Raw genomic sequence first — 89,347 nt, forward strand, 5'->3', positions numbered from 1 at the left:
TGGGATCCGTCGTCGGCGGGTCCGTCGGGTCGGTCGTCGGCGGGGTCGTGGGGTCCGTGGTCGGAGGAGTGGTCGGGTCGGTCGTCGGCGGAGTGGTCGGGTCGGTCCCCGGCTCCGTCGGATCGGTGGTCGGCGGGCCGGTGGGGTCCGTCGTCGGCGGGGTCGTCGGGTCGGTGCCCGGCTCCCCGGTCGGCCCCGGGCTCGGGGAGCCGGCCTTCGCCGACACCTCGACCTTCAGCGCCAGCGACGCCTCGTCCGCCGCCGAGGCGGACGGCTTCGGCGAGGGGGAACTGGCGGCGAGGGCTGCCGGGGTGGCCACGGCCCCCGCGGCGGCGACGAGCGCGGCAGTCGCCACGACGCGGCGCAGCAGGCGCGGTCGGGTCTTACGCATGGGTGAGATCAGCCTCCACTGGTACACGGCAGGCTCGGCCGGTCAGCGCACGCTGCGCCGGGGCGAAGTACCTGCTGGTGAACTGATCTTGGATTTGGTGGCCTGTGGACAGAGTCCGGCGATTTCCGGACCTTGCGCGCCTCGCTCAGCGGTTCCTGTGGATAAAGAACTGCGCGCCCGGCCGCGGCGGTTGGCACCGTCGGCGCCGACGGTGCGGGACTGGTCCGCGCGCACCATCGGGGCCTGCGAGCATGGGCGGATGACCCTCGTGATCGCGCTCGTGGCCGGCTCGGTGCTGGGCTACCTGATCAGGTGCTGGCGGCCGGCCCGGCGGGCGGCGCACTGGGCGCAGCGTCAGGAAATGGGCACGGCGGCATGGTGGGCGGCGCAGCCGGTGCTCGCCGTCGCGTTGGCGGTACGGCTCGTCTCGCACCCCCGCCAGAGCGTGCGCAATATCCGCTCCTGGCAGGAGGACCAGCGGGTGGAGCCGCCGCAGCACGATCCCGGGTGGGCGGCCAAGCGGGGCGCGCGGTGAGTTGGTGCGGGCAGTGCAAGGCCCGGCGCACACACGGGGGGATGCGCGCCGGGCTCTTGGTGCCACGGTAGCCGCGGACCGGGCGCGGGCGGGGCTGAATGCCCGGGTTCATCTCGATCCGGTCAGCGGCTCGGCTGATTCGCACCCCACGCCCTTCGGTGTCTGCAGGGTGAGATGGCGGCGGGTGACCAGCAGCAGGAACAGGCCGAGCGCGGCGCCGGCGGCCGCGACGGCGGCGGTCCCTGCGGGGGCGGTAGAGGGGACGAGGCCGGCGAGCGCGGTGCCGGCGGCCTGCCCCAGGCCGAGACAGGCGATCAGCCAGGCCGACGCCTCGGCGAGGGTGCTGCGCGGGACGAGGACGTCGAGTGCGTGGAAGCCGGTGACCAGGAGCGGCGCGAGGAACAGGCCGGGCAGGACGGCGGCCGCGATGGCCAGCGTCGGAGCGGGATCGGCGAGCATCGGCAGCGAGCCGAGCAGGAACCCGGCGCCGATGAGCAGGAGTTGGCGGGCCGGGGAGCCGGGCCAGGTGCGGCGGCCGAAGAGCAGCCCGCCCGTCAGGCTGCCGACGGCGAGCGCGGCGGGGATCATCGTCGACAGGTAGCCGGCATGGTGGCGCTCCCCCGCCGCGAGCGCCACCACGTTCAGTGCGCCCAGGGTGATGCCCGCGCCGAACAGCGCGGCGGCCAGGGCGCGCAGGCCGGGGACCCGGATCGGTCCGAGCCAGCGGGTGCGGGTGGGGGCCGGCTGCCAGGTGCGGGTGGGCGGCGCGGACAGGAACAGTGCGGCTCCGCCGAGGCCGATCGCGGCGGTGGCGGTGAGCACGAGGACGGTGCCGGTCACGGCGTCGAGGCCCAGGACCAGGAGCGGGCCGCCGATGAAAACGAGTTCCTGGGCGCAGGCGTCAAGTGCGAGGGCGGCCCGGCGGTGCTGCGGGCTCTCCACGACGTGCGGCCACAGGACGCGCAGGGCCGCCTCCAGGGGCGGGGTGCACAGGCCCGCGGCCGCGGCGATGACCGCCGCCGGCGCGGGATGGCCGGCCGGGCTGAGGAAGGCGAGCGCGAGGAAGGCCGTGGTCGAGGCGAGGGCGGTGACGCCGATCGCGACGCGGTGGCCGTGCCGGTCCAGGAGGCGTCCCCACAGCGGCTGCCCGATCGCGGCCGCCAGTCCGTACACGGCCGCGAGGATTCCGGCCAGGCGCAGGCTGCCGCCGTCCGCCCGTACGGCGATCAGGATCGCCAGTGGTGCCATGGCGACGGGGAGGTGGCCGATGACCGCGCCGGCCAGGAGGCGGGTGACGTTCGGGAGGGCCAGGACGTCGCGGTAGCGCGACGGCGCGGGGGCGGGCCGTCTGCGCGGGCGGTGCAGGAGGGGGCTGATGGTCATGGGAGAGCGGTCCTTGGTGTCGTACGCCGTCGGGGTGCGCGGCGACCGCGCGGGAGGAGGGGCGTCGTCCCGCCCGGGTGGGACGGGACGACGCCGCTGGAGGACTGCTCGCGGGCGGGCGGCGCTCGGTGATCGCAGGAGGTGCCTATCCGGCCCTGGGGAAGACGGGCGGGGTCCAACCGATGTACTTGGCGCCCCACTTGGTCTCGAAGAGCTCGGCGTCGACGACGTCGATGTAGCCCGGCCGGAGGATGTCGTTGCTCGCGACCTTGCCGTTGCCCAGATAGACGGCGATGTGCCCCGCCCTGTGGCCGGTGTCCCAGTACATGAGGGCGCCCGCGGGGGGATGCCGGTCGCCGTCGTGCTGCATGGACTTCGGCACGACGCTGTAGTGGTCGATGGCGTAGTTGACCCCGCTGAACTGCCAGCCGTAGACGATCGCGGTGAAGGCCAGGCAGCGCTGATACCAGTCGGCGGAGGAGCCTGAACCGGAGTGCTTCTTGGCCCAGGCGATCGCCTCGTCCACCGAGCGCGGGTTCTTCAGGTCCCAGGTCTGCTTGCCGTCGGTGAACTTGCCGCCCGCGCTGCCGCCGGTCCCACCGGCGCCCGGCTTCGCCACGCCGCAGCCGTTGTTCTCGCTGGTGACGGGCTTGCCGTCGTCCGCTGCGGTCGCCGAGCCGGATCCGGTGCTGGAGCCGCCTCGCTCGAGGTCGATGCCCGCGTCCTTGGCGAGCTTGCGCATCGCCGTCTCGTGTCCGGCGTACAGCTCGGGGTGGGCGGACTTCTGGACCTTCTGCGCGGCCGTGCCGAGCGGCAGCTTCTCCCAGCCCTTGATGTCGACGAGGCCCTCGTTGCCGCCGCGGCCGAGCAGGAAGCTGTCGGCTGCGAAGCTCGGCGTCATGATCTGCTGCCGGGTGCCCCAGTTCATGGAGGGCCGCTGCTGGAACAGCCCCACCGAGTCTCGGTCCCCGTGATCAAGGTTCTGCATCGTGCTCTCCTGCATCGCGGTCATGAGCGCGATGAGGGTGGCGCGGCCGGGGAGCTTGGCCTTCTGGACCTCCTTGTCGATGGTCTTGGCGTACGAGACCTGCTGCTCGTGGAGCGTGCCGGAGGCCGTGCCGGAGCCGCCCGCGTCGGAGGAGGCGGAGGCGTCCGCGGTGCCGGGGCCGGTGTCCTCGCAGTCGGAGGCGGTCGCCTGCCCGGCGGGGAAGAACATGCCGAGCAGGATCAGCCCGACGAAGAAGACGACGAGGGCGATGGCCCCGAACTTGAGCTGCGCGCCCTTCTTGACGACGCCGGAGGCCTTGAGGGCGCCGCGCATCACATCCCGCTGGTCCACGGCTACTCCTTCAGCCCGAGGACGCGGGTGACCATCCAGTGCGAGGAGGCGTCGGCGCGCGCGACCTCGATGGTCAGGTGGCGGGTGTAGCTGTAGGGCTCGGTCGCGGTGACGGTGAGGTCGACGTCGGCCTGCAGGTACACGCGGACCGAGGTGTCCGGGGCGGGCCGGTCCTTCGCGCTGGGCTGCCCGATGTCGACCTTGGTGGGCTTGGCCTCGGTGGCCTGCGCGGCGACCAGCTCGTTGAAGTCGCGGTCGTCGTGTGCCTTGAGGTTCTGCACCAGTGGGGCGGAGGCGTACGGCGCGGCCCGTTCGACGGCCGCCTTGTGGCTGCCGTCCTGGACCGGGCGGCGGGCGGTGTAGGCGGTGACGAACGCCTTGGCGACGGCCTCGGGCTTGTCGGCCACGGCGGGCGCGCTGGCGGCCGGGGTGGGCGAGGTGCTGGCCGGCTCCTCGGGGGCCACCACGGTCGGGCTCGCCTTCGGCTTGGCGCCATCCCCGCCGTCGTGGGGCCACAGCCAGGCGGCTCCGGCCACGGCCGCGGCCACCACCAGGGCGACGACCGGGACAACGGCGGGGGTTGGGGTCTTCTTGCGCTCTTCGCGGATCCACTCGGCGCGCTCGTCGCGGCGGGCCGAGTGCCACCGCCGCTTGGCCTTGCGGCGCTTACGGCCGCGCAACTCGGTGATCTCGGGCGGGAGTTCTTCCCTGCGCAGCAGCTCGCGCCATTCGGCGGGGGTCTGCGGCACCGGCGCCCGCCCGGACTTCCGGCCGGGAGAGGCGGAGGGGGACTCGGAGGTGCTGGGGTCTTTCTCGTGCGTCACAGGGGGCTCCGTACGGGCGGCGCGGGGGTATGCGGGCATGGCGAGATGGCCCCGGGGCGGTCCGGCCGCTGCTGCGGCCGGACCGCTGGGCATCTCGTGCGGGTGAAGGGGTGGCGGGCCTGGGGCCCTTGGTCAGGCGGGCTCAGGAACTCCCGCGCGGTCGGGGCGGCCCGTTGCGGGTGCCGCTGGCCGGCAGGGCCCCGCCACCGGGCGGACGGCCGGGCGTACGCGGCGGCCGCTGCGGCCGCGGGCTGGGCGGCGGCGGATACGTACGGAACCTGGCCCCGGTCGGGTTGGCCGCCGGCCGGTTGATGACGGTGCCCTGGATGGTGGTGGGCCGGTGGGAGGGGTTGGCCGGCGGGACGCCGGTGCGCCGGGGCGCGCCGGGCCGCACGGTGTAGCCGCCCGCGGTGGTCCCTCCCGCTCCGGTACGGCCGGGGCCGGTCGGCCGCCGCGGTCCGGGGCGCGGCCCGGTGCCGGGCCGGGTGCGGCGTCCGCCGGGTGAGCCGGGTCCGCTGCCGGCGGGGCCGGTGGGTCCCGTCGGCGCCCCGGGCAGGCCCGGGGTGCCCGGTCCTCCTGCGGGCCGGTGCGCGGTGGGCGGGTAGCTCGGCGGCGGCGGAATGGTGCGGCTGGGGCGGCTGCGCACGTCGCCGGTGTTGGACGAAGCGCTTCCCGAGTCGTCGTCACGGTTGCCGCCGCGCCCGCCGCGGGAGTCGGGGGCGGGGTGCCGGTCCATGTCACCGAATCGGCCCCGGCCGCGGCCTTGGATCGCGCTGCGCAGTCGGCGCGCGGAGCCCATCCGGCCCAGGGTGGAGAGCACGCCACGGCCCGCCATCTGCGCGCCGCCGGCGCTCACGATGCCGTCCAGGCGGCCCTTGACCTTGAAGGCCATCGCGGCGGCGCAGATGTTGAGGCAGGAGACCATGAGCCAGCCGTATGTCGGCAGCAGCGACATCATCGCGACGCAGACCACCATGACCGAGCCCAGGAGCATGGTCGCGGTGAACGAGACCATGACCAGGCCGATCAGCATCTCGAACCACTGCACCCCCCACTGGCGTGGCTTTCCTGGAATGCACCAGAGGGTCGCGAAGGCCACACCGCACACCAGCAGCATCAGCGCGCCGATGAGACTGGCCAATGTGGTGAACGCCAAGGTCAGGGCGAGGGCGCTGAAGATGACACAGCTGACGATGCCGGCGATGAGGACACCGATCCGGCCGCCGGGGGTGTGGCCCTGGCGCCATTCGACGGCCTCGCCTCCGACGGTGTCGGTGTTCAGGGTGGAAGAGAGGTAGTCCTCGCGCTCGTCCATGTCCGTGCCGCGCTTGACGACCTCGTTACCCCACCGCTGGCACGCCTTGACGGACCCAAGATCCGCAATGCACCACGGTGTTGCCACATAGGTGCGCCACACCGCATCGGCGGCTCGCCTGACCGTGTTGTCCTTCTCGTTGTCGGACCACTTCGGCTCGGGTGTCTTGAACGGCATCGCGGCGTTGTCGCTGCCGGACAGGCCCGCGCCGATCGTCGTCATGGCGACCGAGGCGCCCAACTGGCGCCCGTTATCGACGCCCTTGACCCAGGTGGCCGGGGCGACGAGGAAGGTGGTGGCGATCGCCGCGGACGCGGCGACCCAGGCAAGCTGCCCCAGCGGCGAGGACTCCGACTTCTTGGCCCAGGCGACGAAGCCGCCGACGGCGACGGCAGTCGGCAGGAACGTCGTCATCATCGGGCCGGCGGCGGCGCCGATCGCCTTGGAGATGGCGCCTTCGATTTCCGGGATGGAGACGACGTTGAAGCACCAGCCGACCACCACCACCGCGGCCCGTCCGACCAGGGTCAGGACCTGCATGAGCATGTTCCCGAAACCGTGCAGCCAGCCGTCGATCAGGTCGCCGCCGGTCAGGTCGTCGCTCAACTGCTTGTCGAGTTGGTACACCTCGGGGCTGTACGTCTCGAACAGGGTTCCCTGACCCGGGGGTTTGAAGGGGCTGGGCATCATGTCGCCGATGCCGCCGGGCTTGTAGTCGTCGGTGTCGTCGGCGGCCGCGGCCGGCGCGAGGACACCGAGGGTGGCCAGGATGCCGGCCGTGGGGATCAGCAGGGTGCGCAGCCGCGGCAGGGCGACCCAGAGGCGGATGGCCGCGTAGCGGAATCGTTTCAGCAAGTCCTTCATGTCATCGACTCCCGGACGTCGGCCGCCGCCGCTGGGCGCCGGCGCTGGGTGCGCCGGGCGCCGCGCAGTCCGCGACCGGGCCGGTCTGGGTGCGCTGTCGTGAGGTCACGGCTGCCTCCATGGGTTGGCAGGCGGCGTCGGCCGGCCCGCTGCGGGTGGGGGTCATGCGGCTTCCGACCCTTCCTGCGGCGGGTTGTGGACAGAGTCCGCGGATTCCGTGCCGGTGAACTCGTCCTGGGGCATGGCGTCCTGGAGGGCGCTCTCACGGTCCTCGGCCTGGTCCTTGGGGTTGGTGGACAGGGCGCGCAGCAGTTCGTAGGAGGGGGCGTCCCACTGCATGGTGGCGACCCGGTCACGGCGGTCGCGGACGATGCAGTGGCCGTGGCGGATGTCGCCGTGGGCGTCCTTGCCGACGCCGTGGATCAGTGCGCGGGTGCTGTCCGAGACGGGCAGGCGCAGCAGTTCGGCCATCGCGTCCTGCTGGGAGCGGGTGCTCTGCTCGAACGCACAAACGGTCGTAATCGCCTCCAGAACACCGTCCATGCCCAGCAGCGACTTGGGGTCCTGGGTGTCGATCGCCAGAGAGGTGTCCAGGGCTCGTCCGGTACGGGCGATGTAGTCGATGAACCTCCGGCCGTCGTCTGTCCCGGTGAGGACGTGCACCTCGGGAATCGCCACCACTTTGGGGAGATTTCGCAGGTCAGCGCGGGCCGAGGTGTTCAACGCGTAGGCGATCAGGCCGCGCATCAACGCCAGGGAGACCCGCTCGGTCATGGTCATCTCCCCCGGCCGGGTACCGGCTTGCGGCATCGTCAGACCGGGCACCTGGACCAGCCACAGGCCCGGCTCCGGGCGCAGCGGCGAGGCACCGTCGTGCGGGTTGCCGAGCAGCGGCGCGCCGAGCTGGGTCTGGGAGAGCTCCGACAGCGCGTCGCCGGCTTCGATGGCGAGCGGGTCGCTGCTGGCCTGCAGGTACTCGATCACCCGCCAGGTCGCGGCGTCGTCGTGCTGGGCGATGGCGTTGCAGGCCCGCAGCAGGTGCGTCTCGACGCCGGCGTCCCGCATCCGCTCCGGCAGGATGATCAGCAGCTGGGAGACGACCTGGAGCGCGGCATCGCCCTTGGGCAGGAGCCGGAAGACATCGGCGACGGCCGGGGTTTCGACGCCGCAGGTGACGTGGTGGGAGTCCAGGCCCAGGTACTCGCCGGCCTTCACCAGGCCGCCTTCATCGCCCTTGAAGCCCAACATCAAACTGAAGGCACCCTTGAGGCCGGCGATCAGCGTCGCGAGCATCATGCTGGTCGTCTTGCCTCGCCCTGACCGTCCGACGAACGCCGTCGTCGTGGCGTCACCGCGCGCGCTGCCTGCGGTGATGTCGATACGGCAGACGCCCGGCGTGGTGCCGGTGAGCAGCCCGGCGATCGGGCCCTCGTCGTCGCCGGCCTCGCTGCCGCCCCAGAACATGGAGGCGGCGAGCGCGTCGGTGGTGCGGATGTGCCCGAGGTCCAGCACCCGCAGCATGTCGCCGATCTGCGCCTCCAGCCACAGCTCGCGCTGCTCCTCGGAGGCGACCGTGACGTCGATGGACAGGCCCGCGTAGTGCGAGGTGACCGCGTCGGTGCGGGCGCGCAGGTCCTCCAGGGACTCCGTGCTGGAGACGATGATGCGGGGGTGATCCTCCAGGATGGTCATGCCGTCGCGGGACATCTGCCGGCGCAGGTCCTCCATCACCCGCTCGGTCTCTTCGGTCTCCGCGAACGTCTCGCCGGCCGACCCTTCGGCCGCGCTGCGGCGCTGCTCCTTGGCCAACTGGCGCTGCTTGTCCACGGCCTTGATCGCCTGGCCCTTCTGCCACACCGAGAAGCGCACCGACGCCTCGGGGCACACCAGCGCGTCGTCGCCGGTTTCCGGGTGGGTGTAGCTGATCTCCGAGAGGCAGCGCAGCCACTCCTGCTCGCCGGGGGTGATCAGCTCCTCCGGGAAGGCCGGCATGGCCAGGACGCTGACCCAGGCTGCGGTCTCGCCGCGGGCGTCCATCATGCGTACGTGGTCGGCGTGCGGAATGGCCTTGGACTGGGTCAGGCGGACCAGGGAGGCGCCGCTGATGGTGGGCAGGTGCGGTGGGGCGGGCTGCGGGCGGAAGCTCTCTCGGGAAACGGCCCAGGCCAGCAGCTCGGCCGGGGCGATCCGCGCGCGCCAGGGGGTGGCTTCCAGGCGGCGCTCCATGCGGCGGGCGAGGCCGTCGAGGTGGGCGAGTTCGGTCTCGTCCAGGCCGGTGTGGCCCACGCCGAGCGCGCCGGTCACACCGTTCTTGACGACGGCGTTGGCCGCGGAGTCCCGCTCGACGAGGCGTATGCCGAGCAGGAGGTGGCGCTGCGGCAGGTCCAGGGTGTCCAGGCGGCGGGCCCACATGTCGGCGACCGCCTCGACGTCCCCGGCGGAGAAGATCTTGCGGGCTTCCTCGCGGTAGTCCTCGCCGTCCAGGCGCGCCCAGATCACCTTGAGGTGGCAGTCGTAGCCGGGCAACGTCTTGGCGAGCGCGAGCGCAGCCGCGTCCTGCTCCATGTCCTGGCGGTCCTCCGGCATGAGGTCCGTGTTGGAGGCGGACAGGGTGAACCACGCCTCGGCGCCGACGTCGGTGACGACCAGGCCGTCGGCGATGGCGACCAACTGCGGTTCTTTCATGAGGCGTTCGGCACCCAGGCCGAGGAGCCGGCCGAACTTGGACGCGGACTTCTTCGCCGCCTTGCTGCTGGTGCTCATCGGTGGGACTCCTTCGTGGAACGGGCGGCGGCGCGCTGGTCGGGGGTACGGCGGGCGAAGTCGGCGGCGGTGGCGTCGTCACTGATCCGGGCGGCCTGGACGAGGCGGTGGCTGCCGTCGCGGGTGAGGTGGTGCCACAGCCCGGGGTGGAACCCGGTGCTGCGCGGGCGGATCCGGCCGGAGAGCCCGGCCCTGAGCCAGGTCCGCTCGCTCGGCTCGATCAGCAGGCGGGTGGAGAACAGGTCCCGGGCCAGGCCGGAGAGCGGGCCGGGGAGCTCCCGGCAGGCGAGGACGACCTGGATGCCGGCCAGCCGGCCGTGGGCCAGGACCGCGGTGAGCGCGTCCAGCGCCACGCCGTTGGGCCGCGGGTCCGCCTGGTGGTCCAGCAGCACCTGGGTGGTTCCGTCGTTCTCCACCAACAGCAGCCGCCGTGGCCCCAACTGGCCCTTCTCGGCGCGGCCGCGGGCCTGGTGGGCCAGACCGATCAGGTGCCGGTGCAGCTGGTCGGGCTCGTCCACGTACGTCACGTGCTCCAGGCCGCGGGCCCAGGTGTGTGCGTGGTGGTGGACGTCGAGGATGTCCACCTGCTGGCCGGCCGCCAGGGCCTGCGCGCCGAGACTGCGCAGCAGTTCAGTGGTGCCCATGCCGGGCGGGGCCACCGCCAGGACGTGCCCGTCGCGCGGGGTGAGGCGGACGGCGGCGCCCTCGGCGTCGACACCGATCAGCGGGTGCTCGCTCAGCCGGGCCGCCGCCCTTCCCACCCCATGGGTCAGGTCAACGTCGCGTGAGGGCAGACGCGGTGGGCTCGGCGGGGCGGGCCGGCGCCGGGAGAAGAGCTTCATGCCGCCTCACCCGTCTCGATGACGCCGCGGGCCAGGGCGCGGGCTTCGACGTCGCTGAGGAACAGCGCCTGGAACGCGGTCGCCTTCTGCTCGGCGACGACATGCATGCGGCCCGGGATGAGGGAGTACGGCGGGATGGACCACACCTCGGGGGCGACGCGCTGCCACAGCGCGGCGCCGCCGTAGGCGAGGACCCGGGTGGGGAAGACGTCCTTGACGGGGACAGCGCCCAGGCCCGGCAGGCCCACGCGCGGATTGCCGGCGAAGATCTGGATGCCGAAGCCAGGGCCCGCGGCGAGCAGGACGCCGAGGGCCTCGACGCCCGGGGCCTCCTCCAGCTGGGTCTCCGGGCGGGTCTGGGACCAGTACTCGCGCAGCCCGTACGCGACGGTGCCCAGGTGCTCGATGACCATGACCCGGCGTCCGCGCCAACTGCCGTCCCAGGCAGCGGTACCGTCCTGCAGGGCGGCCACGTTGATCAGGAGGTGGTCGTGGATCTCCGGGATCCGCGACAGGTAGCGCACCCCGGGCAGGTCGCGGGCCCACTGGTGGCCGGCGCCGCCCGGGTCGATGAGGTCGACGCTCGCGCCCAGCGCCAGGGCCTGCGCGGTCAGGGAGCGCAGCAGGGTGGTGGTGCCGCCGCCGGCGCCGGTGGCGACCAGGGCGTGCTCGGCGCCGGGCGGCAGGTGGACGGGGCGGTCGCGGTCGGCGAGACCGAGGAGCGGAGTGTGGGCGGAGTTCAGGGCGGTCAGGGTGTGGGGGTCCGTGAGGCGCAGCGAGTTGCGCAGGGCCTGGATCGGGATGGAGGTCTGGGTGCTCATCAGCTGCTGCCCTTCGGTGCGGGCCGTGCGGTGCCGCGGCGCCGCTTGGCGGTCTTGGTGCGGGCCTTGGCAACGGCGTCGGGGCCGTACATGCGCAGGCGGGGCCGCAGGTGGGCGGGCTTGCCGCAGGACTCGGCGGCGTCCGGGTGGTCGCCGTCGGTGGTGAAGTAGGTGGAGAAGGCCGGCATCTCGGCCAGCTGCGGGGCGCGTTCGGCCAGGCGCTGGGTGCGCAGCCGCAGGCCGACCTTCGGCGCGGGGATGCGGCCGCGGCCGATGACCGGGCGCACCCCGTGGTTGAGGAAATTCAGCCGCACCCCCCAGATCAGGAGGTTGGTGCGCCGCCAGTAGGTGGTGGAACGTTTCGCCCCGTAGTAGGTGAAGAACAGCGGGGGCAGAAGGAAGACCGGGATCAGCGGCTTCAGGGGCATCCCGAAGAGCAGCAGCCAGGTGCCCCACCAGATGGGGAACATCACCGCGCCGTACTTCAAGGTGGTACGCGGCAGGCCTTCGCCCAGGTCGAGGCCAAGCAATTCGTGCTGCCTGGTTTCGAGATCCCAGTGCCGGGTGTAGGTGCTGGAGGTTCGCATCGTCGCCGCCTCAGCCCGTGAAGACGGTGGCGATCTTGGCGCCGATGAACTTGAGGATCGTGACGGCCTGGGTCGGCGTGAACACCATCACGGCGACGACGGCGCCGCCGACCATGTGGGTGATCAGCGCGCCCCACTCCTTTTTCGCCCAGTGCCCGAAGCCGCGAACGGCGAGCACGGCGACGAACAGGGAGCCGACGACCGCGAGAATCCAGGAAACGAGCGCGTTGTCTCCGCCCATGGGGAATCCACTCCTTGGGTTTGATGGGAAGGGTGTTGAAGGGCCGGCCGTACGGCGGGCCCGCGGCAGCCGCCGCGTGAAAGGGGGAGGGCCGCTACGCGGTCTTGGCGGTGACCGCCTCGACCTGCCAGCGACTCGCGCTGGACGCCGAGACCTTGGTGAGGGTGATCTGGTAGGTCTGCTGGACCTGGGCGCCGCCGAGCTTCCAGCGCACCGTTGCCGTGCCGGACCTCTTGTCGCCGGTGCCGGCGTCCACGACCCAGGAGTCGAGGGTGTCGAGCGCGAGTCCGGAGCCGAGCGGCTCGATGTCCGCGCCGGGCGCGGCCGCCTGGTCCTCGCTGCCCTGGGCCCACGACTTGAGGAAGTCCTTGACCGTCTCGCGGGTCATGCCCGCGAGCTGGGTGTCGGCCTCGGGGCCCTCCGGCGCCTTGTAGCCGGCGGCGGTCGGCATGCCGACCAGCGCGGGCTGCCCGGTGACCACCACCCGGCCCTCGCCCTGGGCGACCGGCACCTCCAGTCCGCGCCAACTCGTCGCGGTCCGCTGGTTCTTGCCGCTGCCGGTCACCGTGCTCACCCGCACGTCGACCCGCACCCGGGCCCGCTTGCCGCCGACCTGGGTCACGGTGCCCGGGATGGTCTGCGCGACCAGCTGGACGCCGGAGCCGTTCCACCCGAGCTTCGGGTCGATGCCCTTGGCCAGGTCCGCCTCGAGCTCCTTGGCGCGGGCATCGGGTTCCTGCGCGTTCCAGTTCATGTAGCTGCGAGCGAACCGGGCCGCGACCTGCTGCGCCTCGGCTTCGGGCACGTTGTTCTTCTTGGCCTCGGCCTGCGGGTCCGCCTGCTCGACGGGCGTCGGCGGCTTCGTGGGGAAGACCCACGTGCGCACGCCGGTGAACGCGGCCAGGCCGATGACCAGCCAGATCGCGACCCGTCCCGCCTTGCGGGCGGCCGAGCGTCCCGAGGACTCCTCCTCCTCCGCCCAGCCCAGCGCGGCCGGCGCTCGCGTCCCCCTCCCCTCCCCCGCCTCTGGCGAAGGCGCCTCCACCGAGGCGTCCGCGACAGCGGTGATTCCCTCATCACCGCCCTTGGGCTCTTTCGGTGGAAGATTCAGCATCTTCCGCAGCGCACTCATCCCGTACTCCTCGGCCAATTCCCAATAACCGACCTCCGCGCATAAGGGCATGGCGGGGTGCCATGCGGCCTCACGCATTTCGCGGAAAGCTCACACGGAAAACGTAGAATCGTTGGCCTGTGGATAAGTTCCGGCGATTCGGCGCCCCACGGTTCAGCGGAGGGGGAGAGCACAAAAAATGGGGGCCACGGGAAAACCCGTGGCCCCCATCGGTGCCTCTGTGCCCGGCAGGTCAGCCGTGGCGGTCCTCGTCCTCCTCGTCGCCTTCCTCGTCGTCGTCGACGGCGCCGTCCTCAGCGTCCTGCTCGTCCTGGTCGGAGTCGGCGGGATCGTCGGACTCCACGGCCTCCTTCTCGTCCTCGTCGGGCCGGTAGTAGTCGGCGAGGTCGGCCAGCGCGAACAGCTCCTTGCCGTCGACGAGACGTCCGCCGGGGAAGTTGTTGCGGCGCCGCTTGTGCTGGCGCATCAGCTCGGCGCTGACCTCGATCCCCTCCTCGGCCAGCCGGCGGGAAATCTCCGCCAGCGGCAGCAGCTCGACGTCCTCCTCCGGCTCGTCCACGACGGCCGGCGACGCCGCGTCGCCCTCCAGCGCCAGCGGATCGTCCTTGACCATGCTCACCGCCGGCCGTTCTCCACCACCCTCGTCAGCTGCCGATATGGTCTGCTGGTCAGGCGAGTTGACCTCCTTGGTGAACAGCGGCCTGGACTCCTGCAGCAGGGACGGCAGCCGCTGAGGACTGCGCGCCGGCGGGGCCCCGTACAGGTCCTCCGTGCTGTATCCGCGCTGGGCGCGCAGTTCCATGCTGTGCGTGCGGAAGTCCTCCGGGTCCGCGTACGGGACCTGGATCCACACCCGCCGGTTGCCCTCGATGATCATCATGCGGCCCGCACGGTCGACGCTCTCCGGCACGGGAGTGGTGTTGACGATCATCTTCCACTGGTTGGCGTTGTAATTGCCCATAAGGATCATTCGGAACATGTTCCGCAGCCCCCGGGAGCCGACCGCAGCCTCGCGCAGGTCCTGGAAGACGCCGATGATCGTCACGTTGACGTGCCGGCCCATGCGCATGATGGACGCGATATCGCCCCAGATGGGGTCGCTGGCCGGGTCGCCCTTTTCCTTGTTCTCGTTCCACCACTCTTTCGACGCGTCGCCGAATTCGTTGCCTTCTTCGAGAATGAGGGTAAGGCGGTCGAAGTTCTTCCTCGGGTTGCCCTTCTTCACATAGTTCCGAGCCTCCACCTCACGGGCGGCCCAGGAAATCGCGGACCGCATGTCCCCGATATTTCCCGGGTCGGTGTAGAGGTGAACTCCCTCCACTCCCTCGAAGCAGTTGATGCTCGCCATCTTCACGTCGATGCCGATGACGGTCGCTCGCTGCCGTACCAACTGCGTGATGATCATCTGGAGGAACGAGGACTTGCCGCCACCCGAACCGACCGAAAGCGCCCACATCGCGGTTTCGCCGGTCATTTCCTTGATTACCGGGCGCTGGCGTTCGTCGATACCCAGCACGAGCTGGCCGGGCTCACATGCGGCGATCGCCTTCTGCACGATGTCGCTGAAGAAGTCCACCTTCTCCGGCGGTTCGAGCTTCGGCTTCGGCTTCTGCGGGGTGAACACCACGTTGAAAGGATGGTTCTTGAGGTTCCACTCCCCCGCCCACTGCCCGCCCATCCGGTCCTGGATCAGCTCACGCATCTGGTCCTTGAAGCCACCCGGATCGTGCCAGCCGTCCGGCAGCCGCACCGCGACGAACGACCGGTCGATGGGGATGTTCAGGGCACGCAGCCGTTGATGGTCGTCCCACTCGGACAGCAGGTCCTTGAGCGCCATGGACATCGGAATCACCAGGGCCCGCATGTGGTTTCGCCGGCCGCGCCCGCGTATCGCGGCGATCACCACGATCGGGACGGCCACGGCTGCGGCGACGATCGACACACGGATCACACGGTCGTGGTCCTTGATCCCCCACCACATCCACGCAGCCCAGCCCGCCCACGCGAGGAGGACCACTCTCAGCAGGGCGACCCCCCAGCGCGGCAGACTGCCCGGTGGTCGTGGCTCACCGTCCAGCGGGGCCCCGCTGATGAACCGGCCGAAGACCATGACCCCTTGCTCCAGGCCGTCCTCGACCTGCTTGTCAAACTTCGTCTGCGCCACGGGCCACTTCCCCTTCCACGCTCAGCTCCCTCCCGGCTCCCGCAGCACGCGGAAGAACGATCAAGAGCGAACGTAGAAAGATCGGCCTGTGGACAGAGTCCGCGAAAGCGGACCACCGCACCGCGGCGAACTACGCGGAGCAGCCGCGCTGTTCACCCGGGCCCCCCACGGGCCTGCCCTCGGCAGGGCGCCGACCGTCGAGCTCAGGGAGCGCCGCCGCCGATGACAGCCGCGATCGAGGTCGCAGGCAGCACGGAGTGCCGCTCAACCACGGCTGGCTGCGCCGGAGTTCTGGTCCGGCACGGGTGCCGTATCCCCCGAGCCGATAGCGTCGGAGCATGCACCCCACTTCACCCGCCGGCCCGGTAGCCGGGACCCCCGCCTACTGGTCGATGCTGGAGCGTCAGGCCGACAGCTACTCCCGAAGCCGTGCATCAAGCGCACCCGGCGACTGGGCTGACGCGCAAGATCTCATGATGCGCCTGAAGCCGTACGGCACATCCGGTCTGCTCGACCTGTCCACGCTGCTGGTCCTGCACGCCATCGACCGCTGCCCCGTCGAGCTCCGCGACGGCCAAGGCCGGCCAGCCCTCTCGAACCTGATCCACGGCCAGTCCGACGCCCTCACGACGATCGACGCGACTGCATCCGCGAACGCGCGCCTGAACCGCGGGCCCGAGACCGCCAACGACCTCGCCGACACCGAGCAGCAGATCGAGCGCATCAACGACCTCGAGACGGCAGTGGCGACAGCCCTTCAGACTCGGGCCGGGCACCCCAAGGCCCGACGCAACGTACGCCGAGCCCTGACTGACCGCGGCGAGGGTGCCCGGGAAGCATCGGCGATCTTCGGAATCCTCAGCGAGATCATGGAGACCATCGGCCACCGCACCGCTCACACCGCAGGCTGAGCCGCCGCACGCCACTCCCCGCTCCGGTGCCGCACCGCACCCTGACCGCGATACACAGCCTCCAAGCGGCCCTGGCTCACCGGCTCTGCGAGCCACGCAGTCAGTGTTCGCGCACATGTGGGCGCTTCAGGAGGCGGCGATTCTGGCGTTCGCCGCCATTGCCGGGCCCTGACGGCCGACGCTTAGGATCGCTCCTGGCGAAGAATCGAACGAGGTCGAACGGAGCGCTCTGCGAGGAGCGGCCGAATAGCTGGCGGAGCCGCAGGCCGTCTGGGATCGGGTGCCCTGCGCTCAGCGGGCGGAGCCGAACAGGAGCGCCAGTCCGATGATCAGCCCACCGTAGGCCAGCACCAGCAGGGCCACGACGACGAGCAGCAGCCAGCCAGTCAGAATGCCGACAAGCGCCAACCCGCGATCCCGACCGTCAAGGCGCTTGCCGCGGCGTCGGCCGAGATGGCCGGCCGGGACGGCGACCACGCCGAACATGAACATGGCGAAGGTGTAGTACTGCCCATACATGAGCCAGAACATGGGCGTGGCGAAGATCGCCACTATGAGAGCGACGCCCAGAGCCGCTGACCAAATACTGACCCGTGCCGGAGTGTTGCGGACTGAGCCGCCTCGCCGTGCTGTCGCCGGCGCATTGTTGTCCATCATGCTTGTTCCCCCGTAAAGATCAGATCGCCACCCTACGAGAGACCCGACCCCGGAGGCCGCCTTCTCCGTTCGGGTGGAAGATGGCGCCACCCCTCCATCCATGGGGCGAACACCACCGGCTACGAGGCACCCTTCACCACGGCGAGCCGCTGAGCCCCCTGCAGTCGCTCCTCCTCGTCCCGTGTGATCCGGTGCGCTTGTCCGCGGTTCACCTCACGACCGTGAGCAGCAAGCCAGTCCACCACGGTCGGTGTGTGCGTGGAGTCGAGGACCCTCATCGCATAGCGGACTGCAGCCGCATTCGACTTCAACCCCGCGACAGCGGACTCGTGTTCGGCGCGCTCGAGATTCCCCACCGCGCCGCCACCCTCTATCTCAGGTACGGGGTCTGCAGCTTTTGGGACTCCGCCCTCCCCCGAGGTCGGGACAGTGAGCCCTTCCTCCGTCCTCCCTGCGATCGGGACGTCGGTCGGTTCGTCGCCAGGTTCCTCATCACTCGCCGGGTCTCCAGGGCCTGGCGTGCTCCATCCAGGCTCCGCCTCGCTGTCCCCCTGCCGTGAGGTGGGAGCGACGGACGCCGACGGACCTGGCTCTGGCGGGGCTTCGGCAGCGCCTCCTCCGATGGTGTCTTGCTCGTCCCGGCTGGCGTCTGGCTCAGACGACCCCGCATCTGACAGCTCGAGGCCTCCCCCGTGCTCGGGTCCTATTGCGTGATCATTCTGGTCGCCGGGGCCTGGCACGGTGTGCCTCTCCAGTTCCTGCGGGCGACTCGTCCCCACTTCCGGGTCACGTGCCCGGGGGTGGCTCGCCGCCTCAAGCGGCACTCCAAAGCGCGCGATGCGCAAGGGAAGGAGTTCCTCCACCGGGGCCTTCCAGCGCCAACCTCGCCCGTAGCGACCTCGCAGCCGGGCCTGGTACACGAGTCGCTGTTGCTCGGCCTGGATTACGTCGTCGTACTTCCGGATCTCCCAGAGCATCATCCGGCGCCAGAGCCGGAAAGTAGGCAGCGGGGCGAGCAGCCACCGCCAGAGCCGGACCCCTTCCATGTGCCGGTCCGCTGTGATCGCCGCCAGCCGACCGACCGCATGCCGGGCCGCCTCGACCGTCACCACGAAGAGGATGGGGATCACGCCGTGCATGCCGACACCTACTGGGTCCGGCCAGGCAGCCACAGCGTTGAACCCAATCGTCGCAGCGGTCAGGAGCCAGGCCGCCTGACGGAGCATTGGGAACGGAATGCGAAGCCAGGTCAGTAGAAGATCGAGGGCCAGGAGCACGGCGATGCCGGCATCGACCCCGATCGGGAAGACCGTGGCGAAGGACCCAAAACCCTTGCGGACCGCGAGATCCCGCACGGCCGTGTACGAACCTGCGAATCCGATCGCCGCGATCACCACCGCTCCCGACACCACCACGGCTATCAGGCCACGCTGGGTTCGGCTCAGGCTGATGCGCTTTGCGCTGCGCTCCACTTCCCACTCCCTTGATCCGATTCCGGGAAGTGTGCGGCGAGCCGCCTGTGGATAGAGTCCCGCTTCTGCCGCAGCAGCCCGATGGGTCCAAGCGAGTGAATCGACCAGATGGCTGATGCGAGCGGCCACCGAGGGGGAATGGATGAAGGCGCAGCCGTAGCTCTTCAAGGTGGCTCTGACGCTGAGGCGGGTACCCGGGGTACCCACCCGCGGACCCGGAGACCCGGAGACCCGCACGGAACGCGAGGGGCGGGTACCCGGGGTACCCACCCCCTCCACCTCTCCGCGGACCCGATGCCGAGGTGGGTACCCGGGGTACCCACCCCCTCCCCTCCCCGTGGACCTGACGCCGAGGTGGGTACCCCGGGTACCCACCCGCGGACCCGGAGACCCGGAGACCCGCACGGAACGCGAGGGGCGGGTACCCGGGGTACCCACCCCCTCCACCTCTCCGCGGACCTCAAGGGTGGGTACCCGGGTACCCACCCGCGGACCTGACGCTGAGGCGGGTACCCGGGGTACCCACCCGCGGACCCGATGCCGAGGCGGGTACCCGGGGTACCCACCGCCCCGCCTCCCCCGCGCCCCACGTGGACCCGATGCCGAGGCGGGTACCCGGGGTACCCACCCCCTCCACCTCTCCGCGGACCTCAAGGGCGGGTACCCGGGGTACCCACCCCCTCCCCTCCCCGCGGACCTGACGCCGAGGTGGGTACCCGGGGTACCCACCCCCTCCACCTCTCCGCGGACCTCAAGGGCGGGTACCCGGGGTACCCACCCGCGGACCTGACGCTGAGGCCGGTACCCGGGGTACCCACCGCCCCGCCTCCCCCGCGCCCCACGTGGACCCGATGCCGAGGCGGGTACCCGGGGTACCCACCCCCTCCACCTCTCCGCGGACCTCAAGGGCGGGTACCCGGGGTACCCACCCGCGGACCTGACGCTGAGGCCGGTACCCGGGGTACCCACCGCCCCGCCTCCCCCGCGCCCCACGTGGACCCGATGCCGAGGCGGGTACCCGGGGTACCCACCCCCTCCACCTCTCCGCGGACCTCAAGGGCGGGTACCCGGGGTACCCACCCCCTCCCCTCCCCGCGGACCTGACGCCGAGGTGGGTACCCGGGGTACCCACCTCCCCTCCCTGCAGGCGGAGCCGGCGGGGCGGGTACCCGGGGTCCCTCCCTGCAGGCGGAGCCGGCGGGGCGGGTACCCGGGGTACCCACCCGCGGACCTGCCACCGGGGTGGGTACCCGGGGTACCCGCCCGTGGAGGCGAACCTGGAGAACACGCGCCCAACCATCAGCGCCGATCGAAGCCACGCTCCTCGACGGTGACGCCGAGGGCCGCCATCCTGGACACTCCGAGTCCGGCTTCCGCCTCACTGCGGCCTTGGCGCTGACGTGTTCGCAGCCGGGCCGGGAGTGCATGCCGACCGACTTCCACCACGCCCTCATCTACACGCCGATGCAGGGCGGCTGGTTGACGCGCAAGCAGCGCGAGCGCAAGGGCGGGCAGTACGCCGAGAACAGGTTCACTCGAGCCGGGGCGGGTACCCGGGGTACCCACCCCGGCGATCCGGCGCGGGCTGCGGCTACCTTCGCTTCTCGTGGCGACTCGACGGAACGCGACAGGCGTCAAAACACGGCGGAGGCCCGACGCTCAAAAGCAGCGTCGGGCCTCCGCCGGATTCTTCAGATTCTCAAGCTACCGTCGCTTCGGCCATATCGATGCCGAGCTCAGCGCACAGTTCTTGAGCTGCCTTCATGAACTCTATGGCAGCCTCCCGCGCCTTCCCCTCGTCGGTCGCTCGCAGAGAGCGAATCTCCTCCTTAGCTTGGGACAGGCGATCACTGCCCGTCTGGCTGCCTGCTCGGGCAGACGGCTGCGAAACAACCTTTGCCTTCTGGTCGACAGGTTCAGCGAACCCGAGGAATGCGGCAGCCTCCTGGAGGGTCTTCTCCGTGATCTTCTTGCGAGATGCCTCCGACCACACCTGCCGCACGGCCTCATCGCCGAACGTCTCAAAGACCGGACAGAGGGGTCGTAGGTGCTTCTCGACGAGCTCCATCGACGTCACGGACTCGAGTGCCATCACAACCGGAACAGCTCGGATGATCTTGTTCGCGTAGTTCTTGCCGAAGCCGAAGCGAGCCTTCATCAGCGCGTCAAAGTTCGGGAACCCCATCGTCTCCCAGAGTTCCTCCTCCTTGATAGCGACGAAGTTCTGACCCTGAACGATGATCTTCTGCTGCTGTACACGCTGCTCATTCGCGCGCGCAGCCATCTCGGCCTGCGCGATACTCCTGGCGTAGTGGTTGAACCGCTCCTTCGGGTCTTCGCTCTCCGGCCTACTGAAGGGCTGGATCTCCACATACCCATTCCGGTCACGGTTGACAGGCAGGTGGACCAGGCCGTCGTCGTCATCTCCATGCAACAGCACCTCGGCGCTCGGCCCGCTCTCCTCGACGACGTTCTCGTCGGCGGCCGGCGGTGCGTCGCTTGACGCTGCAGGCGCATCCCCAGATCCGTCGTCGACTTCCGACGTCTCGGGTTCAGCGGCTGTCTCGGACTCCTGGCTAGCGGCTTCCGCCGCGGCCTCAGCCTCAGCGGCCTTTGCCTCAGCGGCCTTCCGGCCGGCCTCCCACTCGGCGCGGATCTCCTCACGAGTACGGACGGGCGGCACCGCGCCTCCTTCGGGCTGCCCGGAATCACTACCCTTCGGCAGGCTCTTGGGACGGTACTTACTCATGCCGCCAACTCCTTGGCCAGCTTCCTCATGGAGTCAGCCTGTGGGCAGTCTGGGGCGAACTGGAACAGCGGGATCTCGTAGTCAGATGACTCGCGCCCCTCGATGCTGTCCTTGAGCTCTGCCAGGACGATGGGGGAGTGCAAGGTGTTCCACTCGTCATAGAACCCGCGCGTCACTGTGCCCTTGCGCGAGTCGTACGCGTTGATGATGAAGCCGAGTTGGTCCACCTCAATCCGCAGGTTCTTGCACGTCGTCTCGATCTGCCCCTTGAGCAGGTTGTAGGCACGGAAGGACGACTTGTCGGACCAGACCGGGATCAGAATGCCCGAGTGGTCCGTCAGCTCACCGGGGCGCCGGTGTACGTAGTCGATCGCCAGCTCCATGCCGAGCCCCAGGTTGGGAGGGCCATCCAGGACAACCACGTCATAGTCGGCTTCGACCGGCTCAAGGGCACGGCGCAGGCAAGTGTCTCGACCCGCGGACATCGTCGCGAGGGAGGCGTCCATCAGGAACGCGTCCTCAAACGCCGGCAGTATGTGCAGCCTGCCGTCGAACATCGGGCCCGGGTTGATCTCGCGTCCCTCCATCGGCACTTCCTCGAGCGCGATGATGGACCGGCGTAGGTGCTGCGTGGCCTTGCCGAGCATGTGCGTCAGGAGGCTGTCACCTCCGGTGGGGAGCTCAGCAACCTGCAAGCGTGCTGAGAGGTGCCCCTGGGGGTCGTAGTCGACGAGCAGTACCTTGAGGCCCAGCTCTGCGAGGGCCTGGGCAAGTGCGGCGGCGATGAAGGTCTTCCCAACACCCCCCTTCTGATTGCCTACGAGGATTCGCTTGACCGGCTGGCGGACCACGCGCTCGACGGGGGAGGGGTGGCGGAGTAGCCACAGGGTGATGGCCTGGGCGATGCCCTGCACCTTCGTCACCTTGCGGGCTTCGCACTCGTCCTCGAAGCGGGCGACTCCTCCGGCAGGAACGTACGAGGCCCAGGACTTGGCGCCCTTCACCTCTACCTTCTCCGCGGACGGGGTGTCGTACCAGGAGTGGAGTGCATGGACGATCGCGTCTGAGACGTTCAGGCCGTGTTCAGCCGCTCTGATCTTGAGATCGCGGCGCATCTCTGGCATGACGTTCGCGATGAGCTTTTCAGTGCCGGAATCACTGTTCGGGGTGGACATGGTGGGCAACTTATCAGTCACCGACATGTCAGTGAGCTAAGGTACGGCGTGTTGCCCGAGATGATCATGTTTCAGGCGTGGTGGCTGCTCCGGATGGGCGACCCCTGACCACGAAAGTGGGGCAAACGGGATGCTGTGTACGGCGTGTTGGGGTCTCTCTTGCGGCGCCGAATCGGGGTGGAAGCCAGCAAACTGGCGGGTCGTTGTTCTACCAAGTCTCCCTGCGCCCTCGTCGCACCGTGGGTGCAGGCGCCGTGCCGAGGGAGGGACTGAGTGATGATCTCACCGCGCCGCTCAGCTCGCGGCGCACGGCACTGCTCGGGTACCCGGGGTACTCGCCCCTACGACCGGGACAGAAGTCGCCCCAAACTGTGCGTCTCCTCGAACGCGAGGAAGCACAATATGGGCCGCACTTTGACTCTCAGAAGTTCAGTTGGCATACACAAAACGCGGTCCAGTTCTGCGCTGGTTCCTTGCCTTGGTGTCGCAATTTCGGTCACTAAATCCAAACGCCACTTTCGCTCTCTAATGAGAGATTCTGACGCGCAAAATATCGCTCCTTGGGGGACGACTCCACATCGCCACGCCAATCTCGAAACGGCAGTGCCGCAGGTCAGAGAGGGTGTAGGGTGACGAGCGCTTAATCGAATACTGAGGATCTTGAATTCCGAGAATCGCGGAAGAACCCGCTAAGGGGGACCTCGTTATTCAACTCGGATAAGCGGTTCGCTTGCCAGATCCGAAAGCGACGCAAAGCCCAGCTCAACCCATCCGTAGAGGAGGAATGCCGTGCCTTCTTCCTCCGTGCTGCGTGGGGGCATGCGATCGCCCGGGGTGACTAAGCACCCAGAACCTCATCGGTCGGCGCCCGGCATCGCCCTGTGCGCCACGGTCGCGCCCGCTGGGACTTATCCACAGGTCATGCCGTGCAGGGTGGCCCAGAACGCGAAGAGCCCGGGATCTGCGGTCCCGGGCCGTTCGCACTGCGTGGAGGGGGTGTTGGTCAGCCAGATAGCCAGCTGAGTGCCGGTGTCGCCGGGTTCGTCTCTCGTGCTTTCCCTAGCCAGATCGAGCCGCGGTGACGGTGTCCCCTGCCTACCTCGATTATGGAGCAGATCATCGCTGTCCGTACGAGGGCTGGCTCAGTCATGCCGAAATCGGCTGATGGAGCGGCTCGATCCAAGCGTTCTGGTTCGTCCTGGCGTCGTAGTGCGCGCGTGGGCGAGGTTGTTGAGTTGGCTGGTCCGGTCCCGGAGTCGGGGCCTGGTGATCCTCTGGTGTTGAACCGGGCGATGCGTGCCCGGCTGCATGCCGCGGTGCGGTGCCTCTTGGCGGACAAGTCCCTTGAGGGTGTCCCGGATTCGGTGCGTCTGGCTGCGGTGGTCCTGTTGGCGAAGGCGCCGGCGCGTAGTGCTGTTCTGCGTCTTCGGGCGGGGGAGATGGGGCGGTGGCTCGGGTTCTCCGAGTCGTACGTCGACCACAAGGTGCTGCCCATGATGCGCGCGGCCGGTGTGGTGGAGACCAAAGCGCTGACGGATGAGGCCGGCCGGGTAACGGGCCTGGAGTGGAAGTTCCTGCCGTTGCTCGCCGCGCGGGAGAGCGGCGATCCGATGCACCCGCTCGCCTTGGCCCGCAAGGACCTGGCGACGCTTCTTCGGTTCTGCGAGGCGCTGTTCGCGCCGGGCTGGGCGCCGATCGACGGTCCGGTGACGCTGCCGGGGCTGCTGGGGACTCGGCGGGGGAGGGGCGCTGCGACGGACCGGCTCGCTCTGCTGCTGCTCGCGCTGCAGACGCGGCCGGACGGGCGGGTGCGTCTGGTCGGCGGGTCGGTGAAGGAGGGCCGCGGGCGCGCGGACGCCACGGTCGCGAAGGCGCTCGGCTGTTCGGTGTCCGGTGGAGGCAAGGTCGTCGACCGCCTGGAGCGGCTCCAGGTCGTCGAGGTGGTGCGTGGGACGACGGAGACGGGCCAGTACGGCAAGGGCCGGCTGGTCCTGCCCGCGATCGCGTCCGCGTTCGGTCGGGACGCGGCACCGCAGGTTGTTGTCGAGGGCGGCGCCGAGGAACTGGAGGAGCAGCCCGAACAGTGCCCGTCGTGCGCGCACGGTTCGGCTCAGGGTGAGGACGAGGCGGCCGGTGAGGCCTTGGTGGTCTCGGGGGAGGGCTGGCAGCAGGAGTCGTTCGACGATGTCGAGCCCGTGGTTTTCCAGCGCCCCGTTGCTGCACCCGGGGATCTTGAAGCCGGGCCGGAGGAGGAAGGCCCTGTCACCAGCAGGGAAGAGGCTCTTGAGCCCGCGCCGGAGACCGGTGTGGTGGAGCGCCCTGCTGGTGCACCCCTCCACGCTGACCACGCGCTGGGAGTTTCTCTCTCTGGTTCTCTCTCGCTTGCTGGTGGGTTTTCCGGCGAAGCCGATCCGGGGTGCGGTGATCTGCCGGAGTGCGCGGGCGCCCGCGAGGGCGGGCCGGATCGCACCGAGGTCGCCGCGGCTGCGGCCGGTGGCGGGCTGGGCGGCCCGCTCCGCGGGGAACAGCTGCAGGAAGCGGCAGTTGGTGAGTCGGGCAGGTCGGTCGAGCTTGGCTCGGTGAAGGCATCGGCGAAGCAGGCGGGGACGCTGGTGTTCGTACGGCCTGCGGCCTTGCCGGTGGGCTTGGAGTCGGTGCTCGCGCCGGTACGGCCGGTGTGGGAGCAGATCCTGCGGCCGGGCGCCCGCCGCCATGTCGCTGCTGCGGTGCGGGTCCAGCTCGGTGTGCTGCGCGGGATCGTCGGCCTGGCCGAGGCCGAACAGGTCCTCGCTGAGCGACTGGAGCGGCGCCTTGATCAGCAGATGGGCCGGCCCGTTACGGATCCGGTGGGGTGGCTCCTGGGCCGTGGCCTGGCGCAGCGGGCGTGGTGTTGGTCGCAGCTGTGCGACGAGGGCCGGCGGATGGACTCCGGCGCTGACTGCCCCAGCTGCCAGGTCCTGATCGGTGACCGGCGGGGACTGCGTGCGCGGATCGCCGCGGAGACCGCCCGGGAGCTGGTCGGGGCGGCGTCGGCGGTGCTGCAGGCCGAGACCGAGAAGCGGCTGAACGCCGCGGTGACGTCCGAGGCAGCGGCCCAGGCCGTACGGCGGGAGCAGGCACGCGTCGAGCAGCAGGCCCGCGCGAAGGTCGTCGAGCAGCGCCGCGCGCAGAACGCGGCGGCCGAGCAGGAGCGCCTGGCCCGGCCCTGCGAGGACTGCGGGATCCCGGACGCGGCTGGCCGGTGCCTGCTGTGCACCGAACGCCGGGCCGTGGAGCGGTTGTTGGCCGAGTCCGTGGACCTTGCGGTGATGGCCCGCGCCGACCTCACCGACCCGTCGGCGGTCGCGGAGGCCACCGCGCGGTGCACGGCGGACACCCGGTTGCTGCTGGAGCAGCACCTGGACCGGCTGCGCGGTGACGGCATCGAGGACGTCGGCCTGCTGTTCGCTGCCCGGGAGGTCGTCGAGAAGCTCTGCGACCAGCGACGCGAGAGCCTGAACGGTCGGCTGATGCGGACGGCCGAGGCCGAGTGCGAGGCGGACAAGGCGTACGACGCCAAGATGCGCTCGGCGCACCGGTACCCGACCCGGGCGATGGCCCAGGCGGCCGCCGAACGGGCAGCGGAGGAGGCCCTGGGGCGAACGGTGGAGGTCTTGTTCGCCGACCGGGCCCGGCGCCTGCGGACCGCCCGGGGCGAGCAGCCGGCTCGGCCCAGGGTGACGGACTGGGCGAGCCGCTGTGCCGAACTCGCCGACCAGCAGCTTCCCGACGACCGGGCCCAGCATGCCGGGGCACGGGCCCTGGAGGCGGTGAGCGCGGCATGACCACCCTCGGCATCACCACCGCCACGGTCTCGGCGCCGTACGGCAGCCCACGTTCGTCCTCTTCCTCACCACCGGGATGCTGCCGGCAGGTGCGGGTGCTCCGGGATGTGGTGTCCCCCCTGCCAGCAGGGGAGATGCCATGACCACCAGGACTCTTCCCCGGGCCCGCCGTACCCCGGTGGTGCCGGTGTGGGAGCGGCGCCCGCTCACCCGACGCTCCCGTCGGCTGTTGCTGGAGGGCGACGTCGAGGGGCGCTACGCCGGCCGGGACGATCCTGACTCCGGCTACCGGCTCACCATGGCGCTCGCGCTCGCCTGCTCGCAGCCCGGCCGCGAATGGACGCCCGCCGACTTCCACCAGGCCCTCATCTACACGCCGACCCGGGGCGGCTGGTGGGCGCGCAGGCTCCGCGAGCGCAAGGGCACCCAGTATGCGGAGAACAAGCTCACCGCGATGCTGGACAAGGCCCGCGAGTTCGCCGCCCGCAACACCGCGATCACCGGCCGCCCGGACGCCCTGGAACGGATCAACGAGGTCCGCCATGCCGTGGAACACCTCGCCTGGCCGTCCCGCGGCGGGGGAGCGGTCGACCAGAAGAACATCGCCGCACGCCTCACGCTGTGCGAGCGGGCCGGCGGCCTGGAGCACACCACCGCGCTGCGCCCGCACGCCGAGCGGATGGGCTGCGCGAAGTCGACCGCCGAGGCCAGCGACAAGCGGCTCGTCGAAGCCGGGTGGCTTCAGTTGCTGGAGGCCGGCACCGGCAAGAACCACGGCTCACGGTGGCGGCTGAAGATCCCCGACCACGTCACCGAGCTCCTCGCTCGTGCAGCGCCGGGACAGTTTCTGCCCCCCACTCCCGGGGAGATGGCAACTGTCCCGGATCCGCACACCTTCACCGACACCGCCGCACTCGCCTCGGTGATGGCCCACGACGCCTTCCACCACTTCGCCCACGGCACCAGCGGCGCCCGCATCCTGGCCTGCCTCGACGTCACGGAAGGACTCGCGCCCGCCCAGCTGCAGCGGGCGACCAGCCTGCACCGCACCACCGTCGCCCGCCGACTGGACAAACTCGTCGCCGACGGCCTCGCCCGCGAGTGCGAGGGCCTGTACTACCTGGCCCCCGACCTTGCCGGCCCCGCCCGCCTCCACCCCGACGACCAGGTCCTTGCCGAGGCCGCCGAACAGCAGGGCACCGCGGGATTCGGCGAGCGCCGCAGAGCGCGGCACGCCCGAGAGCGCGCCAACTACCAGCGGTACATCGCCGAACGGAGCACCCGGGCCCGGCCCCAGCGGCCGCGTCCCGTGCTGGTTCCCGAAGGCGTCATCGACCCCGACACCGGCGAACTCCTCGACCAACGCTGGCGCGGCTGGGACGTACGGGACCGCTACCGGCCGATCTGGAACGGACCGGATCCTGCCGACGGCCAGGAAGCGGAGCGAGCCGCATGAGCAGGACATTTGGTTCCCCGATCGGAGTCCGGCCCGCACCGCGTCCCGATCCGGAGCGGGTGGCCCGCTGGTGCGCGGCCCAGCAGTGGCCGGTCTTGCCGCTCGTGCCGGGCACCCCGAACGCCGTACCCACTCCAGCGCCCCTCAATTGTGGAACTCAGTCCCTTTCTGTCCCTGAGAACCGCGCCACAAGCCCACTGACCTGCAACGATGCCCGAGGGACCGAAGCAGGGACACCGGCCGCTACGACCGGCGCATCTTCTGGCTGCTGCCGACCGACGCATCGAAGACCGTCCCTCCCCGAACACCGTCGACGCACCCCTGGAAGCCGTCGCCCCCGAATGGTCCGGCCGGGAGAACCCGGCCGACTCAGAGCACGCGCGGGGCGGCCCTCTGCCCGACGGTCCGGCCACGACCATCCAGAGGGCAACGTGCGCGACCTCCTCGAAGTCCGAGGGCGCGGCTGGGACACCGCCGACCCCACCCGCCGCGTAGGGCTCGGCCGCCTGCCCGCGCTGGCGACATGAGCACGATTCGCTGCGCCGCAGAAAGAGGCAACGTGCAACACATCCAACAGCCTTCCCGACCAACCGAGTTGATCCGAGACTGACCGCATGACCAGCGACCTCATGGGCTCCCAGTCCCCGCATGCCCTCATCCAGACCGTGATCACGAGCTACGGCGACGGCCACCACGACGCACCCCGGGGCGACGCACTGCGCGTGGATACCCGCCCGCTGCGCAACCCGCCCGAGGACCCGGCCATGCGCGACCGGATGCTCCATTCCACCGGCCTGGATCCCGAGGTGCGCGCCTACGTCCTCAGCTCGCCCGGAGCCGAGCGCCTCATCGACCGCAGCACCCGGCGCGCGCTCGCGCTCCTTGGGCAGGCGAGGGCCGGCCGGCGCGTCGACCTGCACGTGGTCTGCGGGGGCGGCCGCCACCGGTCGGTCGCAGTCGCCGAAGAGGTGGCCGAGCGCCTGCGCGCCGCCGGCTACGGCGTGGAGACCGAACACCCGCACATCACCCGGCCGATCCTGCGGTGGCATCCGCTGCTCACTGAGCACGAACTGGCCGCGCTCCGGCTCCTCGCGCGCGGCTGGCACCATCTGGAGGTCGCCAAGGAGCTCAGCGTGCGCCCGGAGACCGCGGGCCGGCTGCTATATCGCGTGCAGATCCATCTCCACGCGCGCACCCTCTACGAGGCCGTCGCGCAGGGGTGCGCACTCGGCATCATCGACCCCGCACCGCCGGGATATCCCGACAGGCGCAGCACACCCCCGGCGCCCTGATGCCGTCACGCTCGCCCTCCCCGCCCGGCCACAGCGCCAGGGGAGCGGGACGCCGACGGCGAGCAGGGCCCGGAGCGGTCCGCAGGATCGCCCGTCCGGCGGGATTCCGGTGATCGCGCATGTCGCGCCCTGCCGTGCGGGACAATCGCCGCGGCGGGCACGGCGCCCGGGGCCGGCACGATGCACGGGCGGGGCGATGCAGGACGTACGGGAGCTGCTGGCCGAATACGGCCAGGTCCACAGCGACGAACTACCGGCGCAGGACCGCCACCGGCTCCTGGTCGAGGTGGTGACAACCCTGATCCGGCGCGCCGACCCCGACGCGACAAGCGCCCACCGCTCACCCGACGAGCCGGCCGTCTTCTTCGAACTCGCCGGACGCGACTACGCGATCACCGTGTCGGCCGCGGCCGGCGACGACGCACCCGAGGCGGCCCGCGCCGCGGTGCGCGCCCGCGAACGAGACCTCGGGCAAGGGGTGCGATGGATCCTGCTCTGCGCGAGGGTCGAGGGCCACGAGATCGACGACGCCGTGAGCAGCGTCCTGTCGGCGCAGGGCGTTCTCCTGGACCGTGACCATCTCGAGGCCGCCGTCTGCGACCTCGCCTCCCTCGCGTCCCTGATCCGCGCGGCCTTCCGCCCGCCGCGGCCGCCGCACACCCTGCTGCACGACCTTCTGCTGGAACAGCCTCCGGAGCCGGCCCCGGCACTGGCCCTGGCGGCCCGCCCGGCCGGCGCGGCGAGCGTGCCGTCCCGGCCGGCGGCGGGCGTCGACCTCTGTGTCGTCATGGCGGGCGAGTCCTGGCCGCTGCGGCCGACCGGGATGGCCTGGGAGTCCGCCGACCGTGCGCTGCTCACCACCGACACCGGTCTGGCCGAGGTGGACCTGCAGCGGGGAGGGACCAGGTGGCGGCTGCCGCTCCCCGGCGTCCACGGTGATGCGCAGGTGCTGCCCGACGGCACGGTGTGGGTGCTGTGCGGGCCGGCTGCGGTGAGGTGGCGCGACGGCGTACTGCAGGCGGCCGGCGGCGGATTCGAGGCGAACGCCAACCTGCTGCTGGGCCCCGACGCGAGCGTGTGGGTCCTGTCCGGATCCGGAGCGACCCTCGGCGCCGGCACCGGCTCGACCCTGGCGCTCACCCGGCTCGCCGAGCAGGTGGGCGACCAGCAGCGCTTCTCCCTCGACTTCGACGCGGCGGTCCGCTCGGCCGCCTGGCTCGGCGAGCGGCGCTTCCTCCTCGCCGCCGGCGGACACAGCGCCGTCGTCGACCTCGCCGTCAGCACCAGCGCCCGGGGACGCGAGGACTGGATGCCGACCCCGGTGTCCTACCCGGGACATCTGGCGTACCGCGGCGGGAACACCGTCCTGGTGGCCGGACGCTCCGGCTCGGGGGTCGGCGTGGAAGTGCACGCCCTCGACGCGGCCGGCCGCACCAGCGACGCGGTCGCCGAGGTGCAGCTCGGCGACGTACTCGGGCTCCTCCAGAGCCCGGCGGGCGGCCCCGCGTACCTGCTGGGATCCCTGCCGACCAACGACGTCAACGCCGTCCACCCCGTCCTGATGAAGATCACCGGCCACGTCCCCGCCGACGCACCCACGGCCGGGGACCTCGCGCCACCGCCGGCCGACGACCCGTACGACGCGGTGCGCCGCCAGGCCCGCGGAGTGAAGAAGGACTACGCGCTTGAGAAGTTCCCGCTGCCGGACGGCCAGGGCGGCATGGGCATCGTCCACGAGGCCGTGCACAAGGAGACCGGCACCGTCGTCGCGTTCAAGAAGCCGCGCTCGCTGCGCGAGAACCTGACCGCGAGGATGCTGCGCGAGATCGAGGTGGCGCAGAAGCTCGGCGCCAACCGCCACGTGATGCCCGTCCTCGACTCCAGCCCCCGGGCCGAGTGGTTCGTCATGCCGATGGCCCAGAACACCGCCGAAGGCCTCCAGCCCGAGCTGCAGCGCGACGAGGCGCAACTGCGCGCCCTGGTCGACGCGGTCGCCTCCGCGCTGACCGACGCCCACCGCCTGGACTACCTGCACCGCGACATCAAACCCGCCAACATCCTCCTCCTCGACGGCCGTTGGGTCCTCGGCGACTGGGGCATCGTGCGCCGTCCCCGCGGGCAGACGACCAACCCCAAGCGCACCGGCACCACGATCGGGACCGCCGAGTTCGGCGCCCCCGAACTGTCCGTCGATCCGCACAACGCCACCCCGGCCAGCGACATCTACAGCCTGGGCAAGGTCATCGGCTGGCTGCTCACCGGCCTTCCCCCGGAGGTGAACGTGCCGCTGCTGCCGGCCGGGCCCTGGCGCGGCGTCGTACGGCGGTGCACCTACCGCGATCCGCTCCAGCGCCCGCAGACGATCGCCGACTTCCTCGACCTGGTCGAGCAGGAGATGGCACCGGAGATCGACCTCCCCGTTGCGCGGGCCCACCAGGTCCTGGCGGCAGCCCAGCAGGGAGACACCGACGCCGCCCGTCGGCTGCTGGCTCTGGCCGCCGACCACGGCGACGACTACGAGCTCTACCTGGACGTCCTGCCCGGCCTGGACATGGACACGGCCGCGCCGCTCCTGCTGGACCACCCCGAGCAGACCCGCACCCTGGTGGAGGCGATGACCGCACACGTCCGGGGCGACGGCACCGGCTGGCCGCACTGGAACGAGTCCAAGCGGGCCATCGCCTGGCTGCGCGGCGTCGCCCGCCACGCTGCCGAGGAGGAGCAGTGGGACCTCCTGGAGGAGGCCGCCCGCGGCATGTGCACCTGGGACGAGGCGTCCAACGAGTTCGACCAGCAGATCGCGACGCGGGACTGGCTGCGCCGTCTGCACGGCCAGGCAGCCCGGATCCTCGCCGGGGTGCTGCACGAGCATCCCGGCAGCGCCCGCTACTACTACGAACTCGCGGGCGAACGGGCCGTGGACATGGCCATCCGCAACGCCGTCAACCCCTCGACCAGCAACTGACCGCACAGCGCTGAGGCACCCACGCTGCACGGCCGGTCGCGTTCGCGAAATCCGCCTGGCCGGCGGCAACGGATGCCGGCGCGCGTACGCCTCGCGAGGCGGGGCAGCGCCGGCTATGCCTTCATCTGGGCCAGCTCCCCGACGGCCTCCAGGGACGCGGTACTGAGCTGAGCGGCCTCTGCCTCGCCGAGGACACCGCGAGCGAAGTGCAGAGTGGCCTGCCGTGGAAGAACACGCGTGTTGAACGCGCTCCTGGCCTGCAACAGGGAGTTGCCGAAATGGCGTGCGCTGTTCCGTAGGTCCGACGGGTCGCCGGACCGGGCAGCGGCGACCAGGACGAGCGCGTTCTCGGCGACCTCCTGCTGCTCCCTGCGTACGGTGCGCGCCGCGTCGACGGCGAAGTAGAGGGTCACCGGGACGAGCGGGAGGAGGGCCGACGCGGCGAAGTCGGCGGTCAGCATCTCGTCCCAGCTGATGTCCATCCACCACATGAGCAGGGGGGAGACGGCGGCGGTGAGTATCGGCCAGGCGATGGCCGACCCCCACGCCGCAGCGGCGAACCGCCGTCGCACTGCGGCCGGGGTCAGCGCCGGGGCAGGTGCTTCCTCGTCCTTCATGAAGAGCATCATGCCTGCTCACACGGTCAGGCCGTCGACGAGGGGGCGGCCTGACCGCGGGAATCGAGTGGTCGGCACGTTCGACGGCGAGGGCGCCGGACGTGGTGTCCCCCCGGACAGGGCGCCCCATTCGCGCACGGTGTCACCGGGCTGGCCCCCTGCCGGGGCCTCGGGGCCGCGCGAACGGAATGGCCGACCAGCCCTGCTCCAGAACCGCGTTGTGATCCAGGAACTTGTATCCCTGGAACAGCGGCCGCAGCGCCGCGCCACCGCCGGCGGCGCTCGCGCGCAGCACGTCGGCCAGGCTTGTGCCGGTGATGGTGACCGCGTCCTCCAGTTCCTGGATGGCGGTCACGGTCACTGGCACGCTGGTCGACGGCAGCTCGCTCCGGTGTTCGGGCGTGTTGATCTGGTGGAACTGCTCGGCGGTGACCACCATGCCGACCATCGGACGATCCCGCGGGATGTGGTCGAACTCGGGGTGCGCCCCGGAGCGGATGCGGTCCGCCGAGTTGTCGACCTGTTTGAAGGCCTTGCGGAACTGGCTGTCCAGGATCGTGGTGAAGTTCTCCGCGCCCAGGCGCAGCGCCTCGCCCGGCCTGGTCGACTTGACCTCGACCAGGAGCACCAGGTCCGGGAAGACCACGATCCAGTCGACCGACTTCCCCTTCTGCTTCTTGGGCAGCTTGTACTCCACCTCGGCGTGCACCTCGGCGTCGGCGAGCAGGGCGAGCTGGCGGCCCACGTACCGTTCGAACAGGTGGCCCAGGTCGCGGGTGAAGGCCTTGCCCCGCTCCGAGTTGTTGTCGCCCCCGGTGTAGTACAAGCCGAGCGGTGTGGCCTTGGCGAGCACCGCGGCCGGGACCGGCACGAGGTACCCGCCGGGCATCCCGCTGACCAGGGGGCGGGACCGCAGGGGGTTGTGGGTGTAGCGCCTCACGAGAGGGTCGGCACCAGCGGGGAAGCTCGTACGGAGCCTGAGCTTGGTGGTGGCGAAGTGCCGCCGCAGCACAGCCTTGACCTGGGCAGGAGAGCGCAGATGGTCGAACTCGACGTAGTCCCGGGCCGGGTACCACTCCACGGCGAACCGGCCCCGGCGGCGCGGGTCCGGGTGGTGGGTGGCGCAGGCCCAGACGAGTTCGGCGAGGCCGACGTAGTCGGTCAGCGAGCAGCCGAGCAACTCGTGATCCCATCCGGGGCGGACGACTTCCAGACCGTCGGGCTGAGGCGTCTGCTGGAGCAGGGCGACGGACCGGCTGAGCTGCGCGTAGTCGCTCTCCTGCCAGCCGCCCTGCTGGTGGGTGACGCGCTGGAGGAAGCGCTCCAGCCGGAATCCGTCGTCGGGGTCGTGGGTGACCGGGTCGTCCAGGGCCAGGTAGAGGCCGACGATCTCCGCGAGGTCGTCGCTCGTTGCCGCCGGCCTGGCGTCGCTTCCCAGAGCCAGGGACACCCACGCCGCATCCTGCAGGGCCCACGGACCGTACGGGCCGAGAGCCCGCTTCCCGAGGTCACGGACGGCCGGAAGCCCAGGGCTGGTGGCCGCGATCAGCCGGACCAGCGAGTCCGGCGAGTGGCGCAGAACGCGCTCGATGTACCGGTGCTCCGGCACGGGGCGCGAGGGAAGGAGATGCCGCATACCCGGGATTCTTCACCCCGCCTGACCTGCCGCGTACCGAGTTTCCCGCCCCCCCCCCAGAACACTACGAAGCCTCCGCCTGCCGGACAAAGCCACCAACTTCCTGCGCACTGCCGCCCTGGAGTCCGCCAGCCGCAGCGCTCGATCAGGCGTCACCGGTGGGCGCTACACCGAGCCCTCGGCCTCCAGAGACCGGAGTGCGTCGTCCGCCGCAGCTGCGAGGGGATGCTCCGGGGCCGAAACCTGAACGGTGTGTGTGAGGGCGAGGCGTGCGGTGTCGGCACGGCCGTGCAGGTGCGCGGCGATGCCCAGCGCGTACTGATCGTCGACGTCCGCGAACACCTCCCGCGTCCGCTTCCACGCGCCATCGTCGAGGGGACGGGCCTTATGCCCGTGATCTCCGTTGTCGGCGCCGGCCGCGTAGCCGAGCACCCGCCAGGCGTCCGACTCGCCGCCGCGTGCACGGAAGAGAAGTCCCGTCGTGGCGCCCTCGGGGATGGAGCTGGCCCAGTCCAACGCGCGCCGGAACGCGTGCAAGGAGTCGTCGCAGCGACCCTGTGCCTCCCACAGGCTCTGCAACTCGTCCTCGTGGAGCGGGCGATGGACACCGCAGCGACGTACGTCGACGACGGCCTGGACCAGCCGATGCCCGTCGGGGTTACTCCGCGCTCCGCGCCGGTAGTGCTTGATCAGGTTCTCGCCGCCGACGAGCGACTCGGCGATCCCTTTGCTGACGGGGTAGCCCATTTCCCTGAGCCAGGACCGCTCGCGCGGGGTCAGCGTGAACGGCACCGTGATGCGGTTCGCGTATTCCAGGAGGACCGTCCGGGCAGGGGCGGTGGCTGCCGAGCTGTCCCGCAGTACGCGGTCGGCCCAGAAGGTGTCGATGCTGGCCAGCACCAGGGCGCGGGGGAGGACCTGATCGAGGATTCCGCGGCCGAGCAGGACGAGGTCGGCCGGCGTCAGGCCGTCGAGCCACAGGACGTACGGGCCGTCCCCGCTGAACAGGCTTGGAAGGTCTGGCCGGGCCGCAAGGTCGGCAGCGGTGAGCCGGTACAGCCGCCCGTGCGGGAGGCAGCTCTGGACCGCCTCGTACATCGACCGCGTGATGCCCGACAGGGGAGGACCGACCAGCAGCACCATGGGGTTCACGGGGCCGGCGGCCGACTTCAGGAGCCGGGTGACTTCCTCGACCGGATCGTTGCGGTCACCGGGCTGGGTCACGCGGGCCCTCCCACAGGAGCCGAGGACGAGCCGAAGACTTCATCCAGCTCGGCGAGCAGCGCAGGATTGACGATCCGCACGATCGCCTCGACGTCGGCGCGGCTCGCTGCCGGCCACAATGCGGCGCGCGCCGTGCGGTACTTCGCCGTCAGGCGCTCCCGCTTCTCCGCCGGGAGCTGGGCGGCTCGGTCGGGGCGGCTGTTGTGGGCGTTGTCGGAGATCTTCAGGAGCGTCGCCGACCGGTCGGCGGTGATGCGCCGGATTTTCTCCTCGTACGTCATGCCCGCCTCGTTGGTCACCGCCTCGACGATCCTGACGACCCGCTCGGGAATCCCGGCGCCCGCCAGCTTCTCGGCGGTCCAGTCGGTGTCCTGCACGACGTCGTGCAGGAGGCCCGCCATGACGAGCTCGTCGCCGAACGGCGCGAGCCCGGCGGCCACCGCGCGGACATGCTCGATGTAGGGGACGCCGATCTTGTCGACCTGGCCGGCATGCGCGCCCTCGGCCAGAAGGTCGACCTCGCTGACGGACAACATGATTGCTCCTTCACCGGGCGGCACCCGGCTTCGATCTCGACCGTCACACGGCCTGGTTGGTTGGAAAACACCCTGCCCTACGCCGAGCGGCGCCGGGCACGGAGTACGGCAGCGATGCGGATCAGGCGGCGGCCGCAAGGGCAGCCAGGACGAGCGCGGTGACGTGACCGGCCTGGTCGACGAAGGCGGCGCCGCCGTTGGCCGCGTACTTCGGCGCCCGGCCGACGTGCTCCATCCACCACAGGACAGGCCACCGGCGGTCCAGAAGAGCGTGCGAGGCGCCGACCCACGCCAGGGAGACGGCCGTGATCGGACCGCTCAACGGCAGGTTCAGCACCGCTGTGCCCAGGGCCAGCAGCACCGCCGAGACGAGTACGTGTGTCGCGGCGTGGGACAGGTTGGCGCACCATCCGGTGATGCCGGGCTCGGCCTTGTGCTCGGCCTGGTGATCGCTCTGCAGGGCGTAGTCGGAGAGCAGATGCGCGGCGTACAGCAGAACGAACACGGTGGCGAACAAGGGGAAGTGCCTCCATAGCCACGTGAGTTGCGCGCTTTGGGGTGCGCTGACTCACTGTGCTTGCGCCTTGCCTGTCGCTCCGCTCCCGAAGACCAGACGGGGCGTGACGCCCCTCACAGCGGCGCAGAGGCGAGCGGACGGCGCACGCCGATGGTCCGAGTACGAGGCGGGCGGCGGAGGCGGGGAGCCGGGCACGGGGCGCTCAGTTTCGGTCCAGGTGGTCATCCTGCCGTCGGGTCCTTGGCGCCTTCGGCACCTTTGCGGATCGCGCGGGCCACTCCCTCGAAGGCGTCGAGCGCGCGGGCGTCGAAGCGTCCGTGATGGGTCTGGATGTCCTTGCCGAGCTGGTCGTAGAGGCGGGCAGCATCACGGAACCGGCCCTGCTCTTCGGCCTGCGCGGCGTTGGCCATCCGAAGTTCGACCTCTGCGTCGCTGAGGTCCTGGTCCTGATCGCCCATCCGGTGATCTCCTGACTTCCTGGGGCTGGGAATGCCGTCGCGCGGAGGTGGGCGCCCTGGGCGTAAGCGCCGGGCGGGTTGTTCCTCACGGTGTTTCCGTCCCGCCGGACGGAGCCGCGGGGTGCGTGCTCGTCGCCACCGGTGAGGGCAGCGCCACGGCGGCGGCATCCTGTGCCGACTGCAGCGCTTCGTTGAAGAGGTCGAGGGCTTTGGCGACCTCGTCGCTCATCCCCTCGATCTCGGCGACCGCGAGCTCATCGCGGGCGGTGGACGCGAGGAGGTCGAGGAGTTCCTCGGTCCCCGTGGCCAGTTGCCGCAGCTGCCTGAGCTCGTGACGCCGCCGTTCGGCCTCGGCGATCTGTGCGGCGTAGTGCTCCAAGGCCTCGACGCGGCGCCCGATACTGGCCAGGCTGATCCGCAGGACCTTGTTGCGGGGTTCCAGGGCCTGCGCCACCACCTCGCTCACCGCCTGCGTGGGGCCTTGTCCGGCCACGCGGCTGTAGGTGCGCAGCGAGTCGGCGATCTCCCACACCTGGCTGTCCAGCCGACGGTCGTTGTGCTGCTTGTCAGCCGGGTCCAGCCGCTGCACCGAGGAGCGCTGTACATGGGAGACGGCCCGTGCGGCACGGGCAAGCAGCTCGCCCGCGTCGGAGTCGAGTTCCTGGTTGAGGACGAAATGGGCGTGCACAGCGGCTATCCGGCGCAGTGCCGACAGGCGCCGTCGGCGCTTCGACACCGCGATCGCGGCGGCCAGCCCGTAGGCGCAGATTCCAGCTTCGGCCATGGGCACGCTGCGGGCGAACGCACTGAGCAACATCCATCCGAACCACCAGGAGGCGCGACGCCCGCCGAGCGGGTCGGCCAGCCCCCACCACTCGCTGGTGAGGTCAGAGCTCAGCGCTGCGCGCAGCTGCGCGGGCTCGGCCTGCCGCAGGAGCTCTTGGACAGGCGCCGGCAGTTCCGGGTCCAGCGTCAGCCGCGGCACCACCATGCCGGTCTTCTCTCCGTCCGCCGGCTGCACGCCCGCGGGCTTCCACCATTCCGTCACCTCGGTGACTCCCCTCCTCGCAGGTGTGGCCGGTCCTCAGCCCTCGTGGTGCGCGTCGGCTACGACGACGGCGGGCGGAGCGAACGAGGCCAGCGCGCGCAACACCTCGTCGTAGACGACCTGCTCGCCGAAGACCTTCAGCTCGAATCCCTGGACACCCCGCGCGAACCTGGCCTCGTGGGCCGGGCCCTGCCGTACGACGAATCCCTTGCCGCCGCGCAGCAGCGCGGCGTCGATCTCGGAGATCCACGTCTGCTCGTCCGCCACTTCGGCGGCGGGCTCGACCCAGATCTGATGCCACTGCGTGGAGGCCTCCGGCCCGTACACCAGATGGAAGCGCCGGCCGAAGTGGCCGCCGTTGACGACCTGCTGCTGGCGGAACTGGCGGCTGAAGACCACCGCGTAGGCGCCGTCGAAGGACTCCACTTCGAGGACGTCGCCGTCCCCCGCCCAGACCTGCCCTGCGCCCGGCCTCACTGGTCCGTCTCCGAGCCAGCCGGAGCGAGGTGCTCCTTCTCGGCGCGGCACGGACCCTGCTCGGGCAGCGTCAGACCGCAGGTGCCCCACCCGGTCTGCGCGGTGCACCGCTCCAGCCGGATGTCGCCGAGCTCGCGCAGCGCCGTGGAGAGAGCGGCCGCCGTGGTCACGACTTCCTGCCAGGTCTGCTCGGTGCGGGTGCGGGGCCACTGTTTGTGCCGCGCCTGGCTGAACGCCTGCTGGGGCTCGGCCAGCTGCGGGTAGCGCGAGGTCCAGCCCAGGCTCGCCTCGTCAAGCATCGACAGCGGACCGGTCAGCTCGGGCGACAGGTCCTTGACGCGTTCCAGAGCATCGGCAAGCTGGCCGGAGGTGAAGTCCTTATACATGTGCGTCCCTTCTTCGGTGCGGGATAACGGGGAGGGCTGTGCGGACGGTGCAGCCGAGGCTGCGGCCGCGGGCTCGGGCGTCATGCGCCGGTGAGCAGCAGGCGAGCTTCCGGCTGCGCCCGCTCGTGGAGGGGTTCACGCGGCTCCACCTCCCCGGCGATGACGCGCGCCGGGCCGACTGCATGGACCCGGCCGGCGATGACGCCGCACCGGCGCAGGTAGTCGAGGAGATGCAGGGCGAGAGCGGGCGGTACGTGGGTGAGCTTGACCTCCACCTCGCTGGCGTCGTGGTTCAGCGTCACCCGCCCGTCGACGGGCAGCGCGACCTGGCCCTCGGGCACATGATCACGGCCGGACCAGAATGAGGTGTCCCGGTCCGGAGCGGAGCGCGGGTCCAGCCCGCCGATGCCGTGAAGGCCAGGCACGAGCTGTTCGATGAGCTCGTTCAGCCCGGCCCGCGCACGCCGCGCCGCTTCCCTGCGGCCGGCGGCTTCCAGCGCCTCGCGGAGGGTGTCCTGGTAGGCGGGCATCAGCCGGCGCAGCACGTCCCCGGCGATGGCATCCGGGTCACGGTCCATCGACACGGTGATCGGATCGGCGCGCCATCCGCTGTAGCCGTGCGGGTATCCGGTCTCCACGGTGAGGCGGCGGCCGGCGGCGCCCTTGCGGGAACGCCCGTGGTGCCGGAAGGAGAAGTGCATCCCGTCGCGGTGGCCCACCGTCACGTTGCCCCAGTGAGCGGGCGTCATGGTGTGCGTCCAGCCGCCGCCCTCGACGCCACGGGCGTTGAAGGCTGCCGCCACGCCGCGCCCGAGAGCGTCGAAGTGGGCCAGGGTCCGGGCCAGTTCGGCCTTGCTGCGGGCGTCCTGAAGGAAGTCGTCACTGGGGGAGACGACCGCCATGAGGGCCTGGTCGAGTGCGGGGTCGGGTTCCTGGTGGTGGGCCAAGTCGAGATCTCCTTCATGGGACGGGGACGGGGACGGCGAGGGCTAGCGCGGGAGCTGGGCCGCGGCCGCGTGCAGGTCACCGAGCTCGGTGACCGCCGCGGTGAGCTCCGGGAGCTCCTCCCAGGCATCGCGCCGCGGGTCGGGCAGGGCGGCCAGAGCATGACGCTCGGCGAAGGCCCGGCCCTCGGCGGTGAGCTGCAGCTGGGCCTCCTCCTCGACGAGGCCGCAGGCGATCGCCGCGCGCACATCGGTGTGCAGGGGCGCCTCGAAGGTCATGTAGCGGCGGACGTCGTGGTCGGCCAGGCCGAGCAGGACCTTGAGGACGCCGGCCGGATCGAGGTAGTCGTCGGAGTTCGGGCTGGCGAGCACGTGGGCGACCGTGTCCTCGAACGCCGTCTCCACCGCCTGCTGGTCGACTCCGTAGGCCTTGACCTCGATTACGCCACGGGGGCGGAACTCGATGCCCCGGCGCACCGCCTGGGAGGTGAACCAGCTCTGGAACTCCCAGACGCTGCGAACGTACGGACCGCTGGCCTGCAGCTCGCGCCGGCGGGCGAAGCCGGTGAAGCTCGCACTGCGCGCATGCTGCGTGTGGAACGCCGGCACCCGGGTCCATACCGCGGCCATCCCGCCCGGTCCGCGAAGGCGCCAGTGCTCCTGCGTGCAGGACTCGACGTGTCCCGTGAGCCGCTCCGCGGATTCGGGGTATCCCTCGGCCCGGTCGCGGTCGATCGTGCCGGCGTGGACGCTGTTCCACTGCTCGACGAGCTGCTGCGCGTGGCCGGCGTCGAAGAACGCCTCGCGGTGGCCGTTGAGAACGGCGATGTGGAGATCCGTGTCCGGACGCGCTGCGGCTACCTCGCCGGCCGCGGCCGCGGTCACTTGGCCCCCTCCGGGCCGGCGTCGCCGGCGGACGGGGCGGTGATGCCGGAGTGGCGCTCGCCCTTGCCGGTGAGGGAGACGACCAGGTCCTCCTCGTGGCCGGCGTCCAGGTCCTTCGTTTCCTTCTTGAAGATCTGACGGGTGCGGACCAGGCCGTGCTCCTCGAGGGCGCCGAGCGCCACGATGATGTCGGAGTCGTCGGGCTGGGCGTGCAGGTGCAGCTGGTGGCCGTTGCCGATGACGCCTTCGATCGCGCCGGCTGCGACCTGGTGGCCGGCGGCGGGGGAGGGCACCTCGGTGCCGTAGGACGTTGCGGCGAGGGTCTCCAGCAGGGCGCGCTCGAGCGGGCTCAGGGGGATCTCGGTGCGGCGCACCCCGGGCGTGCGGTTGTACTCCTTGTCCGCGAACCTGCGCACACCCTCGGCGAGGTAGACCGGCCCGGAGGCCAGCTCCTGGACGAGGTAGGGCTCCAGCGCGGGGCGCAGCTGGCTGGCGCGCTGCTTCGTGTTGCCGGTGATCTGCGCGACCTCGGCCATGCCGGCCAGTTCCGGCACGAGCGGCAGGGCCTGCTGGCGGTCGAACTCGTCCTCCGTGAGCACTTCGAAGCCGCTCATCTTGTTGGGGTAGATCTCGTGCTTGAGCAGGGCGCCCTGGACGTACTCGACGCCGCGGGTGCCGGCGTCCACGGGGCTGTCCGCCTCGATGAACAGGCGCACGGTCAGTCCGCCGGCGGGGGAGGAGCCGACGGAGGCGTCGTAGCGGGAAAGGTCCTCGTGGACAGCGCTGATGATCGTGTCGGGCGGCAGCTCGCTCACGTCGTACTCCACGCGCACGTTGTAGCTGGTCTGGGTCATGGCTTCCTCATCTCGGGGGCAGGGCAGTGACGGCGCGGTCGGCCGGGCGCCGGGGGTGACCCCGGCGCCCCCGGCCGATCAGCGAGTGCGCTGGGGCTTGGGCTTGCCCTTGCGCTCGGTCTCGTGGACGAAGCCGAAGCGCTTGAGATTCGCTTCCGCATTCTTCAGGCTGCGGTATTCGCTTGGGGTGCTGGACAACGTGGTGACGAAGGTCAGCTCCTCGCTCTGCTCGTCGGTGGCCTCGGAAAGGACGAGGTACACCTTGTAGTGGCTGCTCTTGGTCTCTACGAACCGAAATCCCTGCTTTTCAGCCTTCTTCTTCAGCTGGTTCAGGTCCTTCTTGGTGGCCATGTTCTCCCCTAACGCTTAACGCCGTCAAGAAATATGATCCCACACATCACTAAACAACGTCAAGCATTGTGAAAAACTAGCCCTAGGGGTGTGGGGAGCGACCCCCGACGGAGCCACCATGCGGCCGTGACGCGGCCTCGGACACCACCCCTGATCCGGCAGGACACAGCGCGGCAGCCACGTCCGCGCACGGCGGTCGCGGTGGCCGGAAACGGGCACAGCCGCTTCGAGGCGAGCGCTATGGTGTCCCCCGGGCAGAGACTGCTGCCTCCGTCCGCACCCGGTGGCCCGGACCCACAGGTGCGCCAGCGGCGGGAAGAGACGAATCGTCACGTCAGTAGCACCGCCACCCCTTGCGTCTGTCGGCGCGCCGGTCCGGGCAGTCGTGCCGCGGAAACGGATCCCCCCATGTCCAGGGACAGCAACACGATCCTGCTGCGCCAGCAGTACACCGGCGAGCCCCGCCAGGCCGCCCACGCCTTCTACCAGGCCCGGGGCCTGTACTTCGGCCTCGTACCCGACGTCACCGACCCCGCCCAGCAGCTCCTCGAAGCCGCCCTCGTCCGCACCCTCGCCCGGCCCCACCCGCAGATCCCCGCGCCCTCCGCCGCGGGCACCTTCTTCGGGCTGCGCGGGGTCTCCCCGGACATCGACACGCTCGTGCTGTGGCCCCACCCCGACCATCTGACCCAGCTGCTCGGCCGGATCCTGCCGGTCCGCACCGACACCGGGATCGCCGGCATCCCGGGACTGCGGGCCCGCCCCCACCCCAGCCGCACCGACACGCTGCTCCTGGCCCGCCCCGGCCACCGCGCCCACCTCACCCTGCGCGCCCGACCGGCCGCCCTCCAGCAGGCCGAGGACCGCATCCTGGCCGCCGGCCTCGAACCGCTGTGGTCGGCGCGCACCTCACAGCCCGGCGAGCGCCAGGCATGGGACCGCCTGGCCGGCGCCCTGCCGCCCCAGGAGACGGCACTGTGGAGCCGCGCCCTGCGCCGCGCCGGCCTGCACACCAGCCACGTTCCGGACTGGACCCGGAGCGCGCCGGAGCCCGGACAACTCGACGGCCCCAAGCCCCAGCGCATCGCCGCCCGCCCCGTCGGCCCGGCCGGAGGCCCTGCCCGCGGCATCATCGCCGTGACCAGCTCCCGCGGGCAGGCCGGACTCGGCTGCACCACCACCGCACTCACCCTCGCCGGCGCACTGGCACGCACCGGCGCCCAGGTCGCCCTGATCGGCGCCGACGACCCCAACGGCCTCCACCGGATCCTGAGTTCGGCGACGCCGCAGCCGGGACGATGGCACGATCTGCTGCCCGACCTGCCGGGGCCGGGCACCCTGCGCGGCATGATCCTCTCCCCGGGCGAACCGAACGCCGAGGTGCTGCTCGCCGACGCGGCCCGCGGGCACGACACCGTGGTCCTCGACGCCGGCGCCGCCTTCCAGCTGCGCCACCTGGCCGGGCATGCGGACGCGGCCCTCGTCATCACCGACCTCGACCCCGAAGTCTGGGGAGCCACCGAGATCCTCGACCGGCGCCCCGACTGGGCACAGATGTGGGACTGGCTCAACACCCGCTACCTCACCGCCCGCGCCCGAGCCAGCGACGCCCACTCCCAGCTCCTGCGCTTCCTGGACGAGACGTTCGAGATGTACGTCTGGGACCGGGTCTCGGACAACAACGCCGACGTCTACGACGCCGACGACCCAGCGGACACCGACGCCTGGTGGGACGACTTCCAGCCCGACCACGACCCCGACCCCGACCCTGAAGACGACGAGCCGCTGCTGCTGCCGGAAGACATCGACGCCGAGACCCTGGACCTCTGGCGCCAGGACTTCCTGGCCTTCCTCGGCCGCGAAGGGGCCATCCGCCACCCGCATACCTGGGACGCCGTCGCCGCCGTGTGGATCGACCACAACCGCACCCTCGACCTTCCGGGCAGCACGGGCGACGAAGCCCTCGTCGAGGAGGTCCTGCGCGAGGCCGCCCCGGCCGCCATCGCCCGCTGGGGCGAGCAGACGTGGCAGGAACACCACCCCCGGTGGGCCGCGGCCGACGCCCGCACCCGCAAGGACAGCCTCACCCCCTGGCAGCACCTGATCGAGGAGACCATCCAGCCCGCCGACCCGGCCGCCACCGCGCGGTTCCTGCTCGCCCACCTGAGCCGGCCGGACGACACCCCCATCGCGCTCGCGATCGCGCACGTCGACAACGCCCTCGACGCCGAGCAGCACCACCTCGCCGCCATCCGTGACGCCCTGCGCGCCGAGGGCATCCCGGCCCTCACCGTCCTTCCGGACCTGCACGATCACCCGGCCCGAGGAGAAAACCTGCAGTTCCTGGCACGGCCCTCGGACCAGGACGCCGCGGCCGCCAACCGCCTGGCCCTGGTGGTGGCCGACCTGCTCGCGACCCGGGCACGCCCCTGACCGCGCCCCGTGTCCCACCCGCCGGCCTGCCGGACGTGCGGGCTACCGGCCGAGCTCGCCCACGCCCAGCCAGAGGAACAACAGGCCCAACAGGGTGAAGCAGCCGCTGACACCGATCCCGAAGAGCTGCCCGAACAGCGGCGACCACGCACCGCCCCGTCCCATGACGGTGGCGGTGCGCGCCGGGTTCTTCCCGAGCCGGTAGCGGACCGTCACCGCCTGGCCCTGGGCCATCAGCAGCGCGTCCTCCTCGAACTCCACGTACCGGCCGTCCGCCGTGGTGAACCCGTAGACGTGGTGCCAGTAGGTATTGCCCTCGCTGCCCTCCGAGGAGTAGCGGCGCACGCACACGCCCTCGGCGACCAGCCCGCCGAACAGCGACCGGAGCCGTCCCACCAACTGCCGCACCAGAAAGCCGCACAGCACACCGAACGTCGCCAGAAGGAACCCACCCGCAGCCGCCATCTCCATTCGCGCAGGCTAGGCGGCCGGCGGGCCGCGCCTCCAGCACGCATGTCGGGCACGGCGGACACCCCCGGGGGGGGAGAGTCCCGGGATGCCCGCAGCTGGGAAAGGCCGCCGTTATCCCCGACCGGGTGAAGCCGAGGGCTTCCGGGCGTCCTTCAAGGCGCTGCTCAGCACCGACCCGAGTTCCTCCTGGACCGGCTTGACCCGGTCGTCGTTCCAGGTCGAGGGCGCGAAGAGAAGTTCCTCGAAGGCCTGGCGCTGGTGCACGGTGCACAGGGCGACCACGCCGTGGCCGCGCAGAGCGTCAGCCGTCTCGGAGACCGCTTCAGGGCCGCCCATGGGCCGGTACATGTTGGTGATCAGAACCACGGGCATCTGCGGGTCAACACCCAGGGCACGCACGCCGCGCAGGAGGGCGGCGGCGGTCTCCTCGCCGGTGCCGGGCCTCTGGCGGCGCTCGATGAGGTCGTCGAAGTCACGGACCCGCGCGGCGTCGCTGCGCACCCCGGCCACCCACCGGCCGATGACCGACTCCCAGTCCACCCCCGCGCCTGTGATCGGGCCGAGGGCAGCGGCGAACTGCTGCCGAAGTGCTGGAAGTTCGTCCTCGGCGGGCGCGAACGGTGCACGCGCGTCCTGCTCCAGGCGGCGGCGGTGCTCCACCCATTGCGCGCGGACCTCGGACCACACTGCGCCATGGCGCCGGGCCCCCTCGTCCTCGACCGCCGCGAGGAAGGCGGCCCACCCCTGCTCCCGGACGTCCGCGTCCTCGTCAGGGCCGGGCGGGAACGGGAAGGAGGCGCCTTCCAGGGACCGGGCGGCTGCGGCCGCATCCCACCAGTCGTCGCCCTTTCCCTCATCAGCCAGCGCCGCGAATCCCTCAGCGTGGTGCGGTCCGTACGCGAGGAAGCGGGCATCCAGGACCGCCATCACCGTCTCCGGCGCCGACCGGGGCAGGTATGCGGCATCGTGGCGCAGGTGTGCGTTGAACCGGGCGTTGAGCCACCGCATCAGCTTCGCGGTGCGCCAGGTCTCCCGCTCCTCCACGGTGGCCGCGCGCGGCTGCAGGTCGACCTCGGAAGCGATGGTGGCGAGGAATTTGGAGGCCCGTACGGCCAGGTCCTCGATGGGATCCCCGTCGGCGCTGAGGCGCTGCAGGTTACGCAGCCGGTTGTGCGCGATCCAGGAGTCGCGCACCGCGTCCCAGCTGTCCGGGTGCCGGCGCTGCCCCTCGGCGGTGATGAAGTCCAGGAAGTGGCGGCGCCACAGGTCCAGAGGTGCCCCGTCTTCGGGCGGCAGGACATCGTCGGGGTGTCCGGGCGCTCCGTCGGCCCCCAAGTCCCACCACTCCTCGACGTCCTCGGCGTCGTCGACGTCGTACACGTCGGCCTCGTCAGGGGCCTCAAGCCGGAGCATGGCGTAGTAGAAGAACTCCCGGTCCAGCGCCGTACGCAGCCGGTCGGCGTCCATCTGCTCCGCTGAGGGGCGCTGCCACTGGGCGAAGTGCTCGTCGAGCGCGGCGAAGACACGAATCTGCTCGGGCCTGCGGTCGATGACGTCGACCTGCACCCAGTCCCGGGCGCGGTAGTTGTCCGTCAGAACGGTCAGGTCGGCGGCCGGGAGACCGGCGAGCTCGGCCGGCGGGCGACCCCCCACATCGAGGACCACGACCTCCCCGCGGCTCGTCGCCTCGGCGGCGCGCACCTCCAGGTGTTCCCCGTAGTAGCCGTGCGAGGCGGCCAGCAGCCGGCCGCCGCCTGCCGGGGCGAACGGCTCGTGCCACACCGCCGTTTCGCCGGCCGCGTCCTTGGCCACATGCCGCAGCATCGCGTCGTCGGCCACCAGGGCCACGGTGCGCCCGGAGCGGGTCAGCCCGTAGGCGATCTGGACGCTCAAAGTGCTGCAGCCGGTCCCGCCGCGCGTCGAGCGGACGTGCACGATCTGCGGGCGCCGGGAGACCGGCCCGTGCGGGCGCGGCACCAGCGCGGACTCGTCACCGGCCAGCTCGGCGAGCGTGGGCTCCCGCGAGGCCCAGCCGGAGGCGACCTCGCGAGCGAGAAGCGGGCGGCGCAACGCGCGGCTCCAGGCGGGCGCCGACTCGGCGAGGGAGATGTCGATGACGCGGCGGGGGGTGTCCTCGAACGCCGTGCCGCCCTGGTCCCACAACGGCAGCAGACCCGCCGCCGCGCACAGGATGCCGGCCTCCCGTACGTCGCGTGGCTGCGCGGCGAGCAGGACCTGACCTGCGGCGCGCACCCGGGTCAGGGCGAGGTACTTGCCGTCGCGGACCCAGCGCAGTCCGGCAACGCCGGTGACGGTCGAGCTGGTCTCGCTCGTGCGGCTGGGCAGCAGGCGGGCCAGGACCTCGGCCTCGTACCCGGACGCCGGCCACAGCCTCAGCTCGTCGCCGGGCCCCGGGCTCGCCTTGGCGATGCCGAACAGGGTGCCGGCCGCCGCGAGGGGGCCGAAGGGGCCGCTGGTCCGGGCGAGGGCGAACAACAGGGAGGCCTCGAGCAGTTGCTGCTCGGCGGAGGCGGCGTCGGGGGCCAGGCCGTGAAGAAGTCCGTGGGCCTTGATCCAAGAAGTCGCCTGGGCGTGGTTCTCGCCGGTGACGGCGGCGCGGGCGACGGCATTGCGGTCGGCTTTCGCCATGATGTCCCGATCCTCGACGTGGCTCCCGGACCGGCACGCCGACGGTGGGCGCAGCAGAAAGTCAGTTCACTGTGAGGATCTCCCCCTTAGCGCCTTGGATGCACGCGGGTCCGGGCCGCAGTGCAAGGCGGGCGGCAGCAGGTCTGCCTGCCCGTCATCGTAGCGGCGGCAGGCCGGGAGAGAGCAAGCCCGCCGCGCGCACGCGCTGGGGAGCGGTCACATGCCGTACTCGCGCGCCCGGGAGGAGAGGCGGGAGGCGACGGCTTCGGCGACGTCCTCCAGCTCGGAGCGCTCCTCGGCGGCGGCGGCGAGCAGCGCGTAGGCGACGGCGGACTCGCCCTTGGTCAGGACGGCCAGACGCGGGCCGGGCCGGTCGAGCGCGGCGGTGAACTCCGCTTCGTCCACGGCGAGGTCACGCAGCGCGGGGTCGTGCTCGGCGACGCGCTCGGCAAGGCGCGCGGCGAGTGCGGCGGCAAGTGGGGAGAGCTGGGTGGCTGTGCCTTCGACGAGCGTGAGCAGGCAGTGGACCACCGCGCTCTCGCCGCGGGTCAGGACGGCCAGGCGCGGGCCGGGGCGATCAAGTTCGTCAGTGAACTCAGCGAGCATGGACGCGAGTTCACTGTCCCGCACGCCGCAGTGGGTGACGCCGGTCAGGGAGGTGACGCCGCGGTCCGTGTCGATGTTCAGACCGCCGATCGTGCCCGCCATGATGACGGTCCCGGTGTGGACGCCGCCGGTGATGCTGTTGGTGACCCTGGTCATGGTGAACCGTTCCTTCTACTCGATGGAGAACAAGATGCGCGGCCGCACGAAGAGCGGCCGGAGCCACCGCGCGTCCCGGGAGCGCCGGGCGCCGCAGGGGCATGCTGGTCTGCTGAGGGGGCGCCGGAGCGCGGCTGCTACTGGCGGCCGTCGAGCCAGGCGCGGTACTCCTGGCGGACGTAGGCGCGGGCGGCGCCGCCGTCAAGGCCGGTGCCGTCGGCGACGGAGCCGGGGGTGGTGGGACCGGCGACGTACACATCCATCGCCTCGTGGTCGAAACCCATGAGGTCGCACGCGGCCTGGGCGGCCTGAGAGTTGATCCGCTCGATGACCGCTTCCGAGTGCAGGCCGCGAAACCGGTCCAGCTCGCTGTCGTAGGCGAGTCGGTCCAGCAGCGCGGCCTTGCGCAGCAGGAAGGTGCGGACCTCGCCGACGTCGGCCGCACCCTGTTCGGCCAGGGCGGCCAGGGCGAACTGCTCGGCGTCCGGGCTCGGGGCGCCGTCGTAGGCGCAGCGGTAGTCCGGGCCGGAGAACTGCGGGGTCTCCAGCACACCCCAGCCGGCGTTGCAGCCGCGGCAGTCGAAGCCGATCACGTCCTTGCTTGTGCCGGCCTGCTGGACCAGGCGCGGCTCGAGGTCGGTGCACCGGCACTGAGCGCACCGGATCGTCGTGCTGGTCAGCATCGTGGTGTCCCCTTCGGGCTTCGGGCGGATGAACGTCCCGCGCCGGAGGTGAGGTCAGCGAGCGGACGCCTGGAACATGTGGTGCTCGGCGCAGGGGCGGATACCTCGCCCGGCGACGCGAAGGGGCGGTTTCCACTGCGGTCGAACCTGGTCAGTTCCGGATGATCCGGACGGCGTGGCCCCCACGGAGGGCGGCTTCCGGGGAGGCCGACTCCGGGGCGGCGCTGTCGGAGGTCGCGGCCAGGGCGTACCCGCCTGCGCGCAGGGCCAGCAGCAGGCGCTCGGGGACGGCGGAGGCATCCGGGCGCTCGTCCGGGGCCACGGCCACCTTGCAGAGCACCTCGCCGCCGGCGTTGACCCATGCTTCCGCGTCGGACACATGGTGTACGCCGGCCTTCTCAAGGGTCTGACGGAGACCGTGCAGAAGGCCAGGCGCACTGGTCGGGCTGCTCATCGTGACGAACCGTCCTTCAGGTAGAGGTGCTGGCGCGGCGGGCCGGTGAGGCCGCGGCTCAGAGGCTGAGCAGGTCGCGGACCGCGTCGGGCAGCTGGGCGATCTCGGCGGGCCGGTCGAAGAAGTAGTCGCGGATGCGGCCGGCGAGCTCGCGGTCCACGCTCACCTCCTGCGGCGCCGCCGGAAGGCCGAGCACGGTGCGCGCGGCGTCATCCAGGTGCGCGGCGAGCGGCTGGTAGTCCCGGCCGTCCTCCTGTGCCATGAGCTGGTCGAAGGTGGGACGCGGGCCGACCTCCGGGAGCGGTCCGACGGGGCGCAGTACGGGCTGGTCCGCCAGCCGCGAGTCGCGGGGGGTGGGCTGTTGGCCTGTCATGTCGTCCTCCAAGTCTGTTGGTGAGTCTGGGTGTTCCTCGCCTTCAAACAGAATACTCGCATTCCTATACGTTGTCAAGAGTTATGTAAAAGTAGAGGGGTTAGTGTCGGCGGACCTCGTTCATGTCGACGAGCTGCACCACCACGCACTTGCGCCCCTTGATCGTCACGTTCTCCTGGACGCCCACGGACACCCAGTTCGAGCCGCTCTCGTGCAGCCGCTCCCGTTCCAGATTCCCGTACTGCGACACCTGCGCGACCGCGGCCCCGCGCCGGGAGACCATCTCGAACACCACCGCGTGGTCGGCCTGGCCGGACCGCCCGTTGTCCTCCCAGTCGGTCCGGGCGAAGTACGTGTCACCCGCCACCTCCGGGCAGTGCGAGGAGGAGAGGAACGAGGGACTGTGGTATCGGCTGCCGGCCGGGAAGTTCTCCTGTGCCCACTGCGCGACCCGGTTCGCCTTGCGGACCTCCAGCGGGGGAGTGAACCCGCGGAAAGTGCGGTGAGGGACCTCGGAGGTGCCGGACGAGCGGATCGCCGAGTTGATGTTCTCGGTGACCACCCGCATCGGCACGTTCATCTTCTCCGCCGGCTGGTCCAGGTCGTGCCCGTTGTAGAGGTGGGCGTTGATCTGCCGGTACATCGAGCCGGTGTAGGTCGAGACCCAGTGATGCTGCTCGGAGCTAAGGCGGGAGGCCCACGCGGCCGACTCCGGCTCCAGCAGGCCGGCCCGCTGCTCGTTCAGCTGATCGCGCTGCGCAGCGCGGCCCAGGCCGTGCCGCTCCCAGGGCCGGGCCGCCTGCCGGCTGCGCGCCGCGGCGATGATCTGCTCGGCGTGATCGGCGGGGACGCGGTCGTAGATGACCTGCCCGTTCTCGATCCGGTAGGGCCAGGGCGAGTTGGCCAGCGCCTGGTAGCGGCCCTGGTCGAGCCGGTTGAACACGACCCGGGCGTGCGGCGGCTCATCCCCGTTGGCCGGATACACGGTTGCCGAGCCGGCGAAGTCCTCGCCGCGCCAGGCCACCGTCTGCCCGCCGTCGGCGCGCGGCACGAACGTGGCGGCCCCGCCGGCCCCGCTGGCCCGCGCGAAGGCGTCGGCGGCACGGACGTGCTCGGGGTACTCCGGCAACTGCGCCGGGCCCCACTCGTCGTCGGCCGGCTCGGGCGCAGGCGCGGGCATCGCCCACGCGACGCGGGGGTCCGTGGCGTTGGGGTAGCGGGGGGTCTGCTTACGGTCGCCGAGCATGGTGCGCGTCGCGGCCGCGGACAACTTCGCGTTCTCCGCGTACAGCTTGGCCTGCTCGTCCTCGCCATTCTCGGCGGCCTGACGGGTCTTGGCCTCCCACATCTGGGCCGTGGCGTACGCGCCGAGCGCGGGATGCCCGGCGCCGGCCACGGCGACGTCCTTGCGCAGAGCGGTCGAGGCTGCGCGGCGCGCGGCCCGAACGGCCGGGTGGGATGAGTCGCACCTGCGCCCGCCCTTGGATTGCGACCTGCACACCGGAAGCGCCCTCCCTTCCTCACCCGCGATCCGCGGGGCTGCCCGAGCGGGCAGCAACGCGATCTTGGAAGGGGCGGCCTGTGGACAGAGGCCGTCGATCGCCGGGGAGGGTGGAGCCGCTTCCGGTGCGGCTCGTACCTGATGCGGACGCACAGAAGCGGGGCGGCCGTATGCGGCCGCCCCGCCTCTCTGGGTCAGGGTCGAGAACTGGAGGCGCCTTGAAGGCGCGGGCCTACGTCAGCTGAAGACCGGCGCGGGGTTGGCGCGCCGCTGAATGGACTGGTCGAGCGCCACCTGTACGGAGGGAAGGCTGGCGACGCGGCCGTCCTTCTTGTAGACCACGGTGACGCCGCCGACGATCTGGAAGTCGGGGTCGTGATCCTTGAGGAACTCGCTCGCGCCGACCTCGAAGACGTACATGTCGTCGTTCTCCACGATCATCCGGTCGTCGATGGTGAACGTGCCGGTGCTCCAGGAAGGCTCAAGCTCCGTGCGTACCCGGTCGCGCGCCTGCTCGTATGTGATGGTCATGGGCGGGTCCAATCCTCGTATCCGATATCATTAAAGTACCCCGATCGGGGGTGTCTGTCAAATTGAAATGGCGCCGGATTCTCGTCTAGCCCGCGATGAAGCGCTCCAACGTCTTCTTCGACGGCGTGGGCTTGTCGTCCATGCGCATGTACGCACTGGACTTGGCCAGCGAGAAGTAGTGCCCGGCATCGGTCACCGCCGGGGTCGGCTGGCCGTCGACGAACCGGATCTTGCCCCCGACGTTCTCGACCGTGAAGGCGTGTCCACCGCCGTTCTTCCACCACACGGCAACCATGCCGCGGGACCCCGGCTCGCCGAACGCCCGCTCGATCTCGGACCGGCCGACATCCGCGGTGCCGCTGTCGCAATGGGTGAAATTGCCACCCCATGCCTCCCCGAGCTCGGACACCTTGCGCCCGCGCGTCGAGTCGGGGCCGGCTTGGACGTCCATCCCGCGTCGGCGCAGCTCGTAGGCCTGCGCCACGTGGCTGCAGTTCATCGAGTAGGCCTGCACGCCTGGCTGGTACTTCGGGTTGGCGGCGTCCAGCGCCTTGTCGACCTGCTTGTTCGTACGCCGCGCCGCGGCAGCTCGGGCAACGCTCCCCTGCGTGTGACTCCGGGCCAGCTGAGCGGCGTGGTTCATCTGGTTCTTGGCGTCCAGGGCAGCGCGCTCCGCCGCGTCGTGGTCCCCTTCCTCCGCCGCAGCACGGGCCCGATCGGCACTCGCCTGAGCCCGCTGGCGGGCACGCCACGCGGGCCCGCCGTAGTCGACCTCGCCCTCGTCAAGAGCCTGCTGGTAGTTCTTGGCAGCCGCGGAGGTAGCCGTGGCATACCGGGCCCGCCGGACTGCCAGGCTGCTCCCCCGGCAGCGCCGGCCGCCCTGCGCGAGTGATCTGCACACGTCTGCTCCCCTTCTCCGGGCCAGTCACCTGGCCGTTCACGGAGCAGGCTGGATCGCCCGGCCTGTGGACAGAGTCCGGCGATCCCGGCCGAGCGATCCCGGGCGGAGCGAAGCGGTGGCGCCGACCCCGAACGAGACGGGGCGGACGCAATGAGGCGGGGCAGCCGCGTACGGCTGCCCCGCCTCACCGGAGACGAGATGAGTCAGGAGAGGTAGTCGGCGACCAGCGCCGCGAACTTCTCCTCGTCCAGGACCGTGATGCCCAGCTGCTGGGCCTTGGCGAGCTTGGACCCGGCGTTCTCGCCCGCGACCAGCAGCGTCGTGCTCTTGCTGACGCTGCCCGCAGGTTCACCGCCAGCAGCCTCGATCAGCTTGTTCATCGCGCCCCTGTTGCGTCCGGCGAGAGCACCGGTCATGCCACCGGTCACCACGATGGTCTGCCCGACGAGCGGGCCGGTGGTGTTCTTCACGGGGCCGTCCGGCTGCGTCATGTTCACGCCCGCGGCCTTCAGCTTGGCGATGACCGGGCGCAGCACCTGAAGGTGCGCGGCGATCTTCGCCGCGTTGGCGGTGCCGACCTTGTTCACCCGCACCTTCACCTGCGCCAGGGCCGCGGCGTCGGCGGCCAGGACCTTGTCCATGGTGCCGAACTCGCGGGCGAGCGCCTTGGACACGGACCGGCCGGTGCGCACAATCCCGAGGCTGCACAGCACCCGGTCCAGCGGCTGCTCCTTGGCCTTGGCGATCTCGCCGAGCACCGTCTTCGCACGCTTCGCGGACCCCGTGGCCTCGGCCAACTGCTCCTCGGTCAGGGTGAAATAGTCCGCGACGTCGCTGAGGACGCCCATGTCGAACAGGGCCTCGATGTAGGTCTCGCCGAGTCCTTCGATGTGCAACTGTTCGCGGCCAACCGCGTAGATGAGTCCGGCGAGCGCACCGCAGGTGCCGTTGATGCCCTCGGCGCACTCCCACCGCTCGCCGGAGGTGTCGACGTCGCCGCCGCACTGCGGGCAGGACGCGGGGAAGCCGACGGGCGTCTCGCTGCCGGTGCGCTTGTCCACCGCCACGGACAGGACCTGGGGAATCACGTCCCCGGCCTTGGCGATGACCACGGTGTCCCCGATCATCAATCCCAGGTTGCGGATGAACTGCGGGTTGTTCAGCGTCGCGAACTTCACCGTGCTGCCGTCCAGCTCGACCGGCTCCAGGACCGCGCGGGGCGCGATGATGCGGGCCTTGCCGACGTTCCACTCGATTCCGGTGACCTTGGTTTCCGCCGTCTCCGGGGGCAGCTTGAAGGCGGTGGCCCAGTGCGGGTGGTCACTGGCGGTCCCAGCCTCCTCCTGCTCGTCGATCGCGTTGGCCTTGATGACCACGCCATCGATCCCGAACGGGAGGTCCGGCCGCATCTCGGCGATCTCCTCGACACGCTGCTGCGCCTCGGCCAGCGTGGCGACCACCCGAAGTCCGGTCGCGGAGTCGGCGCTCGTCTGCACGCCCGCTTCCGCCACCAGTGACAGCAGCGCCTGGTGCGTGGGGGATGCCGGGCTGAGCGGCACGCCGTCGAGCTGGATAGCGCTGTACGCGAAGAACGTCAGCTCGATGCGGTAGGAGCGGTTCTTGGCGGCCAGGGTGCCCGCCGCTCCGGCCCGCGCGTTCTTGAACGGCCTCGCCTTGTGCGCGCGCCGGATCTCGTTGGCCGCCGCAAGCTGGGCGCGCGTCAGCAGGACCTCGCCGCGGACCTCGACGGTCAGCGGTGCGGACAGCTGCGTGGGCAAACCGGAGATGAGGCCGACCGCGTGTGTGACGTCCTCGCCCTTGGTGTGGTCGCCGCGCTTGATGAGCTGCACCAGGCGGCCGTCACGGTAGAGCGCCGTCACGGCCAGCCCGTCGAACTTCCCCTCGACCGCGTACCCGCCGCGCACCGGCCCGCCGATGCGGCGCACCAGCGACGCCGCCCACTTCAGGAGTTCCTTGGCCGAGTACACGTTGCCGAGCGACAGCATCGGCACGGTGTGGGCGATGTTGCCGGTCGCCACGCCGCCGCCGACCTTCCCGATGGGGGAGTCCTCGCGGAGGTGCTCGGGGTGGAGGAGTTCGTACTCCCGGATCTGGCGGGCCAGCTGGTCGTAGTCGGTGTCGGAGAAGGTGGTGTCCCCCGGCCCGTAGTACGCGCGGCAGGCGGCGAGAGCGGAGTCGACCGCGGCGCTGTAGGCGGCAGGATCGGCCAGGGGAGCAGCGAAAGTAGTGGTCATGCAGGGTTCCTCTCGGAAGGGGACAGGGACGGGGCGCTCCGCAGGGAGCGCCCTGGGACAGCGAGCCGGGATAGGCGGGGCTGGCACCTGGGTGCCGTGGCCAGGCCCCGGCCGGGGAGAGCGGGAAGCGCTCCGGGCTAGTGCTGGTCGCACACCCAGTGCTGCACCCAGCCGTGCTGGACGCGGTCGACGAGGACGTCGTGGGTGTTGGTGCCGGGATCACACAGCGAGCACTCCACCGTCTCGGGGCGCAGCAGCTGCACGGCGGGGAAGCGGGCGGTCGTGGGCAGGGTCCATCCCTCGGTGCGGATGGTGTCGTCGTCGTAGGGCCGGTAGCTGACGAAGACGCGGGTCATGTCCGACAGGACGTGGCCGTCGGTGCCGGTCACGGTGACCTGGGTGCCGCTCACGCGCAGGAGGTCGCCTTTGTGCAGTTCGCGGGTCTCGACGGCGGTGACGACGGAGCCGGTCAGCACCAACATGCCCGACGGAAGGTCGGTGAGAAGCATGGAGAAGCGGGGTCCTTTCAAGGCGGTGACGGGAAGCGGGACCGGGGGCCGAGCGGGGCGGGCCGGCGACCGGTCCGCCCCGCACGGCCCCGGGCTACGCGACCGCCGCGAAGGCGTTGCGGATGGTCGCGAGCTGCTTCTCGGCCGCCGTGGCGCGCGGCTTCCACTTCTCGACCTCGTGGGTGGCCTTGTCGAGCTTCTTCAGCGCGGCATCGAGCTGGACGCTGTACCAGGTGGCCTTCCGGGCCCGCTCGATGACCTCGGCGAGCGGCAGCCCGTCCACGTCGATCTCCGAGGGCTCCGCAGTGGCCTTCGGGGCCCTGGTCTGGTTCTTGTGGGCCTTGACGTGCGGCCATACCCCGCTCGCCTTGGGCCTGGTGAACTCGCAGTTCTGCCAGACGCAGTTGTAGACGACGGTCCCGTCCGACAGCAGGACCTTGAGGACCTCCTTGTAGTAGCGGGGGTTCTCGGGAGTGCTGCGCGGGGTCTCGGCGAACTCGAACTCGATGACCTCAAGACCGTTGAGAATTCCGTTGGCGGTTGCCACAGGTGCAGTTCCTAACGTGAGCAGAGTGAAGGGAAGTTGAGGAAGAAGGCCACGGGGCGGCGGGGACGGGACCGGCGCCCCGTGGCCGGTCGGTGAGCCGCTACACGGCGGCCAGCTCGGGCGGCAGGCTGTGGCGGCCGACGAGGCTGAGGACCCACGGCGGCGCACCGCGCAGGGAGCTGCCTCCGGAGGTGGGGTAGTACGGCTTCTGGCCCCGGTTCTGGTTCGGGCCGGGCTGCTGCCCGGTCGCCACCCACGGCCCCTCGAACTCGGCGGCGTCGAGCCGCCACGCGTTGTCCTCGGCGACGTAGTTGAACCGGACGTGGTCGGGCCGCAGCGGGCTCGGCGTCGGCATGTTCAGCGGGTGCCACTGCGGGATCTCGCTGTCGCCGCTGATCTCGAAGGCGATCGAGCGGCGCGCACTGTCGTGGGTGCGCGTGAACCCGGCCAGTTGGCGGGGGAGCGGTGCGTCCGGGTCGGCCGCGGTGTCCATCAGAGCGTTGAGCCACGCGGGGCGGCCGGTGCTGGCGTGATGGGGGTAGTGATCCTGCTGGCTGCGGAACGCGCGTCCCATCTCGCCGTTGGGCGCGTGATTGCCCTTGCACGTCACGATCTCCAGGTCCCACGCGGTACCCCGGCGACCGGTGTACGTCAGCCGGAACCCGGTGACGGCCAGCGGCACGATCCGGGAGGGCAGATGCGGCACCGGGACGTCGGCGGACGGGGTGATCGTGTACTCCACGATGCGGGTCGCGTGGTCGTTGATGAGCGTGAGGGCGGCGGTCACAGCGGTACAGGTCCTGTTCGGTCGGCTCAGCGGATTCGGGTGTGGCGGGCGGCGATGTCGGCGTTGCTCAGCGGGCAGGCCGGGCAGGGCCGGGGTGTGGCCGCGCTCGGCGGACCGGTCTTCCAGGTCAGGCCGCGCCCGCACCGCGACCACACCGACGAGATCCAGTAGCTGGCGCGCTCCTCGGCCCACAGGCTCTGGGGGTTGCCCGCCCAGTGCCGGGTCGACCAGGGGCCGGCCGCGATGTGGACGTAGTGGCCGTCCTCGTGGTCGCTGACGCCGTGCCCGTACAGGGCGGCATCCAGCTCGGCGTCGGGGGACATGGAAATCTCCGTCGCTTCAGTCGCTTCGGTGGCGGGGAGGGGGCCGCCGGGAGCGGGTGGGTGTGCTCCCGGCGGCCGGTCGAGGGGCCGGTCAGGCGGCCAGGGTGAGGAGCTGGCGGTGGGCGGCGGTCTTCTTCTTGGTGACGTCGCCGATGTCGGCCAGCGACCGCGCCGCGCGCGCCGAGAGGGACTTGGCCTTGGCGTAGTGGTCGAGGTACTCGCCGATCGCGTTCCAGCCCGCCCATGCGGTGCCCCGGATGCTCTCCTGGGTGGCCGCGTTCTCGAAGAGGCTGCGCAGGGTGTCCATGCGCGTCTCGTAGTTCTTGCGGGTGCGGGTGGTGGGGCTGGTCGGAATGGGCCACAGGTCGCGGCTGGTGACGAGCTTCTCGAACTGGCCCAGGCTCAGCGGGGTGTTGATCATCCGCTCGGCCTCGCGCTCGAAGGCGTCCTGCCAGTCGAAGAGGACGGCCAGCTCGTGCTCCAGGGTGACGAGCTTCTTGAGGGCCGAGGCGGTGTGCGGGACCGAAACCTTGTGCTTGGCACCCGCGATGATCAGCCGCTGCATGTTGCCGCAGTCCAGGCGGGTCTGGCCGATGTGCAGGGAGTTGGACGAGGAGCCGTCGTGGCTGCCGAACAGGGTCAGGTGCGCGTGGTGCAGGTCGACCCCGCCGATACGCGTGCTGCCGGGCAGGCTCATCGAGACGAAGAACTTCGTGCCGCCCGCGTAGGCGCCTGCCTTGTGGAAGACGGCGCCGGACTCGGTACGGGCCAGGTCCAGAACCTTCTCGTACGCCTCGATCTGGACCGGGGTGTACTTGCGGCCCACGGTGCCGAGGTACTCGGTGCCGCCGGTGCGCGGGTTGGTACGGACAGTGGCGCGGGTGTCGGGCATCTTGACCTCGTGGGTCGTGACGCCGTCCTCGTGGATCTCGGTGTACTTGGCGGTGACATCGCCCAGCAGGCGCACGTCCCAGTCGCGCATGTCGGCCATTTCCAGGGCCTCGCGGGCGGTGTTCGCCTCGCTGACATCGGTGCCCAGGATGGTCCAGGCGTCCTTGCGGCCCGGGGCGCGAAGGGCGGTTCCGTTGGTGGGGATCTCAAGCACAGTCACAGGCAATAGCTCCTCAATCGACTGGGAGCCCGTCCGACTCCCTGACCCTTTTAATATTACGCCTGGCGGGGGGTTGCGTCAAGTTAAAAGGGTCGCGATGATTGAGGTACCCCCACAGGGCCGCAGCCACGACACATGCCCGACACGGACAAGTCGTCGACCGGCAGGCAAGGGGACAAGGGGTGCGGCACACTCACCCGTGGCGCAGGACAGTCTTCGGAGGAATTGACATGGTGGGGCGTACGGACAGGCCGGCCAGGATCCGGGCGAGCGCGGTCGTGGTCATCGGAGTCGTGGCCTTCGCGACCGCTCTGGTCGCCAACGCGGCGCACCAGGCCGCAGTGACCTGGGCGGGGATCGCGGTCGTTGCCGCGTGCACGGCGTGGCTGGCCTGGGACGGCTGGCGCCGTCGGCAGAGCGAGCGGGCAGACCGGCCGGGAGGCCCGGTCCAACAGTGAGGGGATCCGCGAGGACGCGGACAGCAGAATCGGGGCCGGACGACAGACCGAAGTCTCCCCCTTCGGTGAAGAAGGGGGTTTGCAAGGCCGTCCGGCCCCTCACCACGACACACCGCCCACGCGCCGAAGCGCTGGGACGAGGTGAACGCGTTCCCTACTTTAGCGGCCGCGAGCCGCACCCCAAGCCCCGCCGTGAACCGCGACGGGGCTTCGGTGCCGACAGGCGCTCTCCGCGGCGCGGAGCGTGGTGTCCCCACGGTGACCAGCGCTGATTTCGAGAGTCTGACCGCGGCTCGTTGCCCGCGCGCACCGCGAAGCGTCTACCGGTCAGACGGGATCGGTGTACGAGATCGGCTTGCCGGCGGCGTGGGCATATGCGATTTCCCTGCTCGTGGACTCGCCGATATACCCGCCGGGGTTGACGACCAGAACCCGGTCAGCCAGGTCGATCTTGCGCAGGTGGAGGGCGTCCAGCGCAGACTTCTGCTCGTCGGTGATCAACTCGTCTGCTTCGCCTGGCGCGACGACGATGACACCGGCGAAGGTCAGATCACGGTTCGCCGCACGCATCTCGTCCACGAACCGGGCAGAGCCGCAGATGCAGACAATCTCAGGTCGGTCGGGCACGACTCAGTCCTTCGGTCGAGCGGGAAACCGTCAGTGTGCACGTTGACATCACAGACAGGCACACGAGCCAGCAGTTTACGCAGCGAGATGGACACCAGGCGGCTGCACCGTCGCAGGCGGGAGGCGCGGCCCGCGCGGGGAATGGCGCTGCTCGACGGCGAAGTCCGGGGTGCCCCGGACTCACCAGCCTTCGTGGGCTACACGGCCTTGCGGTGACGCGCGGGACCTATGGGGCCCGTGTGTCCGTTGTGACCGGCGCGGTGCTCAGGTAGACAAGCGTGCGACGCGCACCGTGCGCACGAGGGGGAGAACATGTCCGACCCAACGCGGCCCGCCATCGAGCGCGAACTGGCCTGGCGCGCGCACCTGGAGGTAGCGACCCGCACGCCGTTCCTCGGCGTCACACCGGGCCGCGACCCGGACTGCCTCGTCGGCGAAGCCGTCTACGACAGCCTCGCCGTGCACAACGCGCTGCACAAACTGGCCGCCGCCATCACACCCGACTCCCCGTTGGTCCCCACGCTCCTGCCCGCCCTGATGGCCAGCCGGCGCCTGTTGAGCCTGCGCTCCTCCTGGACCGGCTACTGCAACGAGCGCTTCGCCCTCGAGGCCGCGGCCACGGACAAGACCAGCGAGATGTCCCGGCAGTACGTGGACGGCGACGCCGTACGGGCCTGGCCGCAGTTCAACGAAGCACAGGCCGCCTACGACGAGGCCAAGGCCGCGATCGGGGACGTCGAGCAGGTGCTGGCCCGGTTCCGCGGGCCCGACTCCGTGACCAGCACTGAGGCGGAGCCGGAGCGACAGGGCGCCGGCCTGCGCCTGGTCCCCGGGACGGCGGGCGGCCGGTGAACGGCTGGATGCTGCTCGCCGTCCTGGCCGCCGCGGTCACCGCCTGGTTCCTGTACGCGGCAGGCCGGGCGGCTGCGCACAAGGCGCGCGCCGACACCCGACAGGACCTGATCAAGCTCGGCGGGATCCCGGAGATGTCCAAGACCCTGACGGACATGAGCAAGCTGCCGACCTACGCCTTGGTCGCCCCGTTCGCCTCGGGCCGCTCACATCCGTTCGGATGGCTGTGGTGGCGCGTCGAGCCGGCGGGAGACGGGGCCGAGCGGCGGGAGATGGGGTGGGCGCTGACCTACCGGCGGGCCCGCAAGGCCGTAGGGCTGCCGCTCTCCGTCCGGGCACGTCACGCCGAGATCATCATGGCGCCCGGACATCAGATGCAGCCCCAGGCCGAACGACGGTGACGGTGCCCGTGCCGCGCCCCTCGCGGGACGCCCGCGTGCCGATCGGCGTCGGCACGCGGGGAGTCCGGGGCCCTCAGACGGCCTCGCGGAGGATCCGCTCGGTCTGCTCATGTCCGTTCTGGGCGACGAGGTAGGTCACCTGCTTGTCCAGGCCGGCGTTGTTGACGCCGGCGGCCTGGCGGCCGGCCTCTTCGTAGGGCGCGTCGTCGTCCTCGGCACCGGATGCGGCGCTGGCGTAGCCCGCGGCCGCGTCGTGCACCGCCACGTCCAGGTCGACCGGGTCGATGCCGAGGGATTCGGCGAGGGCGAGGAGCCGGACGGCGTGGCCGGCGTCGTCGGGGCTGAGCGGCGCGTCGGCTTCGATGTCGAGCAGGGTGATCACCTGGATTCCTCTCGGCGCCCAGTGACGGGCGGGGGCGGGGGAGTACAACGAATCGGGCCGGCGGCTACACGTCGGCCGCCGGGGCCTCGGCAGGGCGGATCTTGCGATTGCGGATCAGCCACTCCTTGACTTCCGCGACGTCGCGGGCGCTGGAGGAGTCCTTGGCCGGGAAGGGGTCCTCGGACTTCTCCGGCGTGTACACGCGTGCGAAGTGCTTCACCGACTCGATGTTCAGCCCCAGTTCGCGGGCCAGCGCGGTGGGCTTCAGCCGGCGCTGCTCCTGTGCGAGGTTCGCGCTGACCTCGATGCTCGGCGCAACGGGCGCGGTGTCGGGCTCGCTGAGGAGCGTGTCGAGCCACTCCGCCTGACCCGGCTCCTCCAGGTGGAGCACCTCCGCCAGCCACTCGATCGGCACGCGGACCTGGTGGGCACGGGCGCGACGGGCGCGTTCGACGACGTCGCGCTGGCCGGTGGTGAGACCCAACTCGTCAAGGTAGACACGGCCGTCGACAGCCTCAGTGCCGTCCTCGGCGTGCCCCAGCAGCCATGCACGCAGGTCCGCCCACTCGGGAGCGCCGCTCTCGCCCGCCGTGGGCATCGGATCGCTCCTGCGCAGGAACCAGGCCCTCAGCTGGCTCCAGGAGCGCTTGCCGTCGGCGTCGGCGAGAGGAAAGGGGTCGTCGGCCGCCCCGGACGGGTAGCGCTCGGCGTACTTGTTCACCGCGCGCCGGGTCAGGTCCAGGAGCTCGGCCAGTTCCGCGGAGTCCATCAGCACCTGCGTGGGGCGGGCAGCGAGAACCTGCGCCTCCATCCTGCGCGGGCCGCGCCGCTTGCTCGGCTCCTGGGTGTGCCGGGCGGCGTACCAGTTCAGGACGGCCTCACGGTCGCGGTAGACGGTGCCGTCCTTGCGGTCGGCCTCGCCGGGGAAGGTGGGGTCGGTCCTCACCCAGTTGTGCACGTAGGGGTAGCCGGTGGCCTCGGTGATCTGCGCGGTGGTGATGTGCGCGGGCAGCTTCTCGAATGCCTTGCGGGCTTCGGCAATGTTCTTCATGAGGGGACTCCGGATGGGCGTATCGGCAGGCAGTGGCGGTACTTGGTGAGAGATCCCACCCTTCCTCTATTAGCTAATGTTCTCACGAGAGGGGGTGTGTGTCAATTTTGATGGTCGCCCGTGAGTGGCGGCAGGGGGCGGCCTGCTCGTTGCGCGCGAAGAGGGCCGCCGGCCGCGCGGACGCTCTCGCGCCCCGCGGCGGTCAGCCGCAGAAGGTGCGGGTGGCCGCGATGCTCACCGTCGGGGTCCGCTGCGCCCAGGCCGTGCCCGCAGCCGTCGAGGAAACCCACGAGGCCGAGCGACTCCAGGGCGCGGACGTCCGCCTCGCCCACCAGCATGGGATGAAGGCTGCCCGAGGAGCGCACGGCGGCATCGCGCAACGCGATCAGCCGGCCGGGGGTCAGTCGCGGTGGCATGCCGGTCAGCCCCAGGCCACGTCGCGGCCGCGCAAGGCGCACCACTGGGCGAGAGCATGCAGCTCGAGCAGGCGCATCTGGAGATGGCCGGCGCTCCGACCGCCCGTGAACCAGCGGCCGTCCCAGTAGCCCTCGACGCCCGCATCCTCGGGGGTCAGGGCGAGGGCGATCAGTACCCGGCCGAGGAACTCCTCGGCGGGCATCTGGCCCCCATCTCCCACGGCCGGTGCCTCGGCGACGGCGGATGTGGTGTCCCCCGCGCGCTCGGCCGCCGAGAGCGCCGCGAGGGTGCCGGCAGGCTCCGGGGCCTCGAAGCCGAGCAGGTGGGCCAAGCGAACGGAGTTGCGCGCGCCGATGTTCACCTCCGGCACGTCCCCGTCCGGATCGGCCTCGTGCACGTACAGCGGGTAGTGCGGGCAGATGTCGGGCATCTCGCAGCCGGGCAGTGCCTCCCGCTCGGCGGGTGCGGCGAGGACCTCGGCCAGGGCCAGCTCGTACGTACGGTGGGGCGCGGCGAGCTCGGTAGCCAGTCGGCAGCCGCAGCTCGCGACGAAGCGGCCGGCCGGCCGGTAGTCAGCGGTAAAGGTCACGGACACGGGCACACCTCTGCGGTCGCAGTTCAACGGCTAGATCCGGCGGCGGGCGAGTGGTGCGGGACCGCAACACCCGCCCGGACCGTCACAAGCGCGCCGCGGCCGGGCCGATCGTGTGGAGGGACGAGGTGAACGGGCTCTCCATGCCGGGGTCGGCGTTGAACAGCATCCGGTGGATCGCGCGGGCGTGGAGCCACTGCTCGTCCCAGTCGCCGTCGCTGTCGATCGCGAAGCAGTCCGGGGCGAGCGTGTGGGCCCGCAGCATGACCGCGGTGACCGCCATGTCGTACGGCTTGGGCCGCAGGTTGCCGGTCTTGCAGAACGAGTAGGTGAAGCCCCGCTCGTCCTGGAACTGCGGGTCCAGCTCGATGGCGAAGGTCTCGTAGTCCTCGTCCGCCGCCACCAAGCCGTTGAAGACGATCGCGTCCTCGTCGATCCGCGGCACCCCGGTGCCCGCGCCGCCCGCGAGCGCGATGTTCTGGGTCTGCTCGACCAGGTCCAGGATGGCCGCCGCGTCCAGGCGCAGCTGCAGCCAGATGGACCGGAAGTTCTCCGCCTGGGGCGTGTAAGCGAAGTAGTTGGCGTGTCCCATGGGGCAGAGCTCCTTGCGTCGGCGCGGGGTCGTGGCGCGCTGCCCCGGCGCTTGCATCGCCCGAACAGCTATTCACTAATGTACCCAATGAGGGGGGCATCGTCAAGGCGTGAGGGTCAGAGTTGCTGACGTGAGGGGTGAGCGGCCGTCAGTGGCGGGCGGTATGCGTCTTCGCGTCAACTGTCAGGACCATCGCCAGGACCGCGGATCGGCTCCGCCGTGACGGCGACTGCTGCGGGCGACGGCTACCTGTCACCTGGGCTGTTCTACCGGGCGGCTGCGCGTTGTGCGGTCATGCCACCGAGTACGCGGAGGTAGCTCTCGCACCCGTGTGCGAGCGTGCGCACGTGGACGTCGAGCGTCTTGTAGTCCAGGCCGTCCCCGAGCCGCAGGTCATGGGCGGCCTGCAGCGTCCGCTGCTCCTCGGCGGTGATCGGATACCCCTTCGCGACGGCGACGTCGATGCGGGCGCACAGCTCCGGCACGCTCATGCCGACGAACGGGAAGTCCGGGCGGTCGTGGGTGTGCGGGCCGGGCGTGGGCGGGATCCCGAACGTGTAGTCCCGGCGGAACGTCTCGCACGCCTGCTCGGAGCGGTCGGCGATGCCCGACAGATCCGACACGTGCTCGACAGCGGGGACGCCGCAGCCCTCGCAAGGGCCGGCGTAGAGCTGGTAATTGCTGCACACGTCAAGGTGCTGGGCGCGGGCCGCGTCCTCCGCCTCGCGAAGAGTACGGAAGGCGTCGGGCTCGTCCCAGTCGTAGTACTGGGCGTTGACGTAGTAGTCCTGCTCGAACTGGCCGTTGTACGACCACTGCCCCTCGGGGGTGTAGGCGGTCGTCGTGAGGCTGTACGGGTCGAGAAGGAGCCCGTTGTCGGCCCAGACCTGGACAGTGCAGCCGCATTCGGGGAACCGGCGCACCCAGGAGGCCGAGACCATGTCATCGCCCAGGGCGGCCGCTTCGAAGGTGAACGGTTCCGGGTGCCAGATGCGCTTCAACTGGTCCCACGCTTCGGCGGGGGTGATGGATGCGGCGATGCCGGAAGCGGTCAGAACCAGCGGCAGGACGGGCGGGGTCACGGTGCTCCTCAGTGGTTCGGAGTGCGGGGTGGTCGGCGCCGTGAAGCGGCGGGTCGGCGAAGTCGGGGTGGGCCAGCGGCGGTTCACTTGCCGCCGACGAGCCTCACCGAGGCGACGCGGTGCAGATGGAGCTCCGGCTCGAACGCGTCCGCGTAGTCCTTCACCGGCCCGTCGTAGATGGACGGCATCTCGAAAGCCTCCTGCCAGGTCAGCGGTTCGAGCCTCCCGCCGTCCACCATCCAGGCCCTGAGCAGGAAAGACCCGTCGTCGTTCCTCGTGTGCACGGTGACGGCTGCGCCGAGTTCCAGCGTGCGCGAGGCGGTGGCCACGTAGCGCATCAGGTCGTCCTCGGCGGTGACCTTCGTTCCGTCCGTCACCATCACCCGTGCGAAGAGCGGCTCCTCGCCCAGCTCGCCCTCGTGCTGGAGGTGCATGGTCATGAGGTGACTGCCCTCACCGAGCCCGCTCCACAATGCCCGCAGGAGCAGGTCCGGCATGAAGCCGAAGCGGTCGGTGTACTGGTCGTGAGTGATCTCCAGAGCGGCCGCCTTCCCCTCGATGAGCTTCCGGCACGCCGTGCGGACATGGTCGAGACGGGCCTGGGTCTGCGGGTTCTGCGACTCGCTGGCGCTCATGTGCTGTGCCTCCTGGAGATGGGCCGTGGACCGGGATCCCTTGACTGATCATTAATGTACTCAAGGAGGTTAATTATGGCAAGTTAATAGGGTCGCTAGGGTTGGGTGGGCCCGATCGGTCCTGCGTCAGGCGGGGGCAGAGGTGCTAGAGAGTGCGGTTCGGGCGCAACGATTCCTCCCGTGCGAGGTGCGCGAGGATCAGCGCCGCGGCCGCGCCCTCGGGGGAGTGGAACGCCTCCGTGATGCCCGGCCCCGTCCACCGGCCGTCGGCGCTGGGGCGAACCGGCCCGAGCTCCGTGGAGCCCATGCGGACGGACTGCTCGCCGCTCCCGGCCGGCACGCCGAGGCGGGCGAGGCCGAGCGCGTCGTTGATATCGCGGACGGTCCCCAGGCGGCCGGTGTCGTCGAGCACCAGCGCGGTGGCCTCCAGCCGCTCCCCGGTCTCGGCGCTGAGGGCCGACAACTCCCGCAGCAGGCTGCCCGCTTCGCCCTGGTCGTGGTCCGCGGTCGGCGCGGCGGCCTCCTCGGCAGCGGCCCGGACCGCCTCCAACCGCGCGGCCGTCGCCCGGCAGCTGACCGCCGACCCGGCGAACTTGTCGGTGGGAAGTGCGTCCATGGCCGCGTCGATCCCGGACCGGTCGACCCCGGGTGAAGGCGTCGACCGCAGGTCCTGCCAGATGCGGTGAAGCGTGGCCAGATCCGCGTCGGCGCCGTGCCGCGCGGTGTACCGCCCGCGCAGATCGGCGGGCGGCTGCTCGGCGGTCGCCTCCAGGCGTACCCGGCCCTGGTGGCAGAACGTCAGCAACCGGGCCAGCGGCAGCGCGAGCCACTCCCGGGTATCGCCCGTCGACTCGTCCAGCAGAGCCTGCGCAGGGGCCTGGACCAGGCGGAGCAGCCGCGCGACGCGCCGGCATCCGGCACGGCTGCGCACGGCGTCCCGCTCAGCTCCCACGACCTCGAGACCGCTGAGGATCGCGACGACGTGCGGCTGGCGCAGGGCGTAGAAGGTGAAGGCCCGCGCCGTGGTGTCGACGAGCTCCTGGCGCTGCAGCGGGACGAGGCTGACGGCGACCCGCGCCTCGGGGGCACCCGAGTACGCGGTGGCCGGCTCGTCCGGCAGGCCGTGGTGGGCGATATGGAACATGACGGCGTCTCCGCCCGCGCCCTGAAGGCTCTGACGGGTCGGCCCCCTGTCGGGTCCGACCCGGGCGAAGTGGCCGCCGCCGGACGCCAGGACCTGGCCCACAGGACGTCCGTCGGTGCCAAGGACGTCGTGCGTGTCCCCGTCGGCCAGACGCAGCCGGAACGAGGGGAAGGCGTCGAGGGGTTCGGTGTCCATGAGGTGTGACTCCTGATGAGGAAGATGGGAGGGGGAGAGCCTGCTGCCGCTCCAGCGGCGACCGGCGATCAGACGGGGTTGCCGACGGGGGCGACGGGCGCGCGACGGGTGGTGCCGAACCAGTTGGTCCTGTACTGGAAGTCGGCGAAGGGGCCGGTCAACCGCATGCCCCAGCGCTCAAGATTGGCGGCAAGGCGCCGGTCGGACTCGGCGTCCTCGAAGCGGGTCACCTCGTAGAACATGCGGCGGGGCTCGTGGGAGCAGCCGCAGGCGCACACCAGCCGCACGGCGATCGTGCCGTCGGCGCAGTAGCGGGTCAGCTCGACGCACACGAACCCCGTGGCGCACTGCTCTGCGCGCTGCGCGTCCCAGGCGTCGCGGCCGGCGTAGAGAGCGGTCCGCGCGTCCTGCACCATCGCCTCGGTGATTCCCTCCGCGGCGAAGTCGTCCCAGGTCTTGCGGCCGTCGGTGACCTCGTAGACCAGGTTGGACAGGGCGACTGCCACGCAGGTCAGCTCGAAACCCAGGTTGAAGCCGTCGCCGTAGCCGGCCCCGGTCTCCCGAGTGGGCCGGTGGCACAGGAGGTAGGCGCTCCCGCCGTCCACCGGCTTGGCATCCTCCAGGACAGCCCGGACGACCGGGTAGTCCCCGGACGGGCAGTGCTGGGCGATGTCGTGCGCGTACAGCGCGGCCGGAATCCTGAAGGCGCCGACCGGCGCGGTTATGGCGGTCATGGGGGTCCCTCGTGTCGTGTGGGTATGGGCGGCCCGTCGGCGGGCGCGCGTTGCTTCGTCAGCCGATGCGGAGAAGCAGCCGCAGCGAGCCGGGACGGACCTCGTCATCCCGCACGGCGGAGCCGTCCGGGGTCGCCCAGTACGCCTCGGTGCCGGAATCCCGGACGACAACGGTGCGCATCAGGGTGCGGGTGCCGTCAGTGACGACGTCGCCGGGGCGGAAGCGGCCGTCGATGACCTCGACCTGAAGGTCGTCCTCGGATTCGAACTCGATGTACGTGCGGGGCGAGAGCTCGAGGCATCCCGGCCCGGACCGCACGAGGGTCGCAGACACGGTGACGCGGACGCGGTCGCCGGGGGACAGGTGGGGGATGGGCACGAAGCCTCCTTGCATACGAGGTGGGGCCGAGGGGCGGTCAGCCGGTCCGACCTGCGCGGGAGAAGTGGTGTCCCCCGCGGCCCTCGATGACTCAGACGGCCAGGGTGAACGCGGGATGCGGCACAGCGGGGCCACCCGGCGCGGGGAGAGCCGCGGCAGCGATGACCATGACGAGCTCGTCCGGGCACCACACGAAGGACTCGCCGTCCAGCGCCAGCGACTCGCCCTCGGCGTTCATCACGGGCATGGCCTCGAAGGCGGCGTAGGTGTGCACGCCCCAGAAGATCCCGCGCCGGGCGGCGGTCGGCTGCTCGCAGTCGCCGAGGTACCAGTCGCCCGGCTGCACGTCCCGGGCGGGGACCACGCGCAGGCCGGCAGGGTCGATCCCGGCCGACGGCTGCTGGTAGGCGTGGCCCAGGGAGTCGGTGAGAGGGCGAGCGGTCACGATGACCGGGATGAACGCGGCGTCGATGACGGCCATGGGCAGGCTCCTCGGCTGGGCGGTGGTGTGCGTGGTCTCCGGCCCGGTGCTTGCTTCACCAAACCCGACAACTTCAATGTACCCTCAAAGGGGGTTATGTGCAAGCTATCAGGGTCGAACTCCAAGGCTTGCTGCAGACTCGCTCCGAGCCCCTCGCCTGCGCTGCACTTGAGGCAGCGGGGCAGCGCCCGGACCTCCCGCGCCCTGGCCGGCACCCCAGCCCGCACCCTCCGCATCGCCTCCGGGCAGTCCCCGCCGCTGCGCCCTGCTGCGCCTGTGACCTGCGTGATCACTTGCCGCTGCACGCACCGGCGCGGCCGAACGCGGGATGCAGCGCCGGGCAGCGAGGGCGCCCGCTGCCCGGGGACGACCGAAGCCAGCCACCGTCTGCTGCGCGCTGCTCGGGTGCAGCACGATCTGCTGCACCCGAGCAGCGTCCGGGGCCGCTTTGTACCTCGCCGCTGCGACGCGGACTCCTTCAGCCGCGCCCTACCGGGTGTGCTCCCCGCGCCGTCGAGGCGCCGACGGTCCGGCCGGCGAGCGAACCCCCGCCACGGCACCTGGGCGTTGCGCGAACGTCCGCGGCGGGCCCGGCGAGATCGCCGGCGCCGGGCGCGAGGGTGCCCTGCAGCGGCCGAGCGGCGGAGACGGTTCCCATCGACAGGTGCCGCTCATATGCCATGGCCGGCCCCAGTTCGCAGTCCCAGCCGCGCGGCAGATCGCCGAGCGTGACGTCCTGATAGGTGCGCTCGACGACCACCTCCATCGGCGTCAGGTCATCCGGCGCCCGGGTGCACCGATGGCACTCCCGCATGTCTCCATCACCAGGGAGGCGTTGGAGCATCTCCCAGTCGGTGCGGCCGTGGTCACGCCGGTGGATCTCGGCCAGCCGGGCCAGCTCAGCGCGCACGGCGTCGCCGGTCGCCAGCACGGTGGGCCCCTGGCCGTAGAACCGGTAGAAGCGGGAGCTGTCCGGGTTGGGCGGCGCCGGAGTCGGCTCACCCGGGCCGGGCAGCGCGGCCAGCCCGATCGGCCGCGACGTGGTGATCGTGTGCTCCTCGGCCAGGCGGTCCACGATGCTCCACGTCTCGGCGAACGCCCAGTGACCGCGCACCGCGTAGGGGACGCTGATGTGCGCCCGGTCCGTGGTGGTGCGGGAGCGGTAGTGCCGGGAGTGGATGATCCACGCGACGTGGTGAAGCCGGGCCAGACGAAAGACGTAGGCGGGATCGACCGTCATACGCGGGGCGGGGAGGCGCGGCTCGTCCGGCGCGAAGCGGATGTGGACCGCGTCGCTCAGATCGGAGCCCTGGCCGTCCAGCGCGGCCACGGTCTCCGGGCGAAGGTCGTTCATGACGACGGCGCCGACGTACAGGTCCTTGGCTGCGGTGCTGTGCATGTGCTCCTTCGGGCTGTGGCGGGGTGCGGCCCGGCTCGGCGGTCCTGCGGCCGGGTGCGGACCGGCTGGGAGGCGAGTGCCGGGGGGCCGCCGGTCAGCCCGTGTTGGTCGTGGCCGAGCCCGCGACGGTCGCGTCGAAGACGAGATCCCGCGCTTCGCGAGGTTCGAGGAGTGCCGAGACGCGGAGGTCCTGGATCATCTCGGCCATGTCCCAGGGGCCGAAGACGCGGCCGGGCAGGGCGGAGAACTCGGCGGTGTAGCGGCGGCGGTTGGCATGGACGGTGACGGTGGAGACGGGCACGAAGTGGAACTCCTTCGGGGCAGGCGGGCGGGGCCGGCGCGGAGCCCGCAAGGGGGTGGTGTCCCCCTGGGCGCAGAGCGGATCGAGGGCGAAAGCACCCCCTCTCAAGGTTTACTAATTTACCCCCTATCGACTCTAAGTCAAGTTAATAGGGTCAATATTGGGAGGGTGAGGAACAGCCTGTCGATGCTGAGATGCCGATGTCTGCAGGGGAGGCGGGCCGGAGCTGCGCCCCAGGGCCGAGAGGGCGGCGAGCACGGCGGGGATCGGGGGTGCAGGGGCACCGCAGCGCATGCGTGCCGGCCGGCCGCGGAGGTGGCACGCACGGGCGCGGGCGTCGGCGGAGCCGCGAAACCGTCGAGCGCACGGCGCCGGGTCCGGCCGCCTCCCGTGGCCGAGTCCGCCACCGATCCGACGCCGGGGGTCGGCCGAAGGCACTGTGCGAGAGCGATGAAGGTGCGAGAGCCGGTGCAGCGCTGCATTACCGGCCGGTGCGCCCGGCCGGTAATGCTGCTGTCCCGGCCGGGTGCAGCACGCTGCTCTGCAGCAGGCCGCCGGACCCGCCCGCTGCCCAGGCAGTCATAGGTCGTGCTGCACCCCGTTCCTCGCGGCAGCGCGGGGCGGGGTGCAGCGGAGCGGCGCCCGGTCTGCTGCGCCGGCGACGGGGAGGTCGTGCTGCCGCCGCTGCTTCAAGCCGCTGCCGCTCTGATCTGCGGAAACTCTGCGCAGCGCTGCTCAGCAGCAACCGCGCAGAGCCGTGCAGCACGGGGAGGCGCTGCGCGGCCCGCTGCGGGCTCACGGACGAAGTGCGGGGAGTGCTGTGCGCCGCTGCTGGTGCAGCACTGCGGTGTGCAGCAGTAGCGGTCCGGCTACCAGGCGACGTTGATCAGGTACTCGCCCGGCTTCAGGTGTCCGCTGCATGCGAGGTCGTGCAGCAGCTTCCCGACGTACGGGTCGTAGTCGAGAGTGCCGGCCCGCCACCTGCCCAGCACCTCGGCGACCTCGGGGTCCAGGCCCTCGCGGACGCTGATGCGGCTTCCCTCTTCAGCATCCGGGTCGTAGTGCTCATAACTCGTGGACACCTCCACCGCGTGGAGTGCGCCGTTGTGCGCTCCGAGACCGCGGATGACGCTGTACGGCCGGCCGTAGTGCGCGGTGATGAATTCCTCCAGGGCCTTGTAGTCGACCGCGCGGTAGGTCTTGGACGTGGTCTTGAGAGGCAAGGCGGTCCATTCGTTCAGGGGAGGGCCCCGGCCGGGAGGCCGGGGCCGGGCACGGTCAGGCCGTCGTGCGGTTCAGGTGGATGGCCAGGGCGCTGGGCTCGCCGTAGTGGCGGCGGCCGTCGACGGTGACGGACACCCATGCCGGGCGGCACTCCTCGGGGTTGCCGTACTGGGCCAGCAGCGGCGCGGCGACGGTGGCCACGGCGGTGCGGCTCGGGCCGCCGCTCCAGGTGACGGTGATCTCGAAGCGCTCCAGGTAACGCTCCTTCGCCCGCTTGGGGCCGCAGCGCACGGAGAACTTCACGCCGGGGAAGGCGGCACGCAGCAACTGGCGCAGGTAGACCGCGGTGGCCTTGGTCGACAGGCCGATCGCCGCGTTCATCCGCTCGTCCTCGGTGGGCTCGGGGACGACGGAGGTGTGGCGCACGTGGGAGACGCCGGTGGGCTGCCCGTCGGTGGTGCGCAGTTCGTAGCGGGTCGCGGGGATGCCGCGGACGACGTCGGCGGCGCAGATGCCGCAGGAGCAGGGCTGGACCGTCGCCCGGCCGTGGAAGCGGGTCGCGGTGCCGATGTAGCGGACCGCCGCGCCCGGGGTCAGTCGCAGGGCGAGGTAGGCGGCACTGAGGCGGCGGGCGGTGGCGGAGGTCATGGTGCGCGTCCTTCGGTCGGGGTGTTCGTGGTGGCCGGTCGGGCGCTTGCATCGCCGTCCCTGCAATCACTAATGTACCCGAACAAGGGGTGTTGATCAAGTTCTAGGCGGAAAAGATCCGGGGGCCCCGCATGGCTGGCGCACCTGGCGCCGTGCTCCTCGCGCAGGTCGGGGGGCGTCCTACTCGTACGGCTGCGCCCAGTCCTCGTCGCTCGGGTACTGGTGTGCGTTCTCGCCGCCGTGGGCGCGGACCAGCTCGCGGAGCTGGGCGGCCGGGACCTGCCCGAACCAGATGGCGGCCGAGGTGTCGTACGGGTCCTGGCGCGGGTGGGCGGGGAGCGGCTGGGGCCACCCCTCGGGGGCGCTGAGCGGCGGGACCAGACCCACCTGGAGCGTGTCGTAGGGTCCCGCGAAGCCGACGGGCGCGCTCGCGGCAAGGTCCCACTGTGAGGGGTGAGGCGAGGCGGGCCGGGGGCTGCACTGGCTGGTGTGGCCGGTGATGATCTGGACCTCGAACCAGTCCTCCAGGCGCACCTGGAGGACGGTGCCGGCGGTGCCGTCCGCGATGGCGGCGTCGGTGAGCTCGGTGCGCATCGGTTGCTTTCCTGTTGACTCGGGCCGGGGCTCGTGGCGGTTGCGCAGGGGCGGGGCGGAGGGTGTCACGCCCCCTGTCACGCGGGGTGTCACGCCGGGTGTCACGGTGTGGAGCGTGACAGCCTTGACCTGCGGAAACACCCCCGGAAGGCCGGTTTTTCGGCCTTCCGGGGGGAGCGTGACACAGGCCGCTCAGACCTGGCGCGCGAAGGGCCGCAGCGCGGCGGGCGGCACCGGGTACGCGGAGCATCCGGGGTGGAGCTCGCGGTCGGCCTGGGGCTGCTCGAACTCGGTCGCGTCGTAGAGCCACGGGCGGCGGCGGCCGTCCAGCGTGCGGTCGTAGTCGCGGGCGATCCAGCTGAGGTGCGCGTCGCGGGGGCCGAAGGCGTTGTCGTGCGAGTTGGCCCACGCACCCTCGGTTTCGCCGCCTCCGAGGTGGCTCAGGCAGGTCCAGGCGAGTTCGGTGTACCGGCGGCGCAGCGGGTGCTTGACCTTGTCCCAGTCGTTCTCGGCCGACCAGAGCGCCGCGTCCAGGGACTTGAGCTGGTTGATGCTCGCGCCGAAGTGATGCAGGAGCGTGGCGTTCAGCTCGACGGGCTTGCCGTGGTAGACGAACAGTCGGTGCTCGGGGTGGCCCTCGTCCGCGCGCAACGGGTTCTCGTCGAGCAGCTGGTGCAGGGCGTTGTGGAGGTCGGTGGTGGTGTGGCGGACGCGCGGCATGCTCGGCTCCTGGGGCGGTCGGATCGTGGTGGCGCCGGGGCGCTTGCATCGCCCTGACATTCATTAATGTACCTCAAGAGGGGGTGTGTGTCAAACGTGCGAGCGGCCGTAGGCGCGCCGACAACCGCCGTCAGCTCCCCCCGAGGGCCCGGCGTCGGCGCTCCTCTGCCTCGGCGTGCGCCGCCGCCGACCGGGCGGAGAACAGGCGCCGGTACTGGTCGGGGTCGCAGTCCTTGAGCGCCTGCGCCATGGCGGCGCTGTACGCCTCCCAGGAGAGGTGTCGCGGCCCGTCCGCGTTCACCGGCCGCCTGCCTCGTCGGCGTACCGCGTGGCGCAGGACGGGGATCCAGGCTCGTCTACCCAGGCCAGCACGCGGCGCGCGCTCCCGCGCCACCCCGGTGCGGCCTTCACCCGGTTACCCCACCGGCTGTGGCCCTCCGCGCACACCGTGCACAGCAGCCGGCCGTGGACCTCCCAGACCTCGGGGTCGGTGGTGAAGCAGACCGGGCAGCACCCCTCGGACCAGGCCGGAGGGTGGCAGGGCGTGATCATCAGTCCCGTGATGATCACGCGGCCGCAGTGCGCGCACAGGGTGCCGTGCAAAGCGTGCCGGTCGCAGCGCGGGCAGAGCTGGGCAGTGAGCGTGCTGGTGCTGGCCGCGACGGGGGACGGCGTGACGCTGGGGCTGGCGGTCGTGACGGGCATGGCGGGACTCCTCGGTGAAGGTGGCGGGGCTGCGGGTCGGGCGGGCGGGTGCTCAGCGCAGCTGGCGCCGGGTGGTGACGGAGTAGCGGGTGAGGGTGATCCAGTCGCAGCCGCCGTGGACGTACAAGTCGCAGGTGTCCGGGTCCTCGCCGGAGCGGTCGACGTCGAGGCTGCTGTAGAGCGAGAGGTTGCGCACGAGGTCGAGGAAGTCGTCGGCGGCCAGGTCCCGGTCGGTGTAGACGCCCTTGACCGAGCCGCCCTCGTAGTCCTCACCGGCTTCGAGGATCCACACGCTCGGCCCATGGCCGTCGGTGGAGTGCTCATCGGCGGTGGTGGCGAGCTCGGGCATGGGCGTCACTCCCTCTCGTGGCGGGGCCGTGGTGGTGGAGGGGGGCTTGCCTCCCCCCTCTCCTCATTAGTTAATGTACCTCAAAGCCCATTCATGCGTCAAGCATAAAGGGCGCCTGTGGAGGTGCGGAGGCCCCGTTGAGGTCGGCCGGGCGGCACCGGAGATCTCTGCGGTTCTCGGGGCGGCCTCGGCCCAGGCGCCGGACACCCAGGCTGGCGCACGGCTGCTTCGCCGGCCCCGTCGCACGGAGCCGGCGGCCGCGGGCGCCCACGTGGTGTCCCCCTGCCACGGGCGGCACGCAGGGCGGGCCCAGGGGCAGGGGGAACGTAAAGGGGCGGAGCGCTCGATGCACTCCGCCCGGTGGTCACTTGCTGTACGCGGCCAAGTCGCCAGGCTCCCAGATGAAGCCCCCGCCCATCCAGTCGTCCTCGTCGTCGGTGACCGGTTCGGCGGCCAGGGTCGCGACCGTGGCCCGGCGGTGGGCAACGTGGCGCAGGGCGAGCAGCGCCGACACGGCGCCGAGCGCGGCAAGCGTGCCGAGGGTCGGCGGCGGGACGGCGGCGTAACTGCGGTCGACAGCCAGGGCCGTCATCAGTGCGAGTGCCCCGAGCAGGGCCAGGAAGTCGGCGGCGAACGCGAGGGCGGACCACGCCGGGCGCACGGTCAGCCGGTGCTCCCAGGGACGGGGCGTGCCCTCGGGGTCAAGGGCGTGCGTCAGGAGGATCACGCCGAGCTGGATGCCGCCCAGGAGGACGAGAAAGACCGCCGTCGCCGCGCCGCCGTAGATGACGGCCGTCAGCAGGCCCGGCAGCAGCAGGAGCAGAGTGAGGTGGTGCAGGAGGGTGCACTGCCGGTGCGGGCAGGCGCGGGTGGGCAGGTGGCCGTGGGCGGCGTTCATCGCGGAGTCTCCCGGGGCGGAGTCGAAGTGAAGGCGGGCGCAGGGGCCGGGGCCGGGCATGGACGCCCGGCCCCGGCGGGCGGGGCTCAGTACCGGCGGGCGCGGCGGTGGGAGCGGCGGTGCGCAACGTGGTGGACGGCGCACAGGGCGAGGAAGCCCGCCATCGTGATGGCGCCGCCGGAGGAGAAGAGCACCGCCCCGGAACCGCCGCCGAGCTGCGCGCCGATCACGAGTCCGGCCGCGATGAGCAGCAGCAGGACGTCCGTGGTGAGCGCCACGGTGGCCCGCACGGGGCGGATGTGGCGCTTCGGGGCGCGGTGGGCGGAACGCATCGCCCCGACCACCATGAGCAGGCCGAGGACGGCGAACGCGACGAGGGCGAGCGCCGTGATGTTGGCGCTGCCGCTGAACAGGGCGGGCAGCAGGCCCAGCACGAGGACCGAGCGGCTGACCGGGGTGCACCAGCGGTGCGGGAAGGACTGGGCGATGCCGTGCTGTGCGGTGCAGCTCATCAGGAATCCGACTCCTCGTAAGGGTGTTCGCGGCGTCCGGGGCGGGTGCTTGCTTCACCCGCTCTCGACATTCATTAATGTACCCGACTTGGGGAGTGTAGGCAAGTTACTAGGGTCGCAAAGGGTGTGCGGATATCCGGTTCAGCGGCGACCGGCCCTGCGCCGGGCGTGCCGCCGGGCCAGGGCTGCCTCGATCGGACGGGCCGCGCCCGAGGTCGCGCCCGCAGCGCAGAGCCGCGCCCACAGCGGTGCGTGCTGGTGTGCCGCGAGATACCAGGAGATGTCGAAGGTGACGCCCATGGTGAACCAGATGAGGAGGTGGGCGGCGCTGAAGCTGCGTTCGTAGAGCAAGGATTGCCTTCCGTCTGGACTGGTCGAGAGGGAGTGGGGGCGGCCCCGGCGGGGCCGCCCGGAAAGGAGTGGGTCAGCAGGGCATTTCGGTGTGGCAGGCGTGGCAGCAGCGCCCGCAGCTCGCCTCGCAGTTGACCTGGACCCGCTCGCCGCAGCCCTCGCAGAGGGCGTACGCGTCATCGGGGGCGAAGAAGCCGCCGATGCCGCTCCCGTCGTCGCAGGCGCACAGGTCGGCGGTGGTGCGGGGGGCGGTGGCGATGAGCTGCATCTCGACTCCTTGGGGCGGGGTATCAGTGGTGATCGTCCGGGCGCTTGCCTCGCCCTTTCGACATTCATTAATGTACCTCAAAGAGGGGTTGAAGGCAACTTTGAGGGGTCGCACGCGAAAGGTGGGCCCGGGTGCGGCGTCAGCGGCGGGTCAGGGTGATCGCATCCACGAGGGGAGTCCCGTACGTCGCGCGTCCGAACCTGGTGACGGTGACCGGTCGCGCCCGGCGGCGGCCCGGCGTGGAGTAGTCGGCGAGCAGCGGCGCGGCCACGGTCGCCACCTCGGTGTCCGAGGGGCCGCCGCTCCAGCTCACCGAGAGCCGCCAGCCGCGCCGGGTCCGCACCGAGAACCGCACGCCGGGGAAGTGTGCGCGGAGCAGCTTGCGCAGGCAGGCGGCGCTGTGCGGCAGCGGCAGGACGGTCGGGTAGGTCTGGAACAGCTCGTCGGGGTGAAGGTGGGGGACGACCGAGGTGTAGCGGACGTGGACGAGGGGCGCGACGTCGCCGTCACGGGTGCGCAGTTCGTAGTGCGTGGCGGGAACGCCGAGGAGCGTCGCGGACATGCAGAGCGTGCACGTGCAGGGCTGCGCGATCCAGATGCGGCGGGTCTCGTCGTCCTCGTGCCGCACCCAGGTCCCGGCGGGAAGCCGCAGTGCCAGGTAGCCGGCCGCGTGCGGGCCGTAGGCCGTCGCGGTCATGGTCGCCGTCATGCTCGTGTCCTTCTTCCGGTGTCCGAGAGGGGGTGGGTGCCGCGCGGGCGGCTAAGCGGATGCGGGGCGCAACGCACGGACCAGGGCCTCGTCGAGGTCGTAGCCGACCGACTCTCGGGCCGCGTACTCGGCGTCGACCACCTCGCGGGGAAGGTCCATGCCGTAGCCGTACGAGGTGACGTCGGGCCCGGTCTGCGCCGTGGCGGTCACGTCCAGGAGGTCGCGGAGGGCCGCCCTGGCCTGCTCCAGGGTGAGCGCGTCGCTGTCGATGAGCGTGCGGATCTCGGCCTGGCGCTGGATTGCTCGCTGGTCCATGGGTTCCTCCTCAAGGTTGGTGGTGTGCGAGGCCGGGGCGGCCGGTCGGCCGCCCCGGCGGATGGGGTCAGACGACCCGCATCCCGAGCAGGCGGGGCGTGGTGTCGCGGACGCCGCACCATTCGTCGGCGCAGTCCGGGCACATCAGGTGGGGGCAGCCGCAGTCGTCCAGGTTGAGGACGTGCCATCCGGCGTCGTGCGCGTCGTCGGTGCCCTCGTCGTCGTCGTCGAGGTAGGGGGAGAGCTGGCCGCACTGACCGCACTCGATCCGCTCGAAGTCGGTGACCTCCAGGACCTCGGTGCCAAGGAGGCGGAACGGGGTCTCGGTGAGCATGGCGGTCATGGAGCACTCCTCGCGGCGGTGGTTCGTGGTGGCCGGTCCGGGTGCTTGCTCACCCGCCCCAACAAGCTCTAATGTACTCGAAAAGGGGGGTGTTCGTCAAGTTAAAAGGGTCACCCTGGGTATGGGTAACCCCTCGGGCGGGCGTCAGGCCGGGAGTCCGGCGGCGCGCAGTACGGACTGCGCTCCGGCCCACAGTCCGAAGATGGACGTGTCCCGGGGCTGGTCGGCGGTGCTGAGGAGGGTGGCGAGCCCTTCAGGGTCGCGCTTCCGGTGGTCGTGAATGGATGTCGTGGCGAGCTGCGCCCGGAGGGTCGCGGCGTCGGTCGCGTTCAGGTGGTCGACGGCGCGCGCGATCGTCGCGAGGCGCTCGGTGCGGACCTGGGTCGGGGTCTTCGAGGGGGGCATTGGCACTCCTGGATGCGGCGGGTCAGGTCGAGTGGGGCGGGCCCGCCGGGGCGGGTTCGGGGTTGGCAGGGCGTAGCGCGCCGTCCGGTACGAGCGGTGCCCGCGGTACGCCCGCTCTTCTCTGCGCCGAGAGTCCCGCCGCGCCGTCGGCTCCGAAGGGCTGGCGTTTCGTGGCCGCGAGCGGAGGCCCGGCAAGCTGTGCCGCGGGGTGCGAAGTTCGGGGCTGTCGGGCGGGCCCGGCGGGGCCGGTGTGGCCCCGCCGCTCGTCGCGGTCAGCGGGTGGGGAGCAGGCGCAGCACAGATGAGGCGTGCTCGATGTAGCCCAGGGTGAACAGGTGGAGCGCCGCCCGGTAGCCGTCGCGAACTCGCTCGTCGACGGTGTCCTCTGCGGCCACGTTGAGGTGGTCGCCGATCCAGGCCGCCGGGTCGGTGTGGGGGAGGCCGAAGTGGTCGTAGAGCGAAGCGAGGGCCTTGGGGGCGTTGGTGGTGGTGATGTTCTGCGTCATGACTTCTCCCAGGTGGGGTTGTTCGTGGTGGCCGGTTGAGCCTTGCTTGCCGCCCCGGTGTTCATTAATGTACCCGCATCGGGGGTTAAAGTCAAAGGTATTGCAACCCTCTCTCGTGGGGGCGGCGGCCGGTCGACGGTGGGCCCATGCTGAAGGTGCCGCATCGGTCGGCGGGCCACCCGTCACCGCTCTCCAGGGCAGGCTGCTCATGAAAGGGCGGCGCGTGGACGCAGGCGGGCGCAGTGGTGCCGGCCACCCCGTCGATGCTCGTGCGGGGGCAGTAGGAGCCCGCCGCAGTCGGCGCAGGCGCCGCGCAGATCGCGCACGGGCCGCTGGGGGCGGCGGCGCTGCCAGGAGTGGCCGCTCCCGGTGGGGAAGCGGGCGCCGATCGCGGTCCGGTGGGCGCCTGGATCTACGGGCGAGGGGCCGCAGCGGGGTGACTACGGGCGGGTCCGGTCGTCGCCGGGAGGCACGCCGAGTACTCCGGCACGGGACAGGAGCTCGGCCTCGACGGGGTCGCTGGCGTAGTCCCATCCCTCGGCCTCGCGGTATGCCGCATAGGTGTATGCGTGGCCGCGCTCGCAGCGGTAGCCGGTCTCGGTGCGGCGCACGACGGCGCCGCACTCGTAGGCGGTGGGGCCGTCCTCGTCGTACCCGGTGATGAGGTCGCCGCACTGCTCGGCAGTGTCGTCGGCGGAGGGTCCGCGTCCTCCCCGAGGTGCTGCGGCAGGGGTCTCGGCAGGCATGCGCACTCCTTCAAGAGGGGGTTGGATGTAAGAGCTCGGAGGCGTCGTGCGTCGCCGCGGAGACGGCATTGACGCCCGGATGCAGCGAATTCGAGCGTACGCGTAAGGGTGGTGTGAGACAAATTAATAGGGTCACGCGCGGAGGGGTGGGGATTGGTGTCCCCATCCTCTCTGTCCGCGACTCAAGGGCAGGGCGCGAGGAACCAGCCGCCGGACTACCGGCGGACGCTTCGCCTGCCCCGGGCTCTCCGGGCCCCGAGGGGAGGACTCCTGGACGCAGGGGTGCAACCGCCGCTCCGCTGCGCCCTGACGCCCCCGGCCCAGAACGTCGCATTCGCTCCCGGGGTGCGGTCGTATGCCCGAGGGGCCGGGCGCGGCTGCGCCCGCAGAGCTTGGTACGCGGCACGCCACTGCTCGCCCCAGGGCCCGGAGCACGTGACGACTCGGTGCGGGGCGAAGTCCGCGCGGCCGCGACCCGACTTGGGGCGCGCCCCCTCTGGAAGCGGGCACGGCGGCCTCCCTGGGCCGCGCCAGGGAGAGGGCTCGATCCGCCGCCGATAGTGACAGCCGAAGCCTTCCCCGAGCGGCTGTGCCTCTGCCGTTGGGCTGAGGCACAGCCGCGTCTGTTCCGTGCCCGAGCATTTGGCCCCGTCTCGATCGGCTTGGTCCTGCCGGTCCATGTGGCACGGAAGGACCGGCCGCCAGGCGCCCGCCGGCCCTGTCACGGTGGGTGTCACGCACCCTGTCACGGTGGGTGTCACGCCGCTGAGCGTGACACCCTTGACCTGCGGAAACGCACCCTGGCGTGCCATTTTCGGGACTTCTCCCAAGGGTGGGCGGCCAGCGTGACACCTGGGCGGGCGGCCTGCCAGATCAGCGGCGGCTGACGCTCTTCGCGGCGGCTTCACTCGCTACGCGGAGGGGGGTCAACCGGAGTGCGATTCCTGCGGCCCGGGTCTCGACGATGAGGACGCCGGAGGTGTGGACGGAGACGTCACTGCCGATCGCCTGGGCATCCGCGGCGAGGATCGAGACCTCGTGCGCCGTGGCGACGTTCTTGAGGGCGTCCTTCGCGCTCCAGGTGCCGCGCCCGGCATGCGTCGCCTCGACGCCATAGCAGTTGGCCAGAGCATGGGCAGAGGTCATCCGTTCCCAGCCGGGGACCGGTGAGAAGCGGTAGCGGACGTGGCTGGCGTACAGAGTCAGGGTGCCGTCGTCCCGCACGGTGGCGATGCTGTTCGCGGTGTGGAGCAGCACGGCACCGGCCAGTTCCGCGGTCGCGCCCGCGAGGGTGCCGTCGGGCATCGTGTAGCGGTCCAGGGTCCGCCACTCGGTGTCGCCGCTCTCCTTGCGCTGGAAGGAGTAGCGCGCGGCGAGATTCGGGATGGACAGGTGGCCGTGGGCGTCGAGCGAAATGAGCGCGGTCAGAGCGAACCCCTTGCCGAGTGGGAGCGGGGCACGCGCCCCGCAGTACGTGTGTGAAGTTACTCAACTCAGGGGTTAAGGGCAAGTTAATAGGGTCAATGAGGCGCGACGGTGGAAACCTTGAGCGACCCTTAAAACTTGCCTCACGGTGGGTCGTGAGGTACATTAGTGAATGCGAGGTGATGCAAGCGCCTCGCACCACCACGACCACCCCGGAGACCTCTGTGAACGTCCCGCTCCCCACCTCACTCGAAGACCTCGCAATCGAGATGACTCGACGCGGTTGGGATGTCTCGTGGCAGCGCAATCACGGCGAAGCGCGCGTCGAAGGAAGCATGCGAGGCGGGGCGGCCGCCATGGCTACCGCGCGCTACACGCTGGAGAAGGGGTGGGTCACCCGCTTCTACGCGATCGAGTCCGTCGACAACGGAGGCACCCACTGGCTGCGCATCCGGCGCAACGCACTCCTGACGTTCATCTCCACCGACCGCCTCCCCACCGACGCTCGCCGCTGGACCGTGCGCGACACCAAGTGCCGCTGCCGCAAGCGCTCACAGCCGACCCAGTGGCGCGCCCTGCACCTGCTGGCCGGCATTCAGCTGGAGCGCCTGAGCACCCGCGGCGCCGAGGAGGAGAAGCGCGTCTACCGGTGCAGGCACGACGCCCGGCGCTGGCACCTCACCTCGCAGGACGAGCGCACCCCGAGCTCCTGGCACGGGACCGCAGCCGCTCTCTGACCGGCCAGCTCCCGACCACACCCCGCACCACAACACCCAGGAGCCCCGCACCATGTCGACCAACCAACCGCCCCTGAACCTCAACGGCCACGCCCTCCTCCCCAAGCACCCCGATGTGATGATCTTCGTCGAGCCCGACGAGGACCCCTTCGTAACCGGCCTCCACCGTCGCTGCGCCACCTGCGACGAAAGCCCCAGGTTCGTCCTGCGCGACGGCACCGTCCACGTACAGGAACCGTGCGCCTACCCGATGGGCATCACCACGGAGATCACCCTCAACGTCCCGTCAGGGAAGCTGATCGTCACCGACGACCTGCGCGACGTCTACGACGTCGACTTTGACGCAGGCGCCTCCTACAACTCCGCCCTCGGCCAGGCCCAGGTCGTCGAGGCGATGGCAGCAATCGGCTGCGCCTTCGCCCCCGTGGGCGACTCCAGCCCCAACCTGTACCGCGACGGGGCGAACAACTACGTCATCGCCTCTCCGCTGTACGACGACAACGACGTCCCCCATCTGCCGGAAGCCCTGGCGGAAGCGGAATGCCTGGCGGAGATCTCCACCGAACTGTGGGCGTACTCCATCGCCGACTTCGAGGACTGGAAGGCCAAGGGCGGCACCCCGGGATCGAAGCTGCTCGGCGAGTACACCGTCGCCGATGTCGCCCCCGGCACCTACAAGTTCACCCTCCACGTCGGCGAGCGGGGCTTCGACAAGTTCGACTTCGACACCACTCGGGTCTTCACCCACATCGAGCGCGTCGCCCCGCTCCCCACGCCCTGACGACGAAACCCGTCCTCGAGCCGCCCTCCACCCCCAACACCTCTTCCTGGAGTTGACCATGCCCCTGCTGTCCAAGAGCGACTTCCGCCTGTCCATGCGGATCGGGCGGAAGCCTGTTGAAGACCGCGACGACGAGAACCTCCGTAGCCTCCTCGTGCACCGGCTCCGCGGCGCGACCAAGGCTGTCGTCCGCCTCCCCCTGAAGACCAACATCGCGACGGCAGAACTCAAGAAGTACTCGGTGCACTGCGAGGCCTGCGGCATCTGGTTCGCCATGCCGGAGTGGGGCGAAGAAGTGCAGTGCCCGAAGTGTGAGCGCCTGTACGCCCTCGAAATGGCCGTGTTCTCCGCCGTGCCGGACACCAACGCCTGACGCCGCCGCCGCGCCCCGTCCCGCGGCCCGCTGCCGCGCCCGGCCGGCCGCCCGCGGCCGCCGGTCGTGTCTGGTTCGGCTCGCGGCCGTGTTCTGGTGCTGGCCGTGTGTGCTGGTGGTCGGCTGGTGCTGGCTGGTGTTGTCGAGGTGCTGTTCGTCGCCGTCCGGGGCCCGGCCACCCCACCGGGCCCCGCTCCGCCGCGCCCGCCACCCCGTCGGCCCGTCCGCGCCCGGCCGCCCGTCCGGACGCCCACCGCCCTGCCGCGCCCGTCCGCACCCGGCAGTCCGTCCGGTGTCCCCGTTGCTGCTGGCCGTGCTGCGCTGGTCGGCCTGTACGCCGGACCGCGTTTGTCGTCGTACGTCCGCCCGGCGCTGCCCGCTGCTCCGCGCTGCCTCGTCTGCTGCTCCGCTGCTCGGCACCGCCCGGCCCGCCGCGCCGGGGCGCCTCCCCGTTCCGGTCTCCCGTCGCGCCGTCGCCGCCCCGGCCGTCCGGCCTGCCGTCGGCCGCCGGGCGTCCTTCCCGCCGTCGGTCGCCCCCGCCGCCCTGGCCCGGCGCCGTCGGGCTTCCGGCGCCCGCGCCGCGCCGTCCGCCCCGTCGGCCCGCCCGCCCCCCGGCTCCGCCCCCGGCCGCGCCGCGCCGCGCCGCGCCGGCCCGTCCGCCCGGCCACCGCGCCTGGCCCCCGGCCCGTCCGTCCGTCGGCGGGCCGCCGGGTTCTGCTGTGTCCGTGGCCTCCGGCCGTGCCGTCCCGTCCGCCCGTCGCCGCGCCGCGCCCGCTGGCCCCGCCGCGCCCGGCCCGGCCGCGTCGCCGCCCCGGTCTGCCGGTGGTTGGGGTGTGGGGGAGGGGGTGCTGTCGTGTCGCGCTGTTGCCTCGTGCTGTTGCAGCGCGTCATGTGGCGTGGCTCTGTATCGCGTTCTTGTAGCGCGCTGTTGGGACGCGCTGTTGTAGCGCGCTGTTGGGGCGTGTTGGTCCGGGGTGCTGGTCTTGTGTGGTGGCTTTGTGTGGTGCTGCTGCGTGTTGGTAGGGCTCGGGGTGGTGGCGTGGGTGGTGTGCGTGGTGGTCATTCGTGCGCGTGGTCTGGTCTGTTTCGGTCGGTTCCGGTCGGGGTGGTCGGTTGGGCTGAGGTGGGGGTTGTGGTGCCGCTAGGGTCCCGGGACTGTGACGGTGACGAGGGAAAAGCGGTTGGTGCCGACGGGTGATTGCTTCTGCGGGTGTGGTGGGGAGGCGGGGATCGGGCGCTGGTTCATGCTCGGGCACGACATCACGGCCGCTGCGGCGTTGCGTGCGGTGCAGGGCGGGGTGACGTTGCCGGAGCGTCTGGTCGAGTCGGGGTTCGGGCCGGAGCGTTCGGTGGTCCAGGAGGCGGTCGACCGGGCGGGCTGGGCGCGTTGTGGGGGGTGTGCGTACGCGGGGGCGCCGGCGGGGCTGGCTGCTCATGTGCGCGGGGGCGGGTGCGGGGGCGCCGGGCGGGCCGAGCCGGGGCCGGACGGGGCGGGGGTGCCGGCGGGCGGCGTCCCGGCGGCCGAGGCGGCCGCCGGGGAGCTGTCCGCTGCTGCTGCGCCGGGGCGCGCCGCCGAGGCCCGTACGGGCCGTACGGGCGGGTCTGGCGGTTCGGGTGGTGGGGACGCTGGGCCGGTGCGGGTGGAGGCGGGTGTGGCTCGGGGGCTGGTGTTGCCGGGGCCGGATGACGGGTTGTGGCGGGAGGTGCCGCTGCATCTGCGTCAGCACCTGGAGGTGGCCGCGCACCGGCTGGTGTCGCAGGAGCCGGCGGTGTTGCGGGAGAAGGGGAATTCGGGGGTGCGGTACGCGCTGCGGGCGGCTGATGGCCGGCGGATGGGCGGGAAGCACTGGCTGGCGTTGCTGGGGGCGCCGAGGGAGTCGTTCGGCAGTGCGCGCAGTGAGCGGGCGCGGCGGGTGTTCGAGGTCCTGGAGCAGGTGGTGGCCGACTTCGTGGCGCCGGCCGTCGCGGGGAGCTCCGGGAGCGCGGGGTCCGCGCCCGGTTCTGCCGGGGCCGCCCCGGAGCCCGGCCGTGCGGCCGGGTCCGTCGACGGGTCCGTCCTGGTCTCCGGGGCCGGGCCTGGTGCCGGGGAGGGGGCGGCGGCGCCGGAGGGCACGGTGGTGGAAGGGTCCGCGGCTGTGCCGGGGCCGAGGGAGGCAGAGCTGCAGGCGGCCGATGATGCCTCGTCCGAGCCGGCCGCCTCGACGTTGGCCTCCGCCTCGTCCGCCTCGGCGGTGTCGGCGGTGTCGGTGGTGCGGGTGGTGCGGGTGGAGACGGGAGCGGGCCGGGGCCGGCTGCTGCCCGGGGAGGACGACCCGGCGTGGGACGAGGTGCCGCTGCATCTGCGGCAGGCGCTGCGGGGTCCCGCGCACCAGCTGGTGACGCCGGTGCGGGGGCCGTTGGGGGCGAAGGAGCAGCGCCGTGTGCTGTCCGCGGTACGGGCGGCCCAGCGGATGCGGATGACGGGCGCGCACTGGCTGCTGCTGCTGACCGCCGAGCGGGAGGCCTTCGGGAGTTCGGGCAGCGCACGGGCGGGCGCGCTCTACAAGGTGCTCGAGCAGATCCTGGCCGAGTACCCGCCGCTCACCCAGGACCAGGAGGAGCCCGCCGCTGGGGAGCCCGCCGCCGAGGAGGCCGGCGCCGGCTGAACCACCGCGCAGGGCCCCGGGCGCACCGCGCGGGACCTCGGGCGCGTTCTCCGTCCGGGCCCGGCCGTCCTGGCCGCGCCCCGTATCTCGGACGCCGCCGCCGGTCGCCGCGCCGCGTCCCGCGTTCGCGGTGGGGGTCAGCGGCGCTTGCGGCGGCGGGGCCGGGAGTGCTCCCCGGCGAGGGTGCGTTCGCGGGTCGTGACCGTGTACGCGCGTTCGCGCAGGTCGAAGACCACCCACGGGCTGTTGCCGTGGTTGCCGGAGGCGTAGGGCTGGTGCTGCCAGTTGTTGCCGCTGCCGTAGCGGTCGTGGAAATCGGGGTGGAGTTCGGCGCCGACGAGGGCGTTCAGGGCGTCCGCGAGGTTCTGCCAGAGGGTGGCGGTGTCGGGCTTCGCGGTGGTGGTGTCCATCGGATGGTGCTCCGGTTCTGTACGAGGTGGCGCCGGGGCCCGCCGTGGCCCGGCCAGGGCGCGGCGGGCGAGGGCGGGGTGGGGGACGAGGGCGAGCCATTGGCTGCCCCGGGCGGTGACCACCTCGATCGCGGCCCGGGGCCCGGGGCTGTGCTGGGCGGGTGTTGCCGGGCGCGGCAACACCGTGGTCGTCCGGCCGGGGAGGGGCCGGGGCCCCTGTGCGCGTTGTCTCGTCCGTGCTGGGGCTGTTGCGGCTGCTGGGGTCCTGGGGAGGGCTCGCGCGGTGCTATGCGGCCTGGTGGCTGGCCTTGCGGGTGAGGTCGATGAAGTTCGTGACGCGGCTTTCGATTCCACGGCGCAGGCGGTCGTCGGCCGGGTTGTCGGCGAATTCGAGCAGTTCCGTGTGCATCAGCGTCAGGAAGTCGATCGCCTGCTGGGGGTCGGTCAGGGTGCTGTCGGTTTCGAACGTCCCGATGAGCTTGGTGACTTCACCGGCGAGGGTGCGGGCCTGGTCTGCCTCGGACTGGTTCATGGGGTCCTTTCCCGAAGGGGTGAGGGCGGGGTGTTCCCCTCACCGTCAGTTACTAATGTACTTCAAAAGGGGGGTAGATGTCAAATGTGCAGGGTCTTTGGGTGTGTGCTGCGCCGCCTGCCGTTCTCGCCCGGGGGGCCTGTCGTGGCGTGGTGCGGGCGGGTGTTCAGCGCGGGGGTGTGTAGCGGATGCGGGCGTAGGTGATGGCTTCGGGCCAGACGCCGAGGGTGCGCAGGTAGCGGCGGATGACGTCGTCCTTGGTGCGCCCAGTGGCACGGGCCGGGGCGGTGCCGTCCGGGGTGGGGTCGATGTACCAGCCGGTGGCGCGGCCCGGGGCGTTGCGGGTGCGGCCGAGGGCGGCCCGGGGCGGTGTGGCGTGGCGGGTGCCGTGGGTGACGGTGACGGTGCCGTGGCCCGGCCCGGTGAGCTCGGCCTCGACGACGACGGCGCGGCCGGTGGCCTTCAGGTGGAGCCGGTGCACCTGGTCGACGGCGGCGCGGGGGACGGCGCTGCCCCAGTGGTTGGCCCGGCCGTCCGGGAGGCCGGTGAGGTGCGCCTCGTACAGGGCGCGCCCCGTATCGGTCGGGTGCAGGTCGTAGTCGTCGCTGCCGATGGTGAGCAGGCCGCAGGCCACGGCGTCGTCGAGGTGGGTGCCCAGGCCCATCGGGGTGATGTGCTTGATCGCGTCGCCCTCGGCGGCGCCCTTGACCAGGGCGAGGATGTGCGTCGGGCTGGCGTAGTGCGTGCTCATGGGGGGTGCTTCCTGTCGTGTCGGGGCCCGGAGGCGGGGCGCCTGCTGCGCCTTTGTGCTCGGTGCGGGCGGCCGGCCGCCGGGCGGTGCGGGCCGACTGGCCCGCCGTCTCCCTTGGGGCGGCGGGCCGGTGTGTGTCAGAGCTGCGGGGCGTGGGGCGCCAGGGCCTCGGGGAGGTGCTGGGTGTAGAGGCCTTCGAGTCCGGCGGGTGCGATCAGGCCCCAGCTGAAGGTGCCGGTCTCGGGGTAGAACCAGCCGCGCATCCGGCTGGGGGCGTCGTGGGTGCGGATGACGCCGACGCCGTAGACCTCCAGAGTGCCGTCGTGGAGGCCTTCCTGCTGCTCCTTGGTGAGGTGGTCGACGTTGTAGTACTTGTCGAACTCCTCGTCGGTGACGACGGCGAGCACGGGGCTGAAGTCGTCCTCGACGCCGTTCCAGCTACGGGCGCGGGCGAGAGAGGCCAGCGCGTCCGCGCGGGTGGCGCAGGTGTCGCGGTAGAGGACGCGGTCCCTGTGGTCGGGGATCTCGTCGGTGTCGTACTGCCATGCCTCGACCTGGTGGCGGGCGTGGGTGCCGACGCCGTTGTGGCGCTTGCGCAGGAAGCCGAAGGGCTTGCCGTCGACGACGACGGGGTGGCGCTCGGTGCAGAACTCGCAGGTGATGCCGACGTGGCGCAGGAAGCGCTGGAGGCGCGGGAAGCGGGCGAAGCGGGTGCCGCAGTTGCAGCAGGTGTACACCTCCCAGCTGTTGGGGTTGCCCACCGAGTCGTGGTTGCAGCGGGGGCACGCGTAGGTGGCGCCGGTCTTCCAGTCGATCACGTTGTTGTTCATGGCTTCCTCCTGGCTTCGGGGCGGGGCGCTCACCCCGATGTGCTCATTAATGTACCCCATCAGGGGGGGGAGATCAAAACAAAGGGGTCGCGCTTGTTCTGCTCCGGCGCGCGCTGACTGCCCGGGGCGCCGAGCCGCCGAGCTGCGCACCGGCCACAGGCGCCGGGGGGCTGGTGCGCCGCCGGCGCCATCCCGCTGGTTGCGGGCGGGCTGCGTTCCCGCTGGCGGACGGGTTGTTCAGCGTTGTTCGGCATTGTTCGCCGGCACTCGGCCTTCGGCGCCCCGGCCGCCGCGGCGAGTCACTGGCGGCCGCACCCGCGCGGGCGCCATGCGCTCGTCGCCCTGGGGCTGTCCGGCGTCGGGTGTTGCGAGGCCGGCAACGATCCCGCGCCTGTACGCGGCACCCGCGGCCGTGGTGTTGCCCGTGCCCGGCAACACCACGACAGGGGCCTGGCCGTCGTCCTGGAGCTGTGGCACCTCCGCCGCCCCGCCCCTACGCCCCACCACCTGACCGCGACGGGCCGTCGCGCCCGCGACCCCGCCCGCGGCGCCGGCGCCCGCCTCGCCGAGCTCGGCCGGCCCCGCTGCGCCCCGCCCCCTCGCCGCCCGCCGGGGTTGTGGAGGCAGGCGTCCGCCGGCGTCCAGAACTGTCCAATTCTGTCCAACCGCATCCAGGAACGGGGCCCGCAGAACCCCGTCGGGCCTGCTCGGTGTCACCCCGTGGTGTCCCCCTGGTGACCTGCACTTTTCGACGTCGGCGGGCGTGACACGACAGACGCCGTACGGCCGGAGGCCGTCACCCCGGGCGCCTTGGACGGACGGCAGCCGGCGCCCAACCGGGCTGCTGCGCCCCGCGGCCGGCGGTGCGGCCGGGTGGTGTTGCGAGCCCCGCAACACCCCTTCGCCGCTCGGCCGGCCGCCCAGGCCCCGGCCGTCTCCTCGTGCCCCCGGGCAACAGCAAGCCGTACGACGTCGCGGCCCCTCCCCGCCGCGCAGGCCGGGCCCCCAAGACGACGGCCTGGAGCCGGTGTTGCACCCCCGGCAACACCACCGCCGAAGCCGCCGCCCGGCATCCCCGCCGCGAGGCCGTCCCGCGCCGTCCGACGCCGTCCAAGAACGTCCAGAAACGTCCAGCCGACGCGACGAAGGACGCTGCGCCCCGCCACCGGGTGCCGCTCGTGAGCGAGTTGTTCGCGGTTGTTCGGCGTTGTTCGGTGGCATCCGGCGCCGCCCTGCCCCCCACCCCTACGTTCCCGCACCGTCGCTGCGACCCGACCGCAGGCACCTCGTGGGCTGCGTCCGCTCGGTGTCCGTCTGCCCACGTCGGTGTCCACGTGCCGACGGGCCCCGAGCCGGGCTTTGTACTTTGCAAAGTAGGACCGAGGACGCCGAAAATGTGATGTCTAACACACAGGCAAGACGGGTGACACTAACTCAAAACACCACAAACAGAGCCCTATTCACACCGCTCAACCTCCGGCCGGCACCCGACAACGCACACCCCCCACTCCCTCGCCGCCGAGCGAAGCGAGCCCTCCCTGAACCCCCGAGCACCCGCACCCGACGAGCACACCGAAGAGCGCGGAGCGCTCCACCCAAGATCAAAACGACCCTCCCGAACCCATCACTCAACGTAACCGGAGCGCGGAGCGCTCCGGCACCACCCAACCAAGGCCGGAATGCGAAGCATCCGGCCGGAACGCCCAACTCCGGAGCGCAGCGCAGGAGTTGACCCACCCTCACCAACCAGTGGGGCGCGGAGCGCCACCCCACCCACCAGCGCGGGCGCAGCCCGCCGCCGCAGCCGGAGGCCGGGCGCGGGGCCGGAGGCCCCGCCAACTCCCGGGCGAAGCCCGGGAGTTAACCGTACGCACCCGCGAAGGGCCGAAGGCCCGAGCAACCCCGGCCGAAGGCCGGTGGTTA

94 protein-coding genes (1 of these 94 running past the window's edge) are annotated in these 89,347 nt (G+C 71.4%); 14 read left to right on the forward strand and 80 right to left on the reverse strand.

Annotated elements, in window-relative coordinates; all coding sequences use genetic code 11:
• Nucleotides 1–391, reverse strand: the start of a protein-coding gene (locus tag OG764_RS38940; protein WP_328973546.1) for a hypothetical protein. It extends 452 nt beyond the left edge of the window; the window shows 391 of its 843 coding nt (coding positions 1–391); its start codon is at nt 389–391; its stop codon lies beyond the left edge, outside the window.
• A 259-nt stretch (nt 392–650) separates the two neighbouring features.
• Here OG764_RS38940 and OG764_RS38945 point away from each other — a divergent pair, with 259 nt between their 5' ends.
• Nucleotides 651–926 carry a hypothetical protein gene (locus tag OG764_RS38945; protein WP_328973547.1) on the forward strand — a complete coding sequence of 92 codons (276 nt, stop codon included), beginning with the start codon at nt 651–653 and terminating at the stop codon, nt 924–926.
• Nucleotides 927–1,034: 108 nt separating this feature from the next.
• On the opposite strand, the gene OG764_RS38950 is transcribed toward OG764_RS38945, so the two are convergent.
• From OG764_RS38950 to OG764_RS39000, 11 genes are all read right to left on the reverse strand, one after another.
• The gene (locus OG764_RS38950; RefSeq protein ID WP_328973548.1) at nt 1,035–2,309 is read right to left on the reverse strand and encodes an MFS transporter; all 1,275 of its coding nucleotides are present in this window, start codon (nt 2,307–2,309) and stop codon (nt 1,035–1,037) included.
• Between the two features lie 145 nt (nt 2,310–2,454).
• Nucleotides 2,455–3,648, reverse strand: coding sequence for a peptidase M23 (locus tag OG764_RS38955; protein ID WP_328973549.1), 1,194 nt, complete (start codon nt 3,646–3,648; stop codon nt 2,455–2,457).
• A 2-nt stretch (nt 3,649–3,650) separates the two neighbouring features.
• Nucleotides 3,651–4,472 carry a hypothetical protein gene (locus OG764_RS38960; protein ID WP_328973550.1) on the reverse strand — a complete coding sequence of 274 codons (822 nt, stop codon included), beginning with the start codon at nt 4,470–4,472 and terminating at the stop codon, nt 3,651–3,653.
• Between the two features lie 142 nt (nt 4,473–4,614).
• Nucleotides 4,615–6,651: a hypothetical protein gene (locus OG764_RS38965; RefSeq protein WP_328973551.1), complete on the reverse strand. Its 2,037-nt coding sequence runs from the start codon at nt 6,649–6,651 to the stop codon at nt 4,615–4,617.
• Nucleotides 6,652–6,813: 162 nt separating this feature from the next.
• Entirely contained in the window at nt 6,814–9,414 is a 2,601-nt protein-coding gene (locus OG764_RS38970; RefSeq protein ID WP_328973552.1) for an ATP-binding protein, read from the reverse strand.
• Nucleotides 9,411–10,175 (reverse strand): hypothetical protein, encoded by a 765-nt coding sequence (locus OG764_RS38975; protein WP_328973553.1) that lies wholly within the window; start codon nt 10,173–10,175, stop codon nt 9,411–9,413. Before OG764_RS38975 ends, OG764_RS38970 begins: the two co-directional genes overlap by 4 nt.
• Before the next feature lie 77 nt (nt 10,176–10,252).
• The gene (locus OG764_RS38980) at nt 10,253–11,077 is read right to left on the reverse strand and encodes a cell division protein FtsK (protein ID WP_328973554.1); all 825 of its coding nucleotides are present in this window, start codon (nt 11,075–11,077) and stop codon (nt 10,253–10,255) included.
• Nucleotides 11,077–11,664 (reverse strand): hypothetical protein, encoded by a 588-nt coding sequence (locus OG764_RS38985; RefSeq protein ID WP_328973555.1) that lies wholly within the window; start codon nt 11,662–11,664, stop codon nt 11,077–11,079. The genes OG764_RS38980 and OG764_RS38985 overlap by 1 nt, the downstream gene beginning before the upstream one ends.
• Nucleotides 11,665–11,674: 10 nt before the next feature.
• Nucleotides 11,675–11,905, reverse strand: a complete 231-nt coding sequence (locus tag OG764_RS38990; RefSeq protein WP_328973556.1) for a hypothetical protein — start codon at nt 11,903–11,905, stop codon at nt 11,675–11,677.
• Between the two features lie 94 nt (nt 11,906–11,999).
• A complete protein-coding gene (locus tag OG764_RS38995) occupies nt 12,000–13,037 on the reverse strand; it encodes a conjugal transfer protein (protein WP_328973557.1) in 1,038 nt (345 codons plus the stop codon).
• Between the two features lie 232 nt (nt 13,038–13,269).
• Nucleotides 13,270–15,201: a hypothetical protein gene (locus tag OG764_RS39000; protein ID WP_328973558.1), complete on the reverse strand. Its 1,932-nt coding sequence runs from the start codon at nt 15,199–15,201 to the stop codon at nt 13,270–13,272.
• Nucleotides 15,202–15,539: 338 nt separating this feature from the next.
• Here OG764_RS39000 and OG764_RS39005 point away from each other — a divergent pair, with 338 nt between their 5' ends.
• The gene (locus tag OG764_RS39005) at nt 15,540–16,112 is read left to right on the forward strand and encodes a hypothetical protein (RefSeq protein ID WP_328973559.1); all 573 of its coding nucleotides are present in this window, start codon (nt 15,540–15,542) and stop codon (nt 16,110–16,112) included.
• A gap of 291 nt (nt 16,113–16,403) precedes the next feature.
• On the opposite strand, the gene OG764_RS39010 is transcribed toward OG764_RS39005, so the two are convergent.
• The 4 genes from OG764_RS39010 to OG764_RS39025 form a co-directional block, all read right to left on the reverse strand.
• Nucleotides 16,404–16,664 (reverse strand): DUF4190 domain-containing protein, encoded by a 261-nt coding sequence (locus tag OG764_RS39010; protein WP_328973560.1) that lies wholly within the window; start codon nt 16,662–16,664, stop codon nt 16,404–16,406.
• A 224-nt stretch (nt 16,665–16,888) separates the two neighbouring features.
• Nucleotides 16,889–18,241 carry a DUF2637 domain-containing protein gene (locus OG764_RS39015; protein WP_328973561.1) on the reverse strand — a complete coding sequence of 451 codons (1,353 nt, stop codon included), beginning with the start codon at nt 18,239–18,241 and terminating at the stop codon, nt 16,889–16,891.
• Between the two features lie 1,699 nt (nt 18,242–19,940).
• Nucleotides 19,941–20,990 (reverse strand): hypothetical protein, encoded by a 1,050-nt coding sequence (locus tag OG764_RS39020; protein ID WP_328973562.1) that lies wholly within the window; start codon nt 20,988–20,990, stop codon nt 19,941–19,943.
• Nucleotides 20,987–22,165 carry a ParA family protein gene (locus tag OG764_RS39025; RefSeq protein ID WP_328973563.1) on the reverse strand — a complete coding sequence of 393 codons (1,179 nt, stop codon included), beginning with the start codon at nt 22,163–22,165 and terminating at the stop codon, nt 20,987–20,989. Before OG764_RS39025 ends, OG764_RS39020 begins: the two co-directional genes overlap by 4 nt.
• Nucleotides 22,166–23,271: 1,106 nt before the next feature.
• On the opposite strand from OG764_RS39025, the gene OG764_RS39030 reads away from it, so the two are divergent.
• From OG764_RS39030 to OG764_RS39045, 4 genes are all read left to right on the forward strand, one after another.
• Nucleotides 23,272–25,989, forward strand: a complete 2,718-nt coding sequence (locus tag OG764_RS39030; RefSeq protein WP_328973564.1) for a hypothetical protein — start codon at nt 23,272–23,274, stop codon at nt 25,987–25,989.
• A 139-nt stretch (nt 25,990–26,128) separates the two neighbouring features.
• A complete protein-coding gene (locus tag OG764_RS39035) occupies nt 26,129–27,445 on the forward strand; it encodes a hypothetical protein (protein ID WP_328973565.1) in 1,317 nt (438 codons plus the stop codon).
• Between the two features lie 614 nt (nt 27,446–28,059).
• Nucleotides 28,060–28,737, forward strand: a complete 678-nt coding sequence (locus OG764_RS39040) for a RapZ C-terminal domain-containing protein (protein ID WP_328973566.1) — start codon at nt 28,060–28,062, stop codon at nt 28,735–28,737.
• A 196-nt stretch (nt 28,738–28,933) separates the two neighbouring features.
• Nucleotides 28,934–31,702 carry a serine/threonine-protein kinase gene (locus OG764_RS39045; RefSeq protein WP_328973567.1) on the forward strand — a complete coding sequence of 923 codons (2,769 nt, stop codon included), beginning with the start codon at nt 28,934–28,936 and terminating at the stop codon, nt 31,700–31,702.
• A gap of 113 nt (nt 31,703–31,815) precedes the next feature.
• Here the strand turns inward: OG764_RS39045 and OG764_RS39050 are convergent, their stop codons facing one another.
• The 13 genes from OG764_RS39050 to OG764_RS39110 form a co-directional block, all read right to left on the reverse strand.
• Nucleotides 31,816–32,319, reverse strand: coding sequence for a hypothetical protein (locus OG764_RS39050; RefSeq protein ID WP_328973568.1), 504 nt, complete (start codon nt 32,317–32,319; stop codon nt 31,816–31,818).
• A gap of 142 nt (nt 32,320–32,461) precedes the next feature.
• A complete protein-coding gene (locus OG764_RS39055) occupies nt 32,462–33,955 on the reverse strand; it encodes a nuclease-related domain-containing protein (protein WP_328973569.1) in 1,494 nt (497 codons plus the stop codon).
• Between the two features lie 165 nt (nt 33,956–34,120).
• Nucleotides 34,121–35,179: a hypothetical protein gene (locus OG764_RS39060; protein ID WP_328973570.1), complete on the reverse strand. Its 1,059-nt coding sequence runs from the start codon at nt 35,177–35,179 to the stop codon at nt 34,121–34,123.
• Nucleotides 35,176–35,715, reverse strand: a complete 540-nt coding sequence (locus OG764_RS39065; RefSeq protein ID WP_328973571.1) for an HD domain-containing protein — start codon at nt 35,713–35,715, stop codon at nt 35,176–35,178. Before OG764_RS39065 ends, OG764_RS39060 begins: the two co-directional genes overlap by 4 nt.
• 121 nt (nt 35,716–35,836) lie before the next feature.
• Nucleotides 35,837–36,232 (reverse strand): DUF3307 domain-containing protein, encoded by a 396-nt coding sequence (locus OG764_RS39070; RefSeq protein WP_328973572.1) that lies wholly within the window; start codon nt 36,230–36,232, stop codon nt 35,837–35,839.
• 221 nt (nt 36,233–36,453) lie between these two features.
• Entirely contained in the window at nt 36,454–36,690 is a 237-nt protein-coding gene (locus OG764_RS39075) for a hypothetical protein (RefSeq protein WP_328973573.1), read from the reverse strand.
• A gap of 85 nt (nt 36,691–36,775) precedes the next feature.
• Entirely contained in the window at nt 36,776–37,738 is a 963-nt protein-coding gene (locus OG764_RS39080; protein WP_328973574.1) for a hypothetical protein, read from the reverse strand.
• Between the two features lie 36 nt (nt 37,739–37,774).
• Complete coding sequence (locus OG764_RS39085) at nt 37,775–38,215, reverse strand: hypothetical protein (RefSeq protein WP_328973575.1); 441 nt, start codon at nt 38,213–38,215, stop codon at nt 37,775–37,777.
• Nucleotides 38,212–38,601, reverse strand: a complete 390-nt coding sequence (locus OG764_RS39090) for a hypothetical protein (protein ID WP_328973576.1) — start codon at nt 38,599–38,601, stop codon at nt 38,212–38,214. The genes OG764_RS39085 and OG764_RS39090 overlap by 4 nt, the downstream gene beginning before the upstream one ends.
• Before the next feature lie 80 nt (nt 38,602–38,681).
• A complete protein-coding gene (locus tag OG764_RS39095; RefSeq protein WP_328973577.1) occupies nt 38,682–39,548 on the reverse strand; it encodes a hypothetical protein in 867 nt (288 codons plus the stop codon).
• Between the two features lie 42 nt (nt 39,549–39,590).
• Entirely contained in the window at nt 39,591–40,430 is an 840-nt protein-coding gene (locus tag OG764_RS39100; RefSeq protein ID WP_328973578.1) for a hypothetical protein, read from the reverse strand.
• On the reverse strand, nt 40,427–41,284 hold the full coding sequence (locus OG764_RS39105) for a hypothetical protein (RefSeq protein ID WP_328973579.1): 858 nt from the start codon (nt 41,282–41,284) through the stop codon (nt 40,427–40,429). The genes OG764_RS39100 and OG764_RS39105 overlap by 4 nt, the downstream gene beginning before the upstream one ends.
• Before the next feature lie 78 nt (nt 41,285–41,362).
• Nucleotides 41,363–41,635 (reverse strand): hypothetical protein, encoded by a 273-nt coding sequence (locus tag OG764_RS39110; protein ID WP_328973580.1) that lies wholly within the window; start codon nt 41,633–41,635, stop codon nt 41,363–41,365.
• A 408-nt stretch (nt 41,636–42,043) separates the two neighbouring features.
• On the opposite strand from OG764_RS39110, the gene OG764_RS39115 reads away from it, so the two are divergent.
• Nucleotides 42,044–44,068 (forward strand): hypothetical protein, encoded by a 2,025-nt coding sequence (locus OG764_RS39115; RefSeq protein WP_328973581.1) that lies wholly within the window; start codon nt 42,044–42,046, stop codon nt 44,066–44,068.
• A gap of 42 nt (nt 44,069–44,110) precedes the next feature.
• Here the strand turns inward: OG764_RS39115 and OG764_RS39120 are convergent, their stop codons facing one another.
• The 15 genes from OG764_RS39120 to OG764_RS39190 form a co-directional block, all read right to left on the reverse strand.
• Entirely contained in the window at nt 44,111–44,539 is a 429-nt protein-coding gene (locus tag OG764_RS39120; protein WP_328973582.1) for a DUF3592 domain-containing protein, read from the reverse strand.
• A 111-nt stretch (nt 44,540–44,650) separates the two neighbouring features.
• A complete protein-coding gene (locus OG764_RS39125; protein ID WP_328973583.1) occupies nt 44,651–47,188 on the reverse strand; it encodes a hypothetical protein in 2,538 nt (845 codons plus the stop codon).
• A gap of 216 nt (nt 47,189–47,404) precedes the next feature.
• Complete coding sequence (locus OG764_RS39130) at nt 47,405–47,950, reverse strand: hypothetical protein (protein WP_328973584.1); 546 nt, start codon at nt 47,948–47,950, stop codon at nt 47,405–47,407.
• Between the two features lie 137 nt (nt 47,951–48,087).
• Complete coding sequence (locus OG764_RS39135) at nt 48,088–48,633, reverse strand: hypothetical protein (protein ID WP_328973585.1); 546 nt, start codon at nt 48,631–48,633, stop codon at nt 48,088–48,090.
• 151 nt (nt 48,634–48,784) lie between these two features.
• Entirely contained in the window at nt 48,785–49,087 is a 303-nt protein-coding gene (locus tag OG764_RS39140) for a hypothetical protein (protein ID WP_328973586.1), read from the reverse strand.
• Between the two features lie 58 nt (nt 49,088–49,145).
• The gene (locus OG764_RS39145; protein ID WP_328973587.1) at nt 49,146–49,460 is read right to left on the reverse strand and encodes a hypothetical protein; all 315 of its coding nucleotides are present in this window, start codon (nt 49,458–49,460) and stop codon (nt 49,146–49,148) included.
• Between the two features lie 100 nt (nt 49,461–49,560).
• The gene (locus OG764_RS39150) at nt 49,561–50,856 is read right to left on the reverse strand and encodes a hypothetical protein (RefSeq protein WP_328973588.1); all 1,296 of its coding nucleotides are present in this window, start codon (nt 50,854–50,856) and stop codon (nt 49,561–49,563) included.
• A 342-nt stretch (nt 50,857–51,198) separates the two neighbouring features.
• Nucleotides 51,199–51,492 (reverse strand): hypothetical protein, encoded by a 294-nt coding sequence (locus OG764_RS39155; protein ID WP_328973589.1) that lies wholly within the window; start codon nt 51,490–51,492, stop codon nt 51,199–51,201.
• An 85-nt stretch (nt 51,493–51,577) separates the two neighbouring features.
• Entirely contained in the window at nt 51,578–52,393 is an 816-nt protein-coding gene (locus OG764_RS39160; RefSeq protein ID WP_328973590.1) for a toxin glutamine deamidase domain-containing protein, read from the reverse strand.
• A 203-nt stretch (nt 52,394–52,596) separates the two neighbouring features.
• On the reverse strand, nt 52,597–54,648 hold the full coding sequence (ligA, locus tag OG764_RS39165) for an NAD-dependent DNA ligase LigA (protein WP_328973591.1): 2,052 nt from the start codon (nt 54,646–54,648) through the stop codon (nt 52,597–52,599).
• A 137-nt stretch (nt 54,649–54,785) separates the two neighbouring features.
• Entirely contained in the window at nt 54,786–55,157 is a 372-nt protein-coding gene (locus tag OG764_RS39170; RefSeq protein WP_328973592.1) for a hypothetical protein, read from the reverse strand.
• 94 nt (nt 55,158–55,251) lie between these two features.
• The gene (locus OG764_RS39175; RefSeq protein ID WP_328973593.1) at nt 55,252–55,704 is read right to left on the reverse strand and encodes a hypothetical protein; all 453 of its coding nucleotides are present in this window, start codon (nt 55,702–55,704) and stop codon (nt 55,252–55,254) included.
• 100 nt (nt 55,705–55,804) lie between these two features.
• On the reverse strand, nt 55,805–56,491 hold the full coding sequence (locus OG764_RS39180; RefSeq protein ID WP_328973594.1) for a hypothetical protein: 687 nt from the start codon (nt 56,489–56,491) through the stop codon (nt 55,805–55,807).
• A 26-nt stretch (nt 56,492–56,517) separates the two neighbouring features.
• Nucleotides 56,518–56,814: a hypothetical protein gene (locus OG764_RS39185; RefSeq protein WP_328973595.1), complete on the reverse strand. Its 297-nt coding sequence runs from the start codon at nt 56,812–56,814 to the stop codon at nt 56,518–56,520.
• A 91-nt stretch (nt 56,815–56,905) separates the two neighbouring features.
• On the reverse strand, nt 56,906–57,925 hold the full coding sequence (locus OG764_RS39190) for a DUF932 domain-containing protein (RefSeq protein ID WP_328973596.1): 1,020 nt from the start codon (nt 57,923–57,925) through the stop codon (nt 56,906–56,908).
• A gap of 230 nt (nt 57,926–58,155) precedes the next feature.
• Between OG764_RS39190 and OG764_RS39195 the strand changes: the two genes are divergently transcribed.
• Nucleotides 58,156–58,383 carry a hypothetical protein gene (locus OG764_RS39195; protein ID WP_328973597.1) on the forward strand — a complete coding sequence of 76 codons (228 nt, stop codon included), beginning with the start codon at nt 58,156–58,158 and terminating at the stop codon, nt 58,381–58,383.
• Between the two features lie 327 nt (nt 58,384–58,710).
• Here the strand turns inward: OG764_RS39195 and OG764_RS39200 are convergent, their stop codons facing one another.
• On the reverse strand, nt 58,711–59,010 hold the full coding sequence (locus OG764_RS39200) for a hypothetical protein (RefSeq protein WP_328973598.1): 300 nt from the start codon (nt 59,008–59,010) through the stop codon (nt 58,711–58,713).
• Between the two features lie 312 nt (nt 59,011–59,322).
• Here OG764_RS39200 and OG764_RS39205 point away from each other — a divergent pair, with 312 nt between their 5' ends.
• Nucleotides 59,323–59,862: a hypothetical protein gene (locus tag OG764_RS39205; protein ID WP_328973599.1), complete on the forward strand. Its 540-nt coding sequence runs from the start codon at nt 59,323–59,325 to the stop codon at nt 59,860–59,862.
• Nucleotides 59,859–60,263: a hypothetical protein gene (locus OG764_RS39210; RefSeq protein WP_328973600.1), complete on the forward strand. Its 405-nt coding sequence runs from the start codon at nt 59,859–59,861 to the stop codon at nt 60,261–60,263. The genes OG764_RS39205 and OG764_RS39210 overlap by 4 nt, the downstream gene beginning before the upstream one ends.
• Nucleotides 60,264–60,336: 73 nt before the next feature.
• Here OG764_RS39210 and OG764_RS39215 read toward each other — a convergent pair whose 3' ends face one another.
• The 31 genes from OG764_RS39215 to OG764_RS39365 form a co-directional block, all read right to left on the reverse strand.
• Nucleotides 60,337–60,645 (reverse strand): hypothetical protein, encoded by a 309-nt coding sequence (locus tag OG764_RS39215; RefSeq protein WP_328973601.1) that lies wholly within the window; start codon nt 60,643–60,645, stop codon nt 60,337–60,339.
• A 64-nt stretch (nt 60,646–60,709) separates the two neighbouring features.
• Nucleotides 60,710–61,696 carry a hypothetical protein gene (locus tag OG764_RS39220; RefSeq protein WP_328973602.1) on the reverse strand — a complete coding sequence of 329 codons (987 nt, stop codon included), beginning with the start codon at nt 61,694–61,696 and terminating at the stop codon, nt 60,710–60,712.
• A gap of 101 nt (nt 61,697–61,797) precedes the next feature.
• Nucleotides 61,798–62,112, reverse strand: a complete 315-nt coding sequence (locus OG764_RS39225) for a hypothetical protein (protein ID WP_328973603.1) — start codon at nt 62,110–62,112, stop codon at nt 61,798–61,800.
• A gap of 5 nt (nt 62,113–62,117) precedes the next feature.
• Nucleotides 62,118–62,702: a hypothetical protein gene (locus OG764_RS39230; protein ID WP_328973604.1), complete on the reverse strand. Its 585-nt coding sequence runs from the start codon at nt 62,700–62,702 to the stop codon at nt 62,118–62,120.
• Nucleotides 62,703–62,790: 88 nt separating this feature from the next.
• Nucleotides 62,791–63,297, reverse strand: a complete 507-nt coding sequence (locus tag OG764_RS39235) for a hypothetical protein (RefSeq protein WP_328973605.1) — start codon at nt 63,295–63,297, stop codon at nt 62,791–62,793.
• A 266-nt stretch (nt 63,298–63,563) separates the two neighbouring features.
• Nucleotides 63,564–64,379, reverse strand: a complete 816-nt coding sequence (locus OG764_RS39240; RefSeq protein ID WP_328973606.1) for a hypothetical protein — start codon at nt 64,377–64,379, stop codon at nt 63,564–63,566.
• Between the two features lie 83 nt (nt 64,380–64,462).
• The gene (locus OG764_RS39245; RefSeq protein ID WP_328973607.1) at nt 64,463–65,014 is read right to left on the reverse strand and encodes a hypothetical protein; all 552 of its coding nucleotides are present in this window, start codon (nt 65,012–65,014) and stop codon (nt 64,463–64,465) included.
• 145 nt (nt 65,015–65,159) lie between these two features.
• Entirely contained in the window at nt 65,160–66,353 is a 1,194-nt protein-coding gene (locus OG764_RS39250; protein ID WP_328973608.1) for a hypothetical protein, read from the reverse strand.
• Nucleotides 66,354–66,421: 68 nt separating this feature from the next.
• A complete protein-coding gene (locus OG764_RS39255) occupies nt 66,422–67,087 on the reverse strand; it encodes a hypothetical protein (RefSeq protein WP_328973609.1) in 666 nt (221 codons plus the stop codon).
• Nucleotides 67,088–67,145: 58 nt separating this feature from the next.
• Entirely contained in the window at nt 67,146–67,466 is a 321-nt protein-coding gene (locus OG764_RS39260) for a hypothetical protein (protein WP_328973610.1), read from the reverse strand.
• 91 nt (nt 67,467–67,557) lie between these two features.
• On the reverse strand, nt 67,558–67,947 hold the full coding sequence (locus OG764_RS39265) for a hypothetical protein (RefSeq protein WP_328973611.1): 390 nt from the start codon (nt 67,945–67,947) through the stop codon (nt 67,558–67,560).
• A gap of 478 nt (nt 67,948–68,425) precedes the next feature.
• Nucleotides 68,426–69,346 (reverse strand): hypothetical protein, encoded by a 921-nt coding sequence (locus tag OG764_RS39270; protein ID WP_328973612.1) that lies wholly within the window; start codon nt 69,344–69,346, stop codon nt 68,426–68,428.
• A 94-nt stretch (nt 69,347–69,440) separates the two neighbouring features.
• Entirely contained in the window at nt 69,441–69,647 is a 207-nt protein-coding gene (locus tag OG764_RS39275; RefSeq protein ID WP_328973613.1) for a hypothetical protein, read from the reverse strand.
• 869 nt (nt 69,648–70,516) lie between these two features.
• Entirely contained in the window at nt 70,517–70,870 is a 354-nt protein-coding gene (locus OG764_RS39280) for a hypothetical protein (RefSeq protein WP_328973614.1), read from the reverse strand.
• A gap of 55 nt (nt 70,871–70,925) precedes the next feature.
• The gene (locus OG764_RS39285) at nt 70,926–71,519 is read right to left on the reverse strand and encodes an LPD29 domain-containing protein (protein WP_328973615.1); all 594 of its coding nucleotides are present in this window, start codon (nt 71,517–71,519) and stop codon (nt 70,926–70,928) included.
• Between the two features lie 180 nt (nt 71,520–71,699).
• A complete protein-coding gene (locus tag OG764_RS39290) occupies nt 71,700–72,113 on the reverse strand; it encodes a hypothetical protein (protein WP_328973616.1) in 414 nt (137 codons plus the stop codon).
• Nucleotides 72,114–72,305: 192 nt separating this feature from the next.
• Nucleotides 72,306–72,833, reverse strand: a complete 528-nt coding sequence (locus tag OG764_RS39295) for a hypothetical protein (protein ID WP_328973617.1) — start codon at nt 72,831–72,833, stop codon at nt 72,306–72,308.
• A 130-nt stretch (nt 72,834–72,963) separates the two neighbouring features.
• Nucleotides 72,964–73,134: a hypothetical protein gene (locus tag OG764_RS39300; protein WP_328973618.1), complete on the reverse strand. Its 171-nt coding sequence runs from the start codon at nt 73,132–73,134 to the stop codon at nt 72,964–72,966.
• Nucleotides 73,131–73,538, reverse strand: a complete 408-nt coding sequence (locus OG764_RS39305) for a hypothetical protein (RefSeq protein ID WP_328973619.1) — start codon at nt 73,536–73,538, stop codon at nt 73,131–73,133. Before OG764_RS39305 ends, OG764_RS39300 begins: the two co-directional genes overlap by 4 nt.
• A 52-nt stretch (nt 73,539–73,590) precedes the next feature.
• Entirely contained in the window at nt 73,591–73,887 is a 297-nt protein-coding gene (locus OG764_RS39310; protein ID WP_328973620.1) for a hypothetical protein, read from the reverse strand.
• 364 nt (nt 73,888–74,251) lie between these two features.
• The gene (locus OG764_RS39315) at nt 74,252–74,785 is read right to left on the reverse strand and encodes a hypothetical protein (protein WP_328973621.1); all 534 of its coding nucleotides are present in this window, start codon (nt 74,783–74,785) and stop codon (nt 74,252–74,254) included.
• An 86-nt stretch (nt 74,786–74,871) separates the two neighbouring features.
• Nucleotides 74,872–75,297, reverse strand: coding sequence for a hypothetical protein (locus tag OG764_RS39320; RefSeq protein ID WP_328973622.1), 426 nt, complete (start codon nt 75,295–75,297; stop codon nt 74,872–74,874).
• 141 nt (nt 75,298–75,438) lie between these two features.
• Nucleotides 75,439–75,648: a hypothetical protein gene (locus tag OG764_RS39325; protein WP_328973623.1), complete on the reverse strand. Its 210-nt coding sequence runs from the start codon at nt 75,646–75,648 to the stop codon at nt 75,439–75,441.
• 73 nt (nt 75,649–75,721) lie between these two features.
• Nucleotides 75,722–75,916: a hypothetical protein gene (locus OG764_RS39330; RefSeq protein WP_328973624.1), complete on the reverse strand. Its 195-nt coding sequence runs from the start codon at nt 75,914–75,916 to the stop codon at nt 75,722–75,724.
• Nucleotides 75,917–76,055: 139 nt separating this feature from the next.
• Entirely contained in the window at nt 76,056–76,625 is a 570-nt protein-coding gene (locus OG764_RS39335; protein WP_328973625.1) for an LPD29 domain-containing protein, read from the reverse strand.
• Nucleotides 76,626–76,676: 51 nt separating this feature from the next.
• The gene (locus tag OG764_RS39340; RefSeq protein ID WP_328973626.1) at nt 76,677–76,940 is read right to left on the reverse strand and encodes a hypothetical protein; all 264 of its coding nucleotides are present in this window, start codon (nt 76,938–76,940) and stop codon (nt 76,677–76,679) included.
• 67 nt (nt 76,941–77,007) lie between these two features.
• On the reverse strand, nt 77,008–77,283 hold the full coding sequence (locus tag OG764_RS39345; protein WP_328973627.1) for a hypothetical protein: 276 nt from the start codon (nt 77,281–77,283) through the stop codon (nt 77,008–77,010).
• Between the two features lie 144 nt (nt 77,284–77,427).
• Nucleotides 77,428–77,688: a hypothetical protein gene (locus OG764_RS39350; protein ID WP_328973628.1), complete on the reverse strand. Its 261-nt coding sequence runs from the start codon at nt 77,686–77,688 to the stop codon at nt 77,428–77,430.
• A 272-nt stretch (nt 77,689–77,960) separates the two neighbouring features.
• Nucleotides 77,961–78,194, reverse strand: a complete 234-nt coding sequence (locus OG764_RS39355) for a hypothetical protein (protein WP_328973629.1) — start codon at nt 78,192–78,194, stop codon at nt 77,961–77,963.
• Between the two features lie 440 nt (nt 78,195–78,634).
• A complete protein-coding gene (locus tag OG764_RS39360) occupies nt 78,635–78,940 on the reverse strand; it encodes a hypothetical protein (protein ID WP_328973630.1) in 306 nt (101 codons plus the stop codon).
• A gap of 873 nt (nt 78,941–79,813) precedes the next feature.
• The gene (locus tag OG764_RS39365; protein WP_328973631.1) at nt 79,814–80,245 is read right to left on the reverse strand and encodes a hypothetical protein; all 432 of its coding nucleotides are present in this window, start codon (nt 80,243–80,245) and stop codon (nt 79,814–79,816) included.
• A 476-nt stretch (nt 80,246–80,721) separates the two neighbouring features.
• On the opposite strand from OG764_RS39365, the gene OG764_RS39370 reads away from it, so the two are divergent.
• The 4 genes from OG764_RS39370 (at nt 80,722) to OG764_RS39385 (ending at nt 84,901) form a co-directional block, all read left to right on the forward strand.
• Entirely contained in the window at nt 80,722–81,102 is a 381-nt protein-coding gene (locus OG764_RS39370) for a hypothetical protein (protein ID WP_328973632.1), read from the forward strand.
• Nucleotides 81,103–81,154: 52 nt separating this feature from the next.
• On the forward strand, nt 81,155–81,883 hold the full coding sequence (locus tag OG764_RS39375) for a hypothetical protein (RefSeq protein WP_328973633.1): 729 nt from the start codon (nt 81,155–81,157) through the stop codon (nt 81,881–81,883).
• Between the two features lie 58 nt (nt 81,884–81,941).
• A complete protein-coding gene (locus tag OG764_RS39380) occupies nt 81,942–82,256 on the forward strand; it encodes a hypothetical protein (RefSeq protein ID WP_328973634.1) in 315 nt (104 codons plus the stop codon).
• Between the two features lie 1,244 nt (nt 82,257–83,500).
• The gene (locus tag OG764_RS39385) at nt 83,501–84,901 is read left to right on the forward strand and encodes a hypothetical protein (RefSeq protein ID WP_328973312.1); all 1,401 of its coding nucleotides are present in this window, start codon (nt 83,501–83,503) and stop codon (nt 84,899–84,901) included.
• 137 nt (nt 84,902–85,038) lie between these two features.
• Here the strand turns inward: OG764_RS39385 and OG764_RS39390 are convergent, their stop codons facing one another.
• The 4 genes from OG764_RS39390 to OG764_RS39405 all read right to left on the reverse strand — a co-directional run bounded on the left by OG764_RS39390 (nt 85,039) and on the right by OG764_RS39405 (nt 87,424).
• Complete coding sequence (locus OG764_RS39390; protein ID WP_328973311.1) at nt 85,039–85,311, reverse strand: hypothetical protein; 273 nt, start codon at nt 85,309–85,311, stop codon at nt 85,039–85,041.
• Between the two features lie 286 nt (nt 85,312–85,597).
• Complete coding sequence (locus tag OG764_RS39395) at nt 85,598–85,843, reverse strand: hypothetical protein (RefSeq protein WP_328973310.1); 246 nt, start codon at nt 85,841–85,843, stop codon at nt 85,598–85,600.
• A gap of 166 nt (nt 85,844–86,009) precedes the next feature.
• On the reverse strand, nt 86,010–86,594 hold the full coding sequence (locus tag OG764_RS39400) for a hypothetical protein (RefSeq protein WP_328973309.1): 585 nt from the start codon (nt 86,592–86,594) through the stop codon (nt 86,010–86,012).
• A 137-nt stretch (nt 86,595–86,731) separates the two neighbouring features.
• Nucleotides 86,732–87,424 (reverse strand): hypothetical protein, encoded by a 693-nt coding sequence (locus OG764_RS39405; protein WP_328973308.1) that lies wholly within the window; start codon nt 87,422–87,424, stop codon nt 86,732–86,734.
• Nucleotides 87,425–89,347 lie beyond the last annotated feature (1,923 nt).

Source organism: Streptomyces sp. NBC_00239, from assembly GCF_036194065.1.
Classification (GTDB): Bacteria; Actinomycetota; Actinomycetes; order Streptomycetales; family Streptomycetaceae; genus Streptomyces.

Excerpts from the sequence above, each read along its gene's own strand:
- OG764_RS39360 (WP_328973630.1), bottom strand. The coding sequence starts at position 78,940 with ATGCCTGCCGAGACCCCTGCCGCAGCACCTCGGGGAGGACGCGGACCC.
- OG764_RS38965 (WP_328973551.1), bottom strand. The coding sequence starts at position 6,651 with ATGAAGGACTTGCTGAAACGATTCCGCTACGCGGCCATCCGCCTCTGG.
- OG764_RS39365 (WP_328973631.1), bottom strand. The coding sequence starts at position 80,245 with ATGCCCGACGGCACCCTCGCGGGCGCGACCGCGGAACTGGCCGGTGCC.
- OG764_RS39355 (WP_328973629.1), bottom strand. The coding sequence starts at position 78,194 with ATGACGCAGAACATCACCACCACCAACGCCCCCAAGGCCCTCGCTTCG.
- OG764_RS39270 (WP_328973612.1), bottom strand. The coding sequence starts at position 69,346 with ATGCACAGCACCGCAGCCAAGGACCTGTACGTCGGCGCCGTCGTCATG.
- OG764_RS38995 (WP_328973557.1), bottom strand. The coding sequence starts at position 13,037 with ATGAGTGCGCTGCGGAAGATGCTGAATCTTCCACCGAAAGAGCCCAAG.
- OG764_RS39155 (WP_328973589.1), bottom strand. The coding sequence starts at position 51,492 with ATGACCATCACATACGAGCAGGCGCGCGACCGGGTACGCACGGAGCTT.
- OG764_RS39170 (WP_328973592.1), bottom strand. The coding sequence starts at position 55,157 with ATGCTTCTCACCGACCTTCCGTCGGGCATGTTGGTGCTGACCGGCTCC.
- OG764_RS39385 (WP_328973312.1), top strand. The coding sequence starts at position 83,501 with ATGCTCGGGCACGACATCACGGCCGCTGCGGCGTTGCGTGCGGTGCAG.
- OG764_RS39020 (WP_328973562.1), bottom strand. The coding sequence starts at position 20,990 with ATGAGTAAGTACCGTCCCAAGAGCCTGCCGAAGGGTAGTGATTCCGGG.
- OG764_RS39195 (WP_328973597.1), top strand. The coding sequence starts at position 58,156 with ATGGTGGGGCGTACGGACAGGCCGGCCAGGATCCGGGCGAGCGCGGTC.
- OG764_RS39040 (WP_328973566.1), top strand. The coding sequence starts at position 28,060 with ATGACCAGCGACCTCATGGGCTCCCAGTCCCCGCATGCCCTCATCCAG.
- OG764_RS39185 (WP_328973595.1), bottom strand. The coding sequence starts at position 56,814 with ATGTCCCCCGACGCCGAGCTGGATGCCGCCCTGTACGGGCACGGCGTC.
- OG764_RS39220 (WP_328973602.1), bottom strand. The coding sequence starts at position 61,696 with ATGAAGAACATTGCCGAAGCCCGCAAGGCATTCGAGAAGCTGCCCGCG.
- OG764_RS39310 (WP_328973620.1), bottom strand. The coding sequence starts at position 73,887 with ATGCCCGAGCTCGCCACCACCGCCGATGAGCACTCCACCGACGGCCAT.
- OG764_RS39205 (WP_328973599.1), top strand. The coding sequence starts at position 59,323 with ATGTCCGACCCAACGCGGCCCGCCATCGAGCGCGAACTGGCCTGGCGC.
- OG764_RS38950 (WP_328973548.1), bottom strand. The coding sequence starts at position 2,309 with ATGACCATCAGCCCCCTCCTGCACCGCCCGCGCAGACGGCCCGCCCCC.
- OG764_RS39120 (WP_328973582.1), bottom strand. The coding sequence starts at position 44,539 with ATGGAGATGGCGGCTGCGGGTGGGTTCCTTCTGGCGACGTTCGGTGTG.
- OG764_RS39105 (WP_328973579.1), bottom strand. The coding sequence starts at position 41,284 with ATGACCCAGACCAGCTACAACGTGCGCGTGGAGTACGACGTGAGCGAG.
- OG764_RS39115 (WP_328973581.1), top strand. The coding sequence starts at position 42,044 with ATGTCCAGGGACAGCAACACGATCCTGCTGCGCCAGCAGTACACCGGC.
- OG764_RS39050 (WP_328973568.1), bottom strand. The coding sequence starts at position 32,319 with ATGAAGGACGAGGAAGCACCTGCCCCGGCGCTGACCCCGGCCGCAGTG.
- OG764_RS38990 (WP_328973556.1), bottom strand. The coding sequence starts at position 11,905 with ATGGGCGGAGACAACGCGCTCGTTTCCTGGATTCTCGCGGTCGTCGGC.
- OG764_RS39035 (WP_328973565.1), top strand. The coding sequence starts at position 26,129 with ATGACCACCAGGACTCTTCCCCGGGCCCGCCGTACCCCGGTGGTGCCG.
- OG764_RS39380 (WP_328973634.1), top strand. The coding sequence starts at position 81,942 with ATGCCCCTGCTGTCCAAGAGCGACTTCCGCCTGTCCATGCGGATCGGG.
- OG764_RS39025 (WP_328973563.1), bottom strand. The coding sequence starts at position 22,165 with ATGTCCACCCCGAACAGTGATTCCGGCACTGAAAAGCTCATCGCGAAC.
- OG764_RS39225 (WP_328973603.1), bottom strand. The coding sequence starts at position 62,112 with ATGCCACCGCGACTGACCCCCGGCCGGCTGATCGCGTTGCGCGATGCC.
- OG764_RS39125 (WP_328973583.1), bottom strand. The coding sequence starts at position 47,188 with ATGGCGAAAGCCGACCGCAATGCCGTCGCCCGCGCCGCCGTCACCGGC.
- OG764_RS39290 (WP_328973616.1), bottom strand. The coding sequence starts at position 72,113 with ATGCGCACCGAGCTCACCGACGCCGCCATCGCGGACGGCACCGCCGGC.
- OG764_RS39130 (WP_328973584.1), bottom strand. The coding sequence starts at position 47,950 with ATGACCAGGGTCACCAACAGCATCACCGGCGGCGTCCACACCGGGACC.
- OG764_RS39245 (WP_328973607.1), bottom strand. The coding sequence starts at position 65,014 with ATGAGCGCCAGCGAGTCGCAGAACCCGCAGACCCAGGCCCGTCTCGAC.
- OG764_RS38980 (WP_328973554.1), bottom strand. The coding sequence starts at position 11,077 with ATGAGCACCCAGACCTCCATCCCGATCCAGGCCCTGCGCAACTCGCTG.
- OG764_RS39045 (WP_328973567.1), top strand. The coding sequence starts at position 28,934 with ATGCAGGACGTACGGGAGCTGCTGGCCGAATACGGCCAGGTCCACAGC.
- OG764_RS39400 (WP_328973309.1), bottom strand. The coding sequence starts at position 86,594 with ATGAGCACGCACTACGCCAGCCCGACGCACATCCTCGCCCTGGTCAAG.
- OG764_RS39330 (WP_328973624.1), bottom strand. The coding sequence starts at position 75,916 with ATGCAGCTCATCGCCACCGCCCCCCGCACCACCGCCGACCTGTGCGCC.
- OG764_RS39075 (WP_328973573.1), bottom strand. The coding sequence starts at position 36,690 with ATGGGCGATCAGGACCAGGACCTCAGCGACGCAGAGGTCGAACTTCGG.
- OG764_RS39235 (WP_328973605.1), bottom strand. The coding sequence starts at position 63,297 with ATGGGACACGCCAACTACTTCGCTTACACGCCCCAGGCGGAGAACTTC.
- OG764_RS39255 (WP_328973609.1), bottom strand. The coding sequence starts at position 67,087 with ATGACCGCCATAACCGCGCCGGTCGGCGCCTTCAGGATTCCGGCCGCG.
- OG764_RS38985 (WP_328973555.1), bottom strand. The coding sequence starts at position 11,664 with ATGCGAACCTCCAGCACCTACACCCGGCACTGGGATCTCGAAACCAGG.
- OG764_RS39315 (WP_328973621.1), bottom strand. The coding sequence starts at position 74,785 with ATGAACGCCGCCCACGGCCACCTGCCCACCCGCGCCTGCCCGCACCGG.
- OG764_RS39065 (WP_328973571.1), bottom strand. The coding sequence starts at position 35,715 with ATGTTGTCCGTCAGCGAGGTCGACCTTCTGGCCGAGGGCGCGCATGCC.
- OG764_RS39140 (WP_328973586.1), bottom strand. The coding sequence starts at position 49,087 with ATGAGCAGCCCGACCAGTGCGCCTGGCCTTCTGCACGGTCTCCGTCAG.
- OG764_RS39390 (WP_328973311.1), bottom strand. The coding sequence starts at position 85,311 with ATGGACACCACCACCGCGAAGCCCGACACCGCCACCCTCTGGCAGAAC.
- OG764_RS39250 (WP_328973608.1), bottom strand. The coding sequence starts at position 66,353 with ATGGACACCGAACCCCTCGACGCCTTCCCCTCGTTCCGGCTGCGTCTG.
- OG764_RS39305 (WP_328973619.1), bottom strand. The coding sequence starts at position 73,538 with ATGCCCGTCACGACCGCCAGCCCCAGCGTCACGCCGTCCCCCGTCGCG.
- OG764_RS39135 (WP_328973585.1), bottom strand. The coding sequence starts at position 48,633 with ATGCTGACCAGCACGACGATCCGGTGCGCTCAGTGCCGGTGCACCGAC.
- OG764_RS39285 (WP_328973615.1), bottom strand. The coding sequence starts at position 71,519 with ATGACCTCCGCCACCGCCCGCCGCCTCAGTGCCGCCTACCTCGCCCTG.
- OG764_RS39335 (WP_328973625.1), bottom strand. The coding sequence starts at position 76,625 with ATGACGGCGACCATGACCGCGACGGCCTACGGCCCGCACGCGGCCGGC.
- OG764_RS39375 (WP_328973633.1), top strand. The coding sequence starts at position 81,155 with ATGTCGACCAACCAACCGCCCCTGAACCTCAACGGCCACGCCCTCCTC.
- OG764_RS39320 (WP_328973622.1), bottom strand. The coding sequence starts at position 75,297 with ATGAGCTGCACCGCACAGCACGGCATCGCCCAGTCCTTCCCGCACCGC.
- ligA (WP_328973591.1), bottom strand. The coding sequence starts at position 54,648 with ATGACCACTACTTTCGCTGCTCCCCTGGCCGATCCTGCCGCCTACAGC.
- OG764_RS39265 (WP_328973611.1), bottom strand. The coding sequence starts at position 67,947 with ATGGCCGTCATCGACGCCGCGTTCATCCCGGTCATCGTGACCGCTCGC.
- OG764_RS39345 (WP_328973627.1), bottom strand. The coding sequence starts at position 77,283 with ATGACCGCCATGCTCACCGAGACCCCGTTCCGCCTCCTTGGCACCGAG.
- OG764_RS39055 (WP_328973569.1), bottom strand. The coding sequence starts at position 33,955 with ATGCGGCATCTCCTTCCCTCGCGCCCCGTGCCGGAGCACCGGTACATC.
- OG764_RS39295 (WP_328973617.1), bottom strand. The coding sequence starts at position 72,833 with ATGCCGCGCGTCCGCCACACCACCACCGACCTCCACAACGCCCTGCAC.
- OG764_RS39030 (WP_328973564.1), top strand. The coding sequence starts at position 23,272 with ATGGAGCAGATCATCGCTGTCCGTACGAGGGCTGGCTCAGTCATGCCG.
- OG764_RS39405 (WP_328973308.1), bottom strand. The coding sequence starts at position 87,424 with ATGAACAACAACGTGATCGACTGGAAGACCGGCGCCACCTACGCGTGC.
- OG764_RS39005 (WP_328973559.1), top strand. The coding sequence starts at position 15,540 with ATGCACCCCACTTCACCCGCCGGCCCGGTAGCCGGGACCCCCGCCTAC.
- OG764_RS39090 (WP_328973576.1), bottom strand. The coding sequence starts at position 38,601 with ATGTATAAGGACTTCACCTCCGGCCAGCTTGCCGATGCTCTGGAACGC.
- OG764_RS39395 (WP_328973310.1), bottom strand. The coding sequence starts at position 85,843 with ATGAACCAGTCCGAGGCAGACCAGGCCCGCACCCTCGCCGGTGAAGTC.
- OG764_RS39110 (WP_328973580.1), bottom strand. The coding sequence starts at position 41,635 with ATGGCCACCAAGAAGGACCTGAACCAGCTGAAGAAGAAGGCTGAAAAG.
- OG764_RS38970 (WP_328973552.1), bottom strand. The coding sequence starts at position 9,414 with ATGAGCACCAGCAGCAAGGCGGCGAAGAAGTCCGCGTCCAAGTTCGGC.
- OG764_RS39350 (WP_328973628.1), bottom strand. The coding sequence starts at position 77,688 with ATGCCCCCCTCGAAGACCCCGACCCAGGTCCGCACCGAGCGCCTCGCG.
- OG764_RS39340 (WP_328973626.1), bottom strand. The coding sequence starts at position 76,940 with ATGGACCAGCGAGCAATCCAGCGCCAGGCCGAGATCCGCACGCTCATC.
- OG764_RS39145 (WP_328973587.1), bottom strand. The coding sequence starts at position 49,460 with ATGACAGGCCAACAGCCCACCCCCCGCGACTCGCGGCTGGCGGACCAG.
- OG764_RS39370 (WP_328973632.1), top strand. The coding sequence starts at position 80,722 with ATGGCTACCGCGCGCTACACGCTGGAGAAGGGGTGGGTCACCCGCTTC.
- OG764_RS38945 (WP_328973547.1), top strand. The coding sequence starts at position 651 with ATGACCCTCGTGATCGCGCTCGTGGCCGGCTCGGTGCTGGGCTACCTG.